Annotated in this window: 88 protein-coding genes, 3 tRNA genes, 1 pseudogene and 1 CRISPR repeat array; of the genes and pseudogenes, 40 read left to right on the top strand and 52 right to left on the bottom strand. The window is 57.2% G+C overall.

Annotated elements, in window-relative coordinates; translation table 11 throughout:
• Positions 1 to 17: 17 nt before the first annotated feature.
• Positions 18 to 1,397 (top strand): hypothetical protein, encoded by a 1,380-nt coding sequence (locus tag COA65_06095; GenBank protein ID PCJ59622.1) that lies wholly within the window; start codon positions 18 to 20, stop codon positions 1,395 to 1,397.
• Here the strand turns inward: COA65_06095 and COA65_06090 are convergent.
• From COA65_06090 to COA65_06080, 3 genes are all read right to left on the bottom strand, one after another.
• On the bottom strand, positions 1,394 to 2,167 hold the full coding sequence (locus COA65_06090; protein ID PCJ59636.1) for a 2-deoxy-D-gluconate 3-dehydrogenase: 774 nt from the start codon (positions 2,165 to 2,167) through the stop codon (positions 1,394 to 1,396). The two genes, COA65_06095 and COA65_06090, sit on opposite strands and share 4 nt — an antisense overlap.
• 84 nt (positions 2,168 to 2,251) lie before the next feature.
• A complete protein-coding gene (gene mfd / locus COA65_06085; protein PCJ59635.1) occupies positions 2,252 to 5,701 on the bottom strand; it encodes a transcription-repair coupling factor in 3,450 nt (1,149 codons plus the stop codon).
• A gap of 4 nt (positions 5,702 to 5,705) precedes the next feature.
• Positions 5,706 to 5,969: a succinate dehydrogenase assembly factor 2 gene (locus COA65_06080; GenBank protein ID PCJ59621.1), complete on the bottom strand. Its 264-nt coding sequence runs from the start codon at positions 5,967 to 5,969 to the stop codon at positions 5,706 to 5,708.
• 102 nt (positions 5,970 to 6,071) lie between these two features.
• Between COA65_06080 and COA65_06075 the strand changes: the two genes are divergently transcribed.
• The gene (locus COA65_06075; protein ID PCJ59620.1) at positions 6,072 to 8,153 is read left to right on the top strand and encodes an ATP-dependent DNA helicase RecG; all 2,082 of its coding nucleotides are present in this window, start codon (positions 6,072 to 6,074) and stop codon (positions 8,151 to 8,153) included.
• On the opposite strand, the gene COA65_06070 is transcribed toward COA65_06075, so the two are convergent.
• A complete protein-coding gene (locus COA65_06070) occupies positions 8,150 to 8,836 on the bottom strand; it encodes a hypothetical protein (protein ID PCJ59634.1) in 687 nt (228 codons plus the stop codon). The two genes, COA65_06075 and COA65_06070, sit on opposite strands and share 4 nt — an antisense overlap.
• A gap of 235 nt (positions 8,837 to 9,071) precedes the next feature.
• Here COA65_06070 and COA65_06065 point away from each other — a divergent pair, with 235 nt between their 5' ends.
• Both COA65_06065 and COA65_06060 read left to right on the top strand, forming a co-directional pair.
• On the top strand, positions 9,072 to 9,356 hold the full coding sequence (locus tag COA65_06065; GenBank protein ID PCJ59619.1) for a hypothetical protein: 285 nt from the start codon (positions 9,072 to 9,074) through the stop codon (positions 9,354 to 9,356).
• 93 nt (positions 9,357 to 9,449) lie between these two features.
• Complete coding sequence (locus COA65_06060; GenBank protein ID PCJ59618.1) at positions 9,450 to 10,175, top strand: hypothetical protein; 726 nt, start codon at positions 9,450 to 9,452, stop codon at positions 10,173 to 10,175.
• Between the two features lie 22 nt (positions 10,176 to 10,197).
• On the opposite strand, the gene COA65_06055 is transcribed toward COA65_06060, so the two are convergent.
• Complete coding sequence (locus COA65_06055; GenBank protein ID PCJ59617.1) at positions 10,198 to 11,178, bottom strand: hypothetical protein; 981 nt, start codon at positions 11,176 to 11,178, stop codon at positions 10,198 to 10,200.
• Between the two features lie 6 nt (positions 11,179 to 11,184).
• Positions 11,185 to 11,928, bottom strand: a complete 744-nt coding sequence (locus COA65_06050) for a short-chain dehydrogenase (GenBank protein PCJ59616.1) — start codon at positions 11,926 to 11,928, stop codon at positions 11,185 to 11,187.
• Between the two features lie 81 nt (positions 11,929 to 12,009).
• On the opposite strand from COA65_06050, the gene COA65_06045 reads away from it, so the two are divergent.
• The 7 genes from COA65_06045 (at position 12,010) to COA65_06015 (ending at position 15,347) form a co-directional block, all read left to right on the top strand.
• Positions 12,010 to 12,555: a hypothetical protein gene (locus tag COA65_06045; GenBank protein PCJ59615.1), complete on the top strand. Its 546-nt coding sequence runs from the start codon at positions 12,010 to 12,012 to the stop codon at positions 12,553 to 12,555.
• A complete protein-coding gene (locus COA65_06040; GenBank protein ID PCJ59614.1) occupies positions 12,396 to 13,118 on the top strand; it encodes a hypothetical protein in 723 nt (240 codons plus the stop codon). The genes COA65_06045 and COA65_06040 overlap by 160 nt, the downstream gene beginning before the upstream one ends.
• A gap of 115 nt (positions 13,119 to 13,233) precedes the next feature.
• On the top strand, positions 13,234 to 13,506 hold the full coding sequence (locus tag COA65_06035) for a hypothetical protein (protein ID PCJ59613.1): 273 nt from the start codon (positions 13,234 to 13,236) through the stop codon (positions 13,504 to 13,506).
• A 40-nt stretch (positions 13,507 to 13,546) separates the two neighbouring features.
• Complete coding sequence (locus tag COA65_06030) at positions 13,547 to 14,188, top strand: hypothetical protein (GenBank protein ID PCJ59612.1); 642 nt, start codon at positions 13,547 to 13,549, stop codon at positions 14,186 to 14,188.
• A gap of 54 nt (positions 14,189 to 14,242) precedes the next feature.
• Positions 14,243 to 14,719 (top strand): hypothetical protein, encoded by a 477-nt coding sequence (locus COA65_06025; GenBank protein ID PCJ59611.1) that lies wholly within the window; start codon positions 14,243 to 14,245, stop codon positions 14,717 to 14,719.
• A 26-nt stretch (positions 14,720 to 14,745) separates the two neighbouring features.
• Positions 14,746 to 15,150, top strand: coding sequence for a hypothetical protein (locus COA65_06020; protein PCJ59610.1), 405 nt, complete (start codon positions 14,746 to 14,748; stop codon positions 15,148 to 15,150).
• Positions 15,111 to 15,347, top strand: coding sequence for a hypothetical protein (locus tag COA65_06015; protein PCJ59609.1), 237 nt, complete (start codon positions 15,111 to 15,113; stop codon positions 15,345 to 15,347). Before COA65_06020 ends, COA65_06015 begins: the two co-directional genes overlap by 40 nt.
• A 117-nt stretch (positions 15,348 to 15,464) precedes the next feature.
• Here COA65_06015 and COA65_06010 read toward each other — a convergent pair whose 3' ends face one another.
• The 6 genes from COA65_06010 to COA65_05985 form a co-directional block, all read right to left on the bottom strand.
• Positions 15,465 to 15,950, bottom strand: coding sequence for a YajQ family cyclic di-GMP-binding protein (locus COA65_06010; protein ID PCJ59608.1), 486 nt, complete (start codon positions 15,948 to 15,950; stop codon positions 15,465 to 15,467).
• 27 nt (positions 15,951 to 15,977) lie between these two features.
• Positions 15,978 to 16,053: transfer RNA gene (locus tag COA65_06005), tRNA-Lys, on the bottom strand.
• Between the two features lie 47 nt (positions 16,054 to 16,100).
• Positions 16,101 to 16,652 (bottom strand): peptidylprolyl isomerase, encoded by a 552-nt coding sequence (locus tag COA65_06000; GenBank protein PCJ59607.1) that lies wholly within the window; start codon positions 16,650 to 16,652, stop codon positions 16,101 to 16,103.
• Between the two features lie 16 nt (positions 16,653 to 16,668).
• Positions 16,669 to 17,220 carry a pantetheine-phosphate adenylyltransferase gene (locus tag COA65_05995; protein PCJ59606.1) on the bottom strand — a complete coding sequence of 184 codons (552 nt, stop codon included), beginning with the start codon at positions 17,218 to 17,220 and terminating at the stop codon, positions 16,669 to 16,671.
• The gene (locus COA65_05990) at positions 17,220 to 19,931 is read right to left on the bottom strand and encodes a DNA gyrase subunit A (GenBank protein PCJ59633.1); all 2,712 of its coding nucleotides are present in this window, start codon (positions 19,929 to 19,931) and stop codon (positions 17,220 to 17,222) included. The genes COA65_05995 and COA65_05990 overlap by 1 nt, the downstream gene beginning before the upstream one ends.
• A gap of 195 nt (positions 19,932 to 20,126) precedes the next feature.
• Positions 20,127 to 20,594: a single-stranded DNA-binding protein gene (locus COA65_05985; GenBank protein PCJ59605.1), complete on the bottom strand. Its 468-nt coding sequence runs from the start codon at positions 20,592 to 20,594 to the stop codon at positions 20,127 to 20,129.
• Positions 20,595 to 20,784: 190 nt separating this feature from the next.
• On the opposite strand from COA65_05985, the gene COA65_05980 reads away from it, so the two are divergent.
• Both COA65_05980 and COA65_05975 read left to right on the top strand, forming a co-directional pair.
• The gene (locus COA65_05980; GenBank protein ID PCJ59604.1) at positions 20,785 to 23,646 is read left to right on the top strand and encodes an excinuclease ABC subunit A; all 2,862 of its coding nucleotides are present in this window, start codon (positions 20,785 to 20,787) and stop codon (positions 23,644 to 23,646) included.
• A 28-nt stretch (positions 23,647 to 23,674) separates the two neighbouring features.
• A complete protein-coding gene (locus COA65_05975) occupies positions 23,675 to 25,012 on the top strand; it encodes a methylenetetrahydrofolate--tRNA-(uracil(54)-C(5))-methyltransferase (FADH(2)-oxidizing) TrmFO (protein PCJ59632.1) in 1,338 nt (445 codons plus the stop codon).
• A 4-nt stretch (positions 25,013 to 25,016) separates the two neighbouring features.
• Here COA65_05975 and COA65_05970 read toward each other — a convergent pair whose 3' ends face one another.
• Positions 25,017 to 25,871 carry a phytoene synthase gene (locus COA65_05970; protein ID PCJ59603.1) on the bottom strand — a complete coding sequence of 285 codons (855 nt, stop codon included), beginning with the start codon at positions 25,869 to 25,871 and terminating at the stop codon, positions 25,017 to 25,019.
• Positions 25,872 to 25,951: 80 nt separating this feature from the next.
• On the opposite strand from COA65_05970, the gene COA65_05965 reads away from it, so the two are divergent.
• The gene (locus tag COA65_05965; GenBank protein ID PCJ59602.1) at positions 25,952 to 26,374 is read left to right on the top strand and encodes a rod shape-determining protein RodA; all 423 of its coding nucleotides are present in this window, start codon (positions 25,952 to 25,954) and stop codon (positions 26,372 to 26,374) included.
• A 214-nt stretch (positions 26,375 to 26,588) separates the two neighbouring features.
• A complete protein-coding gene (locus tag COA65_05960) occupies positions 26,589 to 27,107 on the top strand; it encodes a hypothetical protein (protein PCJ59601.1) in 519 nt (172 codons plus the stop codon).
• 64 nt (positions 27,108 to 27,171) lie between these two features.
• On the opposite strand, the gene COA65_05955 is transcribed toward COA65_05960, so the two are convergent.
• Genes COA65_05955 through yajC form a run of 4 tightly spaced genes read right to left on the bottom strand, consistent with a single transcriptional unit; the run spans position 27,172 to position 30,459 of the window.
• Entirely contained in the window at positions 27,172 to 27,546 is a 375-nt protein-coding gene (locus COA65_05955) for a hypothetical protein (GenBank protein ID PCJ59600.1), read from the bottom strand.
• Between the two features lie 12 nt (positions 27,547 to 27,558).
• Complete coding sequence (secF, locus tag COA65_05950; GenBank protein ID PCJ59599.1) at positions 27,559 to 28,491, bottom strand: protein translocase subunit SecF; 933 nt, start codon at positions 28,489 to 28,491, stop codon at positions 27,559 to 27,561.
• 2 nt (positions 28,492 to 28,493) lie between these two features.
• A complete protein-coding gene (secD, locus tag COA65_05945) occupies positions 28,494 to 30,065 on the bottom strand; it encodes a protein translocase subunit SecD (protein PCJ59598.1) in 1,572 nt (523 codons plus the stop codon).
• A gap of 52 nt (positions 30,066 to 30,117) precedes the next feature.
• Entirely contained in the window at positions 30,118 to 30,459 is a 342-nt protein-coding gene (gene yajC / locus COA65_05940) for a preprotein translocase subunit YajC (GenBank protein ID PCJ59597.1), read from the bottom strand.
• 183 nt (positions 30,460 to 30,642) lie between these two features.
• Between yajC and COA65_05935 the strand changes: the two genes are divergently transcribed.
• Complete coding sequence (locus tag COA65_05935) at positions 30,643 to 31,500, top strand: AAA family ATPase (GenBank protein PCJ59596.1); 858 nt, start codon at positions 30,643 to 30,645, stop codon at positions 31,498 to 31,500.
• Here COA65_05935 and COA65_05930 read toward each other — a convergent pair.
• The 14 genes from COA65_05930 to COA65_05865 all read right to left on the bottom strand — a co-directional run bounded on the left by COA65_05930 (position 31,468) and on the right by COA65_05865 (position 43,724).
• Positions 31,468 to 32,433, bottom strand: coding sequence for a peptidase M23 (locus tag COA65_05930; protein PCJ59595.1), 966 nt, complete (start codon positions 32,431 to 32,433; stop codon positions 31,468 to 31,470). The genes COA65_05935 and COA65_05930 overlap by 33 nt on opposite strands.
• A 78-nt stretch (positions 32,434 to 32,511) precedes the next feature.
• Positions 32,512 to 33,150 (bottom strand): protein-L-isoaspartate O-methyltransferase, encoded by a 639-nt coding sequence (locus COA65_05925; protein PCJ59594.1) that lies wholly within the window; start codon positions 33,148 to 33,150, stop codon positions 32,512 to 32,514.
• Positions 33,147 to 33,935: a 5'/3'-nucleotidase SurE gene (locus COA65_05920; GenBank protein ID PCJ59593.1), complete on the bottom strand. Its 789-nt coding sequence runs from the start codon at positions 33,933 to 33,935 to the stop codon at positions 33,147 to 33,149. The genes COA65_05925 and COA65_05920 overlap by 4 nt, the downstream gene beginning before the upstream one ends.
• Positions 33,928 to 35,205, bottom strand: a complete 1,278-nt coding sequence (locus COA65_05915) for a serine--tRNA ligase (protein PCJ59592.1) — start codon at positions 35,203 to 35,205, stop codon at positions 33,928 to 33,930. Before COA65_05915 ends, COA65_05920 begins: the two co-directional genes overlap by 8 nt.
• A gap of 63 nt (positions 35,206 to 35,268) precedes the next feature.
• Complete coding sequence (tatC, locus tag COA65_05910; GenBank protein PCJ59631.1) at positions 35,269 to 36,033, bottom strand: twin-arginine translocase subunit TatC; 765 nt, start codon at positions 36,031 to 36,033, stop codon at positions 35,269 to 35,271.
• A 7-nt stretch (positions 36,034 to 36,040) separates the two neighbouring features.
• Positions 36,041 to 36,349, bottom strand: a complete 309-nt coding sequence (gene tatB, locus COA65_05905) for a twin-arginine translocase subunit TatB (GenBank protein ID PCJ59591.1) — start codon at positions 36,347 to 36,349, stop codon at positions 36,041 to 36,043.
• 51 nt (positions 36,350 to 36,400) lie between these two features.
• Complete coding sequence (locus tag COA65_05900) at positions 36,401 to 36,649, bottom strand: twin-arginine translocase TatA/TatE family subunit (GenBank protein PCJ59590.1); 249 nt, start codon at positions 36,647 to 36,649, stop codon at positions 36,401 to 36,403.
• Between the two features lie 97 nt (positions 36,650 to 36,746).
• On the bottom strand, positions 36,747 to 37,469 hold the full coding sequence (gene scpB, locus COA65_05895; GenBank protein PCJ59589.1) for an SMC-Scp complex subunit ScpB: 723 nt from the start codon (positions 37,467 to 37,469) through the stop codon (positions 36,747 to 36,749).
• A complete protein-coding gene (locus COA65_05890; GenBank protein PCJ59630.1) occupies positions 37,466 to 38,251 on the bottom strand; it encodes a segregation/condensation protein A in 786 nt (261 codons plus the stop codon). The genes scpB and COA65_05890 overlap by 4 nt, the downstream gene beginning before the upstream one ends.
• 9 nt (positions 38,252 to 38,260) lie before the next feature.
• A complete protein-coding gene (locus COA65_05885; protein ID PCJ59588.1) occupies positions 38,261 to 38,953 on the bottom strand; it encodes a site-2 protease family protein in 693 nt (230 codons plus the stop codon).
• Entirely contained in the window at positions 38,953 to 39,987 is a 1,035-nt protein-coding gene (locus tag COA65_05880) for a beta-N-acetylhexosaminidase (protein ID PCJ59587.1), read from the bottom strand. Before COA65_05880 ends, COA65_05885 begins: the two co-directional genes overlap by 1 nt.
• Entirely contained in the window at positions 39,974 to 40,792 is an 819-nt protein-coding gene (locus COA65_05875; protein PCJ59586.1) for a hypothetical protein, read from the bottom strand. The genes COA65_05880 and COA65_05875 overlap by 14 nt, the downstream gene beginning before the upstream one ends.
• Positions 40,792 to 42,549, bottom strand: a complete 1,758-nt coding sequence (locus tag COA65_05870) for an arginine--tRNA ligase (GenBank protein ID PCJ59585.1) — start codon at positions 42,547 to 42,549, stop codon at positions 40,792 to 40,794. Before COA65_05870 ends, COA65_05875 begins: the two co-directional genes overlap by 1 nt.
• The gene (locus COA65_05865) at positions 42,546 to 43,724 is read right to left on the bottom strand and encodes a deoxyguanosinetriphosphate triphosphohydrolase (GenBank protein PCJ59584.1); all 1,179 of its coding nucleotides are present in this window, start codon (positions 43,722 to 43,724) and stop codon (positions 42,546 to 42,548) included. The genes COA65_05870 and COA65_05865 overlap by 4 nt, the downstream gene beginning before the upstream one ends.
• Positions 43,725 to 43,865: 141 nt before the next feature.
• On the opposite strand from COA65_05865, the gene COA65_05860 reads away from it, so the two are divergent.
• Together COA65_05860 and xth are read left to right on the top strand one after the other, a co-directional pair.
• A complete protein-coding gene (locus COA65_05860) occupies positions 43,866 to 44,204 on the top strand; it encodes an iron-sulfur cluster insertion protein ErpA (GenBank protein PCJ59629.1) in 339 nt (112 codons plus the stop codon).
• Positions 44,205 to 44,220: 16 nt separating this feature from the next.
• Entirely contained in the window at positions 44,221 to 45,021 is an 801-nt protein-coding gene (xth, locus tag COA65_05855) for an exodeoxyribonuclease III (GenBank protein PCJ59583.1), read from the top strand.
• Here the strand turns inward: xth and ilvD are convergent.
• The 5 genes from ilvD to COA65_05830 form a co-directional block, all read right to left on the bottom strand.
• Positions 45,006 to 46,730: a dihydroxy-acid dehydratase gene (gene ilvD, locus COA65_05850; GenBank protein PCJ59582.1), complete on the bottom strand. Its 1,725-nt coding sequence runs from the start codon at positions 46,728 to 46,730 to the stop codon at positions 45,006 to 45,008. The genes xth and ilvD overlap by 16 nt on opposite strands.
• 30 nt (positions 46,731 to 46,760) lie before the next feature.
• Entirely contained in the window at positions 46,761 to 49,412 is a 2,652-nt protein-coding gene (locus tag COA65_05845) for a valine--tRNA ligase (GenBank protein ID PCJ59581.1), read from the bottom strand.
• Between the two features lie 116 nt (positions 49,413 to 49,528).
• The gene (locus tag COA65_05840) at positions 49,529 to 50,335 is read right to left on the bottom strand and encodes a hypothetical protein (protein PCJ59580.1); all 807 of its coding nucleotides are present in this window, start codon (positions 50,333 to 50,335) and stop codon (positions 49,529 to 49,531) included.
• 133 nt (positions 50,336 to 50,468) lie between these two features.
• Positions 50,469 to 51,884, bottom strand: a complete 1,416-nt coding sequence (locus COA65_05835; protein ID PCJ59579.1) for a hypothetical protein — start codon at positions 51,882 to 51,884, stop codon at positions 50,469 to 50,471.
• Between the two features lie 53 nt (positions 51,885 to 51,937).
• Positions 51,938 to 52,594, bottom strand: coding sequence for a protein-L-isoaspartate O-methyltransferase (locus tag COA65_05830; GenBank protein PCJ59578.1), 657 nt, complete (start codon positions 52,592 to 52,594; stop codon positions 51,938 to 51,940).
• A gap of 215 nt (positions 52,595 to 52,809) precedes the next feature.
• On the opposite strand from COA65_05830, the gene COA65_05825 reads away from it, so the two are divergent.
• Positions 52,810 to 52,883, top strand: a tRNA-Cys gene (locus COA65_05825).
• 138 nt (positions 52,884 to 53,021) lie between these two features.
• Positions 53,022 to 53,097: transfer RNA gene (locus COA65_05820), tRNA-Asn, on the top strand.
• Between the two features lie 338 nt (positions 53,098 to 53,435).
• On the opposite strand, the pseudogene COA65_05815 reads toward COA65_05820, so the two are convergent.
• The 3 genes and pseudogenes from COA65_05815 to COA65_05805 form a co-directional block, all read right to left on the bottom strand.
• A pseudogene (locus tag COA65_05815) lies at positions 53,436 to 53,937 on the bottom strand (type III effector protein).
• Entirely contained in the window at positions 53,930 to 54,301 is a 372-nt protein-coding gene (locus tag COA65_05810) for a transcriptional regulator (protein PCJ59577.1), read from the bottom strand. Before COA65_05810 ends, COA65_05815 begins: the two are co-directional and overlap by 8 nt.
• 118 nt (positions 54,302 to 54,419) lie before the next feature.
• The gene (locus tag COA65_05805; GenBank protein PCJ59576.1) at positions 54,420 to 55,106 is read right to left on the bottom strand and encodes a hypothetical protein; all 687 of its coding nucleotides are present in this window, start codon (positions 55,104 to 55,106) and stop codon (positions 54,420 to 54,422) included.
• Between the two features lie 71 nt (positions 55,107 to 55,177).
• Here COA65_05805 and COA65_05800 point away from each other — a divergent pair, with 71 nt between their 5' ends.
• The 6 genes from COA65_05800 (at position 55,178) to COA65_05775 (ending at position 62,301) form a co-directional block, all read left to right on the top strand.
• A complete protein-coding gene (locus tag COA65_05800) occupies positions 55,178 to 56,917 on the top strand; it encodes an acetolactate synthase (protein PCJ59575.1) in 1,740 nt (579 codons plus the stop codon).
• Positions 56,918 to 57,036: 119 nt separating this feature from the next.
• The gene (locus tag COA65_05795) at positions 57,037 to 57,732 is read left to right on the top strand and encodes a GntR family transcriptional regulator (GenBank protein ID PCJ59574.1); all 696 of its coding nucleotides are present in this window, start codon (positions 57,037 to 57,039) and stop codon (positions 57,730 to 57,732) included.
• 12 nt (positions 57,733 to 57,744) lie between these two features.
• Positions 57,745 to 58,161, top strand: coding sequence for a methylmalonyl-CoA mutase (locus tag COA65_05790; protein PCJ59573.1), 417 nt, complete (start codon positions 57,745 to 57,747; stop codon positions 58,159 to 58,161).
• A gap of 32 nt (positions 58,162 to 58,193) precedes the next feature.
• The gene (locus COA65_05785) at positions 58,194 to 59,627 is read left to right on the top strand and encodes a phenylacetate--CoA ligase (GenBank protein PCJ59572.1); all 1,434 of its coding nucleotides are present in this window, start codon (positions 58,194 to 58,196) and stop codon (positions 59,625 to 59,627) included.
• Positions 59,614 to 60,597 carry a methylmalonyl Co-A mutase-associated GTPase MeaB gene (locus tag COA65_05780; GenBank protein ID PCJ59571.1) on the top strand — a complete coding sequence of 328 codons (984 nt, stop codon included), beginning with the start codon at positions 59,614 to 59,616 and terminating at the stop codon, positions 60,595 to 60,597. Before COA65_05785 ends, COA65_05780 begins: the two co-directional genes overlap by 14 nt.
• Positions 60,598 to 60,630: 33 nt before the next feature.
• A complete protein-coding gene (locus COA65_05775) occupies positions 60,631 to 62,301 on the top strand; it encodes a methylmalonyl-CoA mutase (GenBank protein ID PCJ59628.1) in 1,671 nt (556 codons plus the stop codon).
• 101 nt (positions 62,302 to 62,402) lie between these two features.
• On the opposite strand, the gene COA65_05770 is transcribed toward COA65_05775, so the two are convergent.
• The 4 genes from COA65_05770 to COA65_05755 form a co-directional block, all read right to left on the bottom strand.
• Complete coding sequence (locus tag COA65_05770) at positions 62,403 to 63,551, bottom strand: NADP-dependent oxidoreductase (GenBank protein ID PCJ59570.1); 1,149 nt, start codon at positions 63,549 to 63,551, stop codon at positions 62,403 to 62,405.
• A gap of 62 nt (positions 63,552 to 63,613) precedes the next feature.
• Complete coding sequence (locus tag COA65_05765) at positions 63,614 to 64,036, bottom strand: hypothetical protein (GenBank protein ID PCJ59569.1); 423 nt, start codon at positions 64,034 to 64,036, stop codon at positions 63,614 to 63,616.
• Entirely contained in the window at positions 64,036 to 65,064 is a 1,029-nt protein-coding gene (locus tag COA65_05760; GenBank protein ID PCJ59627.1) for a phosphotransferase family protein, read from the bottom strand. The genes COA65_05765 and COA65_05760 overlap by 1 nt, the downstream gene beginning before the upstream one ends.
• A complete protein-coding gene (locus COA65_05755; protein PCJ59568.1) occupies positions 65,064 to 66,263 on the bottom strand; it encodes an acyl-CoA dehydrogenase in 1,200 nt (399 codons plus the stop codon). The genes COA65_05760 and COA65_05755 overlap by 1 nt, the downstream gene beginning before the upstream one ends.
• On the opposite strand from COA65_05755, the gene COA65_05750 reads away from it, so the two are divergent.
• Positions 66,150 to 66,896 (top strand): hypothetical protein, encoded by a 747-nt coding sequence (locus tag COA65_05750; protein ID PCJ59567.1) that lies wholly within the window; start codon positions 66,150 to 66,152, stop codon positions 66,894 to 66,896. The two genes, COA65_05755 and COA65_05750, sit on opposite strands and share 114 nt — an antisense overlap.
• A 27-nt stretch (positions 66,897 to 66,923) precedes the next feature.
• Here COA65_05750 and purU read toward each other — a convergent pair whose 3' ends face one another.
• Positions 66,924 to 67,787 carry a formyltetrahydrofolate deformylase gene (purU, locus tag COA65_05745; GenBank protein ID PCJ59626.1) on the bottom strand — a complete coding sequence of 288 codons (864 nt, stop codon included), beginning with the start codon at positions 67,785 to 67,787 and terminating at the stop codon, positions 66,924 to 66,926.
• A gap of 206 nt (positions 67,788 to 67,993) precedes the next feature.
• Here purU and COA65_05740 point away from each other — a divergent pair, with 206 nt between their 5' ends.
• The gene (locus tag COA65_05740; GenBank protein ID PCJ59566.1) at positions 67,994 to 69,091 is read left to right on the top strand and encodes a hypothetical protein; all 1,098 of its coding nucleotides are present in this window, start codon (positions 67,994 to 67,996) and stop codon (positions 69,089 to 69,091) included.
• A gap of 51 nt (positions 69,092 to 69,142) precedes the next feature.
• Here the strand turns inward: COA65_05740 and COA65_05735 are convergent, their stop codons facing one another.
• The 3 genes from COA65_05735 to COA65_05725 form a co-directional block, all read right to left on the bottom strand.
• On the bottom strand, positions 69,143 to 70,414 hold the full coding sequence (locus tag COA65_05735; protein ID PCJ59625.1) for an adenosylmethionine--8-amino-7-oxononanoate transaminase: 1,272 nt from the start codon (positions 70,412 to 70,414) through the stop codon (positions 69,143 to 69,145).
• Between the two features lie 17 nt (positions 70,415 to 70,431).
• Positions 70,432 to 71,472, bottom strand: coding sequence for a biotin synthase BioB (gene bioB / locus COA65_05730; protein ID PCJ59624.1), 1,041 nt, complete (start codon positions 71,470 to 71,472; stop codon positions 70,432 to 70,434).
• Positions 71,473 to 71,637: 165 nt separating this feature from the next.
• Positions 71,638 to 72,621, bottom strand: coding sequence for a UDP-N-acetyl-D-glucosamine dehydrogenase (locus tag COA65_05725; protein ID PCJ59565.1), 984 nt, complete (start codon positions 72,619 to 72,621; stop codon positions 71,638 to 71,640).
• 168 nt (positions 72,622 to 72,789) lie between these two features.
• Here COA65_05725 and bioD point away from each other — a divergent pair, with 168 nt between their 5' ends.
• The 4 genes from bioD (at position 72,790) to COA65_05705 (ending at position 76,111) form a co-directional block, all read left to right on the top strand.
• Entirely contained in the window at positions 72,790 to 73,521 is a 732-nt protein-coding gene (gene bioD, locus COA65_05720; GenBank protein ID PCJ59564.1) for a dethiobiotin synthase, read from the top strand.
• Positions 73,518 to 74,141, top strand: a complete 624-nt coding sequence (gene nudF / locus COA65_05715; protein ID PCJ59563.1) for an ADP-ribose diphosphatase — start codon at positions 73,518 to 73,520, stop codon at positions 74,139 to 74,141. The genes bioD and nudF overlap by 4 nt, the downstream gene beginning before the upstream one ends.
• 78 nt (positions 74,142 to 74,219) lie before the next feature.
• Complete coding sequence (locus COA65_05710; GenBank protein PCJ59562.1) at positions 74,220 to 75,218, top strand: cysteine synthase A; 999 nt, start codon at positions 74,220 to 74,222, stop codon at positions 75,216 to 75,218.
• A gap of 41 nt (positions 75,219 to 75,259) precedes the next feature.
• Positions 75,260 to 76,111 carry a 3-mercaptopyruvate sulfurtransferase gene (locus COA65_05705; protein PCJ59561.1) on the top strand — a complete coding sequence of 284 codons (852 nt, stop codon included), beginning with the start codon at positions 75,260 to 75,262 and terminating at the stop codon, positions 76,109 to 76,111.
• Here the strand turns inward: COA65_05705 and COA65_05700 are convergent.
• Positions 76,108 to 77,337, bottom strand: coding sequence for a sodium:dicarboxylate symporter (locus COA65_05700; GenBank protein ID PCJ59560.1), 1,230 nt, complete (start codon positions 77,335 to 77,337; stop codon positions 76,108 to 76,110). The two genes, COA65_05705 and COA65_05700, sit on opposite strands and share 4 nt — an antisense overlap.
• A 143-nt stretch (positions 77,338 to 77,480) precedes the next feature.
• Here COA65_05700 and metC point away from each other — a divergent pair, with 143 nt between their 5' ends.
• The gene (metC, locus tag COA65_05695) at positions 77,481 to 78,644 is read left to right on the top strand and encodes a cystathionine beta-lyase (GenBank protein ID PCJ59559.1); all 1,164 of its coding nucleotides are present in this window, start codon (positions 77,481 to 77,483) and stop codon (positions 78,642 to 78,644) included.
• Between the two features lie 7 nt (positions 78,645 to 78,651).
• Here metC and COA65_05690 read toward each other — a convergent pair whose 3' ends face one another.
• The 4 genes from COA65_05690 to COA65_05675 all read right to left on the bottom strand — a co-directional run bounded on the left by COA65_05690 (position 78,652) and on the right by COA65_05675 (position 82,140).
• Positions 78,652 to 79,458, bottom strand: a complete 807-nt coding sequence (locus COA65_05690; protein PCJ59558.1) for a hypothetical protein — start codon at positions 79,456 to 79,458, stop codon at positions 78,652 to 78,654.
• 68 nt (positions 79,459 to 79,526) lie between these two features.
• Complete coding sequence (locus tag COA65_05685) at positions 79,527 to 79,925, bottom strand: hypothetical protein (GenBank protein PCJ59557.1); 399 nt, start codon at positions 79,923 to 79,925, stop codon at positions 79,527 to 79,529.
• Positions 79,906 to 80,748 (bottom strand): hypothetical protein, encoded by an 843-nt coding sequence (locus tag COA65_05680; protein ID PCJ59556.1) that lies wholly within the window; start codon positions 80,746 to 80,748, stop codon positions 79,906 to 79,908. Before COA65_05680 ends, COA65_05685 begins: the two co-directional genes overlap by 20 nt.
• Positions 80,749 to 80,751: 3 nt before the next feature.
• Positions 80,752 to 82,140: a hypothetical protein gene (locus COA65_05675; protein PCJ59555.1), complete on the bottom strand. Its 1,389-nt coding sequence runs from the start codon at positions 82,138 to 82,140 to the stop codon at positions 80,752 to 80,754.
• 119 nt (positions 82,141 to 82,259) lie between these two features.
• Between COA65_05675 and COA65_05670 the strand changes: the two genes are divergently transcribed.
• The 7 genes from COA65_05670 (at position 82,260) to cas2 (ending at position 89,853) form a co-directional block, all read left to right on the top strand.
• Positions 82,260 to 83,237: a zinc ABC transporter substrate-binding protein gene (locus tag COA65_05670; protein PCJ59554.1), complete on the top strand. Its 978-nt coding sequence runs from the start codon at positions 82,260 to 82,262 to the stop codon at positions 83,235 to 83,237.
• Positions 83,238 to 83,305: 68 nt separating this feature from the next.
• Positions 83,306 to 83,713 (top strand): phosphoribosyl-AMP cyclohydrolase, encoded by a 408-nt coding sequence (locus tag COA65_05665; GenBank protein PCJ59553.1) that lies wholly within the window; start codon positions 83,306 to 83,308, stop codon positions 83,711 to 83,713.
• Entirely contained in the window at positions 83,667 to 84,494 is an 828-nt protein-coding gene (gene modA, locus COA65_05660; protein ID PCJ59552.1) for a molybdate ABC transporter substrate-binding protein, read from the top strand. Before COA65_05665 ends, modA begins: the two co-directional genes overlap by 47 nt.
• Positions 84,495 to 84,535: 41 nt before the next feature.
• A complete protein-coding gene (locus COA65_05655; GenBank protein PCJ59551.1) occupies positions 84,536 to 85,234 on the top strand; it encodes a hypothetical protein in 699 nt (232 codons plus the stop codon).
• Positions 85,235 to 85,428: 194 nt separating this feature from the next.
• Positions 85,429 to 88,608 carry a type II CRISPR RNA-guided endonuclease Cas9 gene (cas9, locus tag COA65_05650; protein PCJ59550.1) on the top strand — a complete coding sequence of 1,060 codons (3,180 nt, stop codon included), beginning with the start codon at positions 85,429 to 85,431 and terminating at the stop codon, positions 88,606 to 88,608.
• The gene (locus COA65_05645; GenBank protein PCJ59549.1) at positions 88,605 to 89,513 is read left to right on the top strand and encodes a subtype II CRISPR-associated endonuclease Cas1; all 909 of its coding nucleotides are present in this window, start codon (positions 88,605 to 88,607) and stop codon (positions 89,511 to 89,513) included. Before cas9 ends, COA65_05645 begins: the two co-directional genes overlap by 4 nt.
• Before the next feature lie 34 nt (positions 89,514 to 89,547).
• Entirely contained in the window at positions 89,548 to 89,853 is a 306-nt protein-coding gene (gene cas2 / locus COA65_05640) for a CRISPR-associated endonuclease Cas2 (GenBank protein ID PCJ59623.1), read from the top strand.
• 93 nt (positions 89,854 to 89,946) lie between these two features.
• Positions 89,947 to 90,837: direct repeats of the CRISPR family, unit length 33 nt; unit sequence AGTTTAGCTGATTAGGAAACGCGGTCCAACCGC.

Here is a 90,837-nt window from a genome sequence, read left to right as displayed (position 1 = left end):
AAACCCTCTATTATCAGTTGGTAGTTAGCAAGGAAGGCCGCAGCGATAATAGCAAACCCAAGCCGCCAGCAATCCCTAGCAAATCTTCGTTAGAGGGTCCGGAGTTAGCCGCAGCTGAGTCGCTAGTCCAAACCGTGCGCGAGCAATCAGCCGATAGTTTATCTTTTGCTAGTGAAATGATAAAAACTCTGCACCGCCGCAGCGAAGAAAATGTGCGCATCTTACTAAATCAAGATGATTCCCCAGCCAACATCGTTGCCGTAGCAAGCCGAGTCTTGGAAGTCCCCAAAATTCGCACCCAAATTGTACATGGTTTCCTGCTGGATAGCGTCAACGCCAGCAAACGCGACATGAAAGATTCGCCAATGCTAGCAATATGGGAAAGTCTAAAAAACGAATGGATTTACATCAACCCTAATACCGGCATGATTGGTCTTCCTGATAATTATTTGATCTGGTGGACTGGCGAATCACCAATGTTCAATATTGAAGGTGGCGGTCATTTCAAATCCTCGGTTTCTGCACAAAAAACCGCGCAAAACGCCTTGGACTTGACCCAGCGCAACTTAGAACAACAACATCCCAACATCTGGAAATTTTCCTTATTCAGTCTGCCGCTGCACACCCAGGTAGTCTATCAAGTGATGATTATGATCCCACTTGGCGCTTTTATCATCTTGTTGTTACGCAACCTGGTCGGCATTCAAACTTTTGGCACCTTCATGCCAGTACTGGTGGCACTAGCCTTCCGTGAGACCAATCTAATTTCTGGCATTATTTTATTTTCTATCGTCATTGGCATCGGGCTTCTGGTGCGCTTCTACCTGGAGCATTTAAAACTACTTTTAGTGCCGCGAATTGCTGCAGTACTATCGTCAGTAGTGATAATTATGATCTTGCTTAGCATCATCAGCTACCATTTAGGTATCGAATATGGCCTGTCAATTGCGCTGTTCCCGATGGTAATTATGACTATGACTATTGAGCGCATGAGTGTGGTATGGGAAGAGCGGAATCCTTGGGAGGCTATTTTGCAAGTTATCGGCAGCCTGTTTGCCGCCTCCATCGCCTACTTAGCTATGAACGTACCGCTGATGATGCATCTGTTCTTTACCTTTCCGGAATTGCTGCTGGTATTGATGAGTGCAATGTTGTTATTAGGTCGCTATCGCGGTTATCGGCTCAGTGAGTTGTGGCGCTTCAACAGCCTAATGGCGCATGAATTGGCCGGACGATCTTGGCCTCTCCGTCAGCACAATAAAAATCTACGTAACCGGCCTCCTGAAGGCCCTTCAGATCAACAACCGAACCCAGGCCGGCATTCTCGCTTCCAAGAACGAGGCGTAACCCCGCCCCCTCACCACGCTATCTTGGCTTTCAGGCATTCGGGCTTCTAAAGCGGATTGACGCTTTGGCCACCATCAACAGTAAGAACGCTCCCGGTCATGAAGCTGGAAGCATTGGACGCCAGCAACAGCAAGGCACCATCCAGATCTTCAGGCGAACCGAGGCGGCGAAGCGGAATACGCTGCTTGATCCGCTCCCCCTCCCCGCTAGCCAGATACGCCCGATTCATGTCGGTCGTGATGTACCCCGGCGCAATCGCATTCACGCGAATCTGATGACGGGCAAGCTCATTGGCCATCGCCTTCGTCAGATGCACAAGCCCCGCCTTCGCCGCGCCATAAGCCGCCGTCTGCCCGATGACACGATCCGAAATGATTGAGGCGATGTTGATGATCGACCCGCCATGGCCAAGACGGACCATGTGCCGGGCGACTTCCTGCGCCAACAGCCATGCCCCTTTCAGATTGGTATCGATAATTGCGTCCCAGTCCTCTTCCTTCGTTTCAAGAAAGGGTTTTGGGATCGCCACCCCGGCGTTGTTGACAAGGATGGTGATCGCGCCAAGTTCGGTTTCCGCACAACCAACCGCCTGACGGATGCTTTCTGGATCGCGCACGTCAAGGACGATCGGCATGGCCCTGCCATCGAAGGCTTCGATTTCCTGGCAAAGTTCCCGAAGTTTTTCCGTCCGCCGGGCGGCAATCGCCACTTTCGCGCCTGCGCGCGCCAGCACCAAAGCAAAATGCCGACCCAACCCGCTGGAAGCGCCGCTTACAAAGGCACATTCGCCGCTCAAATCATAAGGGATGTGCTGGGCCATGCCGTTTTCCGCCTCGCGTTTTCTGGCTCGTCCTTCCAGCCATTTTTCCACGCCCGCCTCCAGGCGGCAAGTCCGGACGCGACGCTAGACCACAAGCTTTGCCAGGCTCTCTACCAGATGGTGAACGCCGGTCATACGTGCGTTTAAATCATCCCAGCCACGGCGATAGACAAGTTTGTGATCGGGACGAAGTTTGACATCGCCCACCTGGCTGGTAAGAAAAACAGCCAGTTTTTCCGGATGCGCAAAATGGTTGTTATGGAAGCCGACAAGGGCCCCCTTCGGCCCCGCTTCGAGACTGCCGATGCCAGCCGTCCGGCAAAGCTGCTTGATGGCGACGATCGCAAGCAAATTTTCGACGTCTTCCGGAAGCGGCCCAAAACGGTCGATAAGTTCGGCGGCAAAGCCATCGATCTCGCTTCGATCCGCAAGACTGGCGATGCGGCGATACAGCTCGAGGCGCAAGCCAAGATCGGCGACGTAACTTTCCGGTATCCGCACCGGCATGCCGAGGCGAATATCCGGCGTCCAGGCTTCTTCGCCGGCGTCCTTCGTGCGCTCCCCCCTGGCCACCGCCACCGCTTCTTCCAGAAGGTGCTGGTAAAGCTCGACCCCGACTTCCCGGATATGCCCCGATTGGGCGTCGCCCAGAAGGTTTCCGGCACCGCGAATGTCCAGATCAAAGCTTGCCAGCTTAAAGCCAGCGCCTAAGGAATCGAGCGCCTGCATTGTCTGCAAACGTTTCGTTGCCGCCTCGCTAAGAATGCGATTGGGCGGGATTGTAAAATAGGCATAGGCCCGGTTTTTCGCCCGCCCGACACGACCGCGAAGCTGATAGAGCTGGGAAAGGCCGAACATATCCGCCCGGTGCACGATAAGCGTGTTCGCGGTGGCAACGTCCAGTCCGGATTCGATGATGTTGGTGGAAAGAAGAACGTCGTAATCCCCTTCATAGAAGCCGATCATCACCTTTTCAAGCGCGCGCGGCGCCATACGACCGTGGGCGGTAATCAGGCGGACTTCCGGGACCAGCCGGCGCAGTTTTTCCTCTTCCTTCGCCAGATCCTCAACCCGCGGACACACGTAAAAAACCTGACCGCCGCGAAGACGTTCGCGCAGAATCGCCTCGCGGAGGATAACCGGATCGTAAGGAAGCATGAAACTGCGAACCGCCAGACGGTCAAGCGGCGGCGTTGCGATCACGCTCAACGCCTTCATCCCGGAAAGGGCAAGCTGCATCGTTCGCGGGATCGGCGTTGCCGTTAACGTCAGAACGTGAACGTCGGTGCGAAGTTTTTTCAGGCGTTCCTTGTGCGCCACGCCGAAATGCTGCTCTTCGTCAACAATCAGCAGCCCAAGATTGGCGAAGGCAATCGACTTCCCAAGAAGCGCGTGGGTGCCAATGACAATCGTGCTTCCGCCCTCGGCAAGCCGTGCCTTGATTTCTTTCTGCCTGGATGGCGGAACGAAGCGGGAAAGCTGTTCGATGCGAACCGGAAAGCCCTCGAAGCGTTTTACGAAGCCTTCAAAATGTTGGCGCGCCAGCAGGGTTGTCGGCACCACAATCGCAACCTGATAACCCGACAAGGCGGCGACAAAGGCGGCGCGAAGGGCAATCTCCGTTTTTCCAAAGCCAACGTCACCGCAAATCAGGCGGTCCATGGGACGACCGCTGGCAAGGTCGTGGAGGGTTTCCTCAATGGCCGCCTGCTGATCCTCGGTTTCCGGGTAAGGAAAACGCGCGCAGAATTCGTCATAGCCTTCCGGCGGTGTCATCACATTGCCCGGTTCCATGGCGCGCGCCGCAGCCAGGCGAATCAATTCCTCTGCCATATCCCGTATCCGGCGTTTCATCCGGGATTTGCGTGCCTGCCAGGCGGTTCCTCCCAAGCGGTCCAGGGAAACCAGCCCCTCTTCCGAGCCATAACGGGAAAGAAGTTCGATGTTTTCGACCGGCAGGAAAAGCTTGGCGTCGTCTGCGTAGAGAAGACGCAGGCAATCATGGGGGGCGCCCTGAATTTCCAGCGTAATCAGGCCGTCGTAACGGCCGATCCCGTGTTCCTGATGCACGACAAAATCGCCGGGAACCAGGCTTGCTGTGTGGGAAAGCACGTCTTTCGCCCGGCGGCGCTTTGCCGAACGACCAAGGCGATCGCCGAGAATATCCTGCTCGGTGATGACGGCAATCCCCGGTGCTGAGAACCCCTGTTCAAGACCAAGCACGACAAGGGCCGTCTTTTCGGGTGGCAGGCACGCCACCGCCGGCCAGTTTTCAGCCAAAACCAGTTCGCCGATGCCGCGTTCTTCCAGAATTCCCTGCAGGCGGGCGCGGGAACCGGTGCTGTGGCAGGCAATTAGCGTTCGCCAAGCTTGCGCACGCGCCTGGTCCAGGGTCTTTCGCACTTCTTCGAAGATGTCGGTTTTTGGATCCCGCCGGACGACCGCAAAATCAAGCAGCACCTTGCCGCCCGCTCCGGAAAAGGGGTTAAGGGCAAGAAGCGGTCGGGAATCTTGAATCCGCTGCCATTCCTCCTCCCGAAGGTATAGGGCATCGGGCGGCAACGGATGGTAGAGGTCGCCACCATCGCGGATGCTCTCTCTGATGAGCGCCTTGCGGGTGGTGTAATATTCCAAAACCTGCTCGAAGCGCGCTTTCACCAGCTCTGCCACCTGATAATCCAGGCTAAGCATGGCATCCGGCACATAGTCGAAAAGGGTTTCAAGGTGGTCGTGAAAAAGCGGCAGCCAATGCTCCATGCCGGGATAACGGGCCCCCGCCGAGACGGTTTCATACAGGCGGTCCGCCGCCGTCACCGTCCCGAAAGCCTCCCGATAGCGGGTACGGAAATGGGCAATGGCTTCGGCATTCAGGCGGAGTTCGCTGATCGGGGTAAAAAGAAAGGCCGGCACATTGCCGGCGCTTCGCTGGGTCATGGGGTCAAACAGGCGGATCCCTTCAAGCTCATCCCCAAACAGATCAAGGCGCAGCGGCTCTTCCGTTCCAGGGGGATAAACATCCAGAATCCCGCCACGAACCGCAAATTCCCCCGGCTCCATCACGGTTTCCGTGCGCCCATAGCCCTCCCCTTCGAGATAGGCAATCAGACTTGCCTGGTCCAGCGCCTCGCCCACGCGCACGGCGAAACCGCTTCCGGCAAAGATCGTACGGGCGGGAACGCGTTGAAGGCAGGCGTTTACCGTCGTCAACAACACGCTGCCCGCGATCCCCTCATCCGAATTCGCCAATCCGCTCAGCACCTCAATCCGCCTGCTTTCGACGGACGCGTGAGGCGGCGAACGGTCATAGGGCAAGCAGTCCCAGGCCGGAAAGATGCGAATGTCGAGATCCGGGGCGTAGAAACGGATTGCCTCGGCCAGGACCATCATGTGGTTTTCGTCGCGGGCGATATGGAGGACGCCAGCCACCCTGCCGGACGTGGCCAGGCTTGCCAGGAATGCGGCATCGGTGCCGTCCGGAAGGCCGGAAATCGTCCCCTGCCCGGAAAAGTTTATTTTTTTTATTATATTTTTCAGCAAGTTATTTTATTTCGCTAAAGTCGATAATCATCTTAACCAGGGGCGTATCGTGCTCTGGTGGCACCGACACCCGCCCGGTGAGCCATGCGAGAATATCGTTGTCCGCCTCATTGAGAAGGGCCTCGAAGCGGTCGAGCTCCTCGGGTGTCAGTTCCCCCAGATAGCGTTCCGCAAAGCGGCCCAACAGCAGGTCATTTTCCTGCATGCCGCGGCGCTGGCCAAGAAAAAGGAGTCGTTTTAGACGAGGCTCTGAAAAAACTGTCATGGCATCACGTTAGAAGCGCATTTCGACTGGCACTAGGGTATAGAGGCTTGATCGTCTTCTGTCAGCCTTACGATCTTCTTTTTCAGTCCTTGTGGAGGGGCGATGCGCCCGGAAATCCTGTTTCCACTTTTTGCACCGATGACAAAACTGCCCGGTGTTGGCCCCCGCATCGGCGCGGTCCTGGAAAAGCTTGCCGGGCTTCATATCGTCGATCTTCTTTGGCTGTTTCCAACAGGGCGGATCGACCGGCGCTACACGCCCAAAGTCGCCGAAGCCGTGGCCGGGCGGCTTGCCACCCTGACGCTTCACATCAATGCCCATGAACCGCCGCCGACGCGCCGCCTGCCCTATCGGATTCGCTGCTCGGACGAAACCGGCGAAATTACCCTCGTCTTTTTTCACGCAAAAGCGGATTATTTGAAGCGCATCCTGCCCGAGGGCGAGATCCGGGTTGTCAGCGGCAATATCGAAAAATTTCGGAATGCCCTTCAGATTGTCCATCCGGACCTGATCGTCAAACCGGAAGAGACCGACAAGCTTCAAGAAGTTGAACCGGTCTACCCGCTGACAGCCGGGTTGACCCGAAAGCCCCTTGCCAAGGCCATCACGGCGGCGCTTGAACGGTTGCCGGAATTGCCCGAATGGCTGGATGCCAGCCTTTGCAAACGCGAGAAGTGGAAAAGCTGGCGCGTCTCCCTGCGCGCCGTGCATCACCCTGAAACGGAAGAAGATCTGGCACCCAAAGCCACGCCACGCACCCGCCTGGCCTATGACGAACTGCTCGCCAACCAGCTTGCCATCGGCCTGACCCGCCTGCATCAACGGCGTGGCAAGGGCCGGGCGATCTCTGGCAATGGAAGCATCCGAAAGCATGTTCACGCGGCGCTCCCCTTCACSYTSACGCCTTCGCAAGTGACGGCATTGGGGGAAATTGACGYGGACATGGCCTCGCCCCAACGCATGATGCGGCTGCTTCAGGGGGACGTTGGCAGCGGGAAAACCGTGGTGGCACTGTTCGCCATGCTAAATGCCGTCGAAAATGGTGAACAAGCGGTATTAATGGCGCCGACGGAGACCCTTGCCCGTCAGCATTACGCGACGATAAACGCCCTGCTTCGCGACAGCGGTGTCACCATCACGCTTCTGACAGGCCGCGAGAAGGGGTCGGCGCGGAAACAGGTTTTTGACGACCTGGCCTCGGGCAAAGCCGCCATCGCCATTGGTACCCACGCGCTGTTTCAGGAAAAAGTTGCCTTTCACGACCTTGCCTTTGCCGTCATCGATGAACAGCACCGTTTCGGTGTTCATCAGCGGCTGACCCTGGCCGAAAAGGGCACCGCCATCGACACCCTTGTCATGACCGCAACGCCCATTCCACGCACGCTCACCCTCACCCTTTATGGCGACCTCGACGTCTCGCAGCTTACCGAGAAGCCTGCAGGAAGGCCGCCGGTGGATACCCGCCTTGTTCCGGTCGAACGTCTGGGCGACGTCATCGCCGCCGTCCAGCGCGCGATGAACAAGGGCCGCCAAGCTTATTGGATATGTCCTTTGGTCGAGGAATCCGATGTCCTCGACGTCGCAGCGGCAGAAGAGCGCTATGCCACCCTAAAAGCGATTTTTGGGGATCGCGTCGGCCTCATGCACGGACGCATGAAAGGAAATGAAAAAGACGCCGCCATGGCGGCTTTCCAGGAAGGTAAAATTCGCGTTCTCGTTGCGACGACGGTTGTCGAGGTCGGCGTCGATGTGCCGGCCGCAAGCATCATGGTCATCGAACATGCCGAACGCTTTGGATTAACGCAGCTCCACCAGCTTCGCGGTCGTATCGGTCGTGGCACGGAAGCTTCGACATGTCTGCTGCTGTTCGCCTCGCCCCTCGGTGCGACGGCGAAGGCACGGTTACAGGTAATGCGTGAAACCGACGACGGCTTTCAAATCGCCGAAGAAGACCTTCGTTTACGCGGAAGCGGCGAAGTCCTTGGCACCCGGCAAAGCGGCCTCCCTCTTTTCCGGATTGCCGATATAGCCCATCACCAGGACCTGATGGCCATGGCCTATGACGATGCGCGCCTGTTTCTGGATCGCGATCCAGTGCTGCAAACGCCCCGAGGCCAAGCCCTGCGCGTTCTGCTCTATCTTTTTGAACGCGACGGCGCCGTTAAATATTTACGGTCCGGCTAGGCTTTTGCGTCAGGTTCCGTGGCGTGGCTGGAAAGAAGCGGCTTCGCCTGCGCTTCCTTGGAACGGTGATCCGGTGGCGTAACAATGCCGCCGGAAACCACCATCTTGATTCCTTCCTCCACGGTCATCGAAAGCGCATAAACGTCTTCTGACGGCACGAACAAAAGAAAACCAGACGTCGGGTTCGGCGTTGTCGGCAAAAAGACGTTAATCAGGCTCTCCTTTGCCAGATTCTGGATTTCGCCTTCCGTGCTACCGGTGATAAACCCAATCACCCAAATGCCGCGCCTGGGATATTCAATCAAAACAACCTTGCTGAACGCGCTGGAGCTACGGGTCAGAACCGCCTCAAAAATCTGCTTCAGGGCGCTGTAGATACTTCGCACTACAGGCATTCGCGCAAGAAGCCGCTCCCCGATGCGCAGGATAAAACGCCCCAGGAACCCAGCCATCAACGCGCCGATCAGGGTAATGATAACGAAGACGATCAACAGACCGAGACCCGGAATATTGATCGGAAGGTAGGTTTCCGGACTGTACATCACCGGAATCAGGGGCGTGACACGATTGTCCACGAAGGCCACCACCAGCCAGACAATGTACATTGTCAGGCCAATCGGCGCGGTTACCAGAAGACCGGCAAGAAAATAATTTCGCAGGCGGGCAAGCACGCCGACACGCATCGATGCCTTGCCCCCTTTAGAGACGTCCCCAGGCGTTGCCGCCGAATTTTCATTGGTCGGAATATCCGTCATTTTTTTCTCAACCCTTGCCGGAGCCAGCTGGCCCAACGCTTTCCGTTTGCTTGCTTGCCCACATATTCATAACCAAAGACCAAGGCTTATAGGAAAAATTAACGCTTTTTTGATGCCTGTCCGCCAAAATTGCAGAGGATTCCAAAGGGACAGGGACTCGAACATGCCAGCAAAACGCTTCACGGCGCTAGTGCTTGCCTTTGCGCTTGCCGGTTGCTCACAGGTTTTTAAGCCAAGGGTTACCGCAACCGAAACGGTCGATGCGAACGGCCAGCACACCACGACTTATAAGAACTGCGACCCCACCCGCGTTCTCGACGGCAAACCGCTCTGTTATACGGAAAGCCAGACCGATACCTATTGCTACCGAACCCTGGGTGACGTCAATTGCTTCACGCGCCAACCCGCTGACAGGCCGGTTTCGATTACAGACGCCACCCCGGAATAACAATTCGCCCCGGCGACGACCCCGCCCACGCATACTTTTTCCTTGAACTCCCCAGGCGTTCCCTATCTCCTGTGAAGCCCTGTCTTCATTTGAATGGCTTGTCGTTCCATGTCAAAGAACGTCCTTCGTTCCATCGCGGTCCTGGCTGTCCTCGGCATCGGCTTCCTGGTGGTCCGTGCGACGCTGGACGCGATGAAACCGGAAGAAACGCCGCCGCTTTACCAATTCCTCATTCTTGGGGACGCGACCACGGTGCCGATGAATATTTCCAAGCCAAACCGTTGGCCACAGCAGGTGGCAAGCATCTTTCGCGAAGAAAACCATCTGGTGGAAATTCCCCACATCCTTGCCAAAGTCGGCATGGGCATCACGAAACTTGCGGAAGAACTCATCCGCCCGGAATTTCAGGGTCCGTATGACCTTGTGCTCGTGCAAACCGGGGCAAACGACATTGCCGCCGGAATGGATCAGGAAAGCTATCGGGTAAAATTTGCCAGCCTGTTGCGAAAAGCCACGGCGCGCGCAGGCAAGGACCCGTCTCGCGTCATCGTCCTGTCGGTCCCGGACTGGACGGCTATCAAGAAAAAGAAAATTGAAAATCGTGAAACAGTTAAAAAGAAAATCGACCTTTTCAACGCGATCAACATGGCAGAAAGCAGCAATGCCGGCGTACGCTACGTTGACGTGACCAGCCTCTCGCGCCGGGCGGCTTTTGACCTTTCCCTTCTCAGCCGCGACCAGAAAAATCCATCGGAGCGCATGTATGAAATATGGGCGCGCAAGATTTACCCAACGGCATTAACGGCACTGGGCCGTTAGGAGCCTTCCGACGTCTCTTTCTTTATGGAACATCGAGAATGAGGCGGGAATGTTCACCGCCCTTCTCGACCGCTTCCTGGGCCGTAACGATTTTCTCAAATGGCAGACATTTTGTGCGGTGCGTAAGTGCGCCTTCCGCGCAACATTGGTTGATGTCAGCAATCGCCTTTGCCCGAGCGGCATAGGGCATCTGAAAAACAACGAAAAGGCGCAAATTCGCATTGCTGAACATCAACGGGTAGAAGGGCAGTTTTGGCTCAGGCTCTCCCATCGAGGCATACGCTGCGATGACGCCATTTTTCTTAAGAATGTTACACGCCACGTCAAGGTTGCCGCCGAAATCCACCTCGACAATCCGATCAACGCCGACGCCATCCGTAAGTTCCCGGACGCGCTCGGCCGCGTTCTCCGTCCGGTAGTTAATCACATGATCCGCGCCAGACTCCCTGGCCAGTTGCGCCTTTTCCTCGCCGCTAACCGTCGCAATCACTTTCGCGCCGCCCCATTTTGCAAACTGAATGGCGTAATGACCAACGCCGCCGGCGCCGCCCGTTACCAGGATCACCAACCCCGTCACGAGGCCGTCCGAAAAAACGCCAAAATGCGCGGTCATGGCCGGAATGCCGAGGCAGGCGCCTTCGGGGAAAGAGGTGTTTTCCGGCAGGGGGATGGCCTGGGCCTGGGGGAGTGCGACCTGCTCGGCCGCCGTGCCGCCGGCACGCTGCCACTGGGCGGCAAAGACCCAGACGCGCTCGCCCATGCGGGTGGCTGGCACGCCCTCGCCCACCGCGTCGATCACGCCAGCACCGTCGCAATGGGGAATGATTTTTGGATAGGCGATTTTTTGACGCAAGCCACCGCGCGTCTTGACATCGAACGGATTGATGCCGGAAGCATATAGGCGAACCCGCACCTCGCCAGGGCCAGGGGTTGGCGACGGCAATTCGCCAAGTTTCAGAACCTCTCCTGCCGGACCGTTTTTATCATACCACGCCGCACGCATTTTTGATTACGCCTCTGGAAGCTGAGCGGCGAATCGCCGCTCCAGTGCTTTTGGATCTTCGGCCATGCTTGCCGCAAAGTCTTTCGCAAAATTATCGGGGTAGAGATCTTCGGCCTCGCGAACAATGCCATCCAACACGGCTTCGGCGATTTCGGAGGGCGCCGCCTTTGGCTGCGGACGATGGGTGGACATGGCCGTATCGGCGGGCCCGACAAAGACGCCCATCACCTTCGTTCCCTGGCTGACCAACTCCGCCCGAACCCCCTGGGTCAAGGAACGTGCCGCTGCCTTTGAAGCGCTATAAAGCCCCACCCTGGGAACGTGGACAAGCGCCGCAATCGAAAGCACGTTCACGATCATGCCGCCGCCGGACGCTTTTAAGAGCGGCGCGAAGGCACGACACATGTTCAGCGTGCCAAAAAAATTTGTTTCCATAATGGCGTGCGCATAGGTCACCGAATCGGGATGGAAAAGCCCGACATGTTTTGTAATCGCGGCGTTGTTGATAAGAAGATTAACGTCACCGCAATTTTCCGCCGCTGCGGCAACAAGATCCGGCTTGCGAATGTCGAGATCCAGAGGAACGACGTGATCCGCCATGGTCGCCGCCTTGGCCTTTAGCCAGTCTGCTATATGCAGGTCAGCGCAATAAATCTTTCTTGCGCCGGCCGCCAGAAGCGCCTCGACAAAAGCTTTGCCAATTCCCTGATTTGCGCCTGTGACAAAGGCAATTGATCCGCCTATCTGCATTCTTCCCTCTCGCTTCCCATCGACCTTTTTGTGATAGCATATACGGATCAACGGGGGCTTGCAGTTATCCATCCATAAAAATTGGAAGAAGGAACGCTTATGGACAACAACGGGCTGCAAAAGGCCGCACTGACCGGTCTTATCCTTATCCTTGGCGCCGTCCTCGTTTTCGGCCTCTTCGAAATGGGGTTTGTTTCAAAACAGATTTTCGAATCAGACCCCGTAAAACTTGCAGGCGAAAACATCGAAACCTCCTTTCTGGCATCGGCAGAGCAGGGCGATCTTCGCTCCCAATGGCTCCTGGCTCTCATCTATCTGAAGGGAGAAGACACACCGCAGGATCTTGCGAAGGCCGCAAAATGGTTTCGGCTGGCCGCCGAACAAGGCCACCCGGCGGCGCAATTGAATTTAGGACGCATGCACCAGCTTGGCGATGGCGTTCCCAGGAACCTTGTCGAGGCCTATAAATGGATGGCCATTGCCGGCGAGACTTTTCCAAAAAGCGAAGGGCGCGATCAGGCGCTATCCGCCCGGGATATCCTCAGCCAGCAGCTCAAACCGAAAGAATTAAAGCGGGCCCAGGACTTAATCAAAACGTGGAAAGCGAAAACCAGCGGCGACAATTGATCCGTGTTCACGGCCTGAGCTTTGCTTGCGACCACCTGAAAGGAAGCGTACCGCTTTTGAAACATTTTCTACCAATCCTGTTGCGCGTGCTTGTCCTGCCTGCCCTGGTAGGGCCCGCCTTAGCGGCACCCCCCCTGGCAGCGGAACCCGACGCCGTCCACGTCATCGACGGCAATCGCCTGACACTAAATGGAACACGCATCCGCCTTTACGGGATTGCCGCCCCCGATCTACGGCAAAGCTGCGAGTGGCCGAACAAGACAATCCCCTGCGGAGCGATCGCAAAAACCGCGATGATGGATTTAATCGCAGGTGCCAGAGTTGTCTGTCAGGAACGGGTGGACACCCGTCACGCGAACGCTGACCGCATGGAAAGGCTTGCCATCTGTTATGCGGGCGGCTTCGATGTCGGTGCGAATATGGTGCATACCGGCTGGGCGCTTGCCAATCCAAAGACGCCTTCCGATTACGCCACCATTGAGGCGCGCGCGCGAAAGAAAGCCCGTGGCCTTTGGAAAGGGCACTTCGTGCGCCCCTGGGAATGGCACCCGGTGGGAGAATAAAAACACCTCGGCACCCGCCTGCGGCCTCGGATGCCCTGCCAAGAACCCCCTTCAAGTGGACAGACACATCCGCTATCCTTGCCAGCAATGGCTCATACGGAACGGGGTTAATGACATGCATAGCGATTTCTTGAAAAAGCGGCTGCCCTTGGCCGTCGCCCTTGCGTTTTTCCTTTCCATCGGGATGGCTGACGCCGCCCTGGCTGGATCCCACACCCCAGATGAGGCAAAGGAAAAGGCCACCGAAGCGGTGCCGCTTTGCTTTGATATGGATATTGGAAAGTCGGTGCCCTGCACCTCCAAGCACAAAGAAAAAACGGACGACAAGGTTCGGGACTTTCTGACCCCCCATTCCGGTACACGCGATCAGGAATATCCCGGGAAATAATCGCCGAAACGCAAAACCACCGGTTCAAGAAAGCAAAGCGATGCCACGCTACATCATGATGGGAACCCATTTTTCGAATTGGATCGCGCGCCAGCCGGAACGCTCGGACCGGATCGCTGCACAACTAGAAAAACTTGATATCGAAATAAAATCCTCGAACTACACCCAGGGAATCTACGATTTCGTTGACGTTGTCGATGCGCCGGACGCCGAAACAATGATGGCCTTTTCGATCTGGTACAAAAAAGAAGGCTTTGGCGATTGCACAACGATGTCCGTTTTCCAGCGCCCGGAATTCCAGGCAATCGGCAAGATCGCAGGCATCCAGGCAGAAGAAACCTATGAAGTGGCACAGGGCTGGCACCCACCGTCCGGCGAGAAGCCTCGCCAAGTTTACGTCATGATGGGAAAACACGATCCCGACTGGGTCGACAAGCAATTGACCCGTACAAAAGATGTGTACGAGCAGTTCCAGAATCTCGGCATCAAGATGCTCTATTCCAATTACGTCCAGGGCCAATATGATTTTGTTGGCGTCATCGATGTGCCTGATGCGCAAGCCATGTTGGCCTTTTCGATCTGGTACCGGATGAACAGATTTGGGCACATCGTCGCGATGCCAGCTTTCAGCCGCGATCAAATGCAAGACGCCGGCAGCCGCGTCGGCGTCGAGGGCGCGTGAAGCAGAACCTCACAAGGCTGAACGAGAATATCTGAGATTCATAGGTTTTAGACCATGCGCTTCTTTCTCCCCTTTCTTCGAGCCACCGGGGTCGTAGCCCTGCTTCTTGCAGGCGCAACTGCCAGCGCCGGCGATACCGGCAACCCGGGCACGATCCGGATCGAAGCCCCCTGGGCACGAGCCACGATTGGAACCTCGAAAACCGGTGCCATCTACTTGAAAATCATAAATTCGGGTGAGAACAAGGACCGCCTGGTGGCGATCGACACCCCGGTTGCTGCCAAAGCGCATCTTCACAAGACCATTGCCGACGCAGACATGATGAAAATGCGGCCTGTCGATAACCTCATAGTAAAACCGGGAAGCACGACGGTTCTGGCGCCGGGTGGCATGCACATCATGTTGATGCAGCTATCCGAGCCATTGAAGAAAGGCCTAAGCTTTCCGTTAACGTTGCATTTCGAGACAGGAGGAAATGTGACCGTGACGGTCCCGATAGGCGGACCCGGCCAAAGGCAGGCACCCGAGTAAGAGAAGCACCGATAGGGTGGCCTACCATGTCTAAGAATGGCGCAACCCTCACCCCTGTCAGAGTCCTCCTTATGGGCGTCGCCCTTATGGCGTTCTCGTTGGGAACGCTTCCTTCTGCGCGCGCCGGAGGCCAGGAGCAGGTTCAAAGCGACCCGGCTTCGCAAGCCACCAATCGCGGGCCGTTTTCACTCATCAATCACAACGGGCAACCCGTTACCGATCAGGATTTTCTTGGCCGGTTCCTGCTCGTTTTCTTCGGCTATACGCACTGCCCGGACGTCTGCCCGACAGACCTTCAGATCATGAGCCAGGCCCTCGATGGCTTGGGCAGGCCAGCGAGAACGGGCAGGCGATCTTCATCACCATCGATCCCGAACGCGACACGGTTGAAATGTTGGCGAAGTATGTACGCAATTTCCATCCGCGCCTGATCGGCCTCACCGGCAGCCTAGAACAGGTTGCGACGGCAGCCAAAATCTACCACGTTCGCTACAGAAAGTTTTTTCCCGTGGTTCTCGACGACGATACGCAAAGCGGCGAGAAGGCAGGAAAAGAAGAGGAAAACGCCCAATATCTGATGGATCATTCCGCCTCGATATACCTCATCGGGCCGATGGAGAGGGCTTGAGCATGTCCCCCACGGCATCACCCCGGAACAGATCCGTAGAGGACATAGAAGGGTTCGTCCGGGATCGCCAGGAAGAGCTGGAATGAAGCCGGAAGTAGCCGGCGTCGAGGGACGGCCCTAATCCCGGAAATTCACATATTGCAGGGGATGGGAGAGCTTCATCTCCTTGACCAACTCAATGACGGCTTGCAGGTCGTCCCGTTTCTTGCCTGAGATGCGCAGCTCATCGCCCTGAATGGCGGCCTGAACTTTCAGCTTCGCCCCCTTGATCTCTTTGACGATTTTTTGGGCGAGTTCGCGTTCGATCCCCTGCTTGATGGTCACCTTCTGACGCAGGGACTGGCCGGTGGCTTTCTCCGGGGTTCCAAAATCAAAGGCACCGCCATCGACCTTGCGCCGGGCAAGATAGCCGCGCAGCAACTCCTGAACCTGCTTTAGCTTGAAATCGTCATCGGCCTTGAGGGTGAGCACGTCCTCGGCACGTTCGATCAAACAATCGCTGCCCTTGAAGTCATACCGCGTCCCAATTTCGCGCATGGCACCCTGAATGGCGTTATCGACTTCGGCAAGGTCGGTCCGGGAAACAATATCGAATGAGGACATGATCTTTTTTCGCCTCTGGGTTTAAAGTGGTGAGCCCGACAGGATTTGAACCTGTGACCCTCTGATTAAAAGTCAGATGCTCTACCAACTGAGCTACGGGCCCACATGAAGAAGCCCCACCCCTACTCTGAAAGGTGTAGGGATTTCCAGTTATTTTCCAGCTTCAACGTCCGCCGCAACCCGAAGGTGAATGATTTTATCAGGATCCGCCACGGTGCCGTTCGCCTGCTGGTCGCCTTTTTTGATGTTATCCACGAATTCTATACCCGATGTCACCTGGCCCCAGACGGTGTATTGGTTGTCCAGAAACGGTGCCGGCGCAAACATGATAAAGAACTGGCTGTCGGCGCTGTCCGGATCTTGGGCCCGGGCCATGGAAAGCGTTCCCTTTACATGGGGTTCGTTTGAAAATTCCGCTTTCAGATTCGTGCCCGAACCGCCGGTGCCGTTGCCGCGAGGATCCCCGGTCTGAGCCATAAAGCCGTCGATCACCCGGTGAAAATTAAGCCCGTCGTAAAAGCCTTCGCGGGCAAGCTCTTTGATCCGAGCCACATGATTGGGGGCCAAGTCTGGACGCAACGCAATCACGACCCGGCCATCCTTGAGGTCAAGATAGAGAGTATCCTCAAGGTTTGTGGCGTTAGCTTCGGACATTGTCAAAAACAGAAAAGGGATTAAAAGAAAAATTTTCCATGATTTCATGAGCCTTTCAGGCCTTTCAGTTTTCCTTGAACGTTTGAATAAGCGTGTCTTTATTTCCATTCGCTTTTAAATCCGCAAAACAGACCTTCAAAGAGTTAAGAACTCTGGGCGAAACGAATTGGCTTACATCGCCGTCCAGACGACCGATTTCCTTCACGAAGCGCGACGAGATGAATTGATTGCTTTCCGAAGCCATCAGGAAGACCGTCTCAATTGGTGGATGAATGCGGGCGTTCATGCCTGCCATTTGAAATTCATATTCGAAATCAGAGACGGCGCGCAATCCCCTCAGGATGATGGCGACCTGGTTTTCGATCGCAAAGTCCATCAGCAAATTGTTGAAAGGCTTGACACGCACGCGCTTGCCGCCCGGATCAAGAACAGCGGCCTCATCCTTGACCATCTGCACGCGCTCGGCCAGAGAAAACATCGGATCCTTACCGGCATTCTCGGCCACGGCAACGATAACCTCGTCAAGAAATTTGGTCGCCCGGCCGATAATATCAAGGTGGCCGTTCGTAATTGGATCAAACGTGCCTGGATAGACACCGATGCGATGCAGGCCCATCAGCTTCCCCCCACGTCCGCCGGTTCCAGTGCTTTGCCTGTGTCTGTTTCGCCAGCATCTGTTTCAAGAGCGTCCGTTTCGGACCCCTCGCCGGTTTCGTTTTCAACCGTCTGTTCGTCAAGGCGGGTGACGGAGACGACATGTTCTCCCTTCCCCATCTTGAAAAGGGTCACGCCCTGGGTAGAGCGACCCGCGATGCGAATATCGTGCACCGGGCAACGGATCAGCTTGCCCTTGTCTGTCACAAGCAGGATTTCATCCCGATCCCTTACAGGAAAGCTGGCAACGACCGGGCCATTGCGCATCGACGTATCAATGCCGACGATGCCCATGCCGCCGCGCGACGTGATCCGGTACTCATAGGTCGAGCTTCGCTTGCCATAACCATTTTCCGTAACGCAAAGAAGAAACTCCTCTTCCTCCATCATCTTCGCAAAAACTTCGGGATCTGAAGGTTCGGACGCTTTACCGCCGCCATCCACTGCCTCACCAGACAGGCGGCGACGAAAGGATGCCACGCGCAGATATTCGTCGCGTACCGAGGTTACCACGGTCGCATGACGAAGAATTGACATGTCGATCACCCGATCGTCCTTGCCAAGGCGAATGCCTCGAACCCCGGACGAGTCGCGACCGCTGAAAATGCGGACGCCCGTARCGGGAAAACGGATGCATTTGCCAGAATGGACGGACAGAAGCACGTCCTCGTCCTCCTGGCAGATGCGCACACCGATCAATTGATCGCCCGCATCAAGTTTCATTGCGATCTTGCCGTTCACCATGACGCGAACAAAATCGGAAAGCCGGTTGCGGCGAACATTGCCGCTGGCCGTCGCGAACATTACCGTCAGGCGCTCAATACCGGCTTCGTCGTCGGGCAGTGGCATAAGCGTCGAGATTGTCTCCCCCGCTGCCAGCGGTAGCAAATTCACCATCGCCTTGCCAAGTGCCTGTGGGCTGCCAAGGGGCAGCTTGTACACTTTTAGCTTGTAGACTTTGCCGATCGACGAAAAGAAAAGGACAGAGGTGTGTGTGTTGACGACGAAAACCTGGCTGACGAAATCCTCGTCCCGGGTCGACATGCCGGCGCGGCCTTTGCCGCCACGGCGCTGTGCCCGATAGGTGCTTAGAGGAACGCGCTTCACATAGCCATTGTGGCTAACGGTCACAACCATCTCTTCGCGCGGGATCAGGTCTTCGATGTCGCGTTCAAACTCACTATCCTCAAGCGTCGTGCGCCTGGGATCGGCGAAGCGCTCTTTGATGTCCTGCAATTCGTCATACAGAATTTTCAAAAGTTTTTCGCGTGAGCACAGCACGTCGAGATATTCGGAAATCTGCGCGACAAGGCCTTTGAGTTCTTCCGCAACCTTGCCCCGTTCAAGGGCCGTCAGGCGTTGCAACCGAAGTTCAAGAATGGCCTTCGCCTGGGCATTTGAAAGTTCGTATTTGCCGTCTTTTACCTTGCGGTCCGGCTCATCGATCAGCGCGATGATCGTCTCGACGCCTTCGACCTTCCAGGCCGTTTTCATCAATTGCTCGCGCGCCTCGGTCGGATCTTTCGCCTTACGGATGAGTGCGATAATGGGGTCCAGATTGGCCACCGCAATCGCCAGACCAACCAGAAGATGGGCGCGTTCGCGCGCTTTACCGAGCGCAAAGATCGTACGCCGGGTAATGATTTCCTCGCGGAAGCGAAGGAAGGCTTCGAGCACCTTCTTGATGCTCATCAGTTCCGGCCGGTTTTCATTTAGCGCCAGCATGTTCACGCCAAATGTCGTCTGCAACGGCGTGTATCGGAAAAGCTGGTTTAACACGACTTCGCCCTGGGCGTCCCTTCGCAATTCGATAACAACGCGAACGCCATGACGATCCGATTCGTCGCGAAGGTCCGAAATACCTTCAATTTTCTTGTCACGCACCATCTCGGCAATGCGCTCGACCATGCGCGCCTTGTTCACCTGATAGGGGATTTCGGTGATGATGATCGCTTCGCGCCCCTTTCGAATTTCCTCAATTGCGGTGCGACCGCGAATAAGGATGGACCCCCGGCCCGTGTGATAGGCCGAGTGCACACCGCTCTTGCCCATAATGATGCCGCCGGTGGGGAAATCCGGTGCCGGCACAATTTCCATCAACGCTTCGATCGAAAGGTCAGGGTCATCGATCAGCGCGCAGGCCGCGTCTATGATTTCGCCCAGATTGTGGGGCGGGATATTCGTCGCCATCCCCACGGCAATGCCACCCGCGCCGTTTACCAGCAAATTTGGAAAACAGGCCGGAAGCACCATCGGCTCGGTGGAGGAATCATCGTAGCTCGGCTGGAAATCGACCGTGTCCTTGTCGATGTCTTCCAACATCGTATGGGCAGACGGGGCAAGGCGAATTTCCGTGTAACGCATCGCCGCCGGCATGTCGCCGTCCATCGATCCAAAGTTCCCCTGCCCGTCGAGCAACATCAGCCGCATCGAAAAAGGCTGGGCCATCCGCGCCATGGCGGCGTAAATCGCCGCATCCCCATGGGGGTGGTATTTGCCCATCACGTCGCCGACGACACGCGCCGATTTTCGGTAAGGGCGGTTCCAGTCGCAGCCGGCTTCCTTCATCGCATAGAGGATCCGCCGGTGAACCGGCTTCAAGCCGTCGCGCACGTCTGGAATGGCACGGGAAACGATGACGCTCATCGCGTAATCAAGATAGGAACGCTTCATCTCCTCTTCGATGGAGATGGTCGAAATATCAGAAGAATCCTGTTCGGAAGAGGTCACGAAAAATACAGATCTTTCAATTGGTTGCTGGAAGACATTTGCGGCATCCACCGCCGGAGTCCGAAGGGGGATTTATAGCAGATTTTCCACCTTCGGGTCTACCGGAGGCGGGCACAAAAAACCGTTGAAATTCTTTTTCTAGAAAGGAATTTCGTCGTCGAAATCCCCACCGCCGGAGCTGCCAGATGCGGCCGGACTGGCCGGACGTTCGCCGAAGTCACCGCCGCCACTGCCCTCGCCGCCGCCGCTGCTGCTGCGACCATCCAGCATCGTCAGTTCCCCCCGAAAGCGCGGCAACACGATTTCCGTCGTATAGCGCTCATTGCCGTCCTTGCCGGTCCATTTCCGGGTTTGCAGGCCCCCTTCCAGATAGACCTTCGAGCCTTTGCGCAGGTATTTCTGGGCGATACTGCCAAGATGTTCATTAAAAATGACGACGCGATGCCATTCCGTGCGCTCGCGCCGCTCGCCGGTCGCCTTGTCCTTCCAACTATCGGACGTGGCAACAGAAAGATGAACGATGACCGTGCCATCCTGGGTGTTACGGACTTCGGGGTCGCGGCCCAGATTGCCGATAAGAATTACCTTGTTGACGCTGCCTGCCATGCTTCATCCTCCCTCGATTGCGACGGTCACATCCCGTCTTATGGGGGAAAATACGGACTTCTTGCGCGGGCCGCAACGGTCGTTAAACTTTTCCTCCTCCGGATCGGTTTCAGGGGTCGTAAGGACGCCACAAACGCCTTATATTCCGTGGAAAATCTGCTTTTACCAGTGAGCTTTTGAGTCTGCCATCATGGTGTCGAAAATCATCGTCCGTGGCGCGCGGGAACACAATCTGAAGAATGTCGATGTCGATCTTCCCCGCGATCGCCTGATTGTCATCACGGGCCTTTCCGGGTCCGGGAAGTCCTCGCTTGCCTTCGATACGATCTATGCCGAGGGGCAGCGGCGTTATGTCGAGAGCCTTTCGGCCTATGCGCGCCAGTTCCTTGATCTCATGCAGAAACCCGATGTCGATACCATCGAAGGCCTTTCGCCGGCGATTTCCATCGAACAGAAAGCAACCTCACGCAACCCCCGCTCCACCGTTGGCACGGTTACCGAAATTTACGATTACCTTCGTCTGCTCTATGCCCGCACAGGCGTACCGGTTTCGCCCGCAACTGGCCTTCCCATCGAAAGCCAGACGGTCTCGCAGATGGTTGATCTGACCCTCAAAATTCCAGAAAAAACGCGGATCTACCTGTTGGCCCCAATCGTGCGCGGGCGCAAGGGTGAATACCGTAAAGAGATCGCCGAGCTACAAAAGCGCGGGTTTCAGCGGCTGAAAATCGATGGTGAATTCTACGAAATCGACGACGTGCCCAGCCTCGACAAAAAGCGAAAGCACACCATTTCTGTTGTCGTTGACCGGCTGATCCTGCGCGAAGGCCTTGAGGCGCGTCTCGCCGACAGCATCGAGACAGCCCTTGAGCTTTCCGACGGGCTGCTTCTTGTCGAAGAGCAGAAATCCGGCAAGACGACGATTTTCTCGGCAAAATTCGCCTGCCCGGTCTCTGGCTTCACGATTGAAGAAATCGAGCCCAGGCTTTTTTCCTTCAACAACCCGTTTGGGGCCTGCCCGGCCTGCGACGGTCTTGGCGACAGCCTCTATTTCGATGCCCTGCTTATCGTCCCGGACGAAATGAAAAGCCTGCGCGGCGGTGCCATCGCGCCATGGGCAAACGCATCTTCCCAATATTACCGCCAGACCCTTGAAAGCCTCGCTAAAAAGTACCGCTTCAGCATGGAAACGCCTTTTGAAGAACTGCCGGAGCGAACGAAAAACATCCTGCTTTACGGCAGTGGCGAAGAAGCGGTCACAATCAACTATGACGATGGCTTCGAGACCTACACGACGCGAAAACCCTTCGAGGGCATCCTCCCGAACACGGAACGCCGCCATCGCGAAACGGACGATTCCTGGCTTCGGGAAGAACTCGCCCGCTATCAAAGCGCCAGGCCCTGCGAGGCTTGCGAAGGCTATCGCCTAAAGCCCGAGGCGCTGGCCATCAAGATCGACGGCCTGCATATCGGTGAAGTGGCGACCATGTCGATCCAAAAAGCCAAGCATTGGTTTGATGCCGTTGAGGGCAAACTATCTGCGCAAAAACGGACCATCGCCGCCCGTATCCTGAAGGAAATTCGCGAACGCCTTGGCTTTCTCGTGAATGTCGGACTCGAATATCTAACGCTTTCCCGCGCCTCAGCCACGCTTTCCGGCGGCGAAAGCCAACGCATCCGGCTGGCCTCGCAAATCGGCTCGGGCCTGACTGGCGTCCTTTACGTCCTGGATGAGCCGTCCATCGGGTTGCATCAGCGCGACAACGCCCGCCTGCTTGAAACCCTTGTGAGGCTGCGTGACATCGGCAATACGGTGATCGTCGTCGAACATGACGAAGACGCTATCCGAAGCGCGGATTATCTGGTGGATATGGGGCCAGGCGCCGGCGTGCACGGTGGCCAGGTCGTCGTTGCCGGACCACCGGAAGAGGTGTTTGCACACCCAACCAGCCTGACCGCCCAATATATAAGCGGTCGCCGTCATGTTTCCGTGCCCGATCACCGGCGCCAAGGCAGGCCGGGCCAGACCCTGACCGTCATCGGTGCCACGGCCAATAATTTGAAAAAGGTTACCGCCCACTTTCCCCTCGGCACGTTTATCTGCGTCACCGGGGTCTCCGGCGGCGGAAAATCCACGCTTTTGATCGAAACCCTCTACAAGGCCATCGCACGCCGCCTAAACGGTGCCCGCGAACACCCCGGTGAACACGAACGCATCGAGGGGATGGAATTTCTCGACAAAATCATCGATATCGACCAATCGCCAATCGGTCGTACGCCCAGGTCGAATCCTGCGACCTATACCGGTGCCTTCGGCCCCATTCGGGAATGGTTTGCAAATCTGCCCGAAGCCGCCACCCGTGGTTACCGGCCGGGCCGCTTTTCCTTCAATGTAAAGGGCGGTCGCTGCGAAGCCTGCCAGGGCGACGGGGTGTTGCGCATCGAGATGCATTTTCTGCCCGATGTCTACGTCCGGTGCGACACCTGCAAGGGTCAGCGTTACAACCGTGAAACACTAGAAATAAAATTTAGAAACAAATCGATAGCAGACGTTCTTAATTTAACGATCGATGAGGCTGCCGCCTTCTTCAAGGCCGTTCCCGCCATACGCGGCAAGATGGAAACCTTGCAGCGCGTCGGCCTTGGCTATGTGCATCTTGGGCAGTCGGCAACCACCCTTTCCGGCGGCGAAGCCCAGCGCGTCAAGCTGGCCAAGGAACTTGCCCGCCGGGCAACGGGGCGCACCCTTTATATCCTGGACGAACCGACGACAGGCCTGCATTTCGAAGACGTGCGCAAGCTGCTTGAGGTCCTTCACACCCTTGTGGATTCCGGCAACACGGTGATTGTAATCGAACATAATCTGGAGGTCATCAAGACGGCGGACTGGATCGTCGATCTGGGGCCGGAGGGCGGTTCCGGTGGCGGCCGGGTCGTCGCCGAAGGCACGCCGGAAGCCATCAGTGACGTGCCGGAAAGCTACACCGGGCAATATCTGAAGCCTTGTCTTGCCAAACGCCTGGTACCACCGCGCAAACGCAAGCGCGCATAAAACCGCCGCACAGGAAGGAAATTTACCCATGAAGGAAGTCCACGTCATCGGCGGCGGCCTTGCCGGAGCCGAGGCCGCCTGGCAATTGGCGCGTGCCGGCGTCTCCGTCCAGCTTCACGAAATGCGGCCCAAGCAGACAACGGACGTTCATCAATCTTCGGATCTTGCCGAGCTTGTCTGTTCGAACTCTTTTCGTTCGGACGACGCCAGCGCCAATGCCGTTGGCCTCCTCCACGAGGAAATGCGGCGTGCCGGCTCGTTAATCCTTGATGCCGCCGACCGCAACCGCGTACCCGCCGGATCGGCCTTGGCCGTTGACCGCGAAGGCTTTGCCAAGGCCGTCACGGCAGCCATCGCAGAAACACCGCAGATCACCCTTTGCCGGGATGAAATCACCGAATTGCCGCCCGCAGCGTGGGAATCCGTCATCATCGCCACGGGCCCACTAACATCAGCCCCCCTTGCGAAAGCGATAGCCGCGCTGACCGGCGAGGAAGCCCTCGCCTTCTTCGATGCCATCGCCCCCATCGTTACCCGCGAGACAATCGACTTCGAAAAAGCCTGGTTTCAATCGCGCTACGACAAAGGAGAGGGCGCCGATTACATCAACTGCCCCCTCGACCGGGCCGGCTATGAGGCCTTTATCGCGGCCTTGCTGGCTGCGGAAAAGACCGAATTTCGCGAGTGGGAAAAGACCACTCCCTATTTCGAAGGCTGCCTGCCCATCGAAGTCATGGCCGCCCGTGGGCCTGAAACCCTTCGCTTTGGCCCCATGAAGCCGGTCGGCCTCACAAATCCCCATTGCGACGAAAAGCCCTATGCGGTCGTGCAATTGCGCCAGGACAACGCCCTTGGCACTCTCTACAACCTTGTCGGCTTCCAGACGAAGCTCAAATATGGCGAGCAGGTCGATATCTTTCGCAGAATCCCGGGCCTGGAAAAGGCCGAGTTTGCACGCCTTGGCGGGCTTCACCGGAACACCTTCCTGAACAGTCCAAAGCTGCTGGATAAAAGCCTGCGGCTGAAAAAGGCACCCCATTTACGCTTTGCCGGACAAATCACAGGCGTCGAAGGCTATGTGGAAAGCGCCGCCATCGGCCTTCTCGCCGGTCGTTTTGCCGCCATGGCTGCGAAAGGGGCAACGTCAACGCCGCCGCCACCGCCGACGACGGCCCTGGGCGCGCTGCTTGACCACATTACCGGCGGTGCCGAAGCGGCGACCTTCCAACCGATGAACATCAATTTCGGACTTTTTCCACCCCTTGAAGAAAAAATGCCAAAGAAAGAGCGCAGAAGCGCGCTGTCCCAGCGTGCGCTCAACGATTTGGACAGCTGGCTTGCCGCATCGCATCCCGCTACCAAATAGGGGTTCAATAATTTCCTTTCCGCGCGCGCAGCCAAAGCCCCACCTCGCGAAATGGCGGCGGCGCGGCCACCCGGGGATCGAAAAGGTCATAACCCGCCTTTGCAATCCTGGCCAGGTAACGGTCGGCCAATGCCCCCAGCATCAAGGCCGGAAGCGCGTCACCCGGCATGTCACGTTTCCTTTGCCTGGCCTGGTGCAACGCCGAACGTGCCGCCTCGGCAAGGCTTTTGGCAACAGCCGTCATCGCCGGGGTCGATTGGCCCAGAGGAAGGGCGTCGGGTGCAATGCCGGTGGCGGCGATCAGATCGCCAGGCAGGTAAAGCCGCCCGGCGCGGCCATGAAAGGGCACGGCACGAAGCAGGCCAGTCAACGCCCAGGCAATGCCAATCGCCGATGCCGCCCGGGCGGCGCCTGAGTGTTCGCCAACGCCTAGGATTTCAAGCGCAAGGCGTTGCAGGCCACCCGACGTTGCCTCTGCGTAGACCTTCAATTCTTCAAGAGAGGCTGGCGGACGACGTTCCACATCAAGGGCGCGCGCCTCCAGCAATCGGTCGAAATGGCGTCGCGTCAAGCCATAGGCGGCAATCACCTCTCCCAGGCTTTTGGCAACAACATCCCCATGTCGAACCTTCCCCCCATAGGCGTCAGCGATGACGTCCCGCCACCATTGCAGCCGCATTTCGCCGATCAAGGGTTCCGTCGTCGCTTCCGCGATGCGCGCAATTTCAAGATTGAAGGCGTAGAGAACAAAGAGAGCGTCGCGCCGTTCTCGTGGTGCAAAAAGCGCGGTAAGATAACGGTCGCGATCAAATTGGCGAAGCCGGACCGCGCAATAGGAGAGGGTTTTATCTTTTACCATTTGCCAGCAGGTGATGAGTTTTCTAGGCTAACCAGCATCCACTGAAAAACGATCAAATCATCCAGACGGAGATATTCGCCATGCAGCGAAACCTGATCATACTTGCTGCGATTGCTGCGGTCGTCGCCATCGTTGTCATGTCCATGCCAACACAAAAGGAATCCGTTGGCGAGGTCTTCTTTATCGCACCGACGGACGGGACCACCGTGAAAGGCACGTTCAAGATAACCTTTGGAGCGCGAGGCGTGCAAATCGTTCCCGCCGGAATCGAGCAAACCCAAAGCGGGCATCACCACCTTCTGATCGACACCGGCCTGCCGCCCCTTGACCAGTCCATTCCAAAGGACGAGCAACACCGGCATTTCGGTGGTGGGCAAACGGAAACGGCGATCACGCTCTCCCCAGGAGTCCATCGCCTGCAACTTCTGCTTGGCGATCACAACCACACCCCCCATGATCCGCCGATCGTTTCAAAGGTCATCACGGTAATCGTCGAGGAATAAGGCGAAAAACAAGGTCGGCAACAATTTCTTTTCGCCACCGGCCCGACGAGCTATAGTTCGAACAATTCTAATTTGCAAAGACTGGCAGATTTTTGTCGAGAGGGAATGTAAACATGAAGATTCTCGAATCACTTACCGGAACGGTCCTTCTAGGGGTCGTGCTAACAGTTCTGATGGTCATCGCACTCAACAATCTCTAGCCAGCACGTAGAGGATGGAAATGGAATATTTCAACGCTTCTTGGGTGGATTTCTTCGTCCGCTATCTTCACGTACTGAGCGCTTTTATGTGGATCGGTCTTCTGTGGTATTTCAACTTTGTCCAAATCCCCGTTGCAAAGGGTTTGCCGGCAGAATTGAAACCCGCGATCGGAAAACATATCGCACCGAAAGCGCTTTTCTGGTTTCGCTGGTCCGCGCTGGCCACCATTGTCTTCGGACTTATGCTGGCAGGGCGTAGCGGCTACCTCCACGACGCGATGACGCTTGGTCTCATGGAAAGCGGCAATGTCCAGCAGACCGCCATCGGCATCGGCATGTGGCTGGGCCTGATCATGGCCTTCAACGTCTGGTTCATCATCTGGCCAAACCAGAAACGGGCCATTGGCATCGTGCCGGCAAGCGACGAGGAGAAAGCAGCCTCGGCGCGAATCGCCATGCTGACATCGCGGATCAACACCGCACTTTCGATCCCAATGCTCTACGCCATGGTCGCGGCGCAGAATCTCTATTAAGGCGATTATTTTTCAGGGAATACAAACGGGGCGCTTCGGCGCCCCGTTTTTTTTGTCTGGCTTTTTAGTCGACGGCGATCAGCGCCGCAGCAACGCGCCGTCCCTCTGTGGCCAACACGTTGTAGGTCCGGCACGCCGCGCCGGTGTCCATCCCCTCAAGGGCGATGCCATGTTCTCGGAAAGCCTGCCGCAACGTCTTTTCCAAGAAAAAGGCCGTCTTGCCGGTGCCAAGCAACAGCAACTCGATTTCTGTCTCTGCAACCAACGGCACCAATGCCATAAGGGCCGTCGTGGAAACATCCACCACGTCCCAGCTCACCACAAATTCGGGAAAGATCAGCACGCTGCCTTCATGCACCTTGCCACTTATGCGAAAGCGGCAATCGCCATAGCCTTGAACAACCTTCAGGCTTCCAGGAACCAGGGGCGTAATATCCACCAGGTCGGCTCCTTACGGCGTCTCCTCAGCCGTTTCTCTGCCGCCCATGCCAGCATCCCGGCCAAGGCTCATGTAAAGAAGCAGCGGCACCGCGATGCAAATGGATGAATAGGTCCCGACAACGATGCCGAAAATCATGGCGAAGCTGAACCCGGAAATCACCTCACCGCCGAAGAAATACAATGCGAACAGCGCCAGCAACGTCGTCGCGCTGGTCCTGACCGTGCGCGAAAGCGTTTCATTAATACTGCGGTTGAAAAGCTGGTCCAGAGGCATTCGTTTGTATTTTCGAAAATTCTCGCGGACACGATCGTAAACGACGACGGTATCGTTAATGGAATAACCGGCAATCGTAAGAATGGCAGCAACCGTCGACAGGTTAAATTCGAACTGAAAGAAGGCAAAAACCCCGATCGTCGCCAGGACATCATGGCTCAGCGCAAGAACAGCACCGATGCCGAATTGCCACTCGAAGCGAAACCAGATGTAAATCAGCATCGCAACGATCGCCAGAAGAACGGCCGTAACCCCGGCACGAATAAGCTCGCTGCCAACTTTCGGGCCTACAAATTCGACACGCCGGTATTCAACGTCCTTGCCAAGGGCATTGCGCACAGCTTCAACGGCGCGCTGTTGGGCCGCTTCGCCCCCCTCCTGCTTCTGCACACGAATAAGCACATCCGTCGGCGTACCAAACTCCTGCAACGTAACCTCGCCCAGCCCCAAATCACCAAGCGTCGCCCGCATGCTGCCAAGGTCCGCAGGTGTTGGTGTGCGCACTTCAACAAGGACGCCACCTTCAAAATCGATTCCGTAATTCAGCCCCTTGGCAAAATAGACCGTGATTGAGGCCAACATCAGCACCGCCGACAGCGCAAAGAAAATCAGGCGCCAGCGAAGAAATTCGAAATTCGGTTTATCGGGGAGAAGACGAAACATACCCATCCCTATATTGGCAATTTTGTTGGCTTGGTGCGCCGAAGCCAGGTCACCATGATCAACCGCGTCACCATCATTGCCGTAAACATTGACGTCAGAAGACCGATGGAAAGGGTGACCGCAAAACCTTTCACAGGCCCGGACCCAAACAGAAAAAGAAGCACCGCTGCAATAAACGTCGTTAAATTCGAGTCGATAATCGTCGTCAGCGCCCGCCGGTAGCCGGAATCAATCGCCGAGATTGGCGTACGCCCGGCGCGGGCTTCTTCGCGAATCCGCTCGAAAATAAGCACATTGGCGTCCACCGCCATCCCGATGGTAAGCACGATGCCCGCAATTCCGGGAAGGGTAAGCGTCGCCTGCAAGAGCGACAGCGCCGCTGCAAGCAGCATGACGTTTACCACAAGGGCCGCATCTGCCATTAAACCGAAGCGCCCGTAAATCCCCACCATAAAGATAAGGACAAGCACAAGGCCGAGGATGCAGGCAATCTTGCCTGCGCGAATGGAATCGGCCCCAAGCCCGGGCCCAACGGTCCGTTCCTCAAGAATTGTCAGAGGGGCTGGAAGCGCACCGGCACGCAGCAGTAGCGCCAGATCCTGCACTTGCTGCACGGTGAAGCTGCCGCTGATGATGCCGCTTCCCCCCAAAATCGCCGAACGGATCACCGGTGCGCTGATCACCTTGCCGTCCAGGACAATCGCAAAGGGTTTGCCGATATTGTTCTTTGTGATTTCTCCGAATTTTCTAGCCCCCAGCGAATCAAATTTAAAGAAAACAACCGGCTGGGCATCTTCGAAGGTTGGCTGCGCATCCACCAGCGTATCGCCCGCAAGCATCACGCGCTTGCGGATAACGTAGGGGGTGGGCCGACCATCGGCACCGACATCATCGGAGGGCAACAGCATGGAACCCGGCGGAATGCGCCCGGCACGCGCTTCCTCTACTGTCGTTGTCAGATCAACAAGGTGAAAATTCATTTTGGCGGTCTTGCCAAGAAGCTTCTTGATGCGTTCCGGATCCTCCACGCCTGGAAGCTGGACGAGGATACGATCCGTTCCCTGACGCTGGATTGTCGGCTCCCGCGTGCCCGTTTCATCAATGCGGCGGCGAACGATCTCAATCGACTGCTCGACGGCAAGCCGCTTGCGCTCAGCAAGCGCTTTGTCCGTATAGGTAAGTCTTATCTGGCCGTCACCTTCCGAGAAAACCGTATCCGCATCCAGTTTTTCAATCAGTTCCCGGACTTTCGAAAGGTCAGCGTTTTCAACGAGACGGAAGGTAACCCGATTCCCGTCAACACCAAGATTTTTATAGCCGACATGTGCCTTGCGAAGGGTCACGCGCACGCTATCGACAATGGATTCGAGGCGTTCGCGAATGACGGCATCAACCTCGACTTCGAGAAGCAGATGCGACCCGCCCTGCAAATCCAGTCCAAGGTTGATCTTCTTATGAGGCAGCCAGTCTGGCATAGCCTCAAGTGTTTCTTCCCGGAACAGGTTTGGCATCGAAAAAACGACGCCAAAAAAGCAGATTCCGAGAATCAGAGCAACTTTCCATTTTGCGAAATAGATCATTCGACCACCGAGCGGGGGAACAGGATTGTGCGACGTTTCCTAGCGACGTTTCCTAATCGGATTTCTTTTTGTCGTCGTTTGCCGCCGGTTCCGGCTTTGACAAAACATTCGCAATCGTCGCCCGGGCCACACGAACGCGGACGTTCTCAGAGATTTCGACCAGAACTTCCCCATCGTCAACGATTTTCGCAACGGTGCCAAGAATACCGCCGCCAGTTACGATCCGATCCCCCCTGCGCAGGGTTCCGACCATGTCTCGGTGCTGCTTCGCCTTTTTCTGCTGTGGCCGGATAAGCAGGAAATAAAAGACGACGAAAATAAGAATAAGCGGCAGGAACATTTCAAGCCCGCTTGGCTCGGCCCCGGTTTGCGCTAGTGCTGGTGAAATCAACATCGGACTTTCCCTAAAAAGCTTCGGTTTGCGCGGATCATACTGTGCTGCCACTGCCTTGGAAAGCAGCGCTTTTCAAAGCCATTAAAACGGGCGGCCCGCGCACCTGTTCCCTCGCCGCCTGCCGATCGTCTATAATTGCCTGGGCCAGCGGGCCAAAACCGAAAATCATGCCGGGACAAGAAGATGGACCACCCCCTTGAGACGCTGCTCCACAGAATAGCCGATGCGCTGGAACGAATGGCCCCGGTAAAACACACGTCGCCCCCCATCAATGGGGCCGATGCCTTCGTCTGGCACGCGGAACCTGGCGAGATGGAGGCCGTGGCCACCGTCAACCGCATCGAAATCGACCTGCTTTGCGGCATCAACACCCAAAAGCGGCTGCTTTTGGAAAACACGCGCCGCTTCGCAAAGGGATATCCGGCCAACAATGCGCTGCTATGGGGTGCCAGGGGAACGGGAAAAAGCTCACTGGTAAAGGCGGTGCACGCCACCTTGCGGGCCGAGGAAGACGGTAGCGCCTTAACGCTGGTCGAGATCCATCGCGAGGAAATCGCCTCGTTGCCGCGCCTGCTGACGCGTCTTCGGAAAAACGAGGGGCGTTTTATTCTTTTCTGCGACGACCTTTCCTTCGACGGCAAGGACGCCGCCTATAAATCCCTGAAAGCGGTGTTGGAGGGTGGCATTGAAGGGCGGCCAGAGAACGTTCTCTTTTATGCCACCTCGAACCGCCGTCATCTGATGCCCAGGGAAATGATCGAAAACACGCGTTCCATCGAAATTCATGGCGGCGAATCCGTCGACGAAAAAGTTTCCCTTTCCGACCGCTTTGGGCTTTGGATCGGCTTCCACAATTGCGATCAGCCCACTTTTTTCGAAATCGTCGAGGGCTATGCAAAGCATTATGGGCTGGATATACCTGAAAAAACGCTTCGTGCCGAAGCGCTGGAATGGTCCATGACCCGTGGCGCGCGATCAGGCCGGGTAGCCTGGCAGTTCATCCAGGATCTAGCCGGACGCCTGGGCAAGCAGCTTCGCTAGAACACGTTCCTTTTTCTCACGCAAAGAACTGGTGAGATAGCGCAAGGGATTGACGGCTCGGACACCGCGCCGCAATTCGAAGTGCAGTTGTGGCTGATCGACATTGCCCGATTTTCCAACTTTCGCCACCTGCTCCCCCCGTTTGATGACGTCGCCGCGCTTTACAAGCGACCCATCCGTATGCCCATAGGCCGATACCCAGCCATTCGCGTGCTTGATAAGCAGGAGATTTCCAAAGCCTCGAAGCTCATTGCCAACATAGACGACAACGCCATTTTCCGCTGCCCGGACCGGCGTCCCTCGCGGGGCTGAAATGTTGATGCCGTCATTGTGCAGACCGCCCGATTTTGGACCGAACCCGGCCAGGAGCTTTCCTTTAACCGGCATAAGAAAATTACCTTTTTGCCGCGGGGGCGGCTTCGTCACCCTGGAAGAAGCAGACGAACGCCGCTTTTTCTTTGTCTTTGCAGAGGAAGCAGCCGCGTCGCGCGCGCCCTTCTGCGACAACTGCAATTCTTGACCAACGGTAATTCGGTAAGGCGAGCGGATTCCATTTTGTCGCACCAGGTCGCGCATGTCGGTCCCCAATTTGCGCGAGATGCCGTAAACGGTGTCCCCTTTCCGTACAATATAGGTCTGACGCCCTGGAAGTTTAAGCTTCCCACCAACCCGGAGCGTGTAAGGCGGTCGAAGACCGTTCGCATCGATAAGCGCGCGTATTGTGACGCCATGACGACGCGCAATCCCGTAAACGGTGTCCCCCTTACGCACCGTGACACCATTTTTTCCAGAAACAGGCGAGGCTTGCGACAGCGAGTAGCCAATGGCCTTGCCGGTAATCCAGGGTTCGCTGCAACCCGAAAATGCCAGCGTGACCACCAGCAACGCGACCGCCTGCCATCCTTTTTGCAAGAGGTTACGGCCCATGCGCATCCCCCATTCGCCCCGGTGCCAATTTCCAAATACTAGGTGGGGGCATGCGGAGCTTCAACCGTAAACCCGCCTTTTTCTCTAACGAACAGGCGGTTTTTTGACAAGCGGGACAAAGCGGACAAGCCCAAGGTTTTCCGCATGGATGCCATCTTCTTCCTTGCGGATGCACTGAAGGCATTGCTCATTGCCAGTCGCACCGACCGGTATAACCAGGATGCCGCCGATTCGAAGCTGATCAAGAAGTGTGGACGGAATTTCCACGGCACCGGCCGTTACCAGGATACGGTCAAAGGGGGCCTGCTCCGGCCACCCCAGCGCGCCGTCACCAAGCCGGGTTGTAACGTTGTGCAGGCCAAGCTCCGCAAAGCGGGCTTGCGCCCTCTTCAGAAGATTGTGATGGCGTTCGACCGTGTAGACGCGGCGAAAGAGTTTGGCCAGCACCGCCGTCTGATAGCCAGAACCGGTGCCGATTTCAAGCACCCGAAGCCGTTTATCGGCCGCCAAGGCCTCGGTCATCATCGCCACAACCTGCGGCTGGCTGATCGTCTGGCCCGACTCGATGGGAAGCGCCGTGTTTTTGTAAGCTTCTTCTTGAAAATTATCCGGCACGAAGAGGTGGCGCGGCGTTTTTTCGATGGCCGCCAACACCGCGATGTCCTGAATGCCTCCCTGACGCAGCTCCATAAGCAGACGTATCTGCCGCGGGTCAACCGTCAATCAAGCACCCGTTTTAAATTGTCGATCAGCGTTTCATCGGTGAAGTCCAGGCTAAGTGGGCAAACGGAAACAGCATTGTTCCCGATCGCTTCGATGTCCGTTTCCGGCACAACGCCATCGTTCCTAGCAAAATTTGGAAGAATCCAATCCATCCTGTACGTCACCTTGCCATCAGCGCCGTCCTCCCGCGTGATGCGCTGTTCCAGCTTGCTGCGCCCCTGGCGGGTTGCAAAAATTCCCGTGATTTCAGCTACAGGCACATTGGGAAAGTTGACATTGATAAGAACATCTTTCGGCCAAGGCACGGAAACGGCCTTGCGAATAATATCCCCGATGAAACGGGCCGGGGTTTCCCAACAATAGGGAGGCATTCCATGCACACTGAACGCGATCGATGGCACACCAAGAAGCGTTCCCTCGAACGCCGCCGAAATGGTGCCGGAATAGGTTACGTTCTCTGCCAGATTCGGCCCCGGATTTACCCCGGAAAGCAACAACGCTGGTTTCTTGTCGGCAAGCAGTTCCTTGCAGGCCAGCAACACACAATCCGTCGGCGTGCCGTGAACGGCAAAGTGGCGCGGCGCGATCTCTTCCACCTGAAACGGGGTGTTGAAGGTGATGGAATGCCCGGCACCCGTATTGTCCCATCGCGGCGCCACCACCCAGACATCGTCTGAGAAACCGCGTGCAATCTTTTCCAGCAATTCAATGCCGGGGGTTTCAACGCCGTCGTCATTTGTAACAAGTATGCGTGCGTTTTTGAGATCAAGCGGCGCATCAAACATTCGGCGCGATCTCCTTCATGCCACCAAGATAGGGGCGCAATATTTGGGGAATGTCGATGCCACCATCGGCGCGCTGGCCGTTTTCAAGAACCGCCACCAATGTGCGGCCAACTGCCAGACCCGAGCCGTTCAGCGTGTGAGGAAAACGCGTACCCTTTTCGCCCTTGGAGCGGAATCGCGCCTTCATGCGCCGTGCCTGAAAGTCGCCACAATTCGAGCAACTGGAAATTTCGCGATAACAGCCCTGACCCGGCAACCAGACCTCCAAATCATAGGTCTTGCGTGCAGAAAACCCAATGTCCCCCGCCGACAGAGTGACGACGCGGTACGCAAGCTCCAGGCGCTTCAGCACCTCTTCCGCAGCCGCCGTCATGCGCGCATGTTCCGCGTCCGACTGATCGGGATGCACGATGCTGACAAGTTCGACCTTGTTAAACTGGTGCTGGCGGATCATGCCGCGCGTGTCCTTGCCAGCCGCCCCCGCCTCCGAGCGGAAACAGGGCGTCAGCGCGACATAGCGCAGCGGCAGGGCCTCCGCGTCAACGATGTCGCCGGCCACAAGATTGGTCAGCGCCACTTCCGCCGTCGGCAGCAGCCAGTAACCGTCGGTCGTATGAAACAGATCCTCCCCGAATTTCGGCAATTGGCCGGTACCGAACAGGGCTTCCTCGCGCACCAGACAGGGCGGGCTTACCTCAAGGTAGCCAAATTCCTGGGTATGAAGGTCAAGCATGAAGGCGGCAAGTGCCCGTTCAAGCCGCGCCAACGCACCCGAAAGCACGACAAAACGCGCGCCCGAAAGCTTGGCGGCAACCGTAAAGTCCATCTGGCCAAGCGCTTCCCCCAATTCAAAATGTTCTTTTGTTTTAAATGGAAAGTCCGGCTTCTTGCCAAATGATCTTATCTCTACATTTGCCGCTTCATCGGTACCGTCGGGCACGTCCTCAGCTGGCAAATTGGGAAGCCCTGCAAGCAGGCCGGTAAGGCTTTCGCCCAGTTCCCGGGCCGCCACTTCACGCGACGTCATCGCATCCTTTATCCCCGCAACCTCACCTTCCAGCGCCGCCGTATCGGTGCCGTCCCGCTTGCCAAGGCCGATTTCCTTGGAAAGCGTTTTCCGCTTTTCCTGAAGCCCCTGAAGTGCAGTTTGGGCGGCGCGACACCGCTGATCGAGGTCGAGAACACCCGCCGCCTGTGGCGCAACGCCACGCCGGGCCAGACCTTGGTCGAAAGCATCAGGGTTTTCCCGAATCCAGGCTAGATCGAACATGGAAATCCAATGGTTGCAGCGCCAGACCACCTTATAGGGGGCAAAATGCTATCGCGTCCACAATCAGGCATCATCGGAAGGTCCATCGTCTGCCCGTACCCGGGCACGTTTTTCGGCCAGACGGACGGAAAGGATTGAAATCTCATAGAGCAGGAGCACCGGCAAGGCCAGGCTCACCTGGCTAATAAGATCGGGTGGCGTCAACACGGCGGCCGCAATAAAAATCCCGACCAGAGCGTATTTTCGTTTGGCTGCAAGGCCCGCCGCAGTGACCACACCGACCCGCGCAAGCAGCGTTAACAGCACCGGAAGCTGGAAACAGAGCCCAAAGGCAAAGATTAATTTCATGACCAGGCTTAGATATTCATTCACCTTCGCTTCCAGTTGGATCGGCAGGCCACTTACCGTGTCCGTCGTCTCGAAGGTTAGAAAAAATTCCCAGGCCAGTGGAATAACAACGTAATAGACGAGCGCCGCCCCCACGATAAAAAGAACCGGCGTCGCAATTAAGTACGGCATAAACACCTTCTTTTCATCGCGATAGAGCCCGGGCGCAACGAAGGCCCAGACTTGCGTTGCGATGATCGGAAAGGAAATGCAAAGGGCCGTAAAAAAAGAGACTTTTACATAGGTGAAGAAGACTTCGGCCAAGCCCGTATAGATCAGCCGCCGCCCCGTCCCTGTCCCATAGATTTCCGCAAGCGGGCTCACCAGGAAGGCGAAGATTTCCTCGGCAACGGTATAGCAGGCAATAAACGTGATGAAGAGAATTCCAACCGACCACATGAGACGGTTGCGAAGCTCGATCAGATGACCGAGCAACGGCATTTTTTTCTCATTCTCCACGCGTGCCACCCGAAGGCCTGTTTACGGAAGAATCGCTCGCGGGACGCGCTTTTTCGTCTGTCGAGCCGGGTTCAATTGCCTTTTCGCTCATATCGCCGGAAGCCATGCGGCGAAATTCATCCAATTCGGCTTCCTTCGCGATCTCATTAAGGCTGCTACGAAAATCACGGACAAGCGCACGCGCCTTGCCCGCCCACCGACCAAGGGTACGCAGCACCAACGGCAATTCCTTCGGTCCAATCACGAGGATTGCCAGAAGGACGACCAAGGCCAGTTCCGGCCAACCGATATCAAACATTTCTTGTAATCCTGGGAACCCGGATCGCGTTCATGGCGCTGGGAAAGCCAGTTAAGATTTGACGGCGTCGTCCTTCTCGCCGACGACCTTTGAGGCCGGACTGGTAGAGGATTTATCCTGCTCCAGAGAAGTCGATGCGACGCTTGTCGAGCCCCCCCCCTCCTCATCTTTAAGGCCGGAACGGAAGGTCTTTACCCCCTTCGCCAAGTCTCCCATCACTTTCGGCAATTTCCCTGCCCCGAAGAGAATCAGAACGATCGCCAAGACCAGAACGATCTGCCAAATGCCAATGCCGCCCATCCAAGGACTCCTAATTTTCGAAAAAGGGTTTCGAGATCAAAACTACCAGGATCATGCCAGAAATGTGCACCATCCGCAACGCCCAGCCCCTTGGCCTCTATGGGGCAGACGGATCTTCCTCTACCTCAAGAGGTGCCAACACGGCGTTTTCTTCTCCATCCGCGTCTTCATCCGACATTTCCGCGTCTTCATCCGGCAACAAGCTTTCCTCGCCCGCCCGGTCGGCATAGATAGAAATCGCCGGTCGCTGATCCAACAGGCCCGCCGCCTTCAACTCCTCAATGCCAGGCAGATCATCGTGGCCAGACAGGCCAAAATGACTGTAAAAGTCGTCCGTCACCCCCCAGGTCATCGGACGACCCGGCGTCTGCCGCCGCCCCATCGGACGTATCCACTCCGCCTCCAGCAATTGGTCAAGGGTGCCCCGGCTCAAGGCGACGCCTCGAATCTCTTCGATTTCGGCGCGTGTGATCGGCGCATGGTAAGCAACGATTGCCAACATCTCCTTTGCCGCGCGGGAAAGGCGGCGCTTTACCTCTTTTTCGATCCGAAGCATCCCGGCCAGATCCGGCGCCGTGCGAAAGGCCCATTTGCCGCCAACCTGAACCAGGGTGACGCCCCGGTTCGCATAGGCCCGGCGCAACGTTTCAAGAAGGCTCGGCAGATCAACATCGTTTGGCAATTGTTGAGCCAGCGTTTTGTTGTCCAGGGGTTCCGCGACCGCAAACAGAACGGCTTCAAGAATGCGTAAATGTGGATTGAGGCCAATGGTTGTTTCATTTCCATCGTCCTGGGAAGGTTGATTCAAGCCAGTGGTCATTTTGCGTCTGTCGCCTTGCGAATATAGAGGGGGCCAAAATTTTGTTCCTGGCGGAGTTCGACTTTGCCGACGCGCGCCAGTTCCAGACTCGCCGAAAAAGTCGAGGCAATCGCAGAGCGCAGGCGAATGCCGCCTTCCGGTACGTCTGGCAGGTACGTCATCAGCGTTTGCCAATCGGGCATTGCGCCCAGCATGCTGGAAAGACGCTCAAGGGCCATTTCCATCGAAAACAGGCCCATCGCTTCGATGTGAAGGGCACCGACCGCCTCGCGCTTCTGGGTATCACCATAGCTTCGCAGCAGATCGTGCAGCGAAAGAACGTAGACAGAAGTTCCAATGACCGTAATGCCTTCCGGATCCCCCCGAGCAAAAATGTCCTGTCCCAATTGCGGCCGTTCAAACAATTGCTGACTGGCCGCCTGCATCGCCTCCAGACGGCGCAATTGGAAAGCCAATGCCTCGGCCATTTGCGCGGCGGTTGCCTCTTCCCCGTCCTCTTCCGGTTCCGGCAGCAGCAATTTCGATTTCAGGTAGGCAAGCCATGCCGCCATCACCAGATAATCAGCAGCCAGTTCAAGGCGTTCACGACGCGCATGCATCATGAAATCCAGATATTGGTTGGCCAGGTCCAGGATTGAAATCTGGGCAAGGTCGAGCTTTTGTTCGCGCGCCAGCGTCAGCAGAACATCGATCGGGCCTTCGAACCCGCTCAAATTCAGGACAAACTGGCCGTCCGCGTTAACGACCGGCGACGCTTCGAACCTTTCTTCCGTAACCAACAGCTCCAACCCCTACCCTAGCCCCGCAAGAACAACAATCACGCGAAGCACCTTTTCGGCCGGGACAAGCACCAGCCAGGAGAACAGGTTCAGGTTAACGCCGATTGCGTTTCCAAGCATCGGCAAAATGAAAAGAAATGCCAAAAGAATCGGAATGCCCACACGCTCCAACCGCGCCAGCTGCACCGCCAGCATGTGGGGCAACAATCCGACTGCCACCCGGCCACCATCCAAAGGCGGCAGAGGCAGCATGTTAAAAACAGCTAATATCACATTGATAAATATTGCATTTTCAAAATTTGCTGCCAGCCAATCCTGGCTTGTTTCCGGAAAAATCGGAAGGAGGTGGAAGGCTAGGGCGGCACAAAGAGCAAGCAGAAGGTTCATTCCAGGCCCCGCCGCGGCAACCCAGATCATGTCCCGTTTTGGATGGCGCAGACGGGAAAAATTGACCGGCACCGGCTTTGCGTAGCCGAACAGGATCGGCGAATGGACGAGCAGCAACAGCGCCGGCAGCAACAGCGTGCCAAAGCGATCAACGTGACGGAACGGATTCAACGTGACACGCCCGGCGCGCAAGGCGGTATCGTCGCCAAAGCGAAGCGCGACAAAGCCGTGGGCCGCTTCATGCAGCGTAATTGCCAGCAGGATCGGCAGCACCCATACGGACGCGGTATAAAAGATACTTGCGGCTTCTTCTTCCATCACGCCTCGCCCAGACATTCCGCAAGGCGTGCCCTTACGTCATCCATATCCGCGTCCACCTTCGCTGCCATCCGCATCGCTTCCGCGCGCGCGAACCGTGCCTGCGCGTCTGGCGTAAGAGAACCAACCGCCGCAGCCAGAACCGCCATTTCCTCAAGGCGCCCATTGCAATGCAAAACCACATCACAACCTGCCTCAAGGGCCGCCCGGGCACGATCTGCCAGCCCGCCTTCCAGTGCCTTCATCGAAATGTCGTCCGTCAGCAAAAGCCCATCGAACCCGATTTGCCCGCGAATAATCTCCTGAACGACGGTTTTCGAAAGCGTGGCCGGCGTTTTGGGATCGAATGCCCGATAGACAATATGGGCCGTCATCGCCAGCGGCATGTCGGCAAGGGCGCAAAAGGGCAGGAAATCTGCCGCCGCAAGCTCGCTGCCGTCCGCCGTCACTTCTGGAAGCGCCTTGTGGCTATCGACCCTGGCGCGGCCATGGCCGGGAATATGCTTCAGCACCGGCAGGACGCCGCCAGCAAGAAACCCCTCGCACATAGCGCGACCGAGGACGACCGTCTGCTCCGCATCAACCCCAAAGGCACGATCCCCGATGATCGGGTCTGCCTGCGATGTCGGCAGATCCAGCACCGGCGCGCAATCCACCGTGACCCCAAGGTCGAGAAGTTCGCCCGCCAGCAGCTGCGCATTCAACCATACGGCCTGAGATGCCGCTGCGGCGTCCGTTCTGGCAAGGGCACCAAATCGCGCCGCCGGTGGTGGCACCCGCCAATGGGACGACGGCAGCCGACAGACCCGCCCCCCTTCCTGATCGATGAGAACCGGGGCCGTCGCGCGCCCGACGCTGGCTTTCAAATCGGCAACCAGGGCGCGTAACTGGGCTGGCGTGGCGCAGTTGCGTGCAAAAAGGATAAAGCCGAGGGGCTGAGCCTCGGAAAAAAAGCGCCGCTCGTCCGCTTCAAGGACCAAACCACGACATCCGAGAACAAGCGCTTTTGCAGCGGTTCGATCAGGGGCGGACAAGCAGGCACCCCAGCTTGCGTTGTTGAAGTGTCGCGCAGAGCGCTTTTGCCGCCGCAACGCCGGCCAGCGGCCCCGCCTGCAGACGAAAGAAAATCCCTCGCCCGCCCAAATCCACCCGCTGCACATGAAGGGCCAGTGGCCCGAAAAGGTCGCCATGGGCTTTTTGCAGCCGTGCCCACTGGTCACGGGCTGCCTGTTCGGATCGCAGGGACGCAATCTGTATGCGAAGAGTCTGTTCAGACGCCGCATTTGCAGGTTTCGGTTTGGCCAATGCCTTTGGCTTCGCCAATGCCGGTGTGGACTTCACAGGCGGCGTTTCCATCTCCAAACGGCGCAAAAGCTCCGTCTTCGGCGGCACCTCACCGGCAGTTACGCTATCTGCTATTTTCGCAGGCGCTTTTGGGGCTGCCGCAGGCGCTTTTGGAGCCGCCGCAGGCGCTTTTGGCAATGCCGCAGGCGCTTTTGGCAATGCCGCAGGCGCTTTTGGCAATGCCACAGGTGTTTCCGGGGGCGGCAACAGGTGCGTCTTCTCCGCCCCTTCTGCCGTCTCGGAAAGTCGGTCATAGACCAGCTTGTCCTGAAATGGCACGGTCATGCCACCGGGCGTTTCTGGGCGTATCTTGATCGGACCCTTTTCGGCCCGCACAATCGGCACGATGACGTCGCCGGATCTTATATTTTCCTCATACGCAACCAAAACGACGGCAGCAAACATCCCAAAAGCGGCAAGAGCCGCGAAAAAGCCCAAAACGCCACGCCGCATGAAAAATGGCGGCCGGGTCGTCGAATGCTTTGCCACGGCCATCAGCGCATCTCCTCTACCTGTGCGACGCCAAAGATTTCCAGGCCCGACGCAATGACAAGGGTCAGCGCCAAAACCAGCCCCAGCCGGGCCCGGGAGAGCTCTGAATCCTCGGCTATTAGAAAGCGCAGATCGGCGTCCTCGTTGCCCTGGTTCCACAATCCGTGGAATTCGCTGGCAAGGTCGTAAAGGTAGAAGGCAATCCGGTGGGGTTCATGAAAGCGGGCCGCCATTTCCACCTGACGTGGCCAATCCGCCATCTTGCGAATAAGCGCAAGCTCCCCTTTTGCCGTCAGCCGGTTCAGCGCCGCCCCGGCAAGGGCCATTTTGCCAAGGTCCATGTCCGGAAATTTTTCCTTCCCGTGGCGAAGCACGGATTTGGCGCGCGCATGGGCGTATTGGACGTAAAAGACCGGATTGTCCCGGGTCTGCTCACATACTTTTCTGGTATCGAAATCCAGCGGGGCGTCGTTTTTACGTGTCAGCATGATAAAGCGGACAACGTCCTTGCCGACCTCGTCCACAACCTCGCGAAGGCTGACAAACGTACCGGCCCGCTTCGACATTTTCACCTGCACGCCATCTTCAAGCAGACTGACCAATTGGCACAGCTTCACATCCAGAGCGCCGCGACCGTCCGTAATCGCCGCCACCGCCGCCACCATGCGTTTGACATAGCCCCCATGATCCGCGCCCCAAACGTCAATCATCGAAGCAAACCCACGCTGAAACTTGTCCAGATGGTAGGCAATGTCGGTGGCGAAATAGGTCCAGCTGCCATCGGATTTCTTCAACGGCCGATCGACATCATCTCCAAAATCCGTTGAGCGGAAAAGTGTTTGCGGCCGGGCTTCCCAATCGTCTGGAAGTTTTCCTTTGGGTGGCTCTAGGACGCCCTCATAAACCAGGCCCTTGGCTTCAAGGCTTTGCAGGGCCGCGTCCACACCGCCCTCGGCGACAAGGACGCGTTCCGAAGAAAAGCGGTCGAAAACAATGCCAAGTGCCTTTAAATCCTCACGGATGAGCGCCATCATCTCATCGATCGCGAAATCGCGAAAGACCGGACGCCACGTCTCCGGCGGCGCATCGACCCATTCCCGGCCATATTTTTCAGCCAGCTTCTCAGCCACCGGCTTTAAATAATCGCCGGGATAGGAATCTTCAAAGGCATCGGGGCCAATCGCAATGCCAAGAAATTCGCGATACCGCAAATAGACGGCCTGAGCCAGCTTGTTGATCTGGGCACCGGCATCGTTGATATAATATTCGCGGGTAACGCGATAACCGACTTTCTCAAGAAGCGACGCCAAAACGTCGCCAATGACGGCCCCGCGCCCATGGCCGATATGCATAGGACCGGTCGGATTTGCCGAAACATATTCAACGTTTACGTGCGCTTCCTGGCCAAAATCCGAATCCCCATAGCCCGTGCCCTCCGAGAGAATTTCGCCAAGACGCTCGCACCAAAAGGACTCCGTAAGCCGCAGATTGATGAAGCCGGGACCGGCCACCGTCACAGCCGCCACCATCGTGTTTTCCGCGAGAAGCAATGCAATGCGCTCGGCCAGCTCCCGTGGCTTTTTCCCCGCCGCCTTGGCTAGAACCAGAGCCGCGTTCGTCGAGACGTCGCCATGGGCCGCCTCGCGCGGCGGTTCGGCCACGATTTTTGTCGAATCCAGACCTGATGGCAGCTCGCCAGCGACCGTCATTTCTTCAACAACTCTTAGAACTTCTGCCTGAAAGTATTTGAAAAGGTTCATTCTATTTTTGCATAACTGTCAAAAAGCCGCCGATGTTCCTCTAACGCGAAACGATCCGTCATGCCGGCAATGTAATCAAGGACAAGCTGCGCCTTTGCCGATTTATCCAACGTCTCTATGTTCACCTGCCATTCCGTCGGCAGGCATCCCGGCTCACAGATAAAAAGCCCAAAAAGCTCTTTCACAATACGGCGTGCCTTGCTTGCCATCCGGTTGACTTTGTAATGACGGTACATGCGCCGCATGAGAAACGCCTTTAAGGCCTGATTGTCCTTTTCCATTGTCCCGGAAAAGGCGACGACCGGCGCATCGAGTTCGCGGATGGCCTGGGCGTTTTCCGGACGCGCGCTTTGCAACCGGCGTTTTGTTTCTGCGACCAGGTCCTGCACCATGCGGTCGATCAGCCGTCGAATGGTCTCGGGAACCAGACGCTGGACCTCGATTTTAGGATAACGCGCACGCACATCGGCAACCACCGGGCCGACAAGCGGCACGTCTGCCACCTCGTCCACAGTGAAAAGGCCGGCGCGCAGGCCGTCGTCAAGGTCGTGGCTGTGATAGGCGATGTCATCCGAAAGAGAGGCAATTTGCGCCTCAAGGCCCGGAAACGTTTCAATTTCCAGATCGTGCACGCGGATGTAATCCGCTATTTCACCCGGCACGGTCTGGCCTGCGGTGGCCTTTGGGCCGGTCAGTGGCCCATTGTGCTTCACAACCCCTTCCAGGGTTTCCCAAGTGAGGTTCAGCCCGTCAAATTCCGCATAACGCCGTTCAAGACTGGTGAGGATGCGAAGCGTATGGGCGTTGTGGTCAAAACCACCATAGGCCGCCATCGCCTCGTTAAGCCCCGCTTCGCCTGCATGACCAAAGGGCGGATGGCCAATGTCATGGGCCAGGGCCAGGCCTTCCGCCAAATCTTCGTTCAGCCGCAGGGTACGGGTGATGGCGCGCGCAATCTGCGCCACTTCAAGACTGTGGGTCAGCCGTGTTCGATAATGATCGCCTTCGTGATAGACGAAAACCTGGGTTTTGTATTTCAGCCGCCGAAACGCCGAAGCATGAATGATGCGGTCACGGTCGCGCTGAAAAACAGTCCGCATCCGGCTTTCCTCTTCAGGGTAGCGACGGCCACGGCTTTCTTCCGGCTTACAGGCGTAGGGTGCAAAGGGTTCCATCGCCGGACACTACCCGGAAGCTTTGGGGGGACGCAACGCTTCGCTTGGGAAGCGGTTAAAAACATTGACAAAATTCGAACATCCCCCATCTAAGACAGGCTCTGGTATTGTCCGGGCAAAATTTGTTCTAGAATGGGTCTTATGGAACACGCACCCGTCACAATCTCGCAAAGCGCCGCCCGGCGCATCGCCGAGCTTCTGAGCGCCGAGGCCGAGGTCGGCCACAGGCTGCGCATTGCCGTTACCGGCGGCGGTTGTTCGGGCTTTCAATATAATTTCACCTTCGACAATGTGACGAACGATGACGACGTTGTGATTGAAAAGAACGGGGCGTCGATCGTGATCGATGCGATCAGCCGCGAATACCTGGCCGGTGCCGAAGTCGATTTTGTCGAAGACCTTATCGGTTCTGCCTTCGCCATCCGAAACCCCAACGCGACCGCGTCCTGCGGCTGCGGCAATTCCTTTTCCGTCAACTAGACCGCCAGCGCTTCCAGTGAAAATCGCGTCCTGGAACGTCAATTCCGTCAAAGCCCGGCTGCCGATCCTTCTGGAATGGCTGAAGACCGCCCGGCCGGATGTCGTTTGCCTGCAGGAAACCAAGACCGTTGAAGAAACCTTTCCGGCGTTCGAAATCGAGGCGGCGGGCTATGCCACCGCCGTCGTCGGGCAAAAATCCTATAACGGCGTCGCCATTCTCGCCAATGCCCCCATTGAGGTTCTGGAAAGACGGCTTCCCGGCGAACCCGACGACGAACAGGCGCGTTACATCGAAGCGCGAATCGGGGACGTACGCGTGGCCTCGATCTACCTTCCCAACGGCAATCCGGTTGCGACCGAGAAATTCGACTACAAACTACGCTGGCTGGATCGGCTCAAGCGCCATAGCGAAGCGTTGTTAAAAACAGAAGAACCCTTCGTGCTGGCGGGCGATTTCAACGTCATCCCGACAGCGATCGACGTTTTCGACCCCAAAGGCTGGGAGAAAGATGCGCTGTACGACCTGCGAACGCGGGAAAAATACCGCGCGCTGATCCACCTTGGCCTAACGGACGCCTTTCGCATTCACCACCCGGAAGCCGGGGCGTTTACCTTCTGGGATTACCAGAGCGGTTCCTGGCAGCGCGATCTGGGCCTGCGCATCGACCATCTGTTGCTTTCGCCTCAGGCCGCCGACCGGCTGGAAGCTTGCGAGATCGACAAAAGTCTCCGGGCAAAAGAGCGGCCATCCGACCACACGCCGGTCTGGTGCTCCCTTGCACCGCCCCGGGGGCCCGCCAATCAGATATCTGCGTAAGCGCGTTTTTCCCCTTTGGCGCCGGGATGGGTGATGGCACCCTGCTCCGCATCGCCAACGGTCTGGCCATAACGCCAGATGGCACCGGACCCGAACGCGCTTTCCCGTGGCTTCCATTCCTTTGCGCGGGCGGCAAGTTCGTCGTCGCTTAACTCGACCTCAAGGGTGCCTTTGTCGGCGTCGATGGCGATGATGTCGCCATCCTTCAAAAGGGCGATTGGCCCACCGACTGCGGCTTCCGGGCCAACATGGCCGATGCAGAACCCGCGGGTGGCACCAGAGAAACGGCCATCGGTGATAAGCGCCACCTTGTTGCCCATCCCCTGGCCATAAATGGCAGCGGTGGTGGCCAGCATCTCGCGCATGCCGGGGCCGCCGCGTGGTCCTTCGTAGCGAATGACGATGACCTCGCCTTCCTTGTAATCCCGCTTTTCGACGGCCTCAAACGCGTCTTCCTCGCAGTCAAAGCAACGCGCCGGGCCACGGAATTGCAGTTTCTCGATGCCAGCAACCTTCACAATCCCCCCCTGGGGCGCAAGATTCCCCCGAACCCCGACAACGCCGCCCGTCGGTGTCAGCGGGTTTGAGGTTGGGCGCACAACATCCTGATCTGTCGGGAAAACGATGTTTTCCAGATTTTCAGCAATCGTCCTGCCGGTGACCGTCATGCATTCGCCATGAAGATAGCCACCGTCCAGCAAGGCCTTCATCAGGATCGGCACGCCGCCCACTTCGTAAAGGTCTTTTGCCACATAGCGCCCGGCAGGCTTCAGATCGGCAAGATAGGGCGTTTTGCGGAAAATTTCGGCCACGGCATGCAGATCAAAATCAATTCCGGCTTCGTTGGCCATTGCCGGCAGGTGAAGAGCCGCATTTGTCGAGCCGCCCGAAGCGGCGACAACCATGGCCGCGTTCTCAAGCGCCTTGCGGGTGACGATATCGCGCGGCCGCAAATTCATCTCTAAAAGACGCATGACGGCCTCGCCGCTTTTTTCGGCATAGGCGTCGCGGGATTCATAAGGTGCCGGCGCGCCCGCCGATCCGGACAGCGCCAGCCCTACCGCTTCCGAGACGCACGCCATCGTATTGGCCGTGAACTGGCCGCCGCAAGAGCCTGCGGAAGGACATGCGACGCGTTCCAGATCGTACAATTCCTTGTCCGTCATATCGCCGGCGCTGTGGGCACCAACGGCTTCGAACACGTCCTGCACGGTGACCTCTTTGCCCTTGTAGAGGCCGGGCAGGATTGTGCCGCCATACATAAAGACGGCCGGCACGTTTAAGCGCAGCATCGCCATCATCATGCCGGGCAGCGATTTGTCGCAACCGGCCAGGCCGACAAACGCATCGTAACAATGGCCGCGCATGGTCAATTCGACCGAATCGGCGATCACTTCACGACTGACGAGAGAGGACTTCATGCCCTCATGGCCCATGGCAATGCCGTCGGTTACCGTGATCGTCGTAAATTCCCGTGGCGTCCCACCTGCTGCTTTCACGCCCAGCTTGACGGCCTGGGCCTGACGGCCAAGGGTGATGTTGCACGGTGCCGCTTCGTTCCAGCAGGTAGCAACGCCGATAAAGGGCTGATGGATTTCTTCCTCCGTCATCCCCATCGCGTAGTAATAGGACCGATGCGGCGAGCTTTCCGGCCCGATGGAAACATAGCGGCTCGGCAGGTTCTGCTTTTCGTTAAATTTGCGGGTCATGGGCGTCTTCCCTGATCGTTCCGGCGTATTTTAACGCCGTTCTTGCATTCCCGCGAGCCACTTTCGATTCTCGTCGCATTCATCTTTGGCCCTGTCCCGGCGTGCGCGCTGTTCCGCCACCACTTCTTCCGGGGCCTTCGCAAGAAATTGCGCATTGCCAAGCTTCTTTTCGATCTTGGCGACTTCCTTGTCGAGGCTGCGTATTTCTTCTTCCAAACGCGCCTGCTGTACGGGCACGTTGATGTCATCACCCGGAAAAACATGGCCCGTCGCCTCGTCGAGCACAAAGGGAATGGTGCCTCCTGCCATGTTTTCTTCCTGGCTAAGGCTTTCCAGATTGGCGAGTGTCTTGATGATCGCGTCATGGGTTTTCATGCGTTGCAATGTGGTTTCGTTCGCGTTCTCAACCCCAGCCTTGATTGCCTTTTTCGGCGGCACCTGAAATTTTGAACGGATGATGCGGATTTTCGTAATCAGCCGCACAACCCAATCCATTTCCGCCATCGCGTCTTCGTCGATCAAGCCGGCATCAAAAATCGGCCAGCCGGACGTCATCAGCATCCCGTCCCCTTCGCCGATTTTCTGCCACAATTCCTCGGTGATAAACGGCATGACCGGGTGCAGCAGGTGAAGGATCTGGTTCAGCGCCCAGGCCGTCGTCGCGCGCGTCTCTTTTTTTGCGGCCGCGTCGTCGCCATTCAGGATCGGTTTTGTAAACTCCAGATACCAGTCGCAGAAAGTTCCCCGGACAAAGTGATGCAACACATTGGCCACATCGTTGAAGCGGTAAGCCGCAAGCGCTTGCTCAAGATCGCCCGCCAGTTTGGCAACATGGCCGATGATCCAGCGATTGACCGTAAGCGACGCGGCACCCGGATTAAAATCCGGGTCCGGAATGCATTCCGCCATCTGGCAATAGCGCGCCGCGTTCCAAAGCTTCGTTGCAAAATTTCGCGAGCTTTCAACGCGCGCTTCCGAAAGTTTGATGTCACGCCCCGGCGAAGCAAGAGCCGTCAGCGTGAACCGCAGCGCATCGCAGCCATATTGTTCGATCAGCCCCAGGGGATCGATGATGTTGCCCTTCGACTTCGACATTTTCTGGCCCGAGGCATCGCGGACCAGCGCGTGGATGTAGACGGTGTGGAAAGGCACCTCGCCCATGAAGTGCAGCCCCATCATCATCATGCGTGCCACCCAGAAGAAAATGATGTCGAACCCGGTAACCAGCACGTCCGTCGGATAATAGCGCGCAAGTTCCGGCGTTTCTTCCGGCCAGCCCAGGGTCGAAAACGGCCACAAGGCCGATGAAAACCAGGTGTCCAGCACATCGGGGTCACGGGTGAGTTCGGTTTCCTTGCCGTAATGGATTTTGGCGGCGGCGGCGGCGTCTTCCTCCGATGCCGCAACAAAAATTTCCCCATCCGGTCCGTACCAGGCCGGAATCCGATGCCCCCACCACAGCTGGCGCGAAATGCACCAGGGCTGAATGTTGCGCATCCATTCAAAATAGGTGTTTTCCCAATGTTTCGGCACGAATTGGGTCTTGCGCGTCTCCACAGCCTCAATCGCCGGTTTCGCCAGGGTGGCGGCGTCTACAAACCATTGATCGGTGAGATAAGGCTCAATCACCGCGCCGGAACGATCCCCATGGGGCAGCGCGTGAACATGGTCTTCAATCCGTTCAAGAAGGTCGAGGGATTCCATTTCAGCAATAACTTTTTCGCGCGCCACATAACGGTCAAGACCGCGATAGGCTTCGGGAACATTTTCGTTTAAATGCGCCTTCGCATCAAACACGTTCACCAAAGGAAGGTCATGACGACGACCAACTTCGAAATCGTTGAAGTCGTGGGCCGGGGTGATTTTGACCGCCCCGCTTCCCATCTCCGGGTCCGAATGTTCGTCGGCAACAATCGGAATCAGGCGATCAGAAATCGGCAGACGTACCTTTTTGCCGACAAGGTGCTGATAGCGCGCATCTTCGGGATGCACAGCAACCGCCGTATCGCCAAACATCGTTTCCGGACGCGTGGTTGCAACGACGATATGGCCGGAACCGTCTTCCAGCGGATAACGAAAATGCCACAGATGGCCTTTCGTTTCTTTTTGTACGACTTCAAGGTCAGAGATCGCCGTCAGCAATTCGCAATCCCAATTGACGAGGCGCTTGTCCCGATAAAGAAGGCCGGCCTTGTGAAGTTCGACAAAGACTTTCGTAACGGCTTGCGAGAGGCCCGAATCCAGGGTGAAGCGTTCTTTTTCCCAATCGGGGGACGTCCCCAGACGCCGCAATTGGGTGGTAATCGTCCCGCCGGATTCTTCTTTCCAGTCCCAGACACGTTCAACAAAGGCTTCGCGACCAAGATCGTGGCGCGTGATGCCTTTTTCGGCGAGTTGCCTTTCAACGACCATCTGGGTGGCGATACCTGCGTGATCCATGCCCGGCTGCCAGAGGGCATCTGCCCCCTTCATGCGGTAATAGCGGGTCAGAATGTCCTGGAGCGTATGGTTGAGGGCGTGGCCCATGTGCAGACTGCCGGTCACGTTCGGCGGCGGCATCATGATCGTAAAGGGTGCCGCGTCCGATTTGGTGTCGGCAGCAAAGGCACCGGCATTTTCCCAGGCCTTGTAGCACGGCCCTTCGACCGCTTTGGAATCGTATCTTTTTTCTAGCTCTTTCATGACCGTTTAAAGCGTTTTCTCATCTTTTAAGCAAAGGGAAGACCAGCCACGGAAAGCGTCCTGGCCTCAGGCATCCAAATCATCATCCAAATCACATAAGGGGAGTCACATGGAAGTCAGAGTTCTTCGGCCCGTCGCGCCGTGCGCTCGATTTCTTTTCGCACCAGCTTTTCAGTAATCGAAGGCAAATTCTGGTCGAGCCATTCTTTCAGCATCGGGCGAAGCAGCTCCTTGAGGAGGTCTTCCAGGGTCTTCTCGGTAAGAGAACCAAGTTGAATGCCCGGCCCGTCCTCTTTGATGACCGCCTTCGTAAGCTCCCCAAAGGATTCCGTGGCCGCAGCGGCAGCTGTCTTATCAAGGAGTGAATCACCGCCGGGTTCAGATGCTGTCGGTGACGCCTCAACTTCAACGGGCGCATCCTCGACAGGCGTGGCCTCGGCAGGTGTGCTCTCGGCAGGTGTGCTGCTCTCGGCAGGCGCGTCCGGTTCCGGGTCCTGCATCTCAAGCGCATCCGCATCGACCGCACCTTCCCCTGCCATCGCCTCTTCGGAGGTCGCTTCCGTCTCGCTCGCCTCTGTCGCCATCTCCGCCTCCGGCTTTCTTTCTTCCGCCAGGTCCGTCACGCTGCCGTCTTCCGAAACCATCCGGGTGAGTTCCAGAATGTCCTCGTCTTCATCCCCGGCATCCTCCGCACCGTCAACATCCTTCGGGACCGTCAGGTCATCCGCACCGTCCGCATCCTCCAGAACAGCCGCCTCATCCGATACGTCTGCATCGCCTTCCCCGGTGGCCTTCGTGCCTTCCGCCTCGTCGTCCTCAGAAATAATACGGCGAATGGACGACAGAATCTCCTCCATTGAGGGTTCTCCCTGCCCGTCGCCATCCTCTTCCGAGGAAAGATTGTTTTCCTGACCGTCCGCCATCCGTCCCTGCCCTTTCGCCGTGGCCCGTCATAACCCGTAACGTCTTGGCCGATCACGGCAAAGAATTCGTCAACCCTAAGCCAGTCCCCAAAAAAACGCCAGAATAAGAAGTCGTCCGCAGCCGGGTCCGTTGTTACTCCGAATCGCTGCCAAAGCCAATCCAGCGCCCACGCACATCGTCGTAGTTCTTGTTCATGTCATAGAACGCGACCGGCAAGGCCAGGGCCTCCGCCGTCAGGGCGCCGATCGCCGATTTTAGGCGGAAGGACGCAACAAATTCGTCACGTTCAGCCCGCACCAGAGCCACCTTCGCATCCAGAAGCTCTTGTTCAGCATCCAGCACGTCCAGCACGGTGCGCGATCCGACAAGCGCCTCCTGCTCGACCCCATCCAGGGCGATGGTTGCCGCTTCGGCCTGGGATTTGAGCGAGACGATACCCGCCTGGGCGGTAATCATATCCGACCAGGCGCGGGTAGCCTGCTCGACGGCGCTGCGACGGCTCTCTTCGACCTCGACCCGACGCTGACCGGCAACCTGACGCGCTTCGCGCAGGCGCGAATGTACGGCACCAGCCTGATAAAGTGGCATCGAAACCCGGGCGCTGATTGTTCCCCGTTTTGTGTCATCAACGGTAGAAAACTGTTCCTGCGCCTTGCTGACCTCAGCGTTCAGGGAAACCGTCGGCAGCAATTCGCCTTCAACGATATTGACGGCCTCCGCCGCAGATTTTTCATCGAATTTCGCAGCGATGATCGCCGGAAAAGACATCGCCGCAATGCGCAGCGTCTCGGCCTCGGATTGCGGCAGGTTTCCCAGAGAAGCCGGCGTGACAAGCCGTTCCGGTGCCATGCCAGTTACCCTCTTGAAGGTGGCTCGCGAGGCAGCGAGATTCCCTTCCGCCTGAATTCGGTCCGCGCGCGCGCCAGCCAGCCGCGCTTCGGCCTGGGCAACATCCGTTCGGGTAATTTCGCCGATTTCGAAACGGTCGCCGGCGGCTTCCCGCTGTCGGCGAAGAACCTGTTCGTTGTGGACATTCAACTCGACGACCGCCTGATCGCGCACAACATCCATAAAGGCCGCAGCCGCATCCAGCAGCACTTCTGCCTCGACGAGGCGCAGGCGTGCGCGCTCGGCCTGCACGCGATATTCCGCCTGGCGCGTTTCATAAAAGGTCCGGCCACCACGGAAGATGGGTTGCGAAAGGAGGATGCTCACACTCGAGGGGGAACGAATCTGGGTGCCCGAAGATTGGGCGAATAAATTCCCCTCGACCCGGGATCGTCCTATTTCTGCGTTTGCCGTGATCGTTGGCCGCCAGCCGGCCTGGGCCTGGGGAAGTGCCTCGTCCGTCGCCCGCAGCCTGGCCCTTTGCGCGCGCAAGGTCGGATTGCTCTGATAAGCGGAAACGAGGGATTGTGCGATGCTTTGCGCGCAAGCATCAAAAGCCGAAAACGCCCCACCACCAACCAGAAGGAGAGCGCAAGCCCTTGAGAACCATCGAACCGCCCGGATGCCCAACCCTAATCCCTTTCGCCTGGCGTTTTTCATTCGCGCCACACAAATTGCTATAAATTTACATCTAAATCGTAATATAAATGCGCTTAGAAGACAAAGCCTTCCTTGGCTGCGAATTCCGGCAGCTCGGGCGTCGCTGCGTCGAAGGCGGCGCGGCTGCCAACGCTACTATCCGTCCGCGTCAGGACAGTCGCCTGCCCCACGCCCGCCGGCCCGGTGAGTACGGCAACCAGGCGCCCGCCTTTCTTTAGCTGATTGCGGATCGCTTCTGGAACCTCGGCGATGGCGCCATCGATAAAAATCACGTCAAAAGGTGCCTGACTGGGATAGCCATCGGCCAATGGCCCTTCGACGACGGCCACGTTGTCGCAGCCGAGCTCCAAAAGCAGTTTTGTTGCAAAACCCGCAAAGACGGGATCCGATTCAAGCGCAACAACCGTCCCCGCCAGAGCGGCAATCACGGCTGCCGAATAACCGGTGCTGCAACCAATATCAAGAACGACATCTCCTTGCTGAATTTCGGCAAGTTCCAGAAGACGTGCCAGCACCATCGGTTCCATAATCGAACGGCCCCGGTCCAGAGGCAAATGGGCATCGACATAGGCAACGCCCTCATAGCCTGACGGGACAAAGCGTTCCCGTGGCAATTCGGACATGGCGGCAACGAGGCGCGGGTCCGTCACCTTGTTCGGTCGCAACTGGCAGTCCACCATGTTTCGCCTGGCGGCGGTAAAATCCGTCATTCTATCTCTCGATCAGCCGAATCGGAGGAACCATTTATACGTTCCGGATGGAACAAACACAACGCCGCTTGCAGGAAATCCGCTCCCAGAGCGGATTTCCAAAGGCCTCCCCCTTGCTTGACCGGCCTTCGGTCAGGTCCTATACCTCGACCCCTTCTCGGGAACCGTAAGTGCCGCCAGCTACATACCCTGGCGACCGTCCCCGATCAATAATCGGCGCGGTGGGAGAGTGGTTATCCAGCAGACTGCAAATCTGTGTACGCCGGTTCGAATCCGGCCCGCGCCTCCACTTCCTGCCCCCCATCGTCTGCTTTCCCATCCGACAAGCGCCATTCAACCGTGCGGCGTTCTGGCTGGCCAAGAAGGGGATCGCTCTGCTATATAAGCCCCGGTGGTGCTGGGCGCATTTCCATGCCGGTGCCCGTGATCCCCGGTAGCTCAGTTGGTAGAGCAAGCGGCTGTTAACCGCTGTGTCGTTGGTTCGAGTCCGACTCGGGGAGCCACTTTTCAGACATTTTTTTAAAATCATGTAACTTCGTGGCGCTGGCCATCCCTAGATCGGGATGCCAAAGACGCTGTACTATCAAAAATGGTACGCAGAATATGGCCTTGCCCCAGAAAGCCCGCAAGAGACGGCTGGGTACCAGGAAAGCCGCCAGCCAATGCCGTGGCGCTATTTTGGGACGCCGCGTTTTTAGAAAATACGGGCATAATTGATGCTAGGCATCGGGACACAAGCCGGTCGGTGGTTACCCATAAAGTTCCGGTGCCGGCTTCGGCCGGCCGTCCCCCGCCAAAGCCTCTTTTTGCAGGGACATGCTCCTGCCCCCAAGGTGCTGCCTTATCCTGCCCGCAACTCTGCGAACAGCGTATCCATGATTGCGTAACCGCTGCCCCAACCCTGATCCATGCCAGCCATCATCTTGGTGAAACAGGCGATCTCGGCGTCTGTGGCCTCAATCGGCACCTGAGAGAGGCACACATTTGTTTTGTCGCCCATGTCCTCAAAAGTCACCGTTGTCAGCAGCAACCGGGGCTAATCCGGCATTCTTGGATTCACAACAACAGTCCAATCCGAATCTGTCAAAGAATAATGGTGCCAAACCAGCCTTGAGGGTTGCAAAACGTCCTGAAAAACGACTTTCTGAAAGTTAGAATTGTCCCCCCCACTTCATTTCGTTAAGCCATATGCCACCGGGTTTTAAATCAAATTTATGGATGATCGTTTCTGCGCCGGGGCCATACCAACGCGAGAGCCATTCAGGATCCGTCCAGGCGCGCCAGACCACTTCGCGGGGCGCATCAAACACCCGGTCAAGTACGTATTCGGGTAATTCACTCATGGTCTGTTTCCTTCGCTTTGGCTAGTTTCATCTGCATCAAGACGTCGTCTAATTGATCAAAAGACATCCCCCAAAAAGCTCTAAATTCGGCAAGCCAGTCGACAGCGGTTGCCATCGTTTCAGCTTTCAGCCTCGCCGGGCGGCGCTGTTCGTCAACATCTCGCTCGATCAACCCCGCCTGTTCCAGCACCTTCAGATGCCTTGAAACCGCCGGTTGACTTATTTCAAATGGCGCGGCGATCTCATTGACGGAAGCCTGACCTTTCACAAGCCGTAACAGGATTGCCCGCCGCGTCGGGTCGGCCAGCGCCGAAAAAATGGCGTCGAGACTTGATTCTGCGCTTATATAACCAATTCTTTCCATAAGAAATATGTTATATAAATATTTGATCGCGTCAATGGCCTAAAACATGCGCGCCTCAATGAAATCGATCATTTCAGGGTTTTGGTGGCGAACGCCATGAACCTTCGCGCAGAAACGCCTAAGGGGTTTCCCTGGACCCGGCGGCGGCAGGATGAGCATCCAGCCAGTCCATGGCAAGCCGTTCGGCACGCGCGATCGCATCCGAAGTCATGCCCTCGGCGAAGGTGATAAGATTCTCATCGGCAAACGCCGCGCCGCCCATGGACGCCACTTTTGACCACATATAGGCCTGCACCGGATCCGGGGACACACCGTTGCCATATTTGTACATGAAGCCAAGATTGGACTGGGCGGCGGTGTTGCCCTGCTCGGCCGCCAGCCGCCACCAGCGCACCGCCGTAACCAGATCCTTTTCGACCCCCTCGCCAAAACCATAAAGAAGGCCGAGGTAAAACTGAGCCATCGCGTGGCCGTTCTTGGCCAAGGGTGTGAATTCTTCAAGCGCCTTTTTGAAATCATTCTCCTGATAAGCCACAAGGCCGCCTTCAAAGTCAGCTCTGGCGTTAGCAGAAAAAAGAAGCATAAAAATCAATAGAATAAATGAAGTTCTTACTATGCAACGCAAGGAAAACACCTCTTCAACAGGACAGATTTCGGACAGGCCAACGCCCACAATGGGATCGATATTAGCATCCCTTTGTGGGCGTCTGGCAGGGGATTTTACAGATGGTGGATCGCAAGAGCGGCATACAGACATTGTGATGCGCCAAGCAAACGCGTACACTCCAAAGACTGCATACGACATGCAAAGTGCGTGAAATATTATACTTTTATTTCAAGCAGTTACTGCTTGTCTACAGGTGGAGATATCGCACAATGGCTCAGAATGCAGAGACATCGGAAACGATCGCCGGCCTTATTGCCGAATTCCTTACCGCACGCGGCATCGACCGTGTTTTCGGGCTTTGCGGCGGCCATATCATGCCCATCTGGGACCGGGTCGCCCGCGCCGGCATTCGCATCATTGACGTCCGTGACGAACGTGCCGCCGCCCACATGGCCCATGCCCATGCCGAACTGACAGGCAACATCGCAGTTGTGCTTGCCACCGCCGGACCCGGCGTCACGAACGCGATCACCGGCATCGTCAACGCCGATGTCGCCCGGGCCCCGATCGTCGTCATCTCCGGCGTGCCGCCATGCCCCCAGGAACAGATGGGGGCATTGCAGGATCTTGTGCACACGGATTTGCTTCGCTCCATCACCCGCTACACCCGGACCGTGCGCGAAGCGGCCCATGTCGTGCCCGCCCTTGACGAGGCCTTTGCGCGCGCCAGCGGCGAAGGCAATGTACCAGGCCCGGCCTACATTGATTTTCCGACGGATCTCCTGCGCGCACGCCTGCCCCGGCACCAGGTTTTTGCCGAACATTTGGCACCACGGGCCAAGGTGCAATTGCAGCCCGACCCAAAAACCATCGCCGCGGCGGTCGAAATTCTGTGGAATGCCAAACGACCGCTGGTGATTACCGGGCGTGGCGCACGCGGTGCCGGGCCCGAACTTCGCGCGATGCTTGATGCGCTGGACGCCCTTTACCTCGACACGTCTGAAAGCCGGGGGCTTGTTCCAGACAGCCACCCCGCCGTCGTTTCCTCGCTGCGCGGCCAGGTGATGGAAGAAGCCGATGTCGTCCTGACCATCGGCCGCAAGCTCGATTTTCAGCTTGCTTATGGCTCGCCAGCTATTTTCAAAAACGCCCGCTTCGTCCGCCTTGCCGAACATGCAGAGGAACTTCGCGACAATCGGCGCGGCTGCCCAGAAATCGTCGCCACGCCGGCGCTGGCCCTGAAAGCCATCGTCGCGGCAGCCGGCAATCGCAAGCCCGCCGTAGATAAGAAGTGGGTTCAGGAAATACGCGCAACCCACGCGAAAAAAAGAGAAAAATTTATTAAAAAACTTAGGAAGACGCCCCCCGGAAGCGACGGCCATATCCATCCCAATCGCCTGTTGAGTGTGTTGCAGGAACGGATCGCACCCGATGCCGTCACCATCGCCGATGGCGGCGATATCCTGAGTTTCGCCCGCGTCGCCCTTTCCGCAGGCCCCTATATGGACCCCGGCGCGCTTGGCTGCCTGGGCGTGGGCGTTCCTTTTGGAATCGCCGCCGCCCTCGCCCTTCCCGACCGCCAGGTCATTGTTGTCACCGGCGACGGCGCCTTTGGCTTCAATGCAATCGAGGTCGATACCGCCGTTCGCCACGACGCCAAGGTTGTTTTCGTCATCGCCAACAATGGTGCATGGAACATTGAATGCTTTGACCAGCGCGAAACCTATGACGGCAATATCGTCGGCACGGAACTTCGCTTTTCCGATTATGCCGGTCTTGCGCGTGCGCTTGGCGCCCATGGCGAGCATGTCGAGCGCGAGGAAGATATTGGCGAAGCCTTCGCGCGCTGCCTCGAAAACGCACCCGCCGTCCTTGACGTGCGGGTCACCCGCGAGGCGGTCTCGGGCGATGCCAAGGCCGGCCTTGCCCTGGTGCCGGATTTGCAACCGCTGGAAGCGTGGGACAACGCCGAACGCGACTGGCGGAACCCCCCTAAAAAAAATAGCTAATGCACTGAAAGGCAACACTTTTAATAATAGTTCTTGTGTCGCTGAAAAATTCAAATTACTGAACACTGTATGCAATAATCGGGAGCGGCCACTTGCGTAAACTCCACGTTCAGCCCCACATGATGGAGCAGGTCTACAACACCATCCTGGATGCCATCTGCGATGGCCAGCTAGCCCCCGGTGAGCGGCTTGCTCAGGAAGGCATTGCCGAGCAGCTCAACGTCTCCCGGCAACCGGTTGGCCAGGCGCTGATGCTTTTGAAAAGCCAGGGATTTGTCTGCAAAGCTGGCCGACGCGGGTTGATGGTTGCGCCGCTTGAAGAAGGTTTTGTCCGTTCCCTTTACGAATTTCGCGGCGCCCTCGACCGACTTGCCGCAAGACAGGCCGCTACAAACGCCGCGTCGCGCGACATTGCGCGTGCAAAACGCACCGCGGCCCTGGACCAAAAGACGGCCGCGAACGCATCAATTTCAAAATTGATCGCAACGGACATGGACTTCCACCGGTTGATCTACGAACTTTCCGGCAATGCCATCCTTGCCGATACGATGCAGCCCTATTTGAACCACTTCCGGCGCATCATGAGTGTCGTGCTGCGTATCGATGGCTATAGTAAAAACGTCTGGATGGAGCATGACGCCATTCTTGACGCCATCGCCGAAGGTGATGCGGAAAAAGCCGAGACCCTCGCCGGCGAGCACGCCGAAGCTGCCTCCACGTCTCTACAACGCGAGTTGAACAAACAGACCCATGCCAAGGCCGCCCCTATCGACAAGGTGGTCGACCTTGAGATAAAAAACACATTAGGAAATTAGGGAGTCGTTATTATGAGTAAGAATTCAGACATCATTCGCGTGCTGATCGCGAAAGTCGGGCTGGACGGTCACGACCGCGGCGTCAAAGTCGTGGCACGTGCCCTTCGCGATGCCGGAATGGATGTCATCTATACAGGCCTTCACCGTACGCCGGAGGACGTTGTTCGCGCCGCCGTTCAGGAAGACGTGGACATCCTTGGCGTCAGCATTCTTTCGGGCGCGCATATGACGGTGTTTCCACGCATCATCGAACTGCTGAAAGAAAGCAACGCCGAAGACATCATCGTCACCGGCGGCGGCGTCATTCCAGACGACGAAGTCGAAGAGCTGCATAAAATTGGCGTGAAACAGATTCTGCTGCAGGACACACCCCCGCAAGAAATAATTGAAACGATGCGACGCCTTGTTGCCGAACGCGGCGCACGCTAACAGCTAAAACGGAGACGGGAGGAGAAAGCACGATGGAAAATTGGTCGTTTCCACCAAAATTTGACCCCAATTACCTGCCGGAACCCTCTTCTCCCTACTGGTTTACAAAGCGGGAGACGATGGACCCGGGGGATCGGGAAAAAGCTATTCTCGGGCGCCTGCAGGAAGTCACGCGTTATGCCTATGAAAAATCCCCCTTCTACAAACGGATATGGGACAAAGCTGGCTTTCATCCGGACCACCTGAAGTCCCTTGAGGATTTTGAGGACAAGGTCCCGGTCATCACGAAGAAGGATTTGCGCGCGGCCCAGACCAATGTACCGAGGTTCGGCGATTATCTCTGCATTCCTGAATCGGAAATTCATCACATCCACGGCACGTCCGGAACCACCGGAACGCCCACCGTTTTTGCCATCGGCCGCAACGACTGGGACGCCATTGCCAACGCCCATGCGCGCATCATGTACGGCATGGGCATGCGCCCGGGCGATATGATCTTCGTCGCCGCAATTTTCAGCCTCTACCTGGGTTCCTGGGGTGCGCTGGCCGGTGCAGAACGCCTGCACGCCAAGGCCTTCCCTTTTGGCGCCGGTGCCCCGGGTATGAGCGCACGCGCCGCACAATGGCTCAGCCAGATGAAGCCCGCTGCCTTCTATGGCACCCCGTCCTTTGCCATTCATTTGGCCGAGACCGCCATCAAGGAAGGCTTGGAGCCGAAAGATTTCGGCCTCAAATGCCTGTTCTTCTCGGGCGAACCTGGCGCATCGATCCCGGGTGTGCGTGACCGGATCAAGGAGTTTTATAACGCCGAAGTTTACGATTCCGGTTCCATGGCCGAGATGGCGCCCTGGATGAACTGCGCCGGTTCACAGGGAACGCCGGAAGGCATGCTGTTGTGGCAGGACATCGTCTACACAGAAGTCTGCGACCCATCAAATTTTCGGCGTGTGCCCTATGGTCAGAAGGGAACGCCCGTCTACACCCATCTCGAACGCACCTCACAACCGATGATCCGCCTGCTCTCCGGCGACCTGACCGAGTGGCGCTATGACGGCCCCGCCCCTTGCGGCCGTACCTATCCACACCTTCCAAACGGAATTTTTGGGCGTATCGACGATCAATTCACGGTCCGTGGTGAAAACATCTACCCAAGTGAAATCGACGCCGTCCTGAACAAAGTCGACGGCTATGGCGGGGAACATCGCATCATCATCACGCGCGAAGGAACCATGGACGAATTGCTGGTCCGCGTGGAGGCCGTGAAGGAAACCTACACGAAAGGTGACGACGCCCTGAACGCATTCCAAAGCACGATCAGCAAGGACCTGCAACGGGTGCTTGGTGTCCGTACAAAGGTTGAGATCGTACCGCTGAACTCCATTCCCCGGACAGACTTCAAGGCACGCCGCGTCATCGATGACCGTGCCGTCTTCCAGGACATGCTTAAAAAAAATGACGGAGCCTGACGCCGTGAGAAATATTCCTTCTCTTGACCTGATTGACCGTGTCGTTGCTGCCGATATTGGCGCCATCGCGCGGATGATCACGCGTGCCGAAGCCGGAAAAAACGAATGCCGCCCGGCCCTTGCCGAAATTTACAAACGCACGGGTCGCGCGCATATCGTCGGCATCACCGGCGTGCCCGGCAGCGGCAAATCCACCCTGATGGGCAAGCTGATCGCCATGATCCGCGAAACAGGCCGTAAGGTTGCCGTCGTCGCGATTGACCCTTCCAGCCCGTTTTCCGGCGGGGCCATTCTGGGTGACCGTATCCGCATGAACGAACTTGCCGGGGATAAGGGAATTTTTATTCGCAGCATGGCAACGCGAGGTTCGCTTGGCGGCCTGGCACGTGCCAGCCTGGATGCCGTGGACGTTCTGGACGCCGCCGGCTTCGATATGATCCTGATCGAAACGGTGGGGGTCGGTCAGGATGAGGTGGACATCGTCCAAGCGGCCCACACGACAATCGTCGTTTCCGCCCCCGGCCTTGGCGACGACATTCAGGCGATCAAAGCCGGCATTCTAGAAATTGCCGACATCCACGTCGTCAGCAAATGTGACCGCCCGGATGCAAACCGGACAATCACCGATCTAAAAGGAATGATGACCCTTGGTCTAAGCCTTTCCGGCGCGACCAACTGGCCGGTCCCGGTCATCGCGACAAGCGCCCTGAAGCTTGAGGGTGTTTCGGAACTCCTTAAGGCAATCGACCAGCACTGGGAGTACCTCGGAACGTCCGGAGAGCTCGACAAACAAAAAAAGCGCATCGCCGAACGGCGGATGCTAAAAACGGCCGAGGAAATCCTGCGTGACAAATTTCAGGAACACCGGGATGGGAAAGTCTCGACACTAATCGAACAGATGATGGCTCACGAAACCAATCCATATGCAGCGGCACAAGACCTTCTGGCCGAAATCCGGATGGAGAAATAGGAAATGATTAACGAAAAGCAGGCCCTGGACAACATGGCTCTCGAACGGCTTGAACAGCAATTTGAGAAATGGGAGAAGAAAGAACTCGCCACCTTCCTCAACCGTCAACCGGAGCAGAAGGAACAATTCACCACCTTCGGCAACTTCCCGGTAAAACGCGTCTATACAGCACTCGACGTGGCAGAAACGCCGCTTGAGGACATTGGCCTGCCTGGCCAATATCCCTTCACCCGTGGCCCCTATCCGACCATGTACCGTGGCCGCAACTGGACCATGCGCCAGATTGCAGGTTTCGGCACCGGCGAGGACACGAACAAGCGGTTCAAATACCTGATCGAGCAGGGCCAGACCGGTATCTCTACCGATTTCGATATGCCAACCCTTATGGGATATGACTCAGACCACCCGATGAGCATCGGTGAAGTCGGTCGTGAAGGCGTTGCCGTCGATACCCTGGCCGATATGGAGGCGCTTTACGCCGACATCGACCTTGAAAACATCTCCGTCTCCATGACCATCAATCCTTCGGCGTGGATCATGCTGGCCATGTATTACGCCCTTGGGCAAAAGCGGGGATACGACCCACACAAGCTTTCCGGAACGGTTCAGGCGGATATTCTGAAAGAATATATGGCACAGAAGGAATGGATCTATCCGATCACACCTTCTGTCCGCATCGTCCGCGACTGCATCACCTTCTGCGCCGAGAACATGAAGCGCTTCAATCCGATCAATATTTCCGGCTACCACGTTTCGGAAGCTGGTTCGTCTCCGGTACATGAAGTTGCGTTCACGATGGCGAACACGATTACCTATGTGGAAGAAGTTATAAAAACCGGCCTGGATGTTGACGTATTCGCACCCCGGCTCGCCTTCTTCTTTGTATGCCAGCGTGATTTCTTCGAGGAAATCGCAAAGTTCCGGGCAGCACGTCGGGTCTATGCAAAGATCATGAAAGAACGCTTTGGTGCTAAAAATCCGGCATCCATGCGGCTTCGTTTCCATTGCCAGACGGCCGCAGCGACGTTGACCAAGCCCCAATACAAGGTCAACATCATGCGCACGACCGTTCAGGCCCTTTCCGCCGTCCTTGGCGGCGCGCAGAGCCTGCACACGAACGGCATGGACGAAGCCTTTGCCATCCCGACGGAAGCAGCGATGAAGATCGCCCTTCGCACCCAGCAAGTCATTGCCGAAGAAACGAACGTTACCCAGGTCATCGATCCACTGGGCGGTTCGTATTTCGTCGAACACCTGACGACCGAGTACGAGAAGGAAATCTTCAAGATTCTCGACGAGATTGATGAAAAGGGCGGCACGATCAAGCTGATCGAAGAAGGCTGGTTCCAGCGCCACATCGCCGACTTCGCTTACGAGACGGCGATGAAAAAGGCAAGCGGCGAGTACCCGCTGATCGGGGTAAACAAATTCGTCGAGAAAGACGAAGTCTTCGACGTGGAACTGCATCCCCACGATCACACCACCACGGACCGGCAGATCGCAGGCTTGAAAAAAGTGCGGGACGAACGCGACGAGAACAAGGTTCAGAGCCTGTTGAAAGAGCTCGTCGAAGTCGCCAAGGACCCGGACAAAAACATCATGCCGATCACAGTTAAGCTTGTGAAAGCTGGTGCTTCCATGGGCGATATCGTGGAAACCTTGCGGGAGCTTTGGGGAACCTATCGCGAAACCCCCGTTTTCTAGTCGCGCAAATATGTGAAGGACGCGGTTTTTAAATTGATAAAGAACCGGCCGGGGAGGCATTCCTCCCCGGCCGAAATACAAAAAGAAAAAAAGACCGCCGCCTAGCGACGTTTTGCTTTGGTGACTTTACGTTTTGGCGTGCTGGCTTTGCGTTTTACTTTGGAAGGTTTGCGCGCCGGCGTTGCACGGCCAAGCATCTTCGGCTCTTTTCCAATCTTGACCGTAAGCTTGCCCATGTTCCGCCCATCGTAAAGGCGATTGATAACCTTCGGCGCGTTTTTCAGGCTGCTCACGACCTCGTCGCGGTAGTGGATCTTCCCCGCCTTGAGCCATCGGATTAAGTCCGCCTCCATTTTTCCCCGATCCTTGACGTAATGATCGAGAACGATAAAGCCTTCCATGCGCGCCCGCTTGAACAGCAAATAGCCGTAATTTGATGGCCCCTGGATGCCTTTTTCCAACGTCGTGTATTGGGAAATTGCTCCACAAATAACAACGCGCGCGTGATCGTTGATGTGGGTCAGCGCAATGTTCAGCGTATCGCCGCCAACGTTATCGAAATAGATATCGATGCCTTTCGGGCAGGTCTTGGCGATGGCCTTGTCCAGATTCTGGGTTTTGTAGTTGATCGTCGCGTCAAAGCCGAATTCCTTGCGAAGTATTTTGCATTTTGCATCGGAACCGGCGATGCCGACGACACGGCAGCCCTTGATTTTCGCGATCTGGCCAGCGATGGAGCCCGTCGCCCCCGCAGCGCCGGAGATCAGCACCGTTTCGCCGCGTTTCGGCTGGCCGGTTTTGATGACCCCTACATAGGCTGCCATCCCGGTCGTGCCAAGAACGCTAAGCCCCGTCGAAATGGGCAGACCGGCCTTGACGACGGCCTTCAGGTTCCAGGTATCGACCTTGCCTTTCTCGTTGTAATTGACCCCGTTCGAAATGGCATATTCCTGCCAACCGTCCATCCCCTGGACGATGTCGCCTGGCTTGAATTTTGGATGTTTTGATTCAATGACTTCGCTGACCGTAAAGCCGCGCATCACCTCGCCAAGCCCAACCGGCGGCGTATAGCTGGCAAAGGGGGACGCCCAAAGACGGTTTGCCGGATCCAGGGAAAGGTAAAGGTTGCGGACAAGAAACTGCCCCTTCTTCGGACGTGGAACAGCTGCCTTACGGATTTCGAAATCTTTGCCGCTGAACTTACCGACCGGATTTTGAGCGAGGATAATCTGAAGATTGGTGTTCAACATGACATTCCCCCCTGAAAGAAATTCGCTTTTTATTCTAGAAGAGTGGCCGGGCTAGTCAATTTTTACCGCCAAGGTCTACGCACGTCGTTCTGCTTCCGCAAAGCCTTCGGATTGCTGGTGGCAAGCTTCTCAGCAGTGGTGGCGTGAAGATGCGTGCGCAGGCGCGCACAGGCCGCCTCTGGTTCGTCGAAGGCGCCGGCGCGAATTTGCGCCACCAACTGGCGGTTGAGGGTTTCGACCTTGGCCCGAAGCCCGCCTAAATCTTCGGTTTCAGATAAGGAAACATCGAGAAGTCCTTGAAGACGCTTATATTCTTTTTGAAGAAACGCCGCATCACTTTCAAGGTCGCGGCCAAGGATCGCAAGCGCATTAGCCACCATCAGCGCCACATAGCGCTTCTCACCCGTAATTTCAGGCAGCAGGTCTTGGACAAAGGCGTCGCGCGCCGCTTTTAGAAGTTCCGACGTCGTCGGGCGATCCTGCATCAGGCCTCTTCTCCCCGATCCGCCCGTTCGATAAGGGCAAGAATCTCAAGCTCCATTTCAGCCACAAGCCGACCGGTCAACGCAAGTTCCAGCGAAGGACGCTTGCCACTCAGATGCCGGCCGCATTGTTGAACCGCGATGACCCCCCAACGCAAATGCGCCATGACCTCCCAATAATGAACGGAAGGCGGCACAATCAAAAGGCCGGAGGCCTCTTCATAGGCCCGATAAAAAGCCTCGCGCGAGCCGATCCCGCCTGCCTCGCGGGCATTGGCCCCAAAACGCCAACATTTTGCGCAGAACCAGCCCACATCCTCCATCGGGTCCCCCCAACCGGCGAATTCCCAATCGAGCAGGCCGGTAAGTTTACCCGCTTCGACAAGGTAATTGCCGGTACGGAAGTCGCGGTGGCAAAGAACCACGGCCTGAGCTTCCGGCGCGTGTTGTTCAAGCCAGCGTAAGCCCCATTCAAAAACCGGGTGCGGCTGTGGATGGGCCTCAATTTGGGCCCGCAGGCGACGGACCGCTTCAAGGGCCGGCGACACTTCCGGCAGATCGAGAAACCCAAGCGCTTGGCATGGTGGTGGGCGGATGCCGTGAATGTGCCCAAGTTCGGTGCCGAGGTGCCGCAACAGCCCCTCGCCGTCCAGGTTTTCATCGCGAACCAGGCGGTGGCCGGCAGCAAGGCCAGAAAGGCGTTCCATGATGAAAAAATCCCGCCCGAATACGCTTTTCTCGTTGCACAAAAAAAGCGGCTTCGGCACCAGCACCCCCGCCCCGTGGGCCGTTTCAAGCAGAGCGAATTCCTCGGCCCGGCTATGGCTGTTCGGAATGCCGGCCGGTGCCGTGGCACGCAGCACCCACGCCCGTTTTCCCCGATAGGGTCCGTCGGCAAATTCAACATCAAGGCGCCAGTTTTCCTGAACGGCGCCCCCGGAAAGAGGCTCCAACGCAAGCAGGGCCACCGATTTTGCGCTGGTGGCCTCGGCGATAAAATTCTCCAGGCGGGTGCGCAAACCGGGCTCGATCACTCCCACGACCAGAAATCCGCGCCTTCTTTCAACAAAAAGCGTGCCAAAACCATCTTGTGGACCTCGGACGCGCCATCGACGAGACGCGCCTGTCGGGCATAGCGGTACATCCACTCAAGCGGCATATCCTTTGAATAGCCACGCGCCCCACAAAGCTGCATCGCCGTATCGACCGCCTTGTGCAGGGTATCCGCCACCTGAATCTTGGCCATCGCAACTTCCTTGCGGGCAAAATCGCCCTGATCCAGCTTCCAGGCTGCGTGCAGGGTGAGCAGCCGACCGACGGCGATTTCCTTCGCCGCCTCGCCCATCATCCATTGGACGCCTTCGTGGTCGGCAAGTTTTGTTCCAAAGCTCTCGCGCTCGCAGATGTAGTCGCCGGCAATTTCCAGCGCCCGCTTGGCCATCCCCAGCCAGCGCATGCAGTGCGTCAGCCGTGCCGTGCCAAGGCGGATCTGCGTGACCTTCAGACCGTCACCAATTTCAAGCAGCCGGTTCGCGTCCGGGATCGCAAGGCCGTCAAAGCGAAGTTCGCAATGGCCGCCATGTTCCTCCGGCCCCATGATCGGCGTGCGGCGCGTCACTTCCCAGCCCGGCTGATCACTATCAAAGAGAAAGGCGCTCAAGCCCCGTCTTGGATTGTCCGACGTGCGCGCCACAAGGATAAAATGCCTGGCCCCCATGGCCCCTGTCGTGAACCATTTTTCCCCATGAACGATCCATTCCTTTCCCGTTTTCGTCGCCGTCGTCCGCATGGCGGCCGGGTCCGAGCCTGAACCCGGCATCGGTTCCGTCATCGCAAAGGCGGACCGGACATCGCCATCGATGATCGGTTGCAGCCAACGGTCCTTTTGCGCCTCCGTGCCGACGCGGTTCAGCAAAAGCATATTGCCGTCATCAGGCGCTGCGGCGTTGAAGACGACGGGCCCGAAGATTGATCGCCCCATTTCCTCATAAGCGATCGCCATGCCAACGACGCCAAGGCCCTGGCCGCCACGCGATTTCGGCATTTGCAGCGCCCAGAGGCCTTCGCGTTTTGCCGCCGTGCGCAAGCCCTCCAGCCGTTCGGGTGCGATGTTTTCATGGTCGTCATAGGCACTCGGATCCGATTCAAGGGGCAAAATCCGATCGGCAACAAAGGCGTGGATGCGTTTCTGAAAATCGCGAATTTCCGGAGAAAGCGTGAAATCGACCATGGAACCTGTCTTCATCTACATAAAATGGGTAAGACCATTATGAGAGAGGCTATGCTGCCAAAATACAAAGAAAAAAGGACGCAGGAGAAATTCGTGATCGAAATTTTGCCCAACTGGCACCCAATTTTCGTCCATTTCACAATCGCCCTCTTTGGAACCTCAGGGTTGTTTTTTCTCGCAAGCGCCGCCTTCTCCGGAAAACGCTGGGCCGGATCGCTGCAAATTGCGGCTTACTGGAACCTTTGGCTTGGTGCTTTTTTTACGATCCTTACAATCGGCGCCGGTTTTTATGCCTATGGCACGGTCGCCCATGACGAAGTAAGCCACGGGGCAATGACCAACCATCGAAACTGGGCCGTGCCAACTGCGCTTGTCTGGTGGGGTCTGGCACTGTGGGCCGCATGGATGCATCGGCAAGAACGGCGCGTCGCCCCCGCCTTTCTTGCTGTTCTTGTCGTTGGGCTCGGCATGCTTGCCATCACCGGCTTCAAGGGCGGCAATCTGGTTTTCCGCCACGGCCTTGGGGTCCAGTCCCTACCCACAATCGAGACAAATGACGAAGCCCCCGCCCATACGAACCAGAAGAAAGCCCCCCACAACCAGAGCCATGACGCGGACGGGCACGCGCATTAATCTTACGGCCCCTTCACCCGGCTATATCTACCGGAAGACGACTGTCTTTTTTCCGTGCAGGAGAACGCGACGTTCGAGGTGATAGCGCACCGCGCGTGCCAGCACGACGCTTTCGATGTCCCGGCCAACATGGATGAATTCCTTGATCGTGCCGGCATGGTCTACACGCTCGACTTCCTGCTCGATGATCGGCCCCTCGTCAAGATTGGGGGTGACGTAATGCGCCGTTGCGCCAATCAGTTTCACGCCGCGTTCGTGAGCCTGCTGGTAGGGTTTCGCTCCTTTGAACCCTGGCAGGAAGGAATGGTGAATGTTGATGATACGCCCCGACAACCTCCGGCAAAACTCCGGCGTCAGAATTTGCATATAGCGCGCAAGAATAACAAGTTCGGCACCGCTTTCCTCGATAAGGGCCAGAATTCTAGCTTCCTGCTCACCTTTCGTCTTCTCGGTGACCAGGAAATGGTGAAAGGGAATGCGATGCCAGTTGGCAAGCTCGGCCAGATCCGGGTGGTTTGAAACGATCGCCGGGATATCCATCCCAAGCGCCCCCGTCCGGTAACGGTAAAGCAGATCGTTCAGGCAATGATCGAACCGCGAAACCAGGATGAGGACCTTTGGGCGCGCGCGCGCGTCATAAATATCCCAATCCATCTGGAAAGGCTTGGCGATCTCGGAAAATTTCGCAAAAAGCGCCGTCTGGGAAGGCGTCTTCGCCCCGCGCAGATAGACCGTCCGCATGAAAAACTTCCCGGTCTTCATGTCACCAAAATGAGACGATTCGGCAATAAAGCAGTCCTGGTTTGCTAGAAAGCCGGCAACGGCGGCGACAATCCCCGTCCGGTCCGGACAGGCAATCGTCAGGATGGAGCGCTCTTTTTCAGAATCCATTGCCAATTTTCCTTCTTCGACGCCTTCCGAGAGCCAAGAACTTGGCTTAACCCTGTAGGGGCAAACTTGACAAGAGGTAAACTGGGACCGGATTTCCCATTTGGGAGCCTGAAATTGTTTCCTCTGGCGACCAAAATAGGCATACTTGAATGCAGTCGCCACCATGTGCGCGACCCAAAAAGAAAAGTCTTTAGGGAGGAAAACCTATGACGACCACCAAGACAGAGCGTGGAATTCTAAAAATAGAATCCCAGAGCAACGATATTGTGGACGCCGCCCTTTTCAATCCGGTTTTGAACAATGGACGCCGCAGCTTTCTCAAACGCGCCGGCCTCGCCACTGCGGGTGCCTTTCTTGGTGCTGGCATTCCCTTCCAACAGAAAGCGCCGAACGCATTCCTTCCCTCTGCGCTGGCCGCCTCCGGCATCCGCAGGCCCGAAGACTTCAAGCATCACTATGTCCAGCTAAAAGACGTCAAGATGCATTACGTCCGCGAGGGCAAGGGCCCGCCGCTCCTCCTGTGGCATGGCTGGCCGGGCTATTGGTGGGAATGGCACAAAAATATCGGCGAACTGGCCAAGCATTTTGACGTGATCGTTCCCGACATGCGCGGTTATGGCGATACGGAAAAGCCCGACCTCAAGGACATTTCGAGCTACCATCTCAATCACGTCCCTGAGGACTACGTCCAGTTGATGGATGCCCTGGGCATTGAGAAGGCCTACATCGTCGGCCACGACTACGCCTCCATCGTCGCTCACAAATTCATTCGCAAATACCGCAACCGGGTCATCAAAGCCCTCGTCATGAACCCCATCGTTCCCGGTTTTGGGCCACGCTATCTAAGCGTCGGGCATTTCCCGGAATCCTGGTATTCGCAATTCCACCAGCTCGACATGGCCGTTGACGTGGTTTCTTCTTCGCGCAAAGCGACGAAGCGCTACTTCCAGCATTTCCTCACGCATTGGTCCTACAACAAGGATCTGCTCACGGATGAGGAGCTGGAAATCTTTACGGATAATTTCGTCAAACCCGGAAACGTGCATGGGGGGTTCAATTTCTACCGGGCGAATTTGTCGATCACCAGCAACCCGTGGACGCCGCTGGATCGCACAATCTCGGATCTTAAAATGACCTTCCTTTGGGGCATGGGGGATCCCGTCGTTCCCTCCGCCTGGTCCAACGATGTTCCGCTCTGGTACAACAATTACACGATGGAATATGTGCCAGACGGCGGCCATTTCCTGATGTGGGAGAAGCCCGATCTCGTAAACAACCGGATCAAAAAAGCCTTCCTTGGCTAACAAAGCCAAACGTTAAAAACCCTCGGCGCGCAAATCGCGGTCGGGGGTTTTTTATGCCCGCTTTTGCACCGACCACTCACCAACCACCTTGACGATGGCGTCTGTAAGACAGGCCAATTCTTCTTCTGAGATCACAAAGGGCGGCATCAGATAAACCATGTCGCCGAAGGGGCGAATCCAGACCCCTTCTTCGATAAAACGACCGCGCAACCAGTCGTGATCGACCTCGCCTTCAAGCTGAACAACACCGATAGCCCCCTTCACGCGCACGTCGCAAACGCCGGAAAAGGCACGGCATGGCGCGAGCGCGGAACGCAAATGCGCCGCAATCGCCGCCACCTGTTCGAGCCGCGGCTCGCTCTCAAACAAATCGAGGGACGCGTTCGCCGCAGCGCAGGCCAGTGGGTTGGCCATAAAGGTGGGGCCGTGCAGGAAGGCTTTTTCCGGGTCTTCCCCATAGAAAGCGTCAAAAACCTCAGACGTCGCAACCGTCGCCGCCAGGGGAAGCGTGCCGCCGGTCAGCGCCTTTGCAAGGCACAAAATGTCCGGCGTGATGCCTGCCTCCTCGCACGCAAAAAGCGCGCCTGTACGCCCAAAGCCCGTGGCAATTTCGTCGGCGATGAAAAGCACGCCCTGGCGGGTGCAGGCTTGCGATATCCAACGCAGGGTTTCAGAAGAATGAAACCGCATGCCGCCAACCGCCTGAACAAGCGGCTCTAGAATGACACCCGCAATTCTGTTCGCGTTACACGCCAGAAAATCCTCGAAACGCTTCGCCCCTTCGGCATCGTCAGGAACGTCCACAAAAAATTGTTCGGGAATGTAATCGCCAAAATGCTTGCGGTCATGAAAGCCGACACCGGGGTCCGAGACAGCCATCGCCCCCAGCGTGTCGCCATGATAGCCACGACGAAATGCAACAAAACGGTCGCGCCCGGTCTGGCCCCGATTGGTCCAATATTGGACCGCAAGTTTTAGCGCAATGTCGATCGCGACAGAGCCGGATTCAGAAAAGAAGACGCGCGACAGCCCCGACGGCAACAGCGCGACAAGGCGGTCCGCAAGACGCACCGACGGTTCATGAAGAAATCCGCCGAACATGATATGGGGAAAGGCTTCAAGCTGGTGGGCAACCGCCCTTTGGATATGGGGGTGGTTGTAACCGTGACAGGCCGTCCACCAGGACGCAATGCCATCAATAAGTTCGCGGCCATCTTTAAGGCGAATGCGTGTGCCTTCCGTCGCCACCGCTTCCAGGGGCGGCGTTTCCGTCGCCATCTGGGTATAGGGCAGCCAAAGATGTTCTGAATGCCGCCCCGGCATATCCGGCGGCGGGCGCGTCATCGATGCGGATGTTCGTCAGGCGGCGCGGAAAGTTCTTCACCCTTAAGACCGAGACGTTCAAAAAGAGCGCGGTCCGCGCTTTCCTCCGGGTTGCCGGCAGTCAGTAGTTTTTCGCCATAGAAGATCGAGTTGGCGCCGGCAAAGAAGCAAAGGGCCTGCATCTCATCGGTCATATGTTCGCGCCCCGCCGACAGACGGACGACGGATTGCGGCATAAGAATCCGGGCAACCGCCACAGTGCGCACGAATTCAATCGGATCAACCGTTTCGCTCTTTTCAAATGGCGTTCCGGCAACCCGTATCAAAAGGTTGATGGGTACACTCTCAGGGTGTGTCGGCAAATTGGCAAGGGTCATCAGCATGCCTGCACGATCTTTGCGCGCTTCTCCCATGCCAAGAATACCGCCCGCGCATACTTTCATGCCCGCAGCGCGCACATTGGCCAGGGTGTCGAGGCGATCCTGATACGTTCGCGTCGTGATGATCTCGCCATAGAATTCTTCCGACGTATCGACGTTGTGATTGTAATAATCCAGGCCGCCTTCCTTCAATGCGGCGGCCTGTTCTGCCGTCACCATGCCGAGGGTGGCGCAGGTCTCAAGGCCCATCGCCTTCACTTCGCGGATCATTTCAAGGACGCAAGGAAGATCCCGGTCCTTTGGATTGCGCCAGGCAGCCCCCATGCAAAAACGCGTCGCCCCCACCGCTTTTGCTTTGCGCGCCTCGCGCACGACCTCTTCCACGGCAAGGAGCTTTTCCGCCTCAAGATCGGTATCGTAGCGAGCACTTTGCGCGCAATATTTGCAGTCTTCCGGGCAACCGCCCGTCTTGATGCTGAGCAATGTACTGATCTGCACGCGGTTCGGATCGAAACTGCGACGGTGCAGCGAATGCGCCTCAAAAAGAAGATCGTTAAAGGGACGATCAAAAAGAGAAAGAATTTCCTCGCACTGCCAGTCATGGCGGAGAGCGTCGCTGCTAGCGGTCCCTGACGGGGCTGTGACATTAACTGGGGCTGGGGACGAGTTCGACGTCATTTTCAAGAGATCAACCTTCCAAAGGGTAACAGCGATATACTCGTTTTTTCGCAAAAATTCACGAAAAAAGCCGTGCCACAGTCGCATCGGCCGTGGCGAAGCGGTCCGCCTCGCCATAGAGGGATTGGAGAAAGGCAGGCTTCCGCTTCCATAGACAGGCCCCCCTTAACCAGGCAGCGTCCCTTTTGCACCAAGAGCCTGGCTGCGGCTCGCATGCAGTTTCAGGCTCTCGTTAATCAACAAGGCCGTTTCAAGGGCGTGGCGACCGTCTTCACCGCTGACGAGGGGGGGGCGACCTTCCGCAATGGATTTCAGAAACGCATCGATTTCGCGTTCTAGAATGTCCTCGTCTTCATACGTGTGCTCTTCAACGTCAATTTTCGGAACGCCGGGAAGGCTTTCCCCTTCCCCCTTCCGGGCGACGACCACTTTTTTGTTCACAAAGTCGATCATGAGATAGGCATCGTGTTGAAAGATACGCATCTTGCGCTCGTTCTTCATGCTGATACGGCTTGCCGTCACATTTGCAATGCAGCCATTTTCAAAGTGAAGCCGCGCATTGACGATATCTTCCTCCCCTGAAAAAACCGGCGCCCCGGCCGCATCGACCTCGGATATTGGCGATTTGACGAGATATTGGATCATGTCAATGTCGTGAATCATCATGTCCAGAGTCACGCTGACATCCGTGCCGCGCGGCTTGAAAGCAGCGATACGGTTGCATTCGATAAAAAGAGGCCGATTAATCACCCCTTCGAGTCCGAGCCGGGCCGCCGAAAATCGCTCAAGATGCCCGACCTGAAGCACAAGGCCGTTTTCCGCTGCCAGACGGATCAACTCGTCGGCCTCGGCAAGGTCGCCTGTGATTGGCTTTTCAATCAGAACATGCACGCCGTTTTCAAGAAAAGCCTTGGCGACCTCGTAATGAAAGGGTGTCGGCACGGCGATGCTGACCGCATCGACCTTGCCAAGCAGGTCCCGATAGTCGGAAACGAACGACACACCGTGTTTTTCGGCAATTTCCCTGGCGCGTGCCGGATCGCTGTCGGCGACAGCGGTAAATTCCGAAAGGGCAAGACCCGCATATTTGTCAGCGTGAAATTTACCGAAATAGCCAACCCCGATGACAGCCGTTCTTATTTTCTCCATTCTTTTCAACCTTATGTTTTTTCTTAGACTTTTTTTCAGGTTCTCTCCGCATGCGTCACAATGTCATAGCCAAAGCACCCCCCCTTCTGCAAGTGCTGAACGCGTTGACTAACCTTCAGATGGCTGGCTACATCATGGGCAAAGGCGCCAGAGGCACAGGAATTTTTCATGCGGTCGTTTTTCATCACCTCTTCCGGCACCGATGTCGGCAAAACCTTTGTTGCCGCCCTTCTCGCCCGTCAGCTTCAAAAGCGTGGATTGCGAACGGAATTGCTCAAACCGGTCATTACCGGATTTGTCATCGGTGACAAGAATTGCGACAGCGCCATTCTCATCGAAAGCCTTGGCCATGCCGCCGAGGCCGAACGCATCGTCGCGATTTCGCCATGGCGATTCCACGATCCCATTTCCCCCGATATGGCGGCGCAACGAGAGGGCCGCGCGATTGATTTTGACGAACTGGTGCGCTTTTCCAGGACAAACCCAATTTCAGGCAAGGTGGCGCCGGATTTTCGTTTTGTCGAGGGGATCGGCGGCGTCATGGTGCCGCTTACGGAGAAAAAGACCGTCCTGGACTGGACCCGGGCCCTTGGCTATCCGGTTCTTCTTGTTGTCGGCAGCTATCTTGGTAGTCTCAATCACAGCCTGACTTCGGCACTGGCCCTAGAGCGCAGCGGCGTCGAAATTGCCGGCGTTATCGTGAGCGAATCAACGCATCAGCCGGTGCCCATGAACGATACCATCCAGACGCTTTCGCGCTTCCTCCCCCGCGTGCCGATGCTGGCGCTACCCCGCCTGGCTGGCGGCCTGGAAGCATGGCAAGAGGCTCCGGACCTGGTGACACCGCTTTTCATGGAGACATCACGGCCACGCCAGCCGGTGCCACCCAAGGAGACATGAGGACGATGACCAAGGGAAAAAAGCCGCAGGTTTCTATCCTGCAAAAACAAACCGCCTTTCAGGGCTATTTCCGCATCAACCGCTATTTTCTGCGCCACACGCTCCACGAAGGGGGGTGGAGTGACGAGGTCAAGCGGGAGGTGTTCGAGCGTGGGCACGCAGCCGGCGTTCTCGGCTACGACCCGGACCGGGACGAAGTGTTGCTGATTGAACAGTTCCGGATCGGCGCCTTTGTCGCCAACCGTCCTGCCTGGGTCACCGAAATCGTCGCCGGCATCATCGAGGAAGGCGAAAGCCCAGAGGTGGTTGTCCGCCGCGAGGCGGTCGAAGAAGCCGGACTGGAAGTCGGCGAACTGATCCCGATTGCCGATTACCTGGTAAGTCCAGGCGGCACGTCGGAAACGATGGCGCTTTTCTGCGGCCACATGGATCTGAAGGACGCCGGCGGCATTCACGGCCTGGATCACGAGCAGGAAGACATCCGCGTCCTGCCAACGCCCAGAAAAGAGGCCATGCGCCTGCTAAAAGAAGGGTGTCTCAACAATTCGATGACCATTATCGCGCTGCAATGGCTGGCGCTGAACGTGGACGATTTGCGCAAACGCTGGGCAAGCGCATGAGACTGAAAGACAACGCCTTGCTTTCGGGCAGACACGACCGATAAGTTAGCCTCCCATTCAAAAAACGTCAGGAATCACATGGACATCCGGGACGGACTCCTAGGCACAATCGGCAACACACCGCTTATTCGCCTCAAAGGTCCGTCGGAAGCAACCGGCTGCGAAATCTTGGCAAAGGCGGAATTTCTCAATCCCGGCGGCTCCATCAAGGACCGAACGGCACTTTTCATCGTTCAGGACGCGGAGAAACGCGGTCTTCTAAGGCCGGGGGGCGTCATCGTCGAAGGAACGGCAGGCAACACCGGCATCGGGCTGGCACTGGTTGGCAACGCCCTTGGTTATCGCACGGTCATCGTCATGCCGGAGACCCAAAGCCAGGAAAAGATCGACATGCTAAAAATGTGCGGTGCCGAAATTCACCTTGCGCCCGCAGTCCCCTACGCAAATCCGGAAAATTACGTCCCCGCCTCCGAACGCCTGGCGAAAGAACTGGCCGAGAAAGAGCCGAACGGCGCCATCTGGGCGAACCAATTCGACAACCTTGCCAACCGCGACGGCCATTATCGGACAACCGGGCCCGAAATCTGGGAGCAAACGGACGGCAAAATCGATGCCTTTACCTGCGCCACCGGGACGGGCGGCACCCTGGCCGGGGTGGGCATGGCCCTGAAAGAGCGGAACCCGGCGATAAAAATCGTGCTCGCCGACCCAATGGGCTCGGCCCTTTTCAACCATTTCGACCATGGCGAACTGAAGGCAGAGGGTTCCTCGATCACCGAGGGAATTGGCCAGGGGCGCATTACCAAAAACCTCAACGGCGCCCCGATCGACGACTGGCTGCGCGTCACCGATGAGGAGGCCCTGCCGCTGATCTTCGACCTCGTCAAATCCGAAGGGCTGCTGGTCGGCGGATCAAGCGGCATCAATATCGGCGCGGCAATAAAAATTGCCAAAGAAATGGGCCCCGGCCATCGCATCGTTACGCTGATTACCGATACCGGTGCCCGCTACCAAAGCAAGCTTTTCAATCCAAAATTCCTGCGCGCAAAAAACCTGCCTGTGCCGGAGTGGATGTAAGATTTAAATTAAATAAAACAATGCATTGATGGAATATACTTATGGATTACATTAACCACGATTCCGTGATCAGCACGGCCAAACTGGCCGAACAACTCCACGCACCGGACATCCGGATCGTAGACGGCACAAACCAGTTTCCAGACCCGGACCTGGACCCCATGAAGGAATATTCGAAAGGGCACATTCCCGGTGCCGTCTTCTTCGATACCGGCGAGATCGCCGATACGCAAAGCCCTTATCCGAACATGCTTCCCTCGCCTGAAAAATTCACCAGCCGCGTCAGCGCGTTGGGCCTTGGGGATGGCTGCCGCATCGTCGTTTACGACGCCGCCGGTCTGATCAGCGCAGCGCGCGTGTGGTGGATGTTTCGTTTTTTCGGTCACAAGGACGTCGCCGTGCTGGACGGTGGCCTGCCAAAATGGATCCGTGAAGGCCGCGCCATTGATGACGCGCATGTTACCCCGGGCCGCCGCCACTTTACGGCCTGCATCAACAATCTTCTGGTGCGCGATACCGATCAGATTCTGGCCAATCTCGACAGCCATGACGAACAGGTCGTCGATACGCGAAGCGCCGAACGTTTCCACGGAAAAGTGCCGGAATCCCGTCCCGGCCTTCGCGCCGGCCATATCCCGGGCAGCCTCAACCTGCCTTACCCGGATATTCTCGACCCCAGGGAAAAAACGCTACTGCCCGCCAGTGAATTGCAACGCAAATTCACCGATGCCGGGATTGACCTTAAGAAACCCATCGTAACCAGCTGTGGCTCTGGGGTTACGGCAGGCGTCGTGACGTTGGGCCTGCATTTGCTGGGGCTTGAGGACGTCCCCGTCTATGACGGGTCCTGGTCCGAATGGGGCAGCCGGAACGATTTGCCGATCGCAACCTAAGACGTGCCACCGGAGGAGGGCTTCGGCAAAAACCGGTGAACAATCGCCGCCCCTGTCGCGTCGCCCCAGACGTTCACCGCCGTGCGGAAGCGGTCGAGGAACCAGTCAACCGCAAGCAAAAGCCCAAGCCCCTCCAGGGGTAACCCCACGGCCGTCAACACGATGACCATCGTCACCAGGCCTGCCTCGGGAATGCCGGCGGCACCGATGGCGGCAAGGGTGGCGGTGATGAAAACCAGACTCTGGGCCCCCAGCCCAAGATCGATGCCATAGGCCTGGGCAATGAACATCGCCGCCGCCGCCTCATAAAGGGCGGTGCCGTTCATGTTGACCGTGCTTCCCAGCGGCAGGACGAAGCGGATCGCTTTTTCGTCCACCGCCTGTTCGCGCGCGCATTCCATCGTCAACGGCAGGGTCGCCGACGAACTGGCCGTGCCGAACGCCGTCAGAAGCGCGCGCATCAGGCCCAGCAGATAGCCCAACCCCCGGCCGCTTACAAAGATCATCAGCAGCACCAGAAAGAGAAAATGGATCGTCAGCCCGCTCAACACGGTCACGACATGAAGGCCGACGGCGCTCACCTCGGCTAAAAACGCATCCCCACCCCCTGCCTTTCCAAGGCGCGCAGCGACAAGGGCGAAGATACCAACCGGCGCAAAATACATCAGCCAGATGACCACCTTCATCAACGCTTCGTTCAACCCGTTGAAAAGCCCGATGACATGCTCGCCAACCGGCCCCAACGTTGTCAGGGCGGCGGAAAGCAGGATGGAAAAGAAGATCAGGGGCAGAAGCTGCATTTCTGCGGCGGACGCGATCAAATTCGGCGACACAATGGAAAGCAGGATGTCCGTAAAGCCGATTTCCCTTTTCGCCGCGACCGCTTCGGGCAGACTTTGTACTTCGAAGTCAAGCCCAACGCCGGGCTGAATGAGATTGACGACGACAAGCCCGATGACCACCGCCACCGCCGTCGTGCCGACAAAGTAAAGAATGGTAATGCCGCCAATACGCCCCAATTTTCTTATGTCGCCCAGGGAAGCCACGCCGCTGATGACGGCAGCGACGATCAGGGGAATAATCAGCATCTTCAGCGCGTTCAGAAAAAGTTCGCCCAGCCAGGCAACGGCAAGCATGTCTTCTCCCCAGAACCAGCCGGTCACGACGCCGGCAAGAACGCCAAGCACGATCAGCAGAAGAAGAATGGTGGCGTGAGTATGGGGCATGCAGCACCTTCAATCCTGTTTCCGGCCCATCATCTTAGAAAGGGCGGCGTTCTCCAAGCCCAAAAGCGGACGCCTTGACCGGCCCTGCCAGTCACTTTACAAGCGGAAAGATCGGGCATCGCGGTAAAGTGGACAGGTTTCAGATGAAGGAAGACACGCGCATCGTCAATGCCGGGCGGAACCCGGAAGAAAATTTCGGGATCGTCAATCCACCGATCTATCGCGCCTCCACCGTGACCTTTCCAAGCCTTGCGGCGCTTGAATCCTTCGACAAGCACCCCTTCGACGGGGTCTATTACGGTCGCCACGGCACGCCGACGACCTTTGCGCTGGAAGCCGCCATCGCGGAGCTTGAAGGCGGCGATCGCAGCATCGCAATGGCGTCAGGCCTTGCCGCCATCGCCGCATCGCTTTTCGCCTTCCTCAAAGCGGGCGATCACCTTCTGGTTGCCGACAGCGTCTATGGGCCGACACGGTATTTTTGCGATCAGGTGCTGGCGCGCTTCGGCGTCGAAACGACCTATTACGATCCGCTTATAGGCGCCGGCATCAAGGATTTGCTGCGGTCAAACACGAAGGTCGTCTTTGTCGAGCAACCCGGATCGCTGACCTTCGAAGTGCAGGACATTCCTGCCATCGCCAAAGCAGCCCATGAAAAAGGGGCCGTCGTCATCCTGGACAACAGTTGGGCGACGCCGCTTTACTTCAAGCCGTTCGACCATGGCGTTGACGTTTCGATTCAGGCGGCGACGAAATACATCGTCGGCCACGCAGACGCCATGCTTGGCGTCATCACCACCCTTGAGCCACATTTCAAGACGGTCCGGCAGACGGTCGCCAGTCTGGGGGGCTGTTCGGCACCTGAAGAATGCTATCTGGCCCTGCGCGGCCTGCGCACGCTCCACATCCGCCTTGAACGGCATCAGAAAACGGCGCGCATCCTCTGCGAATGGCTGAAAGAGCGACGCGAAGTGGCGCGAATTCTTTATCCAGCCCTTCCCGAAGATCCGGGCCATGCCATCTGGAAACGCGACTTCACCGGTGCGCCGGGGCTTTTTTCCTTCATCCTCAGGGACCGTCCGAAAAAAGCCATCGCCGCCATGCTCGACGGCATGAAACTGTTCGCCATCGGGTATAGCTGGGGCGGCTATGAAAGCCTGATCCTCCCCATCTACCCAGAAACAATCCGAACGGCGACGACCTGGAAAGAAGGGCCTGCCATCCGTATCCATGCGGGGCTTGAAGACCCGGACGATTTGATTCAGGACCTCGACGAAGGCTTCAAGCGGCTAAACGCCGCTGGCTAGACCGCCCCTATAATTCGTAGAAAACCGTAAAAATCGTCCGGACGTCAAAATTCTCATCGCTGGTAAGCGGTGCGCCAAGGCCAAAACCCAGTTTGATGTCTTCGTTTTCAAAAGGCGCGCTTAAAAAACCAATAGTGGCGTTGATCACTGTTTTGTTGTCGGTGCCTTTTGCGACCCCCTTGCCATCGAATTCAAGCAACGGCGTGAATTTCGGCGAGAGCGGATAAAGAAAAGCGAGATTGAAGCCGATTTCAAGATCGACTTCGTCCGCTTCTTCTTCCGATTGGTTCATAGGAATCCCAAAGCTGAGTTGGGCCGTCATTTGCAGGCCGCGCACTTGCCAGCCCGCATTCAGAAAGGGTTCCAGCTCCCATTCACGGTTGCTGCCGATTGCCTTGCTTTCATCCCCGGTGGGTAGCCCGATTTCAAGCCCACCGCCGAAGGCGAGCCCTTCTGCCGGAAAGATAAAGGGCGCGAATTTTAGACCGATTTCGATTGTGCCGAGGTTCGAACGGCTTGGCCCATCGCCCGGATCTAAAAAAGCGTATGGCACGCCAAGTTCAAACCCAAGCCAGTCATTGAAAGCGTATTCTGCCGTCAACCCAAGGGTGTGTTCCGTGCCTGCTGCCCGATTGCGAAAGCGGTGATCGAGGCGAAGGCTCGTTTCCAGCGTTGGCGTTTCGCCAATAAGAGGATCAAGAAAATGCAGGGATTCCGGTGAAGGCTTTCCCTTCTCATGAGCAATCGCCGGAGTGCCCGCCAGGAGAAGACATAGAAAAAACCCTGAGACGTTTAAGAATTTCATCGTTCGCAACTTTCACATTTCTTTCTTCTGCCGCGAGGCAGAAAAAACGCTTCCAGAAAACAGTAAACTTGGAAAAGCTAGAGAATGTGCGTGCGTGGCGGTGCGCGGCTTGGAGGCCGCGTCACAAGGAAGCTGTCTGTCTGCCGCACCGCCGGCAGAAGGAATGCCAGAGCCGTGAAAGATGGCAAGGCAACGAAAGAAGCTGGAACGAATGCGAGCGGTGACGGTCCCTGCAGACAGCAAAGCGAACACGCAATCGACCCCGGTTCGTGTGGTGAAGACGGCCCTTCCCCGCCTGCGTGGCGGAGGCCGGAACCGGAGCAAATTGTCTGAAGCGCGATCGCGAGATCGCCAGGCATCTCCCCCGTTACAGGGGCCGAAGCCGGCCTCGCCTGGCCCGCACCGGAAAGGATGAGGCAAAGGATGCCGAAAACGGCAAGGGCGTTACCGAGCTTATTAAAGATGGGACTGCGCATGGGCGACGGGTTCCTTCTTTCGCCCCGCCATATAACCCAAGGCACCAACCGGCACAAGCAGGCTTGCCGCAAAGATCAGGAAGGCCGTGGCGGCGATTGATGGGCCGGACGGCGTGTCCCAAGTGAACGAGCCCCAGACCCCGCCAATGACGGCCGCGACGCCAAGAAAGGCGGCAAGCACAGCCATTGCCTCAGGGTTACGGACAAAGCGCCGCGCCGTCGCCGCCGGAATAATCAGCATCGACGTAATCAAAAGGATGCCCACGATCTTGATCGCAACGACAATCACCAACGCAATCAGCATCATGAAACAAATCTGCACCCGGCGCACCGGCACGCCCTCGACCCGGGCAAGTTCTTCGTGGATCGTCATGGCAAGGAGCGGCCGCCAGATCGCCACAAGGAGGGCAAGGGCCGTGAAGCCGCCGCCATAGATCCAGAGAAGATCCACATCACCAACGGCGAGGATATCGCCAAAGAGATAGCCCATCAGATCCACACGCAGGCCTTCGAGAAAGGCCAGCCCGACCAGCCCGAAGGCAAGCGCCCCATGGGCAAAAATCCCAAGCAGCGTGTCGGTAGCCAGTCGCTTTTGCCGCTCGGCAAACGCAAGCGCCAGGGCAATGGCAACGGCCACCGCAAAAATACCAATCAACGCGTCGAGATGCAGCAAGAAGCCAAGTGCCACACCAAGAAAGGCAGAATGGGCCATGGTGTCGCCAAAATAGGCCATCCGCCGCCAGACCACGAACACGCCCAGGGGGCCGGCGACAATGGCAACGCCAATGCCAGCCAAAATCGCGCGCAGCAAAAGATCATCCATGGCTTAGACCTCCGGTCCGGGGGTCGGCCCCCCGGTAGGTGGCACATCGGAGGCCGGTAAAACATTTCCGGCCTCGTCGTGGACGTGATCGTGGTGATGGGTGTAGACGGCAAAACGCGTCTCATCGGCCACTTCGCCAAACAGGGCCAGATATTCCGGATGCCGGCTGACGGCTTCTGGATGGCCGGCACAGCAAACGTGGCGGTTCAGACAGATAACCTCGTCCGTCGCCGCCATCACCAGGTGCAGATCATGGGAAATCATCAGCACGGCACAACCCTGCTTGCGGCGGATATCGCCGATCAACCGGTAGAGTTCCGACTGGCCCGGCATATCGACGCCCTGAACCGGTTCGTCAAGGACAAGCAAATTCGGCCTTCTGAGAAGGGCGCGCGCCAACAGAACCCGGCGAAGCTCGCCACCGGAAAGGCTTTGAATAGGGTGGGTCAAGATATCCCCGGCGCCGACGACGGCAAGCATCTCGCGGACATCCGCCGCCCCCCTCCCCGCCATCGCCAAAAACCGTCGGACGGTAAGGGGCAGGTTCGGGTCCACCACAAAAGTCTGGGGCACGTAGCCGATGCGGAGGCCGTTGGCCTTTTTGATTTTGCCCGCCTCGGGGTCGATAAGACCGAGAAGGACCCGGACGAGGGTTGTCTTGCCGGAGCCGTTCGGGCCAATGATCGTCACAATCTCGCCTTTATGGACGGCAAGATCGACGCGATCCAACACCAAAAGCCCGCCATGGCGAAGCGTCAGCCCCTTTGCCGAGATCAGCACGGGGCCCTGCTTCAAATCCTGCCCGGTGCCGGACAGGTTCTGCGATGGCTGTGGTGGTGGTGCCTCCGGCGGCATTTTCAACGCCTCCGGCGATACCTCATGGCGGCAATCGCGGCAAAACCCATGGACCTCAATTGTGGCACCAACCAGTTGAAAATCTTTCGCCCTGGCCCCGGCTGCCAAAGTCGTTTCGACCGCCCGATTGTCCAGTTCCGTAACCTTCCCACAATCTTCGCAAATCAAATGCTGGCTTGGGTGGGGCCGCGACGGATCGACGCAGCCGAGATAGGCGTTCCGGGATTCAATCCGGTGGATTAGCCCCTGCTCTCTCAGAAAATCGAGGGCGCGGTAAACCGTCGGCGGCCGGACGGACTTGCCCGCCTCCTGGAGGCGGTCAAGAATGGCATAAGCCCCAAGGGGCATATGGCTGTCCCAGATCAGTTCAAGAATCTGACGGCGAAGCGGTGTAAAACGCACACCGCGCTGCTGGCAAAGGTCCGCCGCCACCGTCATCGCCTCTGTCATACAGCGGCGATGATCGTGCCCATCGTCGGGCGGTGGAGCTTTTGGCCGCGTTTCTTGACCGGACATCGACTTCATCGCTTCTCGCATAAAAAATCTATATTTTTCAGGGAATAGATGCCTGTTATGCTATAACATACCTTCTATAGAAACAAGGCGAAGGACGTCGTACAGACGCGCCTTTAAAGACGAAAAAGTAACTATATTTCATGCCGTTATTAAAAGTCTTTAATGTTCTTTCTGTTTTGGTCGTTTTTGGCCTAGCCATCCAACCGGTCAAAGCCACACCGCCCGCTGTGACTGCGCCACCCGCCGTGGTCGCACCACCCGCTGTGGCCGTCAGCATCCCCCCCCTGCATTCCCTTGTCGCCGCCGTCATGGAGGGGATCGGAAAACCGGCTCTTCTCAGCCCCGGCGGCACCTCCCCTCACCGCGCGATGCTACGCCCATCGACCGCCAGGCACCTCGCAGAGGCAGATCTTGTCTTCTGGGTCGGGCCGGAACTGGAGAATTTTCTGGAAACGCCCTTAAAGCGTCTGTCGGAAAAATCTGGGGCCAAAATCATAGCCCTTCTGCACGCACCGGGCATATTCCGCCGTGAGGCGAGGCATCTGCATCGGGATACCGACAGCGAATCTCACAATCCGGACGCAAATTACCAATTGGACCCCCATTTCTGGCTCGACCCGGAAAACGCAATCCGGATTGTGGCAATCGTCGCCGAACAGCTTGGTGAAGCGAACCCGGAACGGACGGCCATCTATCGGCAAAATCGCGACAGGACAATCGCAAGGCTGCGCGCCCTGGACCTGGAAATACGGCGAAAGCTTGCCCCCCTCGCCGGCATCCCGTACCTCGTTTTTCACGATTCCTATGCCTATCTTGAAGGGCGTTATGACCTCGGCCCGTCGCAAGCCGTCGCCATTGATCCCGAACGCCGGGCCGGCCCACGCCGGATCGTGGCACTTCGCAGGAAAATCACCGAAAACGCCTTTCGCTGCCTTTTCCACGAACCTCAATTCACCGCGCCTATCCTTGCGCGCTTGCGTGAGGGATCGGATATTTCCACCGCGCCGCTGGACCCGCTGGGAAGTGGTCTGACACCAAGCCCAGACCTTTACTTCCAGATGATGCAAACAAACGCCACGTCGCTGCAAAATTGCCTGATGCCCGCGCGGGACGGTTGACAGGGCGCGCCCCTTTAGCGCATCCCTCAAGAAGACAGAACGAACAAACGCCGCCTAGGAGAACACCGATGCCAAGCGCATGGGACGATGCTTTGCCAGAAATTCTGGAAACCGTCCTTTTCGATCAAAACGGTCTTGTCCCGGCAATCGCCCAACAAGACGGCACGGGCGAGGTTCTGATGATGGCGTGGATGAACCGCGAAGCGATCAAAAAGACCCTTGCGACCGGCCAGGTCCATTATTGGTCGCGATCCCGCAAGCAATTGTGGCGAAAGGGCGAGTCATCCGGGCAAACCCAGACGCTGATCGACTTTCGTCTGGATTGCGACGGCGATACGGTGCTTGTAACCGTCGAACAAAAAGGGGTGGCCTGCCATACCGGCAGGCAAAGTTGTTTTTTCCGCGCGGTGCGCGGGGGAAAACTCGAAAATGTGGAAGATGTCCTTGTCGATCCGAAGAACCTTTACAAAAGCTAGAATGCAAAAGGGCATCTTTTGCGTTTTTGCACTCGTGGTGCTGTGCATTCCCGGCACGCTTCTCGCGGAAGCACCAGAAAGAGTGATAACGCCGGTTACCGTTTACGCGCCCACAAGCCTTACCAACGTGCTGCAAGTCGTTTCCGAGCGTTTTGCTGCAAAGGGTTTGGGGGCGGTGCTGGTCACCTTTGCCTCCAGTGCCGAGCTTGAGAAGCGGGTTTCAAAAGGTGCGCCGGTTGATCTTCTGATTACGGACCGGCCGGAGTGGAAAGAGGCTCTTGCCGCTTACGGCATCACGCCCACCGGCAAAACCTCGGAAATACGTGGCAACGGGCTGGTTTTCATCACCCGCAAGAACAGTTCCATTCAGCTCGGCATTCCGCTTGGCCTCCACATCACGAAGAACCTGAAAGACCGGACGATCACCATCGGCGAGCCGGACAACGTGCCCGCCGGAAGCTATGCCCGCGAGGCGCTTTCGCAGCTTGAACTGTGGGAAGCGTTGACGCCCAACTTTCTTTTCGCAAGCGACGTGCGCGAAGCCCTTACCCTGGTCGAACGCGGCCAGGCGGATGCCGGCATCGTCTATGCGACGGACGCGCTGATCAGCGACCGGGTGAAAGTGATCGCCGTCATCCCGGCAACGACCCATGCGCCCATCCGTTACCACCTTGTTCCCATTGGCACACGCACAGAACCGGCGGTGACGAATTTCTACCACTTTCTGCGCGAGCCGGAAGTCGAGAAAATCTTTAAACGTTTTGGCTTTCACCCGAGCTAGGCCGGACGTGCGCGCGCCGCTATACTGACCCCTTGGGATGCATGGTCGGAGGCAAAAATCCGGTGCGCGCAAGCAAGGTTTTGTTTTTCTTTCTGGCCTTTGTTTTTCTTGCCGCAAGGTCGGCGGATGCCTGTTCGCTTCCCCAAGGCAAGTTTTCTTATGACATCCTGAACGACAATACCCCCATCGGCGGCGCATGGATCGACTTCGAACGCGAGGGCACGCGCACGAAAGTTTCGACCCTCATCAAGGTGAAGGTCACGCTTCTTTATCTGATCCCGCTGCTGAATTACCGCCATCAATCCGAAGAAATCTGGGAGACGGATGTTTTTCAGAGCTTTGATGGAAAAACCGTCGACAACCGCCGCGAAGTCGCCATTCGCATCAAACCGAACAGTCATGGACCGAACGGACAGAGTTTGAAGGTGAACCGGAATGGCAGCCTTTCAGAGATTGAAACGCCGCTGTTTTCTCAAGTTATCTGGTGCAAGGAAACCCTGAGGCATGCCCAGCTTTTCAGCCCCCTAAAGGGGCGCATGAAGGCCATTCGCACCGAGGATATGGGCCAAGCCGCCATCACCATCCGGGGACAGACGCATCAGGCCAAGGCCTTCGCGCTCATCCAGATGCGCAAGGGCAAACCCGTGCGTACCGACCTCTGGTATGGCGAAGACGGGGTGATCCTGAAGGCCCGCTTCCCGTCGAAACGCGGCACCATCGTTACCTTCCTTCGGCATTAGACACCGGAAACAGGAAAACCCGAAAAAAGAAAGGCGGCCCCGAAGGACCGCCTATTTTGTGAATCTTTCATCTTGTTAACGGAAAGACCTCGTTTCCTAGTCAGCTAAACCAGTCCCTGATTTAACCACCTTTACCCGCATTCGCGCAAGGGGTTTAATCAACCACTGGTTGCGGCTTGAGAGGGAGGAAAGTCATGGCATGGCGTTTGGGACTGGATCTGGGGACGAATTCACTCGGCTGGGCGGCGCTTAAACTAGACGGTCAAGGCCGGCCAACCGGTTTGATCGCATCGGGCGTGCGCATCTTTTCGGACGGGCGCAATCCAAAAGACAAGCAGTCGCTCGCCGTCATGCGTCGGCTGCCCCGCCAGCAACGCAGGCGGCGTGACCGTTATCTCAAGCGGCGCTCTGAATTCATGGAGCGCCTGATCGAACACGGCCTGATGCCGAAGGACCCGGCTGAACGAAAGCGGCTCGAAAAGTTCGACCCCTGGTACTTGCGTGTACGCGGCCTTGACGAGAAACTTTCCCTCCACGAACTCGGCCGGGCGCTGTTCCACCTTCAGCAACGCCGAGGCTTCAAGTCGAACCGCAAGACAGACAAGGGCGCCGAGGATGAAAAGGGCAAGATCAAATCTGCGGCGGAAAACGTAAAAACGGTAATGAAAAACGCGGGCGCGCGAACCCTTGGCGAATATCTCGCCAAACCGCGCGTTAAAAATCCGAAAGATTTCGAAACTCGCAAAGCCGCTCGCAAAGCTGCTCACGAAGCCGCACAGGAACACCCGGTTCGGGCGCGGCTTCAGGGTTCCGGCGCCAAGGCATTTTACGACTTTTACCCCACCCGTGACATGATCGCGCAAGAGTTTGACACGTTGTGGAAAGCGCAGAAAAAATTTCATGACGCGGCGCTGTCCGATGCCGCGCGGGATGCGCTTCGCAACACCCTTCTCTTTCAGCGGAAGTTAAAATCCCAGCCGGTCGGCAAATGTTCGCTTGATCCTTCCGAGAAACGCGCGCCGCATGCCCTGCCCTCGGTCCAGCGCATCCGTATCTATCAGGAGGTTAATCATCTGAACGTGCGGCTGCCCGGCGAGGCTGAGCGCAACCTGACCCTGGAGGAACGTGATTCTCTTGTCGCATGGGCCCTCGCACATCAGAAGCTTGAATTTCAGAAGGCGCGCAAGCTCTTGAAACTGCCGGACGAGGCGCGTTTCAATCTGGAAAGCGAACGCCGCAAGCATCTCGACGGCGACAAGACCGCCGCCGTCCTCGCCAACAATAATCGCTGGGGACCGGGGTGGCGAAAAATTCCGGCCGAGGCCCAGGAAGAGATCGTCAAGCGTCTGCTCGAAGAGGAAAACGAAAAAACACTCGTTGACTGGCTTATGGCCGAACATAGCCTTTCCGCCGAAGCCGCCGAGAAGGTCGCCAACGCGCCCTTGCCGGCCGGACATGGGCGACTGGGCCGCACCGCCACGCGCCGGGTTCTGGCCGAACTGGAACGCGCCGTGATTACCTATGACGCCGCCAAGGAGGCGGCGGGCTATGACGACCTTGATTTCGACGGCGAGGTGTTCGACGCGCTGCCCTATTACGGCGAGGTGTTGGAACGTCATGTCGCGTTCGGCACGGGCGAGCCCGCCGACTTGCCTGAAAAGCGCGTCGGCAAGATCGCCAACCCGACCGTGCATGTCGCGCTCAACCAGCTTCGGCGTGTCATCAATACGTTGATAAAAGCGTTGATAAAACGTTATGGCCGCCCGACCGAAATCGTGGTCGAACTCGCCCGCAATCTGCCGCTGTCCGCCAAGGGTAAATCGGAACTCGAACGACAGCAAAGGGACAACCAGGATGCCAACGACAAGCGCCGCGCCATCCTTGAAGAACAGAAACTATCCGATACTTACGAAAACCGCCTGCGCCTGCGTCTTTGGGAGGAGCTAAACCCGGCTAATCCGCTCACCCGGCGTTGCCCCTATACCGGCGAACAGATCGGCATCGAGCGGCTGTTCACCGATGAAGTGGAGATCGATCACATTTTGCCGTTCTCGCGCACCCTTGACGATGGCATCGGCAACAAAACCGTCTCGATGCGCATCGCCAATCGCGTCAAGGGGCAGAAAACACCTTATGAAGCCTTTGCTTCCTCGCCAGAAGGTTTCGACTGGCCAGCAATAAAGGCGCGGGCCGCCAATCTACCAAATAACAAAAGCTGGCGCTTTGGGCCGGACGCCATGGCGCGCTATGACAACGAAGAGCGGGACTTCCTCGCCCGCCAGCTTAACGAGACGCGCTACCTCTCCCTCCTGGCCAAGACCTACCTTCTACGCACGGGCGCGGATGTCTGGGTGACGCCGGGCCGGTTGACAGCCGATCTGCGCTGGACCTGGGGGCTTAATTCGGTGCTCGCGGGTCACAATCTGGAAGAGGCGGCGGACCCGGCAAAGAACCGCAACGACCACCGCCACCATGCCATCGATGCCATCGTCGTGGCGCTGACCGACCGTGGCCTGCTGCAACGCGTCGCCACGGAAGCGGCACGTGCGGAAGAAAATTTCGACAGACGCCTGCTGGCAGGGCTGAAGGAGCCATGGCGGAATTTCCGCGAAGATGTCCGGACCTCCATCAACCGCATCACCATTTCCCACAAACCGGACCACGGCGTAGAAGGCGCGCTGCATGAGGAAACGGCCTACGGGATCGTTCGGGATCCTCTAACGGGGGAACCGCGGCTCGCAACCCGCAAGCCCGTGACTTCGCTCACGGCGGCGGAAGTCAAGCGCATCGGCGATCTTGGGATCCGCAAGACATTGATGGAACGCACCAAAGGACTTGAAAAAAAGGAGCTTCAGGCCGAACTCGAACGCTGCGTCAAGGAAACCGGTACACACCGTGTGCGCGTCCATAAGGTCGAGGCGGACTACAAGGTCATCCGCCACGGGAAGAATGGAGAATACAAGGCCGTCATCCCCGGCGAGAACTATTGTATCGATATCATCGAAACGCCGGACGGGAAGTGGCGCGGCTATGGCGTGACGCGGTTCGATGCAAACCGGAAGGACTGGACGCCCCCATGGAAACGCGACCACCCCGATGCGCGCCCGATCATGCGGGTCCGGAAGAACGATCTGCTCCGGCTTGAGAAGGACGGACGCGAGCAGGTGATGCGGGTCATCCGCCTCGCACCAAGTGCGAATTGTTTCTACCTAGCCTTGCATAAAGAAGGAGGGGAACTGGAAAAACGCCATAAGGATTCAGAGGATTCCTTTCGTTGGGATTTCGCGAACTTCAGCAAACTCAAAGACCGCTGCGCGCGCCTCGTCCACGTCGATCCCGCCGGGCGCGTCTTCGATCCGGGGCCGCCCCGATGATCGGGCGCATCGTCGAGGTGGCGACCGATGGCGTGCACCTCTCGACCGACCGCGGGTTCATGAAACTGTCCAGAGAGCGCGAGCCCCTTGGCCAGGTGGCGCTCGACGACATCGCCGCGCTGGTCGTCCACGGCCATGGGGCAACTTTTTCGGCCAATCTTGCCGCCCGGCTCGCCGCGCGCGGCGCCCCCATGATTATCTGCGGATCAAACCATGCGCCGGTTGCCTTTCTCCTGCCCATCGACGGACATTTTGAACAGGGCCTGCGCATACAGGCCCAGGCGGAAGCCTCAAAGCCTGTGCACAAGCGCCTCTGGCGCGATCTCGTCAAGGCTAAGATTACTGCCCAGGCGGATGCCCTGGACGTTGCCGGCGAGCGGCCCGGCGCGCTGCGCAGCCTCGCTCGCCAGGTACGCTCGGGCGACCCGGACAACATCGAGGCGCGGGCGGCACGGCGCTATTGGCCATTGATGATGGGACAAGCCTTCAAGCGCGACCGTGGCCGTGGCGGCACCAACGCGTTCCTGAACTATGGCTATATGGTGCTGCGCGCGGCGACGGCGCGCTCCATCCTCGCCGCCGGTCTGCATCCGTCGCTTTCCATTCATCACAAAAGCCGGGGGGAAGCCCTGCGCCTTGCCGATGACCTCATGGAGCCCTTCCGCCCTTTCGTCGATCTTGCAGCCCGGCGGCTTGCGGCAGAGGGGCGCGAGGCACTGGACCGCGACGCCAAGGCGGCGCTTGCCGCCGTGACGACAATGGACCTTCAGGGGCCGCAGGGCGCCTCGCCCCTGCAAACCTGCCTCGACCGCCTGGCTTTGTCGCTGGCGCAGGTCTATCTCGGCGAACGCAAAAAGCTGGAATTCCCCGGGTCACCGCTGCCGCTTTCGGCGACGGCATCGTAATGCCCCTATGAGCCACCTCAGCGGATATCGGATCATGTGGATAATGGTGCTGTTCGACCTGCCCGTGATCGAGCCTAAAGAGCGCAAGGCCGCCACGGATTTTCGGAATTTTTTAAAGGATCAGGGGTTCGAAATGGCCCAATTCTCCGTCTATGTGCGCTATACTTCCGGCAAGGAGGCGGTAGAGACGCTGACCAAAAAGGTTGAATCCGTGCTGCCATCCGGGGGCAAGGTGGATATCCTGCAATTCACCGACAAACAATATGAGAACATTGTCAGTTTTCGAGGGCAAAGCCGTGAACCACAACGAAAAAACCCGGAACAACTCGTGTTTTTCTGAACTCTGCGCGCCTGTTTGCCATTGCCGAGGCTGGTTTTTTGCCCATCAGAACAAGAAAAACGCCCTTGAAATCAATCGCTTGACCAAGGGCGTAGTTTAGCTGATTAGGAAACGCGGTCCAACCGCAACCCATGGATTGGCTCCTTGTCTGTCAGATGGAGTTTAGCTGATTAGGAAACGCGGTCCAACCGCAACTTTTTCGGTCATGTCGGTGGGTTCCTTTTCAGTTTAGCTGATTAGGAAACGCGGTCCAACCGCAACGAAGCCAACACCGCAGCTATTCTTTCTTGAAGTTTAGCTGATTAGGAAACGCGGTCCAACCGCAACATAAGAAAGCCACGCTCGCGCGGATACTGAAGTTTAGCTGATTAGGAAACGCGGTCCAACCGCAACCGGTTGACGATCCCAGCGCGCGCGCAAAAAAGTTTAGCTGATTAGGAAACGCGGTCCAACCGCAACCTTTGTGGCGCGCGGTCATGGTGACGACGCAGTTTAGCTGATTAGGAAACGCGGTCCAACCGCAACGGGTTTCTTCGCGCTGCGTGGCAAAAGACGAGTTTAGCTGATTAGGAAACGCGGTCCAACCGCAACAATCCGTCAAACCATATATTTACATTCCGAAGTTTAGCTGATTAGGAAACGCGGTCCAACCGCAACCTTTTGGAAGGGCCTCGCCATAGGCTTCTAAGTTTAGCTGATTAGGAAACGCGGTCCAACCGCAACTGCGGAGAAAATGGGATGCGTGGCTTAACTAGTTTAGCTGATTAGGAAACGCGGTCCAACCGCAACTTTGGGGCGGCGCGGCGGTTGCGTTGGCGGAGTTTAGCTGATTAGGAAACGCGGTCCAACCGCAACTAGAGACACACTCACACATCGCTAGAGTAAAGTTTAGCTGATTAGGAAACGCGGTCCAACCGCAACCCAGTTATAGAACGCCAGCGGCCAGTCCTTAGTTTAGCTGATTAGGAAACGCGGTCCAACCGC

It is taken from the genome of Rhodospirillaceae bacterium, from assembly GCA_002746255.1.
Taxonomy (GTDB): domain Bacteria; phylum Pseudomonadota; class Alphaproteobacteria.
Note: the sequence above shows the minus strand (reverse complement) of the source record. Positions and strands in the feature narration are given on the sequence as shown.

Bases quoted from the DNA above. Each gene is read 5' to 3' on its own strand.
- COA65_05845 (PCJ59581.1), bottom strand. From the start codon at position 49,412: ATGAAAGAGCTAGAAAAAAGATACGATTCCAAAGCGGTCGAAGGGCCG.
- scpB (PCJ59589.1), bottom strand. From the start codon at position 37,469: ATGACCACTGGCTTGAATCAACCTTCCCAGGACGATGGAAATGAAACA.
- COA65_06065 (PCJ59619.1), top strand. From the start codon at position 9,072: ATGCCAGCAAAACGCTTCACGGCGCTAGTGCTTGCCTTTGCGCTTGCC.
- COA65_05980 (PCJ59604.1), top strand. From the start codon at position 20,785: ATGGTGTCGAAAATCATCGTCCGTGGCGCGCGGGAACACAATCTGAAG.
- COA65_05835 (PCJ59579.1), bottom strand. From the start codon at position 51,884: ATGAAAAACGCCAGGCGAAAGGGATTAGGGTTGGGCATCCGGGCGGTT.
- COA65_06090 (PCJ59636.1), bottom strand. From the start codon at position 2,167: ATGGCCCAGCACATCCCTTATGATTTGAGCGGCGAATGTGCCTTTGTA.
- COA65_05755 (PCJ59568.1), bottom strand. From the start codon at position 66,263: ATGGTCGATTTCACGCTTTCTCCGGAAATTCGCGATTTTCAGAAACGC.
- COA65_05870 (PCJ59585.1), bottom strand. From the start codon at position 42,549: ATGAACCTTTTCAAATACTTTCAGGCAGAAGTTCTAAGAGTTGTTGAA.
- COA65_05805 (PCJ59576.1), bottom strand. From the start codon at position 55,106: ATGTCGTATGCAGTCTTTGGAGTGTACGCGTTTGCTTGGCGCATCACA.
- COA65_05780 (PCJ59571.1), top strand. From the start codon at position 59,614: ATGACGGAGCCTGACGCCGTGAGAAATATTCCTTCTCTTGACCTGATT.
- COA65_05710 (PCJ59562.1), top strand. From the start codon at position 74,220: ATGGACATCCGGGACGGACTCCTAGGCACAATCGGCAACACACCGCTT.
- COA65_05655 (PCJ59551.1), top strand. From the start codon at position 84,536: ATGGTCGGAGGCAAAAATCCGGTGCGCGCAAGCAAGGTTTTGTTTTTC.
- modA (PCJ59552.1), top strand. From the start codon at position 83,667: ATGTGGAAGATGTCCTTGTCGATCCGAAGAACCTTTACAAAAGCTAGA.
- purU (PCJ59626.1), bottom strand. From the start codon at position 67,787: ATGGATTCTGAAAAAGAGCGCTCCATCCTGACGATTGCCTGTCCGGAC.
- COA65_05995 (PCJ59606.1), bottom strand. From the start codon at position 17,220: ATGGGCCTGCATCGCATCGGTGTCTATCCAGGCACGTTTGATCCAATT.
- COA65_05810 (PCJ59577.1), bottom strand. From the start codon at position 54,301: ATGGAAAGAATTGGTTATATAAGCGCAGAATCAAGTCTCGACGCCATT.
- COA65_05920 (PCJ59593.1), bottom strand. From the start codon at position 33,935: ATGTTTGATGCGCCGCTTGATCTCAAAAACGCACGCATACTTGTTACA.
- COA65_05960 (PCJ59601.1), top strand. From the start codon at position 26,589: ATGGAAATGGAATATTTCAACGCTTCTTGGGTGGATTTCTTCGTCCGC.
- COA65_06000 (PCJ59607.1), bottom strand. From the start codon at position 16,652: ATGAAATCATGGAAAATTTTTCTTTTAATCCCTTTTCTGTTTTTGACA.
- COA65_05985 (PCJ59605.1), bottom strand. From the start codon at position 20,594: ATGGCAGGCAGCGTCAACAAGGTAATTCTTATCGGCAATCTGGGCCGC.
- ilvD (PCJ59582.1), bottom strand. From the start codon at position 46,730: ATGACCCGCAAATTTAACGAAAAGCAGAACCTGCCGAGCCGCTATGTT.
- COA65_06025 (PCJ59611.1), top strand. From the start codon at position 14,243: ATGCGCTTCTTTCTCCCCTTTCTTCGAGCCACCGGGGTCGTAGCCCTG.
- COA65_06035 (PCJ59613.1), top strand. From the start codon at position 13,234: ATGCATAGCGATTTCTTGAAAAAGCGGCTGCCCTTGGCCGTCGCCCTT.
- COA65_06015 (PCJ59609.1), top strand. From the start codon at position 15,111: ATGTTGGCGAAGTATGTACGCAATTTCCATCCGCGCCTGATCGGCCTC.
- COA65_05930 (PCJ59595.1), bottom strand. From the start codon at position 32,433: ATGCGCATGGGCCGTAACCTCTTGCAAAAAGGATGGCAGGCGGTCGCG.
- COA65_05740 (PCJ59566.1), top strand. From the start codon at position 67,994: ATGACGACCACCAAGACAGAGCGTGGAATTCTAAAAATAGAATCCCAG.
- COA65_05645 (PCJ59549.1), top strand. From the start codon at position 88,605: ATGATCGGGCGCATCGTCGAGGTGGCGACCGATGGCGTGCACCTCTCG.
- COA65_05770 (PCJ59570.1), bottom strand. From the start codon at position 63,551: ATGTTGAACACCAATCTTCAGATTATCCTCGCTCAAAATCCGGTCGGT.
- COA65_05885 (PCJ59588.1), bottom strand. From the start codon at position 38,953: ATGGAAGAAGAAGCCGCAAGTATCTTTTATACCGCGTCCGTATGGGTG.
- COA65_05700 (PCJ59560.1), bottom strand. From the start codon at position 77,337: ATGCCCCATACTCACGCCACCATTCTTCTTCTGCTGATCGTGCTTGGC.
- COA65_05935 (PCJ59596.1), top strand. From the start codon at position 30,643: ATGGACCACCCCCTTGAGACGCTGCTCCACAGAATAGCCGATGCGCTG.
- metC (PCJ59559.1), top strand. From the start codon at position 77,481: ATGAAGGAAGACACGCGCATCGTCAATGCCGGGCGGAACCCGGAAGAA.
- COA65_05725 (PCJ59565.1), bottom strand. From the start codon at position 72,621: ATGGAGAAAATAAGAACGGCTGTCATCGGGGTTGGCTATTTCGGTAAA.
- secF (PCJ59599.1), bottom strand. From the start codon at position 28,491: ATGGGTATGTTTCGTCTTCTCCCCGATAAACCGAATTTCGAATTTCTT.
- COA65_05965 (PCJ59602.1), top strand. From the start codon at position 25,952: ATGCAGCGAAACCTGATCATACTTGCTGCGATTGCTGCGGTCGTCGCC.
- tatB (PCJ59591.1), bottom strand. From the start codon at position 36,349: ATGTTTGATATCGGTTGGCCGGAACTGGCCTTGGTCGTCCTTCTGGCA.
- COA65_05900 (PCJ59590.1), bottom strand. From the start codon at position 36,649: ATGGGCGGCATTGGCATTTGGCAGATCGTTCTGGTCTTGGCGATCGTT.
- cas2 (PCJ59623.1), top strand. From the start codon at position 89,548: ATGTGGATAATGGTGCTGTTCGACCTGCCCGTGATCGAGCCTAAAGAG.
- COA65_05795 (PCJ59574.1), top strand. From the start codon at position 57,037: ATGATGGAGCAGGTCTACAACACCATCCTGGATGCCATCTGCGATGGC.
- COA65_05865 (PCJ59584.1), bottom strand. From the start codon at position 43,724: ATGGAACCCTTTGCACCCTACGCCTGTAAGCCGGAAGAAAGCCGTGGC.
- COA65_05670 (PCJ59554.1), top strand. From the start codon at position 82,260: ATGCCGTTATTAAAAGTCTTTAATGTTCTTTCTGTTTTGGTCGTTTTT.
- COA65_06070 (PCJ59634.1), bottom strand. From the start codon at position 8,836: ATGCGTGTCGGCGTGCTTGCCCGCCTGCGAAATTATTTTCTTGCCGGT.
- COA65_06060 (PCJ59618.1), top strand. From the start codon at position 9,450: ATGGCTTGTCGTTCCATGTCAAAGAACGTCCTTCGTTCCATCGCGGTC.
- COA65_05915 (PCJ59592.1), bottom strand. From the start codon at position 35,205: ATGTTCGATCTAGCCTGGATTCGGGAAAACCCTGATGCTTTCGACCAA.
- COA65_05800 (PCJ59575.1), top strand. From the start codon at position 55,178: ATGGCTCAGAATGCAGAGACATCGGAAACGATCGCCGGCCTTATTGCC.
- COA65_05750 (PCJ59567.1), top strand. From the start codon at position 66,150: ATGGTCGTCATAGGCACTCGGATCCGATTCAAGGGGCAAAATCCGATC.
- COA65_06010 (PCJ59608.1), bottom strand. From the start codon at position 15,950: ATGTCCTCATTCGATATTGTTTCCCGGACCGACCTTGCCGAAGTCGAT.
- COA65_05735 (PCJ59625.1), bottom strand. From the start codon at position 70,414: ATGCCGGGGCGGCATTCAGAACATCTTTGGCTGCCCTATACCCAGATG.
- nudF (PCJ59563.1), top strand. From the start codon at position 73,518: ATGAGGACGATGACCAAGGGAAAAAAGCCGCAGGTTTCTATCCTGCAA.
- COA65_05665 (PCJ59553.1), top strand. From the start codon at position 83,306: ATGCCAAGCGCATGGGACGATGCTTTGCCAGAAATTCTGGAAACCGTC.
- secD (PCJ59598.1), bottom strand. From the start codon at position 30,065: ATGATCTATTTCGCAAAATGGAAAGTTGCTCTGATTCTCGGAATCTGC.
- COA65_05840 (PCJ59580.1), bottom strand. From the start codon at position 50,335: ATGGCGGACGGTCAGGAAAACAATCTTTCCTCGGAAGAGGATGGCGAC.
- COA65_05775 (PCJ59628.1), top strand. From the start codon at position 60,631: ATGGCTCTCGAACGGCTTGAACAGCAATTTGAGAAATGGGAGAAGAAA.
- COA65_05675 (PCJ59555.1), bottom strand. From the start codon at position 82,140: ATGCGAGAAGCGATGAAGTCGATGTCCGGTCAAGAAACGCGGCCAAAA.
- yajC (PCJ59597.1), bottom strand. From the start codon at position 30,459: ATGTTGATTTCACCAGCACTAGCGCAAACCGGGGCCGAGCCAAGCGGG.
- COA65_06040 (PCJ59614.1), top strand. From the start codon at position 12,396: ATGGATGGCCATTGCCGGCGAGACTTTTCCAAAAAGCGAAGGGCGCGA.
- COA65_05830 (PCJ59578.1), bottom strand. From the start codon at position 52,594: ATGACGGATTTTACCGCCGCCAGGCGAAACATGGTGGACTGCCAGTTG.
- COA65_05680 (PCJ59556.1), bottom strand. From the start codon at position 80,748: ATGGATGATCTTTTGCTGCGCGCGATTTTGGCTGGCATTGGCGTTGCC.
- COA65_06080 (PCJ59621.1), bottom strand. From the start codon at position 5,969: ATGACAGTTTTTTCAGAGCCTCGTCTAAAACGACTCCTTTTTCTTGGC.
- COA65_05705 (PCJ59561.1), top strand. From the start codon at position 75,260: ATGGATTACATTAACCACGATTCCGTGATCAGCACGGCCAAACTGGCC.
- bioD (PCJ59564.1), top strand. From the start codon at position 72,790: ATGCGGTCGTTTTTCATCACCTCTTCCGGCACCGATGTCGGCAAAACC.
- COA65_05685 (PCJ59557.1), bottom strand. From the start codon at position 79,925: ATGCGCAGTCCCATCTTTAATAAGCTCGGTAACGCCCTTGCCGTTTTC.
- COA65_05970 (PCJ59603.1), bottom strand. From the start codon at position 25,871: ATGGTAAAAGATAAAACCCTCTCCTATTGCGCGGTCCGGCTTCGCCAA.
- COA65_05975 (PCJ59632.1), top strand. From the start codon at position 23,675: ATGAAGGAAGTCCACGTCATCGGCGGCGGCCTTGCCGGAGCCGAGGCC.
- cas9 (PCJ59550.1), top strand. From the start codon at position 85,429: ATGGCATGGCGTTTGGGACTGGATCTGGGGACGAATTCACTCGGCTGG.
- COA65_06055 (PCJ59617.1), bottom strand. From the start codon at position 11,178: ATGCGTGCGGCGTGGTATGATAAAAACGGTCCGGCAGGAGAGGTTCTG.
- COA65_05765 (PCJ59569.1), bottom strand. From the start codon at position 64,036: ATGCAGGATCGCCCGACGACGTCGGAACTTCTAAAAGCGGCGCGCGAC.
- bioB (PCJ59624.1), bottom strand. From the start codon at position 71,472: ATGACGTCGAACTCGTCCCCAGCCCCAGTTAATGTCACAGCCCCGTCA.
- COA65_05875 (PCJ59586.1), bottom strand. From the start codon at position 40,792: ATGGCCGTGGCAAAGCATTCGACGACCCGGCCGCCATTTTTCATGCGG.
- COA65_05785 (PCJ59572.1), top strand. From the start codon at position 58,194: ATGGAAAATTGGTCGTTTCCACCAAAATTTGACCCCAATTACCTGCCG.
- COA65_05860 (PCJ59629.1), top strand. From the start codon at position 43,866: ATGGAACACGCACCCGTCACAATCTCGCAAAGCGCCGCCCGGCGCATC.
- COA65_06020 (PCJ59610.1), top strand. From the start codon at position 14,746: ATGTCTAAGAATGGCGCAACCCTCACCCCTGTCAGAGTCCTCCTTATG.
- COA65_05790 (PCJ59573.1), top strand. From the start codon at position 57,745: ATGAGTAAGAATTCAGACATCATTCGCGTGCTGATCGCGAAAGTCGGG.
- COA65_06050 (PCJ59616.1), bottom strand. From the start codon at position 11,928: ATGCAGATAGGCGGATCAATTGCCTTTGTCACAGGCGCAAATCAGGGA.
- tatC (PCJ59631.1), bottom strand. From the start codon at position 36,033: ATGCCGTTGCTCGGTCATCTGATCGAGCTTCGCAACCGTCTCATGTGG.
- COA65_06030 (PCJ59612.1), top strand. From the start codon at position 13,547: ATGCCACGCTACATCATGATGGGAACCCATTTTTCGAATTGGATCGCG.